Below are 91,215 nucleotides of genomic sequence, written 5' to 3'. Positions count from 1 at the left end.
CCGTGGTCAACAAGGCCGAACCGGCGCACACCCGCCCATGCGGCGCGCGCTTACGCGCCGCATGGGCCCATAATAGCACAATCTCCAGACACAAGGGCGAAGCCCGCCGCGCAGCGCCCGCACGCCCCGTCGCACCAAAGGTGTGCCGCTTATAATCGGCACGCCTTCGGCGTGACGGGCACCGCGCGGCTCATCTCTGAAACCGCCAACCGCCCCAGCCGGCCAACAAACGCTCCCCATCCAGCGACCGGCCACCTCGTCTCACATGCCGAACACCTACCCCCCGCCCTGCTCCTTGAGCACCCCCGCCAGGCGCGGGCCGCGCCAGCCCCGGCGCACCGGGCCGCGCACGCTCTCGTGGATACGCTCGGACATGTCGCGCCCCACGATGCGCGGGCCGCGCAGGAGCAGCACCTTGCTCCATCCCGTCCAGGTGCCCACCGAGGGCGCATCCACATCCTGCGGGAACCGCGCGCGCCAGCCCTCGGGCAGGCGCATGTGACAGCCCTCCATCCGCTCCAGCATCCACACCAGCGCGATATTGGCCAAGGGCCGCGCCGCGTGAAAGCCGCAAAGCTGCCCGCCCACATCCGAATGACAGCCGCGAAACCAGACCTGCTCGACATGGCCTTCGAAGTCCGGCGGACAGTCCCACAGCACCGGCGTATAGGCGCGCCGCGTCTCGTCGAGCGCCAGCGCGTGAAAGCCGTGCCGCGTGGTGCGGCCAAGGTGATGGTTGTGAAACCCGTGCTTGTCGGCGCGAAACCATCTCAGCAGCGGGATACGCAGGCCAAGCGCCTTGACGGTATCCCACACGCCGATCATCTCGACATGGGTTTCGGCGTGGCAATGGGCCTGCGCAAAGGCCCCGGCGGCGGGGCCGTGGGGGTCGCATTCGTAATACCGCCACGCCGCAAGCACATTGCGCTCGGTCGCCATTTCCGAGCGCAACAGGCCGATCCGGTCGATCACCCCCGCAAGCGAGCGCACCGCATAGGCCCCGCGCGAATAGCCCAGAAGGAATATCCGGTCGCCGGGGCGGTAGCGGCTGGCAAGATAGCCATAGGCGCGCCGGATCTGCCGGTTGATCCCGCGCCCGAGGATGATATCGCCGGTGGCGCGCCAGTCGCGCCACTGTATCCCCGCCTCATAGAACAGCGTGAGATCGGGGCCCGCCACCTCCTGCAACAGCTTGTAGGTGAGGCCCGCATTGGTCTCGCAGCCCTGCGCGAGGGTGGACATGGTGCCATCGAGGATCAGCACATGATCGACCGGCCCCCGGCGCGGGCCGCTGGCGGTATGCGCCTCGGTCGGGCCGGGGCGCAGCCAGTCATAGACCCTGCGTGTCCAGTTGCGCCAGCTCATCGGTTTCCTGCCACAGATCGCGCGGATCGGCCCCGCATCCCTCTATATAATCAAACTCTGCGGCAAAAATCCTGACATAGGGTAAAAATCACCGTGACCTCACCGTGACATGACCCGAAATTCCCCCTCACAACCGCGCGACCGTCACCACATCGCGCAGGCCATAGCCGTTGAACGCGGTACTGAGGCTCTGGGAATAGGCCCCCATCCCGGCGATCAGCACATGGTCACCCTCTTGCATGTCACCGGGCAGCGGCAGCGGATCGGGCAGCCGGTCGATGCTGTCGCAGGTGGGGCCAAAGATCACCCGCGCGACGGGCGCGCCCCTGCGCTCGGCACCACCGGGCGCGATCACGCGGATGCGGTCGGGCGCGCCGATATCGCGGATCTCGGTCAGCCCGCCATAAACCCCGTCGTTGAGAAACACCGCGCCGCCCGCGCGCAGCGCCTTGACCCGCAAGCCCAGCGTCATCGCCTCGGCCACCATCGCGCGCCCCGGCTCACACACGAGCGCGGGGGCATCCGCGCCGAAATGCCGCGCCACCTCGGCCCCGATATGGCCGAAGATCGCCGCCAGGTCGGGCGCGCCCCCGCAGCGATGCGAGGCAAACCCGCCGCCCACGTTGAGCCGACAAAGCCGCACCCCCGCCGCCCGCGCCACCCCGGCGGCAGCGGCAATATAGGCCCCCCACGCCCCCGGATCGGCGCATTGCGTGCCGGGGTGAAAGGTCAGCGAGGGCGCAAACCCGCGCGCCGCCACCGCGCGCAAGAGCATGGCCGCATCCTCCGGCCCCAGCCCGAATTTCTCTCCGAAATCATAGGCCGCGCCCGGCACGGGCAACGCCAGCCGCACGCTGATCTCGGCCCCCTCGGGCACATGGCCCGCGAGCTTGTCAAGCTCGCCCGCGCAATCCACCGACCAGACGCGCACGCCCAGCCGCGCCGCCTCTGCCACCTCGGCGCGAGAGCGCACCGGGTTGTGGTAATGCAGCACCGCACGGTTTGAGACCGCGCGCACCGCGTGCATTTCCTGCGGGCTTGCCACGTCAAAGGCACCGATCCCCGCCGTCACCAGATTGGCAAGCACCTCGCCCAGGGGATTGGCCTTGACCGCATAGCTCACCAGCCCCGGAAACCCCGCCTGAAAGCTGCGCGCCGTGGCCTGCAACCGGTCGGGCGAGAAATAGAGCACCGGCGCATCGGGCGCGCATCGTGTGAGGTGGTCAACCGGATCGGTCCAGGTTCTGGCGCGCTGCATCGGGGGCCTCTTTCGTTGCTTTTTCCCCACTTTGCGGCAAGGAAGTGTCGATTAGTCGCGTCACTTCGTATAATTATGCGTGCATTATTGGCAAAATGACGGCTTTGAAATGCAGATCGACGATACCGACCGCGCCCTGATCGCCCTCTTGCAGGACAACGCGCGCGCGCCCGTCGCCACGCTGGCGCGGCGCATGGGGCTGGCGCGCACCACCGTGCAGGCGCGGCTTGACCGGCTCGAAGCGGCGGGCGTGATCGCGGGCTACGCGCTGCGCCTCGGGGCCGAGGCACGCCCCGCGCTGCGCGCCACCGTGCTGCTGAGTATCGAGCCGCGCGCGGGCGCGGCGGTGCTGGCGCGGCTCAAATCGCTGCGCGAGGTGCGCCGCGTGCACACCACCTCGGGGCGGTTTGACCTGATCGTGACGCTCGAGGCCGAGACCACCACCGCGCTCGACGACACGCTCGACCGCATCGGCGAGGCGCGCGGCGTGCGCACCTCCGAAAGCCTGATCCATCTCGCCACGAAACTCGACCGGGGCGCGTGATCCGATCGCCGGACTATGGGTATTTTACCCAAGAAGAAACGCGCGCCGCGCGGATAGGGCGGCGCTTTGGCTTTTCCTTCGGGCGCAGATTGGCTAAGGCAGGCGAAACCCGTGATCTTGCAGGGATGAGACGTGATGGCGATGGACAAGACATTCGACGCGAAAACGGCCGAGGCGCGGCTTTACAAGGCGTGGGAAGAGGCCGGGGCATTCGCCGCCGGGGCCAATGCGAAGCCGGGCGCCGAGGCCTTCTCGGTCATGATCCCGCCGCCCAACGTGACCGGCAGCCTGCATATGGGCCACGCCTTCAACAACACGTTGCAGGATATCCTCGTGCGCTGGCACCGGATGCGCGGGCATGACACGCTGTGGCAGCCTGGCACCGATCACGCCGGGATCGCCACGCAGATGGTGACTGAGAAGGAAATGGCCGCGAATGGCGAGCCCTCCCGCGTGGAAATGGGCCGCGACGCGTTCGAGCGCCGGGTGTGGCAGCAAAAGATCAAGTCGCGCGGTACGATCATCGGACAGCTCAAGCGGCTGGGGGCGTCCTGCGACTGGTTGCGCGAGGCGTTCACCATGTCGGGGGCCCCAAACGCACCCGAGGGCGAAGAAGGCAATTTCCACGACGCGGTGATCAAGGTCTTTGTCGATCTCTACAACAAGGGGCTGATTTATCGCGGCAAACGCCTTGTGAACTGGGATCCGCATTTCGAGACCGCGATTTCCGATCTGGAGGTCGAGAATATCGAGGTGCCGGGCCATATGTGGCACTTCAAATACCCGCTCGCGGGCGGCGAGAGCTATGAATATGTCGAGCGCGACGCCGACGGTAACGTGACCCTGCGCGAGACCCGCGACTATATCTCCATCGCCACCACCCGGCCCGAGACGATGCTGGGCGATGGCGCGGTGGCGGTGCATCCCTCCGACGCGCGTTACGCGCCCATTGTCGGGAAACTCTGCGAAATCCCGGTTGGTCCCAAGGAGCATCGCCGCCTGATCCCGATCATCACCGATGACTACCCCGACCCCGATTTCGGCTCTGGCGCGGTCAAGATCACCGGCGCGCATGATTTCAACGATTACGCCGTGGCGCAGCGCGGGGGCATCCCGCTCTACCGCCTGATGGATACCCGCGCGCGGATGCGCAGCGATGGCGCACCCTACGCCGAGGCCGCCGCCCGCGCGCAGGAGATCGCCGAAGGCGCGGGTTGGACGCCCGAGGAAATCGACACGCTCAACCTCGTCCCCGACCACCTGCGCGGGCTGGACCGGTTTGAGGCGCGCGCGCGCGTCATCGAGGAAGTCACCAATGAGGGGCTGGCGGTCATGGTGCCGCAAGAGACGGGCGACCCGGTGCCGCTTGTGGAGTCGAAACCCATCATGCAGCCCTTCGGCGACCGCTCCAAGGTGGTGATCGAGCCGATGCTGACCGATCAATGGTTCGTGGATACCGCGCAGATCGTGCAACCCGCCATCGACGCGGTGCGCTCGGGCGAGGTCACGATCCTGCCCGAACAGGACGCCAAGGTCTATTTCCACTGGCTGGAGAATATCGAGCCGTGGTGCATCTCGCGCCAGCTTTGGTGGGGGCACCAGATCCCGGTCTGGTATGGCTTTGACCTGAGTTCGCCGGATTTCCGCGATGACGAGGGCGACGGCACGCTCGACCTGGCGGAAATGCTGCGCCTTCTCAACGAGGGCCATCTTGGCCCGCTGATGGAATGCGGCCCCGATTTCAGCGCGGTGTCGGAGGCCTATCACGACCGTCTCGCCGCCCTGCCCGTTCCGCTCGCGGCAATGCAGGTGGTCGAGGTCGAGAGCCGCGACGCAGCCCTGCACCGGCTGGCGCAATCGCTCGCCGATTACACCGCCACGCAAGACCCCACCCACCTCGTCTACCCGGTCTGGCGCGACCCCGACGTGCTCGACACCTGGTTTTCCTCCGGTCTCTGGCCCATCGGCACATTGGGCTGGCCCGAGGACACGCCCGAATTGCAGAAATACTTCCCCACCTCCGTCCTCGTCACCGGGTTCGATATCATCTTCTTCTGGGTCGCGCGGATGATGATGATGCAATATGCCGTGGTCGGTCAAAAGCCGTTCTCCCATGTCTATGTCCACGCCCTCGTGCGCGACGAGACCGGCAAGAAGATGTCCAAATCGCTTGGCAACGTGCTCGACCCGCTCGACCTGATCGACGAGTATGGCACCGATGCGGTACGCTTTACCCTCACCGCGATGGCCGCCATGGGGCGCGATCTGAAGCTCTCGAAAGAGCGCATCGCGGGCTATCGCAACTTCACCACCAAGCTGTGGAACGCCGCGCGCTTTGCCGAGATGAACGGCGCGACCGGGGCCAAAGGCCCCCGCCCCACGCCCACCGCCACCGTCAACACATGGATCATCGGCGAGACCGCCCGCACCCGCGCCGCCGTCGACGAGGCGCTGGAGAACTTCCGCTTCAACGACGCCGCCAACACGCTCTATGCCTTTGTCTGGGGCAAGGTCTGCGACTGGTACGTGGAATTTTCCAAACCGCTGCTGATGGATGGCGACGCCGAGACCCGCGCCGAGACCCAGGCTACGATGGCCTGGGTGATCGACCAATGCCTGATCCTGCTGCACCCGATCATGCCATTCGTCACCGAGGAATTGTGGTCCACCCTCGGGGACCGCGAGAAAATGCTGATCCATGCCGATTGGCCCGACTACGGCACCGACCTGATCGACCCCGCCGCCGACCGCGAGATGACCTGGGTGATCGCCCTCATTGAGCAGGTCCGTTCGGCGCGCGCGCAGATGCATGTGCCTTCGGGGCTGCATGTGCCGCTTCTGGTGACAGAGCTGAACGAGGCGGGCCGCGCGGCATGGGACAATAACGAGGCGATGATCCGGCGGCTGGCGCGCATCGACAGCCTGACCCATGTGGCAGGCTTTCCCAAGGGCTGCGTCACCGTCGCCGTCGAGGGCGGCAGCTTTGGCCTGCCCTTGGCCGATATCATTGATATCGCAGAGGAAAAATCGCGGCTGGAAAAGACGCTGGCAAAGATGGAAAAAGAGCTTGGGGGCCTGCGCGGGCGGCTGGGCAACCCGAAATTCGTCGAGAGCGCGCCCGAGGCGGTGGTGGCGGAGACCCGCGAGAACCTTGCCGCGCGCGAAGACGAGGCGGCCCGGCTGCGCGCCGCGCTCGACCGTCTCGCTGAGTTGGGCTGACGGGATGCCTCCGGCGGGGATATTTACGGCAAGATGACGGGCTTGCGCGGCTTCATCTTGCCAAAAATATCCATGCCCCGCCGGTCAGGCCCGTTCAGAACGGCACGTCATCCGCGCCAGTGATGAAACGCGCGACGACTTTTTTCACGCCCGCCTTGTCAAAGGCGATTTCAAGCTTGTCGCCCTCGATGCCGACAATCTCGCCATAGCCGAATTTCTGGTGAAAAACGCGCTCGCCGACGCTGTGCGAACTCACCGCCTGCGCGTCGATCACCGGCGATCGGGCCTCGCTTGGTTGGCTCATCGGGCGTTCGCCACCGCGCGCCTGCAACCGCCGCCAGCCCGGTGAATTATAGACATTGGCCTGCGCCACGCGGCTCTCGATCCCCGAGGCGGCCGCGCCGTAACTGCCGCCATAAAGCCCCGGCGGCGTGAGTACCTCGACATGATCTTCGGGCAATTCGTCGATGAAGCGCGAGGGCATCTGGCTCTGCCACTGCCCGTAGACCCGCCGGTTACCCGCGAAGGAAATCGTGCAGACCTCCTCGGCGCGGGTGATGCCGACATAGGCAAGGCGGCGCTCCTCCTCGAGGCCCCGCGTGCCCGACTCGTCCATCGAGCGTTGCGAGGGGAACAGCCCATCCTCCCATCCCGGCAGGAAAACGGCGGGAAATTCCAGCCCCTTGGCGGCGTGGAGCGTCATCAGCGTGACCTTCTCGCCCGCCTCCTCGCTCTCGTTATCCATGATGAGGCTGACATGTTCGAGAAAGCCTTGCAGGTTCTCGAACCCTTCCAGGGCCTTGACCAGTTCCTTGAGGTTTTCCAGCCGCCCCGGTGCCTCGGGCGTCTTGTCGTTCTGCCACATGCCCGTGTAGCCGGATTCGTCGAGGATGATCTCGGCCAGTTCAATATGGGTGATTGCAGGATCGCCCACCATCCGGCCCCAGCGCGCGAGACCGTCGAGAAGCCGCGCCAGCTCCACCGCCCCCTTGCCGGTGATCCCCTTCTGATCCAGAAGCATCCGCGCGCCCGTCACCAGCGGCACGCCGTTTTGCCGCGCGGTCACCTGGATTTTCTGCTGCGCCTTGTCGCCAAGGCCGCGCTTGGGGGTGTTCACGATCCGCTCGAACGCCAGATCGTCGGCGGGCGAGACCACCAGCCGAAAATAGGCCATCGCGTCGCGGATCTCCATCCGCTCGTAGAACCGCGGTCCGCCGATCACGCGGTAAGGCAGGCCGATGGTGAGGAACCGATCCTCAAAAGCGCGCATCTGGTGGCTGGCACGCACGAGAATGGCCATGTCATCGAGACCAAAGGCGCGCATCCCGCGCGTGCCGCGGCTCATCGCTTCGACCTCTTCACCGATCCAGCGCGCCTCTTCCTCGCCGTCCCAATGGCCGATCAGGCGCACCTTCTCGCCCTCCTCGGCCTCGGTCCACAACTCCTTGCCAAGCCGGTCACGGTTGCCCGCGATCACGCCCGAGGCGGCGGCGAGGATATGCGGGGTGGAGCGATAATTCTGTTCCAGCCGGATGACGGCGGCGCCGGGAAAATCCGTCTCGAACCGCAGGATATTGCCCACCTCGGCCCCGCGCCAGCCATAGATCGACTGGTCATCATCGCCCACGCAGCAGATATTCTTGTGTCCACCCGCAAGAAGGCGCAGCCACAGGTATTGGGCGACGTTGGTATCCTGATATTCGTCGACGAGGATATATTTGAACCAACGCTGATACTGCGCCAGCACGTCCCCGTGGGTCTGAAATATCGTCACCACGTGCAAGAGCAGATCGCCGAAATCGACGGCGTTCAACTCCTTCAGGCGCGCCTGGTAGAGCCGGTAAAGCGCCGGCCCCTTGCCGTCATAAGCGCTGGCCTCGCTGGCGGGCAGGTTGTTGGGCGTCCAGGCGCGGTTCTTCCACTGGTCGATGATCCCCGCGAGCATCCGTGCGGGCCAGCGTTTGTCATCTATATTGGCGGCCTGAACCAGTTGCTTGAGCAGGCGCAACTGGTCATCGGTATCGAGGATGGTGAAATTCGACTTGAGATCAACCAATTCGGCGTGACGCCGCAACAGCTTGACGCAGATCGCGTGAAAGGTGCCCATCCACCTTAACCCCTTATCGAGGTTGACCGGGTAACGAGCGACACGCTCTTTCATCTCTTTTGCAGCCTTGTTCGTAAAAGTAACTGCTAGGATCTCGTCCGAGCGCGCGCGCCGCGTATGAAGAATTTCAGCTATGCGGGAGATCAATGACCGGGTCTTGCCCGTTCCAGCACCAGCAAGAACAAGCAAAGGTCCGTCCAGTGTTGTAGCCGCCTCAAGTTGCGCTGCATTTAGCCAGTCGAGATGCGGAGAAGGCCGCGCGGCCATGGCGCGGGCGGCGAGGCTTGCGCCCTCGAAGGCGTCGGAATCGTCATATGTGCTCATGGCTGCCAAACTAGCCTGCCCGGCGCACGAGATAAAGCCAATGTTCGGGATACGTTCCGCGCGCGTCTCCCCTCTGGACAAGCCGCTGAAAACCCGTGCAAATGAGGCATGAACCTGCACGCAAGATACCCCGCCCTCTCGGATCTACGCGCCCGCGCGCGCGCGCGCATACCCCGCTTTGTCTGGGAATATCTCGACAGCGGCACCGGGGTGGAGGCGACCAAGGCGCGCAATCGCACCATGCTCGACCGGGTGCTGCTCAGCCCCTCGATCCTGCATGGCGAGATTGCGCCGGACCTCGCCACGACGCTGCTGGGCGAGACATACACCCTGCCCTTGGGCATCGCGCCGGTGGGTATGTCGGGCCTCATCTGGCCCGAGGCAGAGCATCATCTGGCGCGTGCCGCAACCGCATTGGGCATTCCCTACACGCTCTCGACCGTGGCGACGGTGAGGCCCGAGGATGTCGGGCCGCATCTCGACGGGCGCGGCTGGTTCCAGATGTATCCGCCGCGCGACGAGGGCATTCGCGCCGACATGCTGGGTCGCGCGCGCAAGGCGGGGTTCTCGGTCTTGGTGCTGACCGTCGATGTGCCGGTTGCGAGCCGCCGCGAGCGGCAGGTGCGCTCGGGGCTGACCACGCCACCGAAACTCACCCCGCGCCTGATGGCGCAGGTGGCGCGCTGCCCGGTCTGGGCGATGGGCATGGCGGGCAAGGGCCTGCCCCGGATGCGGCTCATCGACGATTACGCAGGCGCGGTGAAGGGCCTGCCCTCGACCAAGCACGCGGGTTACCTGCTGCGCACCTCGCCGGATTGGGACTATCTGCGCTGGCTGCGCGCGCATTGGCAGGGGCCGCTCATCGTCAAGGGCGTGAGCCGCGCCGAGGATGCGACCGCGCTTGAAAAAGAGGGCGTCGATGCGATCTGGATCTCCAATCACGCGGGTCGGCAGTTCGACGCCGCCCCCGCCACCATCGAGGCGCTGCCCGGTATCCGCGCGGCAACCACGCTGCCGGTGATCATCGACGGCGGGTTTGAGGGCGGGCTTGATATCCTGCGCGCCGTGGCCCTTGGCGCGGATTTCGTGATGATGGGGCGCGGCTGGCATTATGCGCTTGGTGCGCTCGGGGCGGCAGGCCCCGCGCATCTGGCCGATATCCTGGCGCAGGACCTCAAGGCCAATATGGGCCAGCTTGGCCTGCACCGGGTTGCCGACGCACCAAGCCGCCTGAGCGGCCTGCCCTGAGAGCGAAGATCAGCGGAAATTCAATCCCTTATCAGAAAATGTATTACAATGTATATACAAAGCATATGCATTATGCGATAGTGCCACGCGACACGGGAGAGCAAACGGATGCCTGCGGACGGACGCAAGAAACAAGATCGCAAGGACAGCCAGTTGATCATTCGCATCAACAGCGCCGACCGCGACGCGTTTCTGACCCTGTGCGAGACGCTTGATACAAGCGCCGCGCGCGAAATCCGCCGCTTCATCCGCGAGTTCACCCTGTCGCATCGAGATGACGCCACCGAGACGGCGGCATCACCACAATCCGAAGAGAAGGAGCCAGAGACATGGCCAAGAAAGCCAAAATCAAAGACCTCAAAAAAGAAGTGAAACTGCGCGCGGCCAAGGTGTCGCGGCAGAAAGCCAAGCTCAAATCCGCACGCAAGGCGCTCAAGAAAGCGGCCTGACGCGCAGTTGCGCGACGACCGGCCCAGCATCGGGCCGGTCGTGTCATATTCCATATCAACAGGAAAACGACCGTGTCCTCATTGACAGATATTCGCGGCATCGGCCCCGCCCTTGCCAAGGCGCTAGAAACCCTTGGGATCACCAGCCCAGACGTGCTGGCCCGCGCCGAGCCGTCGGCGCTGACCGCTTTGCGCGGCATCTCGCCGGGGCGCGCGCAGGCTTTCATCGCCGCCGCATCGGCGCTGAGCGCACCCGAACCCGCACCGGCCCCAGAGGCCCCGCAAGCGGCAGAGGCCGCCCCCGCAGAGACGGAGGAAAAGGCCAAAAAGAAGGACGGGGAAAAGAAAGCCAAGAAAGCGGCAAAGGCCCCCGCCAAAGACAAAGCCAAGGGCAAGACCAAGGGTAAAGACAAGGCCAAGGGTAAAGACAAGGCCAAGGGCAAAGGTAAGGAAAAAGCCAAGGACAAGACCAAGGCCTCGAAAAAGAAGAAAGCCGCCAAATCCTCCAAGTAAGCGCCCCGGCCCTGTAGGCCCGCCCTGCCTGCACAGCAGCAAAATCCCCGCCCCGGCGGAATGCTGCATTGCGCAAACCTTTCACAAATCCTACAAGATGCCAGCGCCGCAGTGCGGCAAAGGACCACAGACCATCGGGGGGAGAGCGCCAGTGGCCGAATTCCGGAAAATCCTCATCGCCAACCGTGGCGAGATCGCCATTCGCGTGATGCGCGCGGCCAATGAGCTTGGCAAGCGCACCGTCGCGGTCTTTGCCGAAGAGGACAAGCTGTCGCTGCACCGCTTCAAGGCCGACGAGGCGTATCGGATCGGCGAGGGGATGGGGCCGGTCGCGGCGTATCTGTCCATCGAGGAGATCATCCGTGTGGCGAGGCTCTCGGGCGCGGATGCGATCCATCCGGGCTATGGCTTGCTCAGCGAAAACCCCGATTTCGTCGATGCCTGCGCCGCGGCCGGGATCACCTTTATCGGCCCCAAGGCCGAGACCATGCGCGCGCTTGGCGACAAGGCCAGTGCCCGCCGCGTGGCGATTGAGGCCGGCGTGCCGGTCATCCCCGCGACCGAAGTTTTGGGCGAGGATATGGACAAGATCCGCGCCGAGGCTGAGGCGGTAGGATACCCCCTGATGCTTAAGGCAAGCTGGGGCGGCGGCGGGCGCGGGATGCGCCCCATTCTGGAGCCGTCAGAGCTTGAGGAGAAGGTGCGGGAAGGCCGGCGCGAGGCCGAAGCCGCATTCGGCAATGGCGAGGGCTATCTGGAAAAGATGATCGAGCGCGCGCGCCATGTCGAGGTGCAAATTCTGGGCGACAGCCACGGCAATATGTATCACCTCTTCGAGCGGGATTGTTCCGTGCAGCGCCGCAACCAGAAGGTCGTGGAGCGCGCGCCCGCCCCCTATCTTTCGGAGGCACAGCGCGAGGAAATCTGCCAGCTTGGCTATAAAATCTGCAAACATGTGAATTACGAATGCGCCGGCACGGTCGAATTCCTGATGGATATGGACAGCGGCAATTTCTATTTCATCGAGGTCAACCCCCGCGTGCAGGTCGAACACACCGTGACCGAGGAGGTCACCGGCATCGACATCGTGCAGGCGCAGATCAAGATCGCTGAGGGCAAGACCCTGACCGAGGCCACCGGCAAGGCCAGCCAATACGACATCACGCTCAACGGCCACGCCCTGCAAACCCGGATCACCACCGAGGACCCGCTCAATAATTTTATCCCCGATTACGGCCGCATCACCGCCTATCGCAGCGCCACCGGCATGGGCATCCGGCTTGATGGCGGCACCGCCTATTCCGGCGGCGTGATCACGCGCTATTATGACAGCCTGCTGACCAAGGTCACCGCCCACGCCCAGACGCCTGAGGCGGCGATTGCCCGGATGGATCGCGCGCTGCGCGAGTTCCGCATTCGCGGGGTGAGCACGAATATCGCCTTTGTCGAAAACCTGCTGAAACACCCGACCTTCCTCGAAAACCAATACACCACCAAGTTCATCGACACCACGCCCGAGCTTTTCAAGTTCACCAAGCGGCGCGACCGGGGCACCAAGGTGCTGACCTATATCGCCGACATCACCGTGAACGGCCACCCCGAGACCACGGGCCGCGCCAAACCGGCGGACGTGAAACCGCCGCGCCCGCCCCTGTCGCTGGCCGAACCTGCGCCGGGCACCAAGACGCTGCTGGATAAGCAAGGCGCCAAGGCCGTGGCCGACTGGATGCTGGCGCAGGATCGCCTTCTGCTCACCGACACCACCATGCGCGACGGGCATCAATCGCTTTTGGCAACGCGCATGCGCTCGATTGACATGATCCGCGTGGCCCCCACCTATGCCGCCAACCTGCCGGGTCTCTTCAGCGTCGAATGCTGGGGCGGGGCGACGTTTGATGTGGCCTATCGCTTCTTGCAGGAATGCCCGTGGCAGCGCCTGCGCGACCTGCGCGCCGCCATGCCGAACCTGCTGACGCAGATGCTTTTGCGCGCCTCCAACGGGGTGGGCTACACCAACTATCCCGACAACGTGGTGCAGGAATTCGTGCGCCAAGCCGCCGAGACCGGGGTGGATGTGTTCCGCGTGTTTGATTCGCTCAACTGGGTGGAAAACATGCGCGTCGCCATGGATGCGGTGATCGACAGCGGCAAGATATGCGAGGGCACGATCTGCTATACCGGCGATATCCTTGACCCGGACCGCGCCAAATATGACCTGAAATATTACGTTGGCATGGCGAAAGAGCTTCAGGCCGCAGGCGCGCATGTGCTGGGCCTCAAGGATATGGCGGGGCTCTTGAAACCGGCCTCTGCCAGCGTTCTGGTGAAGGCGCTGAAGGAAGAACTGGACATCCCCGTCCATTTCCACACCCATGACACATCCGGCATTGCCGGGGCCACCATCCTTGCCGCCGCCGAGGCGGGCGTTGACGCGGTCGATGCCGCGATGGATGCGTTTTCGGGCGGCACCTCGCAGCCCTGCCTTGGCTCCATCGTCTCTGCCCTCAGCCACACGCCGCGCGATACCGGCCTGCCCATCGAGCGTATTCGCGAGATTTCCAACTATTGGGAACATGTGCGCGCGCAATATGTGGCGTTTGAAAGCAGCCTTCAGGCCCCGGCGTCAGAGGTTTATCTGCACGAGATGCCCGGCGGGCAGTTCACCAATCTCAAGGCGCAGGCGCGCAGCCTTGGCCTTGAAGAAAAATGGCCCGAAGTGGCGCGCACCTATGCGGATGTGAACCAGATGTTCGGCGATATCGTCAAGGTCACGCCGTCCTCCAAGGTCGTGGGTGACATGGCGCTGATGATGGTGAGCCAGGGCCTGAGCCGCGCCGATGTCGAAGACCCCGCGCGCGACGTGGCCTTTCCCGACAGCGTCATTGATATGATGCGCGGCAACCTTGGCCAGCCGCCGGGCGGCTTTCCCGAGGCCATCGTGAAAAAGGTGCTGAAAGACGAGCGGCCCAATACCGAACGCCCCGGCAAGCACCTTGCCCCCGTCGATATCGAGGCCACACACCGCGATGTGGTGGCCGAGCTTGACGGCAAGGAGATCGACCGCGAGGATCTGAACGGATATTTGATGTATCCCAAGGTGTTCCTCGATTACATGGGGCGCCACCGCCAATATGGCCCGGTGCGCACTCTGCCCACGCGGACCTTCTTTTACGGGATGGAGCCGGGCGAGGAAATCAGCGTCGAGATCGACCCCGGCAAGATCCTCGAAATCCGCCTGCAAACCCTGGGCGAGACCAGTGAGGACGGCGACGTGAAGGTGTTCTTTGAGTTGAACGGCCAGCCCCGCGTGATCCGCGTGCCGAACCGTCTGGTGAAATCCACCACCGCCAGCCGCCCCAAGGCCGAGAGCGGCAACCCGGCGCATATCGGCGCGCCAATGCCCGGCGTGGTGGCCACCGTCGCGGTGCAGGCGGGCCAAAGCGTCAAGACCGGCGACATGCTGCTGACCATCGAGGCGATGAAGATGGAAACCGGCATCCATGCCGAGCGTGACGCGGTGGTAAAGGCCGTGCATGTGACACCGGGCGGGCAGATCGACGCCAAGGATCTGCTGGTCGAGTTCGAGTAATCACGCCGCACCATCCTCCGGCTTGACCGGAGGAACTCCCGCGTCGTGCAGCGTGACCCGCCCCCCGCTTTCGCGGGGGGGACGGGGCGCGCCTAAAGCCCCATCGCGCGGTAGCTGTCGGCGACGCGCGCGATCGACACGAGATAGGCGGCGGTGCGCAGGTCAGCCACATCCTCGCGGCCCTGCCAGATCTCGCGCATCGACTGATAAGCGGTGCGCATCGTGTCATCGAGCCCCGAGCGCACCAGCTCCAGCTCGCCCGCGCCGCGCAGGTATTTCTGCTTGAAATCGGGCGAGATTTCCCAGGCATCGCCCAGCCCGCGATTGAGCCGTTCAAGCTCTTTCACGATCAACTCATGGCGCGCCTCTTCCTGCCGCCGCCCGATCCGGCCAAAGCGGATATGGCTGAGGTTCTTGACCCATTCGAAATAGGACACCGTCACACCGCCCGCATTGGCATACATGTCGGGGATGATGACCGTGCCCTTCTGCCGAAGGATCTCATCCGCGCCCGCCGTGATCGGCCCGTTCGCCGCCTCGATGATGAGCGGCGCAGTGATCCGCGCGGCGTTCTCGAGGTTTATCACCCCCTCCAGCGCCGCCGGCACGAGAATGTCACACTGATGCTCGAGCACCTTGGAGCCGTCGCGGATAAATTTGCCGTCGGGATAACCATCAACGCCGCCATGCCGCGCAATCCAGCCGCGCACCGCCTCCACGTCAAGCCCGCTCTCTCCGATCAGCGCGCCATCGCGCTCGATGATCGCGGTGATCTTGCAGCCGTCTTCCTCTTGCAGGAACTTGGCCGCGTGATAGCCGACATTGCCAAGGCCCTGCACCACCACCCGCTTCCCGTCGAGCGTGCCCGAAAGCCCCGCCTTGGCCACGTCCTCGGGGTGGCGAAAGAACTCGCGCAGCGCGTATTGCACGCCGCGCCCGGTGGCCTCGGTCCGGCCCTGAATGCCGCCGCCGTTCACCGGCTTGCCGGTCACGCAGGCGCGATAGTTGATATCGGTGGTGGCCATGCGCTTGTATTGATCGGCGATCCAGGCCATCTCGCGCTCGCCGGTGCCCATATCAGGGGCGGGCACGTTCTGCGCCGGATGGATCAGGTCGCGCTTTATCAGCTCATAGGCGAAACGGCGGGTGATCTGTTCAAGCTCGTGCTCATCCCATTCGCGCGGGTCGATGCGAAGCCCGCCCTTGGAGCCGCCGAACGGCACCTCGACCAGCGCGCATTTATAGGTCATGAGCGCGGCCAGCGCCTCGACCTCGTCCTGGTGCACGGCCATGGCGTAGCGGATGCCACCCTTTACCGGTTCCATATGCTCGGAATGCACGCTGCGATAGCCGGTAAAGGTCTGGATGCGGCCGCGCAGGCGCACGCCGAAACGCACCGTGTAGGTGGCGTTGCACACGCGGATCTTTTCCTCCAGCCCCGGCGACAGATCCATCAACGAGACCGCGCGGTTGAACATCAGATCGACGCTTTCGCGGAATGTCGGCTCTTTTCTCTGTGCCATCGGCTTTGCTCCCCGTTTTACCCACGGCTTGACGCCGCCCTTGCCAGGATGGTTACGGGGTTGGCTTGCAATGTCCAGCGCGAATCAGTGTGCGGACCTGTTCAAGACGCCGGAAAACCGCGCGTCCAGACGGCTCATTGTCGCCCGCCTACGAACAATCTATCCGTTTCTTTTTTTAATGTTTTTACATATGGTTAACATCTTCCTGTTGCCCGCCCCCTGCCCTATTTCGACCACATTTACACGCGATGCAATCACGTCCTCGACCCGCCTTTTGTGCGGTGCTTGGCGTTCGGACATGAGAGGTGATTGACATGGGTAAACGTATTGCGCGACCGCTCCGGGCCCCTGACGAAGACACGGCACGGCTCTTCCTGCGCGATGAACGCGGCTCGGTCACGGCCTTCGCATTCTTCATCTTCCTCATGATGCTTCTCGTGGGTGGCCTCGCGGTCGATACGATGCGTCACGAGATGGTGCGCGCCCGCATGCAGGCCACGCTCGACCGTGCGGTGCTGGCCGGGGCCAAATCGAGCGACGCCAAGGAGGCACGCGCCACCATTGAGGATTATTTCGCCAAGGCCGATCTCACTCAATATCTCGAGGCCGAGCAGGATGGCGATATCGCGATCCACCTCAATTCCGCACGCGTCGCGGCCCGCGCCTCGGGCACGATAGACACCTACCTGATGAAGCTTGCGGGCGTCAAAACCCTTTCTGCGGGCGGCTCTTCCGCAGCCGAGGTGCGCGTGCCCAAGCTTGAAATCTCGCTGGTGGTGGATGTGTCCGGCTCCATGGCCGGCACAAGGATGAGCCGGATGAAAGTCGCGGCCAAGCAATTCGTATCGACGATCTTCAACACCTCGGAGCCAGGCAACTCGGTCATCTCCTTCGTGCCGTTCAGTTGGACAGTGACGCCACCGCAAACGGTTTTCGACACGCTGGCCGTCAACGTCACGCATAATTATTCCACCTGTCTGCGGATGAATGCCGCCGATTACCAGCACGCGACGCTGACCTCCGGGGCTTCGGCCCTCAGCAATGGCGTGCCGGTCGACCAGATGATCTATACCTCGCTCTATGGCGGTTTCGACAATCTCCAGGCCACATCCAGGTCGTGCTACACCGACGAATACATGTTCTTTTTGCCCTACTCGACCAGCGAAGCCGCTCTACACGCCAAGATCGACTCGCTTCAACCGGCCGGCAATACCAGCGGCCACGAAGGGATGAACTGGGGGGCGGCCCTGCTCGACCCGAGTTTCCGACAGATTTCGGCGGCGCTGATCGCAAATGGCGAGGTCGATGCATCGCTGGCCAATATCCCGGCCAATTACGACGAGGGCGAGACCCTCAAGGTCATCGTCATGATGTCGGACGGGGCCAACACAGAGTCGTATTTCTTCGACAAGAGCAGCCCGAAATACCGCGGCCCGAATTCCGACCTGTTCGAGGTAAAATTCCAGGATCGCGTGTTCAAATACGCCTATCACATCTACCAGCACAGAATCCGCTACGACGAGAGCCGCTGCGGCCGCAGAAACTGGGAATGCGTCTACGAGGCCAACGGTCCCGAGAAATCGGTCTATTACCTGCGCTACCCCTGGGGCGGCTGGTATTGGAGCATCGATGATGGTCGCTGGATCACCGATCACGACTTCGACAATCTCGATGATACGCTAGGCGGCTATATCTCGACTGAGCAACTGAGCTGGGAAATGGCCTGGGGCCGGATGTCGCCGAGCTACTACAACGATATTACCGGCGACTCGCGCCCGTGGAACGACTATGTCGGCTCGGAACAGGTGGGCAGCCTCGAAAAGGATGCGCGGATGCGCGATGTCTGCGGCGCGACCAAGGGCAAGGGCGTGGTGGTCTATGCCATCGGCTTCGAGGTGCCCCAGGGCGGGCGTGCCGAGGATGTGCTGTCGGATTGTGCCAGCTCGACCAGCCATTACTACCGCGCCAACACCACCGATATCAGCGCGGTGTTCAATTCCATCGCCGCCAACGTCCAGAACCTGAGGTTGACCCAATGATTGCGCGCCTCATCCAACGCCTGCGCCGCCTGCATCGCGAGCAGGGCGGCTCTGCCTCCGTCGAGTTCGTGATCCTCGCGCCCTTCTTCATCATGTTCATCGCCTTCGCGATCGAGTTGGGGATGCTGTCGGTGCGCGCGTCCATGCTGGAGCGCGGGCTGGATATCGCGGTGCGCCAGGTCCGGCTTGGCACCGGCACCGCGCCCTCGCACGACCAGATCAAGGATATTATCTGCGACAACGCCTCGGTGATCGCCGATTGCGATACCAAACTGCGGCTGGAAATGATCCCGACCGACCTGCGCAACTTTACCACGCTCGACGCCACACCGGATTGCACGGATGCCGCTGAGCCGTCCAAGCCGGTGCGCAATTTCATCCCCGGCGGTCAGAACCAGCTCATGCTGCTGCGCGTCTGCCTGAAATACAGCCCGCTTTTCCCCGAGCAAATGCTGGGCGAGGCATTGACCAGGGGAACGGATGGCGATGTGGCGCTCACAACCGTGTCGGCCTTTGTGCAGGAGCCAATCTGATGAAATGGATCAACACAATCACCCGCCGGTTCCGCCGCGACGAGCGCGGCACCGTCGCCGTCGAGACCGTGCTCATCGCGCCGCTTCTGATCCTCGGCCTGTTCTTTTCCTACGAGGCCTATGGCCTGTTTCGCCAGCAAAGCCTGCGCGAGAAGGCAACCTATACCGTGGCAGACATCCTGTCGCGCGAGACCGCCGTGGTGACCGATCCCTATATCGACAACGTCAAGCGCGTGTTCGACATGATGGCCGGAACGGATGAGGCGCAGTTGCGCATCTCGGTCGTGCGCTATCACAACGACCCGGGCCAGGGCATCGACGAGTTCGATCTGCGCTGGTCCGAGGTGCGCGGCGGCGGCCCGCTCAGCCCGCTGACCGACGCCATTGTGCGCAAGGCCCATGCGACCTTTCCGATCATGGAGGATGGCGAGGATATCATCTTTGTCGAAAGCCGCGGCGGCTTTACCTCGCCTGTGACCACCGGCTATTTCGCCGAAAACCTGCTCGAAACCCGCATGTTCGTGATCCCGCGCTTCGCACCGCAGATCTGCTTTACCGGGGTCTGCGTGCCGGGCACGAGCTAAAGAATGTTGCCTGTCTTATCCTGAACCCGGCCTTTGAGGTATAAAGCTGCCACTGCCCCCCGCGTCATTCATGACAGGTGGGCCTGCGGCGGCTCCGAGGTTTAAATCAGAGCCGACATCAGAAACAGGGAAGCGCCACGCACAGCCGTTGCGGGACCCACCCGACGGACGGGCACCGCAACGGTTCGGCACATCATACTGGCTGGCAGCAACGCGCCCCGACCCTGCTCAGCGCAGGATCGACCGCCCGGCATAGATCGCCGTCTCGCCCAGCATTTCCTCGATGCGGATCAACTGGTTGTATTTCGCCAGTCGGTCCGAGCGCGCGAGCGAGCCGGTCTTGATCTGCCCGCAATTGGTGGCCACCGCCAGATCGGCGATGGTGGCATCCTCGGTCTCGCCCGAGCGGTGGCTCATCACGTTGGTCATGCGCGCGCGATGCGCCATCTCGACGGCCTGAAGCGTCTCGGTCAGGGTGCCGATCTGGTTGACCTTGACCAGCATCGAATTGGCCGCGCCCCGCTCGATCCCCATGGCCAGTCGCTCCGGGTTGGTCACAAAGAGGTCATCGCCGACAAGCTGCACCTTGGCACCAAGCGCCTTGGTGAGGGCGATCCAGCCCTCCCAATCGTCCTCGGCCATGCCGTCCTCGATCGACAGGATCGGGTAATCGGCGCAGAGCGCTTGCAGATATGCAACATTTTCCTCGCTCGACAGGCTCAGACCCTCGCCGGAAATTTCATATTTGCCACCTTTGTAATATTCCGTCGCCGCGCAATCGAGCGCGAGGTAGATATCCTCGCCGGGCCGGTATCCCGCCTTCTCGATGGATTTCAGAATGAAATCGAGCGCGTCGCGCGTGCTCGACAGGTTGGGGGCAAACCCGCCTTCGTCGCCCACGCCGGTGGCGAGGCCGGCCGCCGACAGTTCTTTTTTCAGCGTGTGGAACACTTCCGAGCCCATGCGCACCGCGTCGCGGAGCGTGTCCGCGCTCACCGGCATGATCATGAATTCCTGGATGTCGATGGGGTTGTCGGCGTGTTCGCCGCCATTGATGATGTTCATCATCGGCACCGGCAGGACGCGCGCCGAGGTGCCGCCGACATAGCGGTAAAGCGGCTGCGCGCTGTAATCGGCGGCGGCCCGCGCACAGGCGAGCGAGACGCCGAGGATCGCGTTCGCGCCAAGCCGTGCCTTGTTGGGCGTGCCGTCAAGCTCGATCATGGTCTCGTCCACGGCCACCTGCTCGGTGGCGTCGATGCCCAGAAGCGCCTCGGCGATCTCCCCATTGACGCTGGCACAGGCCTCGAGCACGCCCTTGCCGCCGTAGCGGGACGCGTCGCCGTCGCGCTTTTCCACCGCCTCATGCGCGCCGGTCGAGGCCCCCGAGGGCACCGCCGCGCGGCCCAGCGTGCCGTCCTCCAGCGTGACCTCGACCTCGACGGTCGGGTTGCCCCGGCTGTCAAGGATTTCGCGGGCGTGAATGTCGATGATGCTACTCATGGCGTGGGTGTCCCAAGGTTGAGAAAATCTGCCCACCCCTTACCAAGAAACCCCGCCGATGCAAGCGCGGGCCGTCACCCCCGGCCTGTCATCCCCTGTCGATACGCAGCATGAGCAGCCCGGTTTCGGGGCATATCCCGGTGCGGGTCTGGTGCTGCACGCGCAGCGTCTCGACGAATGCGGCGGCCTCTGCCTCGGTCTCGGGATTGCGCGGCGCGGGCGGGTTGAACACCAGCCCCACCGCGTGCCGCGCGATGCGCAGCATCTCGGCCACCGCCTCGGGCCAGCTTGCCACCGGGCCATAGGCATCGAGCGCCTGATGACACAGCACCAGATCGAAACCGCCGCTGTCGAAACCATAGGGCCGCGCGCGCCCGTCGAAATGCGCGCAGTCAAGCCCCACTTCGCGATGAATCGCCTCGTAGGGGTTGCGCGCCACGCCGTCCGGGCCGGTCGCGAAATAATCGCGGATGGTCACGCGGTGCCCGTAATGACCATAGACATCGGCCACGCCGCAGCCCCCCGCCGACAGGTCGAGCACCGAAAGCGGGGCGGATGTGGTTATCTCGGGGAACATCACATGCGCGCGCGCCAGTTCGCGCAGCGCGTTCAGCCCGCGATACTGGTATTTGAGCGGGATGCGATGGCTCACGCGCGCCATCACCGGCAGCGCATAGGGCCGCATCAGCGCCGCCGGCAGATCAAACCCGCCCTCGCGGTGCCAGTCGATCAACCTTTCGATCCTGCGGTGCCAGATGCGCTGTTTTCCCTTGGGAAATTGCCGCCGCGCGACATGGGGCCGCTCGCGCGCCGCCGCGTCATAGGCTGCCTCTTCGGCGGCGACATAAACCGCGACCGGATCATGTATCTTCATTGGAAGACCTGCTCGATACTATTTTATTGCAATATTTATCGGCGACCCGATGCATCGAATCAAGTCTTTCCTTTTTCCCGCGCGGCACGCAGCATCATCGCCGCAAGATAAACGATCCCGACCCCCGCCAGCCCGATCACCCCGGTATTGACCGGATCGAGATTGGCCACGATCACGCCTATCAGCGCCCAGATCACCGCTGCCGGATAAGCGAGGCTGTCGGGCCGCGCGCGCACCATCGCCGCCGCGATCATCAAGGCCAGCGCAAGCCCGGCATAGGCCGCGACCGTCTCGGACGTGACCCCGTAGCCCGCCAGCACCAGCCCGACCGAGACCGAGGCCGCCGCCGTCAGCCATCCGGCATAGGCACCCACCGGCTCGACCTGTAGCCACCGGTCGCCGCTGCCCGCGCGCAAGACCGCCACCAGCGCGGCCACCAGCATGATCCAGATCAGAACCGTCGCCGCGATCACCGAGAGTTGCGCCACCGCGATCCAGCCGCTGCCCACAGTCAGGCTCAGCAACAGCGGCCCGCGCCCTGCCCGCCAGCCCGCCGCATCGGCGCGCGCAAAAAGGCCAAAGCCGGTGCCCGCGATAAGCCACAGGTAGATCAGCCCCCAGATCGCAAAGGCATAGCCCGCAGGCTGCACCGGTGGATTGTCCTGCGGCACGGGGAATTGATCGGGGGAAAAGCCCTTGAACCCCTCCGACAGGAAGGGCGAGGCGGCGAATGCGAGCGCGGCCACGAATGTGAGGATGGCAAGGGCGCGTGTCATGGCAATCTCCCGGATATGAGGGCTTCGCGCCGCACCCTCGCCCGGTTTCGGGTCGCGCTCAAGCCGTTTCGCGGCCCTGTCGCCGTCGCCGCCGCCCCAGCCGCGCCTCGCGCATGAGCGTATAAAGCCCCGAGGCCACAATCACACCCGCGCCCATGAGCGTCCAGAAATCGGGCCGCTCGCCAAAGACCAGCACGCCGATGCCCAGCGCAAAGACCAGCCGCGTGTAGCGAAACGGCGTCACCACCGCCACCTCGCCCACCCGCATCGCCGCGACGATGGCGTAATAGGCCGCCACGCCGCACAAAAGCGCCAGCCCCAGATCGCGCATCTCGCCCACCCCGAGCGCCACCGGCGCGCCGCCCAGTGCCATCAGGATCGCCCCTGTCGGCACCAGCGTGGCGAAAGCATAGGTCGAAAGCTGCATCGACGAGATCGCCGCAGGCACCGCCCGCGTCGCCAGATCGCGCACCGCCAGCCCGATCACCGCCCCCACCGCGAAAAGCGAGGCAGGCGCAAACCCCGCAAGCCCCGGCCGCACCACCATCAACACCCCGGCAAAGCCCACCAGGATCGCCAGCCAGCGCCGCCAGCCCACCGGCGCGCCCAGAAACACCGCCGCCCCCAGCGTGACCACAAGCGGCGTCGCCTGAAGGATCGCCGAGGCGGATGACAGCGGCGTCAGCGCGATTGCGGTCACGAAACACATGGTGCCCGCCATCTCGCCGATATTGCGCAGGATCACCGGCCGCGCCAACAGGTCGCGCGTGATGAGCCGCCGCCCCTGCGCCCGCGTGATTGCGGCAAAGATCACGGCACCGCCCAGCCCGACCACCGCGATGATCTGCCCCACCGGCATGGCCTCGGCCAGCCGCTTGATGAACATGTCCTCAAGCGCGAACCCGGCCATTGCCAGCACCATCAGCACGCTGCCGCGCAGGTTGTCCATATCCGGGGGGCCTTTCCTTGAGGACGTTTGTCCCTCCTAGCCCGCCTGTGCGCCGTGCGAAAGCCGCGCCGTCATGACAGCACGACAATACCGCTATGCTTGGCCTTGTGCTCGGGCTCGACATGGATCGTCACCCGCGCGTCGGGCAGTGCCTCCATGAGCGCCGCCTCGATCCGGTCGCAGACGCGATGCGCCTCCTCTACCGTGGCCTCGCCGGGCACCACGAGGTGAAAATCGATGAAGGTCACCGGACCTGCATGGCGCGTGCGCAGGTCATGCGCCTCGATGGCCACGCCGTCGCGCCCGACATTCGCGATCACCTCGCGGATCATGGCCTGTTCCGCGTCCGGGACGGCCTCATCCATCAACCCGCTCAATGATCCCCGGATGACAGTCCAGCCCGCCCAGAGGATGTTGAGCGCGACCAGCACCGCCATCACCGGATCGAGCACCCACCAACCCGTCGCCACAGCCAGCCCCACGCCAACGAGCACCCCCAGCGACGAGATGACATCGGTCATCAGGTGCTTGCCATCGGCCGCCAGCGCGGGCGAGCGATGCGCGCGCCCCGCGCGGATCAGGAGCCAGGCCCAGACCCCGTTGATCGCGCCCGCAACCGCGCTCACCGCCATGCCCAGCAGCGGCGCATCCATCGCGCGCGGGGCGAGAAACCCGTCCCACGCCTCGCGCAGGATGAAGAGCGCCGCCAGCACGATCAGCACCCCCTCCAGCACCGCCGAGAAGAATTCGGCCTTGTGGTGCCCGTAGGGGTGTTTGTCATCCGCCGGGCGCTTGGCCACGCGCAGCGCCACGATCACCGCCAGCGCGGTGGCCAGATTGACCAGGCTTTCCAGCGCATCCGACATCAGCGCGACCGAGCCGGTGACCTGCCACGCCACCAGCTTGAGCGCCATGACGAAAAGCCCCACCAGCACGGAGCCGATGGCCAGCCGCATCACCCGATCCATCGCGTCAATCCTTCTTCGGGCGCGGCACGCCGTAAAGCTCCAGCCGGTGCCCCACCAGCCGATAGCCCAGCTTCTCGGCGATGCGCTCTTGCAGCGCCTCGATTTCGGGATCGACGAATTCCACCACCGCGCCGCTCTCGACATCGATCAGGTGATCGTGATGGGCGCGCTCGGCATCCTCGTAGCGCGCGCGCCCGTCGCCGAATTCGAGCTTGTCGAGGATCCCCGCCTCTTCCAGCAGCTTGACCGTGCGATAGACCGTCGCGATCGAGATGCGCGGATCGCGCGCGGCGGCACGGGCGTGCAATTCCTCGACATCGGGGTGGTCGTCCGAGATTTCCAGCACGCGCGCGATCACCCGCCGCTGCCCGGTCATCCTGAGGCCCTGGGCCGCACAGCGCCTGGTGATGGTCTCGCGCATGGCACGCCTCCGAGTGGCTCTTGCGCGCTGCAATAGCGCCCCGGCGCGCGCATTTCCACCGTTTTCACAACTGGGCAGGGTCCGCAACCCGCCGCCTGCCCCCGTCACCCCGCCACCGGCGCGGGCGGGCGCAGCGCATCGGCCAGTTCACCGTGGAGCACCTTGCGCTCCTCCTCGGACAGGAAGGCACCGATCTCGACCTCGCGGCCATTGCCTGCAAGCGTCAGGTAATGCGGCACCGGCCCGCCCTCGGGGTGCATCCGCAACCGCGCCCAGTAGCGGTTGCAGAGCCACTCCTGCGCATCGCCGCGCGGGTTGGTGCGCACAAGGCGCAGGTTGTCGGGCGTGAGGGTGAGCACCTCGCGCAGGCGCGCGCTGCGATAGGTGGCCTCGAGCGCCCACCAGATGCCACCCACTGCCAGAAGAAGAAAAGGCAACAGCCCCCAGAGCACCACGGTGCCCAGAAGCGGGAAAAGCGGGATGCAGATAAGCGTGAATGTGGCCAGCACGAAGGCGGCAAAGCCCCGGCGCGGCAGCGACCGGTGCGGCCAGAGCGCCAGTTCGATATGCGGGTCTGCGCCTTGGGGCGGTCTGGTCCAATGATACGGCATGAGGGCGGTTGTAGCCTGCCCGTAGAAAATGAAAAGGCGCGCGGAGGGCCTGTAAGCCGGATTCTGTCCCAGGGGCGCGGGCGCCCCCTTCGGATGACCATTCGTCTTGGCACGCGGTTGCCCGCGCGCCTCTAGCTGCCTACCCGGACCGCCGGGCCAAGACGTGGCCTGCGGGCGGTATCGGTTGCCCGACCTGTGCCCCGCGCGCGGTCCCTATTCGGCATTGCTCCCGGTGGGGCTTGCCGTGCCGGGCCTGTTACCAGCCCCGCGGTGGGCTCTTACTCCACCGTTTCACCCTTGCCCCCGACATGCGGGGGCGGTCTCTTCTCTGTGGCGCTTTCCCTCGGGTTGCCCCGGCCGGGCGTTACCCGGCACCGTCGTCTTGTGGAGTCCGGACTTTCCTCGCCACCCCCAAGGGGGTGTCGCGGCCATCCGGCCCTCCGCGCGAGGCCCCGCTTAGGCGCTCGGGGGCGGTCGGTCAACGGGAAAGCGCGCCGCAAGATCCGCCATGCGCGCGCAATCGGTGCCGTCGAGCGGGCCTGCGTGATGCGGGCGAAAGCGCAGGCGAAAGGCGTCGAGCACCGTTTCAGCCGGGTTTTCCGCCACCGGATAGCCAAAGCGCGCGGCGTCGCGCAGGAACGCCCCCCAATCAGCCCCCTGCCCTGCCACGTCAGACCAGACCGACAGCCCGTCGCGCGCGAGCGCGCGCCAGTCAAAGCGCGGGCCGGGATCGGATTTGCGCCCCGGTGCCATGTCGGAATGCGCGATCACCCGGTGGGGCGCAATCGCCCAGCGCGCCATGATCCCCGCCATCAGCGCGCGCAGCGCCGCCATTTGCGGTGCGGGATAGGGATGGTCGCCGCGATTGGCCAGCTCGATGCCGATGGAGCGCGAATTGACATCCCCCGCGCCGCCCCAGCGCCCGGCCCCGGCGTGCCAGGCGCGGGCCTCCTCAGCGACCAATTGCCAGCAGCGGCCCCGCTCGCAGATGAGGTAATGCGCCGACACTTCCGGCCCCGGATCGCAGAGCCGCGCCAGCGCGGCCTCGGGCGTAGCCATCGCGGTGTGGTGCAGCACGATCAGATCGGGCAGCAGCCCGCCCCGGCGGGGGCCGTGATTGGGCGAGGGATGCGGCGCGGGTTCAGTTCGCGACGGCACGGCGGAACGGGGCCGGGTTCCAGCCGCAGGCATAGCCATCGCCATCGGGATCGAGCGCCATGCGGTCGCGCTCGGGCCCGCCCTTGCCCAGGAAATCGAGCTGCGCGAGATCGGGCGAGGCGTAGCCCGCGCAATTGCGCTCGTGCCGACCGGCCGCGCCGATGGCTCCGATGCCGCCACGGTCATATATCTGCGTGCCGACGGGGTGCTTGGTGGCCAGCGCGTAGTCCACGATGTTGGGGCCAACATCGCCGGGCCGCGCGCCGATCGCCTCGGGCTGGATCACCTCGTATTGCGCGCGGTTGCGGGCGATGCGGGCGGCGTCCTCTTCGATCGAGCGCTCGGAGCCGACCGCGTCAAAGCTGTTCTCGCGCGAGATGCCCACCCCGTTGACCACCGCAGGCGGCGGATTGCTCGGGCTGGCCTGCACCGGGTCTGCCTCCGATCCGGCAGCGTCGAGCGCCGCGCGCGCCTCAGCGGCGATGCCTGCGACCTCGGGGTCGCGGGCGGCGGCGGTTGCGCCGCCGGTGGCGTCGAGCGGCTCGGACGAGACCGCGCCCGAGGGCGGCAGGGCCTCGCCCGCAAGCGCCGCCTCGCGCGCGGCCTTCTCGCGCTGGTAAGTGGTGTCATCCTTGAACCCGACGCCGCTTCCCGAATCGACCGTCGCCCCGCTGTCGGGGATCGCAGGGGAACAGGCGGCAAGCGCCGCCATTGCCAGAAAACCAAGCGTGAGCCGCATATCCGTCATCCTGCCAAATGCATGTGTCGCGTGGCGGTTTACCACCATTTCGCGGGCTTGGCCACAAACCCCGCCGCGCGCTCCAGCGCATAGGCGGTATTGAGCAGATCACCCTCTTCCCAGGGCCGCCCGATCAGTTGCAGCGCCAATGGCAGGCCCTTGGCATCCAGCCCCGCAGGCAGCGCGATACCGGGCAGACCGGCGAGGTTCACCGTCACGGTGAACACGTCGTTGAGATACATCTGCACGGGGTCGGCCTGCGCCATCTCGCCCAGGCCAAAAGCCGCCGAGGGGGTGGCGGGCGTCAGGATCGCATCGACGCCGCTGGCGAAGACCTCCTCGAAATCGCGCTTGATGAGGGTGCGGACGCGGCGGGCGCGGTTGTAATAGGCGTCGTAGAAGCCCGCCGAGAGCACATAGGTGCCCACCATCACCCGGCGCTGCACCTCAGCGCCAAAGCCCTCGGCGCGGGTTTTCTCATACATCTCGGTGATGCCGTCGCCGTGGCTCAGCTTGGCGCGGTGGCCGTAGCGGACGCCATCGTAGCGCGCGAGATTGCTTGACGCCTCGGCGGGCGCGATGACGTAATAGGCGGGCAGCGCGTATTTGGTGTGCGGCAGCGAGATGTCGCGGATTTCCGCGCCCGCGTCGCGCAGCATCGCCGTGCCGTCGGCCCAGAGCGTCTCGATCTCGGCAGGCATGCCGTCCATGCGGTATTCGCGGGGAATGCCGATCACCTTGCCCTTGATGTCGCCCGTGAGCATCGCCTCGAAATCCGGCACGGGGATATCGGCGGAGGTGCTGTCCTTGGCATCGTGCCCGCACATTGCCTCCAGCATGATCGCCGCATCGCGCACCGATTTGGTCATCGGCCCGGCCTGATCGAGGCTTGAGGCGAAGGCCACGATCCCCCAGCGCGAGCAGCGGCCATAGGTGGGCTTGATGCCGGTGATGCCCGCGAAGGCCGCAGGCTGGCGGATCGAGCCGCCGGTATCGGTGCCGGTCGCGGCAAGGCAGAGATCGGCGGCCACCGCCGCCGCCGAGCCGCCCGAGGAACCGCCGGGGGTGAGCGGCGTCGCATCGTTGCCGCACCGCCACGGGTTGACCACGTTGCCATAACACGAGGTCTCGTTCGAGGACCCCATGGCAAACTCGTCCATGTTGAGCTTGCCCAGCATCACCGCGCCCGCGTCGAAAAGGTTCTGGGTCACGGTCGATTCGTATTCCGGCCTGAAGCCTTGCAGGATGCGGCTGGCGGCCTGGGAGGGCACGCCCTTGGTGCAAAAGAGATCCTTGATCCCGAGCGGGATGCCGCACATGGCAGGCGCGTCGCCCTCAGCTATCCGTGCATCCGCCGCCCGCGCCTGATCGCGCGCGAGATCGGGGGTGGGGTGGACAAAGGCATTGAGCGCCCCCGCGCCGTCGGCGGCGGCAAGGCAGGCCTCGGTCAGATCGAGGCTGGTCACCTCGCCCCGGCGCAGCGCGTCGCGGGCCTCGGCAATGGTTAGCGTGTTGAGATCGGTCATGCTCATTCCACCACTTTCGGCACGGCAAAGAAGCCCTCGCGCGCGTCGGGCGCGTTCGACAGGATCGCGGCCTGCCGGTCGCCATCGGTGACCACATCGGCGCGGCGCTTGAGGCGCTGCGGCGTGACGGAGGTCATCGGCTCGATGCCCGTCACATCGACCTCGTTCAATTGCTCGATGAAGCCAAGGATGGTGTTGAATTCCTGTGCCAGCGCGGGAAGTGCTGCCTCATCCACGCGGATGCGGGCGAGCTTGGCCACGCGGGCGGCGGTTTCACGGTCGATGGACATGCAGCCCCTCCATGTTGCGGCTGGCCTGCATTTACCCGCGCGCGCGGGCAGAGGCAAGCGGGTGGCCCCTCGCTGGCGGCGTGGGGGGAATGGGGCATTCGACAGGATGCGATGAGCCGCGCGAGCGCTGGGCCGGGGACTAGCGATGCACCGGTGGTAACTGCCATTTTATGCCAGCCAAGCCTGCGTGACTCTGATAGGGTGCGCGCCCTTTCACAATCGCTAGGCCGCGGGACGGCCCAGCGATCGCGCGGCGGCGTGCAAGCACGCCTTGATTCCGCGCGGGGGACAGGGGGCAAACGTCCCCGTCAGGCCACCCCCCCCCCCCCCGCACTTGCACTAGATGACAAGCCGGGGCACATCTGGCACCATCCTTATATCGCACAAACCCAACACGACAGGAGACCCCCATGCGCATCATCTGGCTTGGCCACAGCTCATTCCGCATCGAGATCGGCGGGCAGGTGATCCTGCTTGATCCGTGGCTCAACGGCAACCCGATGCTGGCCGAAGATCAGCACGAGGCCGCCACCCAAGGGGCCACCCATATCCTGCTGACCCATGCGCATTTCGACCATGTCGCCGATGTGCTGCCGCTGGCGAAACGCTTGGGCGTGCCGGTGGTGGGGCAATATGACCTCATGTCATTCTGGGCCGAGAAAGAGGGGATCGAGACCACGGGCTTCAACAAGGGCGGCACGGTCGATCTGGGCGGGGTCAAGGTCACGATGGTGCACGCGACGCATTCTACCTCCATCGCCACGCCCGAGGGCCCGCAGGTGACGGGCAGCGAATGCGGCTACATGATCGCGGGCGAGGGACGGGTGATCTATGTCTCGGGCGATACCGACGTGATGGCCGATATGGGCGTGTTCAACGCGCTGCACGCGCCCGATATCGGCATCCTTTGCGCGGGCGGGTATTTCACCATGGACATGGCACGCGCGGGTTACGCGGCCAAGACCTTCTTTGATTTCAAGGTGGTGATCCCGTGTCACTACCGCACCTTCCCGGTGCTGGAGCAGTCGGCGGCGGCGCTCGCTGAGGCGCTGCCGGGGGTCGATGTGATCGAGCCGGAGGTGATGGCGGCGATCGAGTTGTAAGGGCGGCGTGGGGGCCAGCCCCCACACGCAGGGTAAAGTGGGGGCCAGCCCCCACACCCCCGAAGTATTTTCGCCAAGAAGAAATCAGGAGCGGCGGCGCTGGGGCTTGGGCCTGGATTTGAGGCTTGCTTGCGGGGCGGGGCCGTCGCCCGGCATCCCCAACTGGTCGCGCAGCACGCGGGCGCGGATTTCCTCGACCGCGCCGGGGGCGAGATTGCCAAGCTGGAACGGCCCGTAGGACAGCCGGATCAGGCGGTTCACGACCAGCCCCACCGCCTCCATCGCGCGGCGGATCTCGCGGTTCTTGCCCTCGCGGATCGAGACGGTGGCCCAGGCATTGGCGCCTTTCTGGCGGTCGAGCGTCACCATCATCGGCTGGAAGCGCTCGCCGTCGAGCGTGAGGCCACGGCGCAGCGGCTCGAACGTCGCGTCCGACGGCGTGCCGTTGACGCGCACGCGGTAGCGGCGCAGCCAGCCGGTGGAGGGCAGTTCCAGCTTGCGCTTGAGCGCGCCATCATTGGTGAGCAGCAACAGCCCCTCGGAATTGAGGTCGAGCCGGCCCACGCTCATCACGCGGGGCAGATCCTCGGGCAGGTCGTCATAGATGGTGGCGCGGCCCTGCTCGTCGCGCGAGGTGGTCACGCGGCCGCGGGGCTTGTGATAGAGCCAGAGGCGGGCAGGCTCGGGCGCATCGAGCGGGCGGCCATCCACCACGATACGGTCGGCCGCGCTGACGTTGAGCGCGGGCGAGGTGATCTTTGCGCCGTTGACGGTGACGCGGCCCGCCTCGATCAGGCGTTCGGCCTCGCGGCGGCTGGCAAGGCCTGCGCGCGCGATGACCTTGGCGATGCGGTCGCCCTCGGGGGTTTGGGTGCTCATGGGGCCGCGCATAGCGCAAAGCCGGGGCTTGCGAAAGGGCGATCGGCGCGCCACAAGCCGGGTATGACATGCCAAGGCCCGATGCAGGCCGCGCTGGAAGAGGCGCAGGCCGCCGCCCGGCGCGGCGAGGTGCCGGTGGGCGCGGTGGTGGTCGCGTCCTCGGGCGCGATCGTGGCGCGCGCGGGCAACCGCACGCGCGAATTGCACGACCCCACCGCCCATGCCGAGATCCTCGCGATCCGCGCCGCCTGTGGCGTGGCCGGGTCTGAGCGGCTCGTGGGCCACGCGGTTTATGTCACGTTGGAGCCGTGCGCGATGTGCGCCGCCGCCATCTCCGCCGCGCGGATCGCGCGGCTTTATTATGGCGCGGATGATCCCAAATCCGGCGGGGTGGCACAGGGGGCGCGGGTGTTCGCGCATCCGCAATGCCACCATGTGCCCGAGGTCTACGAGGGCATCGCCGCGACCGAGGCGGAGGCGCTGCTCAGGGGGTTTTTCGCCGCGCGGCGCGGCCGATCATAGGATCGTCACCCCGTCCGCCAGGAACGGGTGCGCCGCGATGGCCGGGGCGACGATGCTCTGTTGCAGCACCGGCTTCAGCCGCGCGGCGAGGGTGGCGGGCATGTCTTGCAGGATGCCCTTGCGCGCGGTCACCGCGATGGTGCGGGTGAGCGGGGCAAGCGGCAGGTCCATCACGTCGATCTGGTCGGCGAATCGCCGCGCGCGCATCAGCGCCAGCGGCGTCAGGATCGACCAGCCCGTGCCCTGCCCGACCAGCGCCAGGATCGAGTGATAGCTGTCAAGCTCGAACCGGTAGGGCAGGTTCAGCCCCTCGCGCGCGAGATGCGCCGAGATCAGCCGCCCCATGTAATGGCGCTGGGTATACTGAATGAGCGGCAGGCGCTTGAGCTGGCGCAGGATATCGCCGTCCGCGCGGATCGCGCCGCGCGGGGCGACGGCGACAAAGCGTTCGCGCAGCACCGGGTGGACCTCGGTCCAGTCGGCCCCATCGCCAAGCTGCGCCGAGACGATGATATCGAGCGCGCGCGCGTCGAGCTGATCGTAGAGGTAATGGCTGGCCCCGGTCTCCAACAGGAACTGGCAGCCCTTCAATTCGCCCGCCATATGGGTGAGCAATTGCGGCGTCACGTCGGCCTCGAGATCCTCGATCATGCCGAGGCGAAAGCGGGTGAGTGTCGAGAGATGCGACATCGCCAGTTCGGCCCGCGCCTGCGCCGCCTCGTTGAGGATCGCCTGCGCGCGGCGGTGCATGATCTCGCCCGCAGGCGTGAGGCGGATGGGGCGCGCGTTGCGTTGCAAGAGCGTGGCCCCTACCGCGCCTTCGAGATTGGTCAATTGCTGACTGACCGCCGACGGGCTCGCGCCAAGACGGCGCGCGGCGGCAGAGATCGACCGCTCGTCGGCGGCGGCCATGAACACCTCGATCCCCCAGAGCGTGATACGGCCGCTTTTGTCGACCATCGCGCTACTTGTCGAGTTTCGAGAGCTTGTCCTGCAACTCGGCAAGCTGCTTGCGGATCGTGTCGAGATCGTCGCCCGCCGGGGTATCCGTGGCGCCGTCATCCTCGTCGCCGCCCCTGCCCGGCCCGGTGCTGCCAAGCCCGCCGAGGCCACCAAGCCCCCCGGTCATCGCCTTCATGAACGCCTCTTGCTGGGCGCGCATCGCCTCCATGCCCGGCATCGCGGTGAGCGGGTTGGCCTTGGTCATGTTTTCCAGCATCTTGGATTGCCCGTCGCGCAGCATCTCGAAACTGGCGGCGAGGAATTCCGGCACGACGCTGGTGGCCTGCGTGGTGTAGCTGCGTACCAGATCGGTGAGCACGTTGATCGGCAGCACGCTTTCGCCGCGGCTCTCGTGTTCGGCGACGATCTGAAGCAGGTATTGCCGGGTAAGATCATCGCCGGATTTCAGGTCGATGATCTGCACCTCGCGCCCGGCGCGGATGAAGCCCGCGATATCCTCGAGCGTCACGTAATCCGAGGTCTCGGTGTTATACAGACGACGGCTTGCATAGCGTTTTATCAGGAGCGGTTTTGTCGCGTCGGCCAAGGGGAAACCTCCAACAGGGTGCAGCACTGATGCAGCGCTGCGGCGAAGCTTAGACGCTGACGCAGCAAAATGAAAGGGCGAGCCTTTCGGCCCGCCCTTCGATCTCGCGTCCCGCTTGGGAGGGAATGGGACGCGATATCCTGTTCCCTGCGCGCCTTACTTGGCGGTGGTCGCTTTCTTGGTCGCGGCGGTCACGTCGTCGGTGGCCTTCTTGACGGCGGCAGCGGCATCTTCCTGCATGGTCTTGCCCGAGGCGAGCAGCAGTTCGACGGTTTCCATCTGCACTTTCTTGGCGACTTCGGCGAAGGCGGCGAGGTGCTCGGAGGCCACTTCGGCGTTGGCCGAGGCGAAATCGGTCACGGCCTTGGCGTAATCGGCGGGCTCGGTCTTGGCTTTGGCAATGTCGCTGAGCTTGGCAAGGGTCTCTTTGGTCCACTTGCTGGAGATTTCAGCCGACTGCTCGGCGGCCGACAGGGCAACGCCCGACAGCTTTTCGTTCAGCGCGGCCTGGCTTTTGAACGCGTCTTCCATTGCCTTGGAGTCAACGGGGAAGTTGCCCATGACATCTTTGAACATGGTGGTGAAATCGGTGGTCTTGGTCATGATCTCGTCCTTTCGGTTTGAGCGGGGAGGCCGCTGCTTTCTGATGACGGAGATATACATGCTGCACCGCAGCATTTCAAGCTTTTTCTGCGGTGCAGCAAAAAATTCATGAAAGCCGGTCGCCCGCAGCGCTCAGATGCTGGCCTTCTTGCGCACATAGGTGCCGGGCGCGGGTGCGAGGGGTGGATGCTCGGCATCGCCGGGGCTGCGCGCGGGCACCATGCGCCCCGAGCGTTTCGCCAGCCATGCCTCCCAGCGTGGCCACCACGAGCCATCCTGCCGCGTGGCCCCGGCCATCCAGTCATCCGCCGTGCCGCCGAGATCATCGTTGGTGTAATGGCCGTATTTCTTCTTGGTGGGCGGGTTGACGATACCGGCGATATGGCCCGATTCCGATACGATGAAGGTGCGATCCTTCGATCCGGTCTGCTGGAAGCCGCGATAGCAATCCTTCCACGCGGCGATGTGATCGGTCTCGCAGGTGATCGACATCAGCGGGATTTTCACGTCGCGGATATGCACACGCTCGCCGCCCAGATCAAAGCCGTCCTCGACGAATTCGTTGCGCTGGCACAGGCCGCGCAGGTATTGCACCGTCATGCGCCCCGGCAGGTTGGAGCCATCGCCGTTCCAGTAGAGCAGATCAAAGGCGGGCGAGGCCTCTCCCATCATGTATTTGCGCACGGCGGGCTGATAGATCAGGTCGCGCGAGCGCAGGAACGACATGGTGCGCCCCATGATGAACGACCGAAGCACGCCTTGCGCCGCCACTTCCTGTTCGATCCCGTCGATGAAATCATCCTGAAGGAAGGGGGTGAATTCGCCCTGCTCGGAAAAATCGGTGAGCGCGGTGAAGAAGGTGGCCGATTTCACCGATTTGTCGCCGCGCTTGGCCATCAGCGCCAGCGCCATGTGCAGCGTCGTGCCCGCGATGCAATAGCCCACGGCGTTGACCTGCTTTTCGCCGGTGATCGCCTTGGCCTCGCGGATCGCGGTCAGGAATCCCTCTTCGACGTAATCCTCCATGCCGATATCGGCATGGCTGGCATCGGGGTTGACCCAGCTTACCACGAAAAGCGTATAGCCCTGATCGGTGATCCAGCGAATCAGGCTGTTCTCGGGCTTGAGATCGAGGATGTAGAACTTGTTGATCCAGGGCGGAAAGATCACGATCGGCGTGGCGTGGACCTCGTCGGTGGTCGGGGCATACTGGATCAGCTCCATCAGCCGGTTGCGATAGACCACCTCGCCCGGCGCGGTGGCGATATTCTCGCCCAGCGCAAAGGCGCTGTCATCGGCCAGACGCACGACCATCTCGCCGCTATTGGCCTCGAGATCGGCGATCAGGTTTTCCAGCCCCTGCACCAGGCTTTCGCCCTCGGTCGCCACCGCGCGTTCGAGCGCGTCGGGATTGGTGCCGAGGAAATTGGTGGGCGACATCATGTCGATGATCTGGTGGGCAAAGTAATCAAGCCGCTTGCGGTCCTTCTCGGGCAAGTCCTCGTCGATCTCGGCGAGGGTCTGCTCGATCGATTGCGCGTTGAGCGCGTATTGCCGCTTGACGTATTTGAAGAACGGGTGGCTGTCCCAGAGCGGGTTGGCGAAGCGCTTGTCGCCCGAGAGCGGGTCGGGCGCGTCGTCCTGCTCTGCCGCGGTCACCCCGCCGCGCAGAATCGCGGCCTGCGCGTCAAGGAAATGATGGACCGACTTGCCCCAGTATTCCAGTTGCTGCTCGTAGATCTTGCCGGGATGATCGAGCATTTCCGACCAGTAGGAGGTCGCGGCCTTGGTGAACAACTCTTGCGAGGGGCTGCTCAGCGTCGGATTCGCGGGCTTGCGCGCGGCCAGCGCCTGGATGAGCCGTTGCGACAACTGCTCGACCTTGGCGAGATTTTCGTTGAGTTTCTCGACATTTGTCCCTGCGACATCATCCGGCGTTGTCATTTCAAAGATTTCCCCTTAACATTTTCTGCTACGCAGCATACCGTCGCGGCAAGCCCCGGTTGACCAAGCGGCACGCCCCCGGTTTTCCGCATACAGGAGAAGACAATGCGCCAGATGTCCACCTACGACCTCATGGAATCTTTCCGCAACGCCAATCAATGGTTTGGTGCCTCCGCCCTCTCCTTTGCATCCTATCCGCTTTTCAGCATGGTGCCAAACCCTGCGTTTCAATGGATTTCGGCCTGGGGCCAGGTGACCGAACGCACGTTCGAGCGCATGGTGGCCAAGCCCGATTGGGGCATTCGCACATTCACCTGCGAGGATGGGCGCGACCATCTGGTGAGTATCGAAACGGTAGTGTCGCGGCCCTTTGGCGATCTCATCCATTTCAACGTCTCGGGGCGCGCCGAACAGCCGCGCAAGGTGCTTCTGGTGGCACCGATGTCGGGCCATTATGCCACGCTCCTGCGCTCGACCGTCAAATCGCTGCTGGTCAATTGCGAGGTCTACGTCACCGATTGGCATAACGCGCGCGATATCCCCGTGTCGGAAGGCAAATTCGACGTTGAGGATTACACGCTCTACCTTGTCGATTTCATGAAGGCGCTTGGCCCCGAGATCAACGTGGTCGCGGTCTGCCAGCCCGCGCCGCTGGCGCTTGCGGCCACCGCCTATCTGGCCGAGATCGAGCCCGAGGCACAGCCCAGCACGCTCACGCTTATCGGCGGGCCGATCGACCCCGACGCCGCCGCCACCGAGGTAACGGATTTCGGACGCCGGGTGACGATGGGCCAGCTTGAGGAAATGATGATCCAGCGCGTGGGGTTCCGCTACAAGGGCGTCGGGCGGCAGGTCTATCCGGGCCTGTTGCAACTCGCCTCGTTCATCTCGATGAATGGCGAGCGCCACGCCAAGGCGTTCACCGACCAGATCCTGCGCGTGGCCCATGGCGAGGCCAGCGACAACGACCCCCACAACCGCTTTTACGATGAATATCTCGCGGTGATGGACATGACCGCCGAATTCTACCTCTCCACCGTCGAGCGTATCTTCAAGGGGCTGGAGATCGCGCAGAACCGCTTTGTCGTGAATGGCCATCGCGTCGACATCGGCAAGATCACCGATGTCGCGGTCAAGACCGTCGAGGGCGGCAAGGACGACATTTCCGCCCCCGGTCAATGTGTCGCCGCGCTCGATCTGTGCACCGGGCTGCCCGACAGCATGAAGGCCAGCCACCTGGAGCCCGAGGCCGGCCATTACGGCATTTTCGCGGGCCGCTCCTGGCGCAACAATATCCGGCCCCTCGTGCTCGATTTCATGGATGCCAATGCCGGACGGCACAGCACCCGCAAACCGGCCAACCGAAACGTCGCCGCGAACGGCTGACGCAAGGCACCTAATGGGGGACACCCATTAGGGCCGGGTAGGGCCGGGCGCGGGCCTGCTAGCGCATGTTGCTCAAAGGTCGGAACCGGTTTTGAGCTTCTCGAACATGCTAAATCAATAAGTTAGAGCGTGGCGCGTGAATACGAATGAACGCGACACGCTCTAGGCCCGCCGCCGCCGCGTGCGCCGGGCCGGGGCGGTATCGTCGCCGGTGCCGTCGCCTGCCGACGAAAACGGCCCGAGCGCGTCGGTGATTCGCTCCAGCGTCGGGCGCGGGCCGGGGGCGCGCTCTTCCAGCGCGGCGCGCATCTTGGAGAGGTGCTCGCCCATCGTGCCGCAGCAGCCGCCGATGATCCGCGCGCCCGCATCGCGCGCCAGCACCGCGTAATCGGCCATCAACTCGGGCGTGCCGTCGTAATGGATGTGGCCATCGTGGTATTTCGGAATGCCCGCATTGCCCTTGGCGATCACCGGCCGTTCCGATCCTTGGGCGGCAAAGCCCAGCACCGTGCGCAACAGATCCGACGCGCCGGTGCCGCAATTGGCACCGTAAGCCAGCGGCGGGTTGGGCAGTTTCTCGACCATTTTCGCCATGTCCTCGGAGGTGACGCCCATCATCGTGCGCCCTGCCGTGTCAAAGCTCATGGTGCCGCACCAGGGCATCCCGGCCAGACCGAACGCCTCGGCGGCGGCGCGGTATTCCTCGGGGGCCGAGATGGTTTCGAGCCAGAGCACATCGGCCCCGCCTTCCTTGAGGCCCTCGGCCTGTTCGTGGAAAATCTCGACGGCCAATTCATGGGTGAGCGCGCCCATCGGCGCCATGATCTCGCCCGTCGGCCCGACGGAGCCTGCCACCACCAGCGCGCGATCGCAGCGATCGGCCACCTCGCGCCCGATCTCGGCGGCGATGCGCGACAATTCGCGCGCGCGCCGCTGCGCGCCGTGCAGCTTGAGCCGCGCGGCGTTGCCGCCAAAGGAATTGGTCAGAAACAGGTCGCTGCCCGCATCCACCGCGCCCTGATACAGGGCCTTGATGCGGTCGGGGTGCTGCTCGTTCCAGAATTCGGGCGCGTCGCCCGATTGCAGGCCCATGTTGAACAGGTTGGTGCCGGTGGCCCCGTCCGCGAGAATCCAGTCGCGCGAGGCGAGCATCTTGGTGAGGGCGTCGGTCATCGGTGGTTTCCCCATAAGGTAGGGCGCAGGCATGTCACTGCCTGCGCCCGAATACAAATCAGAAATCTTCATCAAGAAGGTGAGGCGCGTTTGATGACGCGCGCGGCCTCAGTGTTCCTTGACAAGCTGATCCTTGGCGATCTTGAGCAATTCGTCCATCTTGGCGCGGATCGTCGCGGCATCGGCGATATCGCCGAGATCGCCCGCCACCTTGCGCACCACGTCCTCGTGGCCCGCCTCTTCGAAATCGGCCTTCACCACCTCGACGGCATAGGCGTTGGCGTCCTCGCCGGTCTTGCCCAGCAATTCGGCGGCCCAAAGCCCCAGAAGCTTGTTGCGCCGCGCCTCGGCGCGGAACTTCATTTCCTCGTCATGGGCGAACTTGTTCTCGAAAGCGCTTTCGCGGTCGTCGAAGGTGGTCATCGGGCCGGTCCCCTTGCACTGATTGCGTCACATCCCGATATGCCCTCTGCGCCCCGCAAGGGCAAGAGCCTGCGCCGGGATGCGACACCTTGCGACGGCGCGGGGCTTGCACTAAGAGAGCACAACGGCGCGGCCCCCCCGCGCCACAGCCCAGCGGTGGAGATTGCATGGCACGGCGCAAGAAAATCTACGAAGGCAAGGCCAAGATCCTCTATGAAGGCCCCGAGCCGGATACCATCATCCAGTATTTCAAGGATGACGCCACCGCGTTCAACGCCGAGAAGAAGGCGGTGATCGAGGGCAAGGGCGTGCTCAACAACATGCTCTCGGAATATTTCATGACCGGGCTGAATGCCGTGGGCGTGCCCACGCATTTCATCCGCCGCGTCAACATGCGCGAACAGCTCGTGCGCGCCTGCGAGATCATCCCGCTCGAGGTGATCGTGCGCAACTATGCCGCCGGCACCATGTCCAAGCGGCTGGGAATCGACGAGGGCACGCAATTGCCGCGCCCGATCGTGGAATATTGCCTCAAGGATGACGCGCTCGGCGACCCGCTGGTGACCGAGGAACATATCGCCGCTTTCGGCTGGGCCACGCAGCAGGACATGGACGACATCCTGAGCCTTGCGCTGCGCGTCAACGATTTCATGTCGGGCGTGATGTATGGCGTCGGCATCAAGCTGGTGGATTTCAAGATCGAGGTGGGCCGTGTCTATGACGGCGATTTCCAGCGCCTGATCGTGGCCGATGAAATCAGCCCCGACTCGTGCCGCCTGTGGGACATCAAGACCGGGCAGAAGCTCGACAAGGACGTGTTCCGCCGTGATCTGGGCTCGCTCACCGATGCCTATACCGAGGTGGCCAACCGCCTGGGCGTCATGCCCAAGGGCGCCACGCCGATGGCGCGCCCGACGCTTATCAACTGAGTTCGTTTTGGCGAGGCGGAAGACACGATTAGAAACTTGGCGGCCTGAACATCCTGTGTGTTGCTACTGCGGCGGCACACAGGTAATTGAAGAAATTGACCACGCTCCACCCAAAACCTTCTTCTATGGAAAACACCGCCCGAAAGGACTTGAGGTTCCTTCTTGCTCTCGTTGTAATAAAGTCTTTTCAAAGTTTGACGACTTCTTTGCACTCTTGGCATTTTTTCAAGCGTCCTTTCGGGACAGCAGATTCGAGCCGAGAATTCACCACATGATTTCGGGGAGCGTAAAGCGTTTTCCCGAGGCCCTTATGGAGATAGTAGAAAGCGGTCAAAGGGATCTCGTCCACAAAGGCAATATGAGCCGACAATCCGGTATACACATTAAGTTTGCACACCCTGACATTCATTTTGCGATAAATCTATCAATTGCGCGGTTAGTTGCTGCTAACTTTTATAACTTTAGGAAGATGCCAGCACCTGTTGGTTCAGCACTAGCAACTTGGTGGTTTTCCAACGTTCAACCGATGCCTCCTGAGAAACTTGAAGACCTGTTATCAAAGATGCCGAATTATCACACCTTAAAGCAAGGTGAGCAGTTTAATGTGAGCAATCAATATGAGGCTCGTTTGTTGTTTGCAGAAGATATGGCTGTTGGTGGCTGTGCATTTAATTTTCATCGATCATTTGTTGGTGTTGGGTTTTTGTTCCCATCACTCGATGACATAGACGAAAAAGATGGAAAACATCCATTGTTCTCGGTAACAGATAACGGTATCGAGCCAGTAAACGGCTGTTTCCCTCTAGGCGTTCGGCTTCCGAAAAGGAGATCAATATGAAGGCCCGCGTTCATGTGATGCTCAAGACCGGCGTTCTCGACCCGCAGGGCGAGGCGGTGCGCCACGCGCTGGGATCGCTCGGGTTTGACGGGGTCGAGGGCGTGCGGCAGGGCAAGGTGATCGAGCTGGACCTCGCCGAGACCGAGGCCGACAAGGCGCGCGCGACCGTGACCGAGATGTGCGAGAAGCTGCTCGCCAATACGGTGATCGAGAGCTACTCGGTGGAGCTGGTCTGAGCGGCGGCGCGCTGTCGATCACAGTTGCGTATGGATGCACAAATCCCTTGATCCAGCGTTGGGATCGGGGGATTTTGCGGTCGAGCGGCAGGCACGGTGAGAGCTGTCTGTGCATACCTTTTGGCCCGCGCGCATCCCGTGCGAACACATCAGAAAGCCCCCTCATGACCAGAGATGACATTCTTACCCTCGCCGGAATGCCGCCGGGCAATCCAAGCTATCCGCATGGTCCGTATCGCTTCATCAACCGGCAGTATTTCAACATCATCTACGAGAGCGACCCCGAGGCGATCCGCGCCATGGTGCCCGAGCCGCTGGAGCCTGACGGATCGGGCACGGTGGTCTATGAATGGATCGACATGCCCGATAGTTCGGGCTTTGGGGCCTATCAGGAATCGGGGGTCGTGATTCCCTGCCTGCTCGACGGCAAGCCGGTCAATTACACCACGATGATGTTTCTCAACGACGAACCGCCGATAACGGCGGGGCGCGAGATCTGGGGCTTTCCCAAACGCTGGGGCGAGCCGGATCTGCGGGTGGAGCGCGACACGCTCACCGGCACGCTCTCTTATGCCGGGCAGCGTGTGGCCATGGGCACGATGGTCTACAAGCACGAGACCATGTGCGACGACCCCGCCGACTGCGCCGCCAAGCTCGCGAAGACCGCCGTCAATCTCAAGCTCATTCCCTGCGTGAGCGGCGCGCCGCGCATCGCCGAACTGGTGGCCTTCGAGATGACCGATATCACCGTCAAGGGGTTCTGGCGTGGCCGCGCCCGCCTGCATCTGGTGCCGCATGTCAACGCGCCGGTCGCAGACCTGCCGGTGCGCCGCGTGATCGAAGGCCAGCATATCATCGCCGATCTGTCGCTGCCTTATGGCCGCGTGGTGCATGACTATCTCGCCTGACCGCGATGCCACGCCGCGCGATGGACAAGCGCGCCCCCGCGCGCTAAAGCCGCCCCAACGCGATCAGTGAGAGAGGCACCGCCATGCACGCCGCCGTCATCGTCTTTCCCGGCTCCAATTGCGACCGCGACCTTGCCGTGGCGTTCGAGCGCGCGGGGGCAAAGGTCTCGATGGTGTGGCACAAGGATACGGCGCTGCCCGAGGGCGTCGATATCGTCGCCGTGCCGGGGGGGTTTTCCTATGGCGATTACCTGCGCTGCGGGGCGATTGCCGCCAATTCGCCGATCTGCCGCGCGGTCGTGGCCCATGCCGAGCGTGGCGGCTATGTGCTTGGTATCTGCAACGGGTTTCAGGTTCTGACCGAGACCGGCCTTTTGCCCGGTGCGCTGTTGCGCAATGCCGGGCTGAAATATGTCTGCAAGCCGGTTGGCCTGACCGTCGCCACCGCCGACAGCGCCTTTACCCGCGCCTACAAGGCGGGCAACACGATCACCGTGCCAGTGGCCCATCACGACGGCAATTACTTCGCCGACGATGCCACGCTCGACCGGCTCGAAGCGGCGGATCGCGTGGCGTTCCGCTATGCCGACAACCCCAACGGATCGCTGCGCGACATCGCCGGCATCCTGTCGGAGAACCGCCGCGTCCTGGGCATGATGCCCCATCCCGAGCGCATGGCAGAACCCGCCCATGGCGGCAGCGACGGCGCGGCGATGTTCACCGGCCTGGTGGACGCGCTCGCGCCTGCGTGACGCTTGAGCGGGGGGCGCGCAGGGCGTAGACTTGCGCCCATGACAACGCCCACGCGCCCCGACCCCGGCCCGCACCTGCGCACGATCCCGTGGCGCGCGCGGCTGGTGCTCGTGGGGCTTTTCCTGGTGGCGGTGGTGGTGGTGCTGACGACCCACCGGATGCTCACCGACCGCTTTACCGAGAACACCCGCAACCGCGCCGAATTGCGCCTGCTGCTCTATAGCGGCAACCTGCTCAGCGAATTGCGCCAGAACGCCATCGTGCCGCAGCTTCTGGCGCGCGACCCGACGCTGATCGCGGCGCTGGCCAGCCAGGATTATGCGCAATCCACCCAGCGGCTGATTTCCTTTCTCGACGAAATCGGCGCCGCCTCGCTCATGCTGCTGGACAAGGACGGGCGCGTTGTGGCCGCGACCGAGCGGATGCGGCTGGGTGAGAATCTGCGCCAGGCCCCTTATTTCGTGGATGCCATCCGCGCGCGCGACACCGTGTTCAAGTTGCTGCGGCAGGAGGCGGGGCAGTTCAGCTTTTTCTATTCGCGGCGCATCGAGGGGCCGTCGGGGGCGCTGGGGGTGATCCTTGTCGAGGTGGATCTGCGCAAGTTCGAGCGCGCCTGGGCGGGCATTTCCGACGCGGTGATGGTCAGCGACAGCGAGGGTGTGATCGTGCTCGCGACCGAGCCGCGCTGGCGCGGGTTGACCGAGGCCGAGGCGCTCGCACGGGAGCCTGCCGACAGCGCCATCGAGCGCGCCATCAGCGCCACCGCCGACTGGACCGCGCTGCCCGCCGATGCCTATGTCGGCGGGCAGGCGGTGATGCGCGTCGAGGGCCGAGTGGCATTTCGCGGCTGGCGCATCGCGAGTTTCACCACCTATGCCGCCGTGCGCGACAAGGTGAACGGCTATATCGCGCTCGAAATCATGGGATTCGCGATTCTCATGGCGCTGGCCTTCTACTTTCTCAACCGTCGCGCCACCTCTCGGATGGTGCTTTTTCAGCGTGAATCGGCAGAGCTTCGCGCATTGAACGCGCGCCTTCAGCGGGAAATCGCCGAGCGCAGGCGCGTGCAGGAGACGCTGGCACAGGCCGAACAGACGCTTCAGCAAAGCTCCAAGCTGGCCGTGCTGGGCGAGATGTCGGCCGCCGTCAGCCACGAGTTGAACCAGCCGCTGGCAGCGATGAAAACCTATCTCGCGGGCGCGCGGCTGCTGCTGCGGCGCAACCGCCCCGACGAGGCGGTGATATCGTTCCAGCGCATCGACGACCTGATCGAGCGGATGGGCGCGATCACGCGCCAGCTCAAATCCTATGCGCGCCATTCGGGGGATGGCTTTACGCCTGTGAACCTTGGCGATGCGCTGGCCTCGGCGCTGGCGATGATGGAGCCGCAACTGCGCAAGCGCAAGGTGCAGATCACCCGCACCCTGCCCTCCGGGCCGGTGCTGGTGATGGGCGACCGGGTGCGCATCGAGCAGGTCATCGTCAACCTCTTGCGCAACGCGCTCGACGCCACCGAGAACACCCCCGATGCGGCCATCGACATCCTGCTTGCGGCGGGCGAGACGGCGGTGCTCACGGTGCGCGACAATGGCGGCGGGATCGACAATCTCGAAAAGCTGTTCGAGCCGTTCTACACCACCAAACTGCCCGGCGACGGGGTCGGGCTGGGGCTTGCCATTTCCTCGGGGATCGTCAACGACCTTGGCGGCCACCTGACGGCGCGCAACGCCGAGGGTGGGGGGGCTGTATTCGAGGTGCAGCTTCCCATATTGCCAGACGCGACCCCCGAGACCCAAGCTGCGGAGTGAGAGAGCCATGCCATCTGCCATGAAGATTGCCATCGTCGATGACGAGCGCGACATGCGCCAATCCATCAGCCAGTGGCTGGCGCTGTCGGGCTTCGACACCGAGACCTTCGCCAGCGCCGAGGACGCGCTTCAGCGTCTTGGCCCCGATTACCCCGGTATCGTGGTCACCGATATCCGGATGCCGGGCATGGACGGGATGCAATTTCTGCGCCGCCTGATGGGCGCGGATTCGACCCTGCCGGTCATCATGATTACCGGCCACGGCGATGTGCCGATGGCGGTCGAGGCGATGCGCCTCGGGGCGTTCGATTTCCTGGAAAAGCCGTTCAACCCAGACCGCATGACCGACCTGGCCAAGAAGGCCACGCAAAAGCGCCGGCTGGTGCTCGATGCGCGCTCGCTGCGGCGCGACCTGTCGGATGGCGGCACGCTGATGAAAAAGCTGATCGGCAACGCCCCCGCGATGGAGCGGCTGCGCGAGGATATCCTCGATCTCGGCCAGGCCGACGGCCATGTTCTGGTCGAGGGCGAGACCGGCACCGGCAAGACGCTGGTGGCCCACGCGCTGCACGCCGCCGGGAGCCGCGCGGGGCGCAGTTTCGTCACGCTGTCCTGCGCCGCTTTCGAGGAGGGCGCGCTTGCGCGGCGGCTGTTTGGCCCGGTCGAGGTCGGTGACGGGCATCTGCCCGCGTTCGAGGAGGCGCGCGGCGGCACCCTCGTGCTCGAGGATATCGAGGCGCTGCCCGAAACGGTGCAGGCGCGGCTCCTGACCGCGCTCAACGACGAGGGCACCCCGCCCGAGACGCGCATCGTCGCCATATCGAACATGCAAGACGAGGGCCGCACCTGCGAGGATGCGCTGCGCCCCGATCTTTTTTACCGGCTGGCCAGCCTGCGCCTGACGGTGCCGCCCCTGCGCGCGCGCGGCGAGGATATCCTCACGCTCTTCACCCGCTTCATCGCGCAATTCGCCGAGGATTACGGCTGCGAGGCCCCGCAGGTCAGCGCTCAGGAGGCGACGCAGCTTCTGCAAGCCCCCTGGCCCGGCAATGTGCGCCAGCTTTTCAACATCGCCGAGCGCGCCGTGCTCCAGACCCGGCGCGGCTCCGGCACACTCACTTCTCTTTTGATGTCGGACCACGCCGACATGCAGCCGGTGATGACCACCGAGGGCAAACCGCTCAAGGAATATGTCGAGACCTTCGAGCGGATGCTGATCGACAACACCATGCGCCGCCACAGGGGGTCGGTTCAGGCGGTGATGGATGAATTGTGCCTGCCGCGCCGGACGCTGAACGAAAAGATGGCAAAATACGGGCTTACGCGCGCCGATTACATCGGCTGAAAGGCCCTGCGCATTTTCGCCATTGTGTTTTCGCCGCCGGTGGCCTTACTGTAACAGATGGGCAGGCCCCGGTTCGATACCCCGGTGCCCGCCGAGAGATTCGCTGTTTCAGGTATCCGTTGGATCAAAATCCCTGCGGCTGAACAGACCGATTGGCCCCCGCCAAGGGGACCGCACGCTTGCCCGTTGCCGTGCCGATGGTGCGCGCCGGGTGCTGAATTGGCCCCTCAAACCGGGGTCGGAGTAGTAGAACCGCGATGACGCGCGCAACAGGCATGACACCGACGATATCGGCAGCGCCCGGCGCCTGTGGCGCCCTTGCGCCCGTCCTCGCCCATGACAGACACAGGCCGCAAGGTGCCGCGCCCCCGGGCAGGCCCCTGATCGGTCGTGCAGACGGAACACATGCCCAAGAAAATGCTCATAGACGCCACCCACGCAGAGGAAACCCGCGTTGTGGTGGTGGACGGAAACAAGGTCGAGGAATTCGACTTTGAATCGGAAAACAAGCGCCAGCTAGCCGGCAATATCTATCTCGCCAAGATCACCCGCGTGGAGCCGTCGCTCCAGGCGGCCTTTGTCGAGTATGGCGGCAATCGCCACGGCTTTCTCGCCTTCGCGGAAATCCACCCGGATTACTACCAGATCCCGGTGGCCGACCGCGAGGCGCTGATGGCCGAGGAAGAGGCCCTCGCCGAGGCGCAGAAGGAAGAAGAGGAAAAGCCCCGGCGCGTCACGCGCTCGCGCAGCCGCTCGCGGTCACGCTCGAAGGCGGAAAAGACCAGCTCGGACGACGCGGTGGCCACGGCCGATATCACCGGCATGGAAACCATCGACCTTGACCAGGACGAGGCCAGCTCGCCGATGGAACGCGTGGCCGAAACCCCAATAGAGGAGCCGGACGAGGATCAGGCGACCGGAGCCGCCGACAGCGCCGGGGCCGCCGAGCCTGCGCCCGAGGCAGAGGCCGAGGAGGACGCCCTCGACACCCGCGATCATGCCACCAACGATGACAGCATCGAATCGGTCGCTGACGAGGATGACAGCGAGGATATCCGCCCCGTGCGCAAGCCGCGCCCGCGCCGCTACAAGATCCAGGAAGTCGTCAAGGTCCGCCAGATCATGCTGGTGCAGGTCGTCAAGGAAGAGCGCGGCAACAAGGGCGCGGCGCTGACCACCTATCTGTCGCTTGCCGGGCGCTACTGCGTGCTCATGCCCAACACCGCGCGCGGCGGCGGCATCAGCCGCAAGATCACGCTTGCCGCCGACCGCAAGAAGCTCAAGGAAATCGCCACCGAGATCGACGTACCCAAGGGCGCGGGCCTCATCATCCGCACCGCGGGTGCCAAGCGCACCAAGGCCGAGATCAAGCGCGATTACGAATATCTCCAGCGCCTGTGGGAGCAAATCCGCGAATTGACGCTTCGCTCCATCGCGCCCGCCAAGATCTACGAGGAGGGCGACCTCATCAAGCGCTCGATCCGCGATCTTTACAACCGCGAGATCGACGAGGTTCTGGTCGAGGGCGAGCGCGGCTACCGCATCGCCAAGGACTTCATGAAGATGATCATGCCGTCCCACGCCAAGAACGTGAAGCATTACCACGATCCGATGCCGCTTTTCGCGCGCCACCAGGTCGAGAGCTATCTGGCCGGCATGTTCAACCCGGTGGTGCAGCTTCCCTCGGGCGGCTATATCGTGATCGGCGTGACCGAGGCGCTTGTCGCCATCGACGTGAACTCGGGCCGCGCCACCAAGAAGGGCTCGATCGAGGAAACCGCGCTTCAGACCAATCTCGAGGCCGCCGACGAGGTGGCGCGGCAGTTGCGCCTGCGCGATCTCGCGGGGCTGATCGTCATCGACTTCATCGACATGGACGAACGCCGCAACAATGCGGCGGTGGAAAAGCGCTTCAAGGACAAGCTCAAGACCGACCGCGCGCGCATCCAGGTGGGCCGCATCTCGGGCTTTGGCCTCTTGGAGATGAGCCGCCAGCGCCTGCGCCCCGGTATGCTCGAGGCCAGCACGCAGCCCTGTCCGGCCTGCCACGGCACCGGGCTTATCCGCTCGGATGACAGCATGGCGCTGTCGATCCTGCGCCAGATCGAAGAAGAGGGCGTGCGCCGCCGCTCGCGCGAGGTGGTCGTGCGCGCGCCGGTGGGGATTGCCAACTTCCTCATCAACCACAAGCGCGAGCATATCGCCGGAATCGAGCTGCGCTATGGCCTGTCGGTGCGCATCGAGGGCGATCCGTCGCTGGTCAGCCCCGATTTCGTGCTGGACAAGCTCAAGGTGGCCACCCGCACGGTGCCCGAACCGGCGGCGTTCGTCTCGGGGGGCGCGGCCCTGATGGATGCGATCGACGGCGAGGCCGAGGCCGACGCTGACGCCATCGAGACCGAGGCCGAGGACATCGCCGAGACCGCAGCCGAGGCCACCCCGCCTGCGGGCGACGATACCGACAAGCCCAAGAAGAAGCGCCGCCGCTCGCGCAGCCGCAAGCGCAAGCCGCGCTCGGGTGATGGGCAGGACGCGACCGAGGGCCAGGCCGAGGATCAGGACGCGATAGCGCCCGAAGCCGGTGATGCGCAGCCCGCGCAAGAGGAGGCCGGGGAGGCCGCAGCAGAGCCGGTGGCCGACAAGCCCAAGCGCCGCAGCCGGTCGCGCAGCAAGACCCCCGCGCCGGACACCGCCGATGCCACGCCCGAGGCGGCACCGGATGCCGACACGCCCGCGCCGGTGACCAAGCCCAAGCGCCGCACCGTATCGCGCCGCAAGAAGCCCGATCCGGCGGTGGATCAGGCGGAACCGGTGGCGGAGGAAGCCGTGGCAGAGCAGGTGGCGGAGCAGCCTGCGCCAGTGGTTGAACAGCCCGTGGCCGACCCGGCACCACAGCCGGACCCCGCGCCGGTGGCTGAACAGCCTGTGGCCGAACCGGACCCGGCACCGCAGCCGGAACCGGACCCGGTGGCCGAGCAGCCCGAACCCGCCCCCGTGGCCGATGAACCGGCCCCCGAGGCGCAAGACAAGCCCAAGCGGCGCGGCTGGTGGTCCTTCGGCTAAGACCGGTTTCGCGCGCGGCCCCGGTTTTGGCGTTCGACACCTGATACTTGGTGCCCGATGCTGCACGCGAGAGGCTAGGTCTGAAGGGGACGGTCTCCCCGAGGCATGAGCCGCGCAGCGCCCGTCACGCCAAAGGCGTGCCGCCCATAATCGGCGCACCTTCGGTGCGACGGGGCGGGCGGGCGCTGCGCGGCGGCGTGCGGGGCACGCCTTGATTCCGCGCAAGAGCACCCCGTATCTAATGACGGCATTTCCCTCCACGACGCTTGCCGCGCCGCATTGCTCCACATCCGTCGTATTACGCGCTCTTGCGGATGAGATAGACCTGCCCGCCCGCCTCGTCGCTGGTAGAGACCAGCGCGTGACCGCTTTCGGCGCAGAAATACGGCACGTCGATCACCGCTGCCGGGTCATCGGCCCAGAGCGCGATCACCTCGCCCACGGCCAGCGATTTCAGCCGCTTGCGCAGCTTGAGCACGGGAAGCGGGCACAAAAGGCCACGCGCATCGAGTGTGTGATCCGGGGTCATGGCTCGCAGATAGCGGCCCTGTTACAGCCTGTCCACAAGGATGTGACAGACTGCCTGATGACGCGGGCGGCGCGACCGGCTATGAGGGGGCCATGTTTGGCATAGAAATCATCGACGCGGCGCTTTTGCCCGCCCTCTTCGTGGCGCTTCTGGCGGGGGTCGTGTCGTTCCTCAGCCCCTGCGTCCTGCCCATCGTGCCGCCTTATCTCGCCTATATCAGCGGGGTGAGCCTCAACGACTTGTCGCAGGACGGCACGGCGCGGGCGCGGGCGGTGGTCCCGGCGCTCTTCTTCGTGCTGGGGCTGTCGACGGTCTTTCTGTTCCTCGGCTTTACCGCCTCGGCGCTGGGGCGGGCCTTTCTGCAATATCAGGATTGGTTCAACACCATCGCGGGCATCCTCGTGATGGGGTTCGGCGCGCATTTCATCGGCATTTACCGGCTGAAATTCCTCGACCGCGAGGCGCGGTTTGACGCGGGCGACCGGGGCGGCTCGTCGTTTGGGGCCTATGTGCTGGGGCTGGCATTCGCCTTTGGCTGGACGCCCTGCATCGGCCCGCAACTGGGCGCGATCCTGTCGCTGGCGGCCTCCGAGGCCAATGTTGCGCGCGGCACCACGCTCCTGGCGGTCTATGCCATCGGGCTGGGCGTGCCGTTCCTGCTGGTCGCGGCCTTCCTGCCGCGTCTGACCGGCCTGATGGGCTGGATGAAGCGCCACATGGAGCAGATCGAGCGTGTCATGGGCCTGCTTTTGTGGACCATCGGCCTCTTGATGCTCACCGGCGGCTTCTCGGATTTCTCCTATTGGCTGCTGGAGATGTTCCCGGCGCTGGCGCTTCTGGGCTGAGCGCTCATCGCGTCAGGATCAGCCGTTCGCCGGTAATCTCGACGCTGGAAAAGCGGCGCAGATAGTCCATCCCCAAAAGCGAGCCTTGCATCTCGCCCTCGTTGACCACGGCGCGCACATCCTGGTCGGTGATCGGGCCGATGGCGAGGCGATCAAGACGCACGGGGGCGGTGCGCACCGTGCCATTGGCGGTTTGCGCGCGACCGGTGAAGATGAGGCGCGCGGTGTCGATCCCCGCGCGGGCCGCATCGTCGCGGCTCAGCACGATCTGGCTTGCCCCGGTATCGACGACAAAGCGGATCGCGGCGCCGTTGACCTCGGCGGTCAGGTAATAATGCCCGTCCGGCGCGCGCGGCAGCGCGATGCGGTTCTCGCCCAGCACGCTGGCGCCGGGCTGCACGGTCTGGCGGATATCCTGCCACAGCCCGACCATGGCGATGGCCCCGAGGAATATCAGCCCCCAGGCGGCGGCATATTGCGCCAGCTTGCCGAGCGATTGGCGGCCCTGCACCACGAACCACAGCACCAGCACCGATCCGAGGATCGCGAGATAGACGAGACGGGGGAAATCAAAGCTGTCCATGCGCCCGATATGGCCCCTCAGCCCGCCAAACCAAACCCGCGCAGCCCGTCGAGCACGAATTGCACCGCCAGCGCCGCCAAAAGCATCCCCAGAAGCCGCGTCACCACGTTGATCCCGACATTGCCAAGCGCGCGCTCCAAGAGCCCGCCCAGCAGGAACAGCACAAAGACCAGCGCCACCACCGACAGCATCACCCCGATCACCATCGCCAGCCCCTCGATACCCGGCCTGTCGCCGACCAGAAGGATCACCGTGGTGATCGAGCCGGGCCCGGCAATGAGCGGGATGGCCAGCGGAAAGATCGACGGATCGTCGCCCTCGTCCTCTTCGGCGGCGTCGGCCTGGCCCTTGCGGCGGCGCGAGCGCCGCTCGAACAGCATGTCGAGCGCGGTCAGGAACAGCAATATCCCCCCCGCGATGCGAAAGGCGGGCATGGAAATGCCGATGAAGCCCAGCACCGCCTCGCCGAAGGCCGCGAACACGATGATGATCAGCGCCCCGGCCACGCAGGCGCGGATCGCGATGGCGCGGCGGCGGGTGCTGTCCATGCCCTGCGTCAGCGCCACGAAAAGCGGCGTCATGCCGATAGGGTCGATGATGACGAAGAGCGCGACGAAGGCGGTGATCAGAAAGGCGGTATCCATTGCGGGCATGTCCTTGGCGGCTTTGAGGCGCGTTGCACCATGCCGGGGCGCGTTTGCCAAGGAAAATCTGGTCCGGGGCGCGGGGCGCGCGCGCTCGGTCAGGTCGTGCCGCCCCCCCCAAGCGCGCGCAGCACCTGCGGCAGGGTCTCGGGCAGGTCCTCGGCGATGAGGCCGGGGCCAAAGACGCGGGCGGCCTCGACATGGAGCCAGGCGGCACCCTCGGCGGCCTGCACCGGGGCCAGCCCCCGCGCCATCAGCCCGGTGATGATCCCCGCCAGCACATCGCCCGATCCGGCGGTGGCGAGCCACGGGGCGGCGCGGTCATACTGCGCCGCGTGGAGACTGCACCGCCCATCCGGCGCGGCGATCACGGTATCGGGGCCTTTCAGGAGCACCACGCAGCCCGCCCGCCGCGCAGCCGCGCGCGCCGCGTCCACCCTCGAATAGGCGGGCCCTTTGGTGGGCGGGGCCGCCAGCCGCGCGGCGAGATCGGGAAAGAGGCGCGCGAACTCGCCCTGATGGGGCGTGAGCACGCACGCCCCGTGCAGCATCGCGAACAGCGCGCCGGGATCATCCTCGAACGCCGTCAGCGCATCGGCATCCAGAACGGTGGCGCGGGGGTCCGCCCCGCCGCAGGCCACGGGCACCAGGTCGCGCGCCCGCGCAAGGCCCAGTCCGGGGCCAAGGCAGAGCGCGGTGATGCGGGGATCGGCCAGCATCGCGGCAAGCCCCGCGCCGTCCTCGACCCGCCGCAGCATCAGTGCGGCGATCTGGCAGGCCACCTCTTGCTGCGCGGACCCCGGCACGCCCAGCGTGACCACCCCTGCCCCGATCCTGAGCGCGGCACGCGCCGCCAGCCGCGCCGCGCCGGTGCGCCCTGCCCCGCCCGATACGATCAGCGCGTGGCCGTGGCGGTATTTATGCCCGCCCGCCCGCTTGGCGAGCGTTGCCGCGTCCGGCGCGGGGCAGAGCGTGATGGCCTCGGGCGCGCCCGGCGGCAGGCCGATATCGGCCACGCGCAGCACCCCGCAATGATCGGGGCCGTCAGCGAGGTAATGCCCCGGCTTGGCGCTGTGAAAACTCACCGTCAGATCGGCGCGCATCGCCGCGCCCAGCACCCGCCCGCTATCGGCGCAGAGCCCCGACGGGATGTCGATGGCCACGCAGCGCGCCGCGCGCCGCGCCACGGTCTCGCGCAACAGCCCCTCAAGCGGGCGCGTCAGCCCGGTGCCAAAGAGCGCATCGACCACCAGCGCGCCCTCCCCGATGTCCTGCGCCTCGGCGAGGGGGCGGGTTGCGCCGAGCGCCGACCACCGCTGGTAATTCGCCTTCGCGTCGGGCGGCAATTTCCCGGCCTCGCCGTAAAGGAACGCAGCCACCTCCCAGCCCCATTCCTTCAGCAATCGCGCGACAACGAAGCCGTCGCCGCCATTGTTGCCCGGCCCGCACAGCACCACCGCGCGCTGCGGCGCGCGGGCGAGGGCCGGCCACTCGTCGAACATTGCCGCGACCACGCCGCGCCCGGCGCGCTCCATCAACTCCATCCCGGTGACGCGACCCGCGCCGATCTCGGCCCCCTCAAGGGTGCGCATCTGCGCGGCGGTGAGCAGGTCTGTCATCGGCGGCTTCCTTCCATCCGTTCGGCGATTCAATTCTGCCCTGTTTCGCGGCATATTGCCTATTTTTTGAGCAATCATGGCAAAACCGGGCCGCCATCGGCCCGGTTGCCACCCTATCCGATTGCCGCCTCCTGCGGGAAGTGATTTGCACGGCTGCGAAACCGGTCAGGGAGGCTCCTTGCGATGAAAAAGATCGAGGCGATCATCAAGCCATTCAAGCTCGACGAGGTGAAGGAAGCCTTGCAGGAGGCGGGCATTCAGGGGCTTTCGGTGATCGAGGTCAAAGGGTTCGGCCGCCAGAAGGGCCATACCGAACTCTATCGCGGGGCCGAATATGTCGTGGACTTCCTGCCCAAGGTCAAGATCGACGTGGTCGTCGATGACGATCAGGTCGAGGGCGCGATCGAGGCCATCGTGGACGCGGCGCGCACCGACAAGATCGGCGACGGCAAGATCTTCGTCAGCCCTGTCGAGCAAGCCATCCGCATCCGCACCGGCGAGACCGGGCCGGACGCGCTCTGACACATCCAACAACCCATCAACATTCCACATAACGAAAGGGACAGGCGCATGAGCACCGACGCGCTTCTCAAGCTGATCAAGGACGAGGATATCGAATATGTCGATATCCGTTTCACCGACCCGCGCGGCAAGCTTCAGCACGTGACCGTGATCGCCGATCTGGTCGACGAGGATTTCATCGAAGAGGGGTTCATGTTCGACGGCTCCTCCATCGCCGGGTGGAAGAGCATCGAGGCCAGCGACATGAAGCTGATGCCCGATACCGACAGCGCCTATGTCGATCCGTTCTACGCCGAGAAAACGCTTTGCGTGCATTGCTCGGTGGTCGAGCCCGATACCGGCGAACCCTATGACCGCGATCCGCGCGGCACCGCGCAGAAGGCCGAGGCCTACCTGATCGCGAGCGGGATCGGCGATACGTCCTTCTTCGGGCCTGAGGCGGAATTCTTCATCTTCGACGATGTCCGCATCTCCAACAAGATCAACAAGGTCTCCTACGAGGTCGATGCCATCGACGGCTCGTGGAACACCGACACCGAATACGAGATGGGCAATACCGGCCACCGCCCCGGTCTCAAGGGCGGCTATTTCCCGGTCAACCCGATTGACGACGGTCAGGATATCCGCTCGGAAATGCTCTCGACGATGAAGCGTCTCGGCATGAAGGTGGACAAGCACCACCACGAGGTGGCGTCGTGCCAGCACGAGCTGGGCCTTATCTTCGGCACGCTGACCAAGCAGGCCGACGAGATGCAGAAATACAAATACGTCATCCACAACGTGGCGCAGGCCTATGGCAAGACCGCGACCTTCATGCCCAAGCCGATCTATGGCGACAACGGCACGGGGATGCATGTCAACATGTCGATCTGGAAGGACGGCAAGCCGCTGTTCGCGGGCGATAAATATGCCGATCTGAGCCAGGAGGCGCTGTGGTTCATCGGTGGTATCCTCAAGCACGCGAAAACGCTCAACGCCTTCACCAACCCCTCGACCAACAGCTACAAGCGGCTGATCCCCGGTTTCGAGGCACCGGTGCTGCGGGCCTATTCGGCGCGCAACCGTTCGGGCTGCATCCGTATCCCGTGGACCGAAAGCCCCAAGGCCAAGCGCGTCGAGGCCCGTTTCCCCGATCCTTCGGCCAACCCCTACCTGTGCTTTGCCGCGCTTCTGATGGCCGGGCTTGACGGGATCAAGTCGCGGATCGATCCGGGCGAGGCGATGGACAAGAACCTCTACGACCTGCCCGCCGAGGAGCTGGAAGGCATCCCCACCGTCTGCGGCAGCCTGCGCGAGGCGCTCGACGCGCTGCGCGCCGATCACGAGTTCCTGCTGGCGGGCGACGTGTTCACCCGCGACCAGATCGACGGCTATATCGCGCTCAAGATGGAAGAGATCGAACTTTACGAGCACACGCCGCACCCGGTCGAATTCCTGATGTATTACAGCTGCTAAGGCATGATCAGGGCAGATTTGGCCCGACTTACAACCCTGAGGCACCCCGACACCGGGGTGCCTTTTCTTATGCGGGCAAGCTGTTTCGCAGGTCGCGCCAATGTGATGTTTCCGAACATATTGCCTCAATGTATCCGCATTTGAAACAAACTGGGTGCCAATTTCCCTGTCAATTTCCATGGTGACCGAAAAACCGATAGGTGCCACCATGACCGATACGATCCAGAAGGTTCAGGCCGGGCTAGTATTCTTGGGTACAAAATCATTCGATATCGCCGCGATCACCTGCGGTATCGCCGATACGCTCGACCGGCTGGGCGAGCGGGTGGACGAGCGGCGTTGCGTAAGCGACACGCAGGCCATCTTGTGCGCACGCCACCTTGTCTGCCGGGTGCGCATAGCAGAGGGCCACCCGCTGCCCCGGCTCGATGACACCCCCGCCCATATCGTTGAGTTGCGCGTGGAAAAACAGGCCGGTGCCGGGGCGACGGCCGAGACGCTGATCGCCTATCTTCTGACCACGCTGCAAGCATCGCTCGCCCCCGATTACGTGCAATGGACCGATCCGCGCGCGGTGCTGACGCGGGCCGAGTTCCGCGCCGCGGTGGCCAATACCGCCGCGATGCCCGCGCCGATGCGCCCCAAGCCCGCCGCCCCCCGGCCCCGTCGCAACCGTCTGCCCGATGTCGAGGCGGCCTATGCGCAACTGCGCGCGAAAATGCCCGGCTTTGGCAAGGGCGGCGCCGAGGAGGCGCGGATCGACGCGCTGCGCGCGGCGTTCCGCGATCCCGACCCGGCCGAAGCCACGGCGATGGCGCAGCCAGACGACATCCGCGAGCCGACTGCGCCGCTGCGGCTCAGCGTCTGGATGATGACCGTGACGCTTGGTCTTTTTGCGCTGCCGGTCGCGGTGGCGCTTGCGATCATCAACTTGCTGCGCGGCGAGAACATGCGGCTGGCCGCGCATACCACGGCGCTGACCGGCATGTTCATGGTGCTGGCGACACATGGCCAGATCGCGCAAGCCGCGCAACTGGTCGGGGTGCTTGGCGGATGATCCGCGCAACCCCCCGATATCGCCGCGCGCAACGCCTTGTCCCAAGGCATCGGCGCGGTATGGTGGCGGTGTTCATGCACCGATCAGGAGAGTAACGATGTCAGTCACGTCCCCATGCGCCACGCCGCGCCGTTCTGCCCTTGGCCTCGCCGTCGCCCTGATGTTGGCCGGGCTCGGCACCGGGGCGGCAGGGGCCGCGCAATGCGGCGACACCGGCCACGGCTTTGACGCGTGGAAGCACGATTTCGCGCGCGAAGCCGCCGCCGAAGGTGTCGGACAGCGCGGGATCGACGCGCTGATGCGGGCCGGATACGCCCATGCCACCATCGCCGCCGACCGCAACCAGAAAAGCTTTCGCTACAGCCTTGAGAAGTTCATGGAGGTGCGCGGTGCCTCGGTCATCGTGTCACAAGGACGCCAGCGCCGGGCGCGCGACGCGGCCTTCTACGATGCGCTGGAGCGGCAATACGGCGTGCCCGCGGGCGTGCTGATCGCGATCCATGGGATGGAAACCGGCTTTGGCCGCTTCATGGGTGATACGTCGGTGGTCTCGGCCATTGTCACGCTGACATGGGATTGCCGCCGGTCGGAGTTCTTTCGCCCCCACGCGCTTGGCGCGCTCAAGCTGGTGGATCGCGGCGATATCACCCCCGCCACGCAGGGCGCGCGCCATGGCGAGCTGGGCCATACCCAGTTCCTGCCGGGCAACGCGCTGCGCTATGGCGTGGACGGCAATGGCGACGGGCAGGTGGATTTCTACAACCTGACCGACGCGATGGCCTCGACCGCCAATTTCCTGCGCGCCAAGGGCTGGCAGCCGGGGGGCGGCTATCAACCCGGCGAGCCGAATTTCGCGGTGATCGAGCAATGGAACGCCGCCGACGTCTATCAAAAGGCGATCGCCATCATGGCGGCACAGATCGACGGGCGCTGAGGCTGCGCAACAAGACGGTGAGACGGGCGTAAAGAGTGCATTTTGGGTTCCCTCCGTTTCAGGACAGGAGCAAGCCGAAAGGCAGATCATGAGCAGGCAATCTTACGGCGACATCGCCGCACTGGAATATCACGGCCCGCCGGGGATGGATTTCCCCGATATCGTCGAGGAATTCGACATCTCCTCGCACGGGCTTGCGACGCAGGTGCGCCGCCTGACATGGGACGGCGAGGATATCGCGCTCATCGACCGCGAGTCCGTGCGCATCGCGCTTGGCTGGTTGCCGCCCGAGCGCGAGGACCGGCCGCATTACCTTGTAATCGCCATCGGCCCGCCGCCCCGGCGCAAGGGACATTCACCCTTTGATCCAAACGCCTATAGCGTGCTGCTCGAGCGCGCGTTGGAGCGGTTGGGCGGCTACCTGCCCTTTGATGCGGTCTTGCGGGGCCCAAGCTCGCAGGCCGTGGGCACCTCGCTCATGGACCGGACCTTTGATCTTCTGGGCGCGACCGCGCCAAGGCTTACCTCGCAAGATTTCGAGACCGCGCGCCGCAAACGCGGCGAGGCGCGCAACGGCGCATGGCGCAAGGAGGCGATAGAGCCCACCGCCCTGCCCAATATCCCGTCGCAGCCGCTGCGCCTGACCGTGGTCACGCTGGGGCTGACGCTGTTCCTGCACGCCCCGCCCATCGGCGCGGCGCTGCTCGCCTATACCGCCCTGCGCGAGGCGCAGCCCCTCCTCAGCGCCTGAGGACGGGGCCGCGCAGAGACCCACGGATTACGCTTGCACCCGCGCCCGAATCCCCCTCACCTGTGAAAAAACGAGGGAGAAATTCATGCAAAGGATCAAGGCCGCCGTCTGCCACGCGTTCGGTGCCCCGCTCAGCATCGAGGACGTGGCCTTGCGCGCGCCGCAGGCTGGCGAGGTCGAGGTCGCGCTCGACGCCGTCGCCATATGCCATTCCGACATCACCTTCGCCGAGGGCGGCTGGGGCGGCTCGCTTCCGGCTGTCTATGGTCACGAGGCCGCAGGCCGCGTGCGCGGCATCGGCCCCGGCGTGACCGGCCTTGCCGAGGGGGATCCGGTCGTGGTGACGCTCATTCGCGCCTGCGGCCAATGCGCGCCTTGCGCCGGTGGCCGCCCCACGGGATGCGAGACGCCCTATGACGGCGATCACGGGCCGCTCTCCATGCCCGACGGCAGCAAGCTGCATCAGGCGATGGCCTGCGGTGCCTTTGCCGAGGCCGTCGTGGTCCATCACAGCCAGGTTGTGCGCCTGTCCGAGGGCATCGACATGGCCGCCGCCTCGCTTCTGGCCTGCGGCGTCATCACCGGGGTGGGCGCGGTGGTGAACGCCGCCGGGTTGCGCGCCGGGCAGGACGTGGTCGTAATCGGCGCGGGCGGGGTTGGCCTCAACGCCATTCAGGGCGCACGCATCGCGGGCGCGCGCCGCATCGTGGCCGTCGACATGACCGAGGACAAGCTCGCCGTGGCGCGCGACTTCGGCGCCACCGACGGCGTGCTTGCGACCCAGGACAAGCCGTGGCGCGCGGCCAAGGCCGCCATGGGGCGCGGCGCGGATGCGGTTTTCGTCACCGTGGGCGCGGCGCGCGCCTATGACGAGGCCCCGCGCTACCTTGCCGGGGGTGGCAAGATGGTCATGGTCGGCATGCCCCATTCGGGCGCGACAAGCCGCTACGAGGCCGCCAGTTTCGCCGCCGCCGGTCAGGCGATGATCGGCTCCAAGATGGGCGAGACGGTGATCCGCCGCGATATCCCCTGGATGGTCGATCTCTACAGGCAGGGGCGGCTCAAGCTCGACGAATTGATCTCGGGCCGGTGGCGGCTCGACCAGATCAACGAAGCGATTGCCGATACCAAATCCGGCGCGGCCAAGCGCAACGTAATCGTGTTTGACTGACCGGCCCACCCGGCGCGTCGCGCGGCCATAGCAGGAGGCAATGATGAAACTCGCCGATCTCGATATCATCGTGACCGCCCCCCCGGCACCGGGCTGGGGCGGGCGCTACTGGATATTGGTCAAGCTTACCACCGATGACGGGATCACCGGCTGGGGCGAATGCTATGCCACCTCCGTAGGCCCCGAGGCGATGCGCGGCGTGATCGAGGATGTGTTTTCGCGCCACATGGCGGGGGAAAATCCTGAAAACGTTGAAAAAATGTTCCGCCGCGCCTATTCCTCGGGCTTCACCGGGCGGCCCGATCTGACGGTGATGGGGGCCTTCTCGGGGCTGGAAATCGCCTGCTGGGATATCCTTGGCAAGGCGCGGGGGCGGCCGGTCTGGGCGCTTCTGGGCGGGCGGATGAACGAGCGCATCCGCGCCTATACCTATCTCTACCCCCTGCCCCATCACGATCTTACCGCGTTCTGGACCTCGCCCGACATGGCCGCCGAAAGCGCGCTTGACGCGCTGGACCGGGGATATACCGCGATCAAGTTCGACCCCGCCGGCCCCTACACGATGCGCGGGGGGCATATGCCGGCGCTCTCGGACATATCGCTTTCGGTGGCGTTCTGCCGCGCCATCCGCGAGGCGGTGGGCGACCGCGCCGATCTGCTCTTTGGCACTCACGGGCAATTCACCCCCGCCGGTGCGATCCGGCTGGGGCAGGCGCTGGAGCCGTATTCGCCGCTCTGGTTCGAAGAGCCGGTTCCGCCGGATAACGTTGACTACATGGCCCGCGTCGCCCGCGCCGTGCGCATCCCCGTGGCCACCGGCGAGCGGCTCACGACCAAGGCCGAATTTGCCGCCGTGCTGCGCGCCGGGGCCGCCGAGATCCTGCAACCCGCGCTTGGCCGCTCAGGAGGCATCTGGGAGGCCAAGAAGATCGCCGCCATCGCCGAGGCGCATGGCGCGCAAATGGCCCCGCATCTTTATGCCGGGCCGGTGGAATGGGCCGCCAACGTGGCCCTGGCGGCGTCGATCCCCAATATCCTGATGGTCGAGAGCATCGAGACGCCGTATCACGACGCGCTCATCCGGGGCGGCATCCGCGTCGAGGGCGGGTTCATCACCCCGCCCGAGGCCCCCGGCCTTGGCATCGAGGTGGACGAGGCATTGGCACGCGCGCATCCCTATACCGGCACCGGCCTGCATCTCGAAATGCAGGACGCACCCTGCGACTATGTGCATGGCAACAGTTTTGCCGGGGGCGCGCCGCTCAAACAGGGGTGAGGGGCGGTGGCGGAAAGCTTTCCCCCTGCCCCCGCTCGGACACGAGGCACGCCGTTGGCGTGACGGGCGGGCCCTGTTGCAACGGTGCAGTTCCCTGATAACTCGGATTTATTCGGCGACCATATAGCAACATGCTCCGAGCGGCGCGAAATCGCCGTCTCGCGGCCTTTTTCATGCGCCTTTTGTCGGGCTAGACTGCCCCCATGATCGTGACGCACGCACTTTCCCCGCTCTCTCACCGGGCGCTGCGCCTTGGCCTTCTGCTCGGGGCCGAGGCGGTGGTGCTGGTGGCGGCATTCCAGGTCATGACCGATCTGGAATGCCGCGCGACGGGGATCGAGGCTGCGTGTCGCGGTCTGCGCTGGGCGGGGCTGTGGGTGATCTGCGCGGCCTCGCTCGTGGGGGTGTGGCTCTGGGCGCGGCCCGAGGCGCGCGTGGCCTTCGGACGCATGGCCGATGAGGGCGCGGGCGGGTGGCGCTGGGCGCTGGTGCACGCGCTCGGGCTGGCGTTGGTGGCCGCACCGCTTCTGGCGGTGCCCGAAGGGGCGATGAACGCCCGATTCGCGACGGTGTTCCCGGTGCTGTGCGCGGGCGCGGCGCTGGCCGTGCTGGGCGGGGTCATGTGGCTGGCGCGCCCGGCGGCGTGGCGCGCATGGCTCGTGGGGCGGGGCTGGTCGCTGGCGGCGATCACGGGCTTTGCCGCCGCTTTGCCGGGCGTCGTGGTTCTGGCCGGGCCGCTCTGGACGGTGCAGGCGCTGACCGATCTGACCTTCATCGCGGTCTATCTGCTGTTGCGGCTCTTCTCGGACGCGGTCGAGGTCTATCCCGATGCGCTTGTGATCGGGGCAGAGGGGTTTCTGGTCGAGGTTGCCGATACCTGTTCGGGGATCGAGGGGCTGGTGCTCATCACCGCGTTTCTGGGCCTGTATACCGTGCTCTTTCGCGACGAGTTGCGCCTGCGGCGGATGTGGCTGGTGATCTGGCCGCTTGCCTTGCTGGCAAGCTGGTGCTTCAACACGATCCGCATCACCGCGCTCATTCTCATCGGGGCGCATGTCTCGCCTGAACTGGCGGTGAACGGGTTTCACAGTTTTGCGGGCTGGATCATGTTCACCGTGCTGGCGGTGAGCGTGCTCGTCGTCGTGAACCGCAGCCGGTACGCGCTTCAGGCGGCGGCGGTGCCGCTGGCGCGGAGCGCCGCGCCGACCGCCCCGGCAGAGGATGACGTAATCGCGCGGATCGCGCCGTTCATCGTATTCGCGCTGTCAGGGATGATCGCGCAGGCGTTTTGGGCCGATCCGGCGCTGGGTTATCCGGTGCAGGTGGCGATGATGGCGGGGGTGCTGTGGTGGGCGCGCCATGCCGTTGCGCGGCTCATGGCGCAACCCTCGGCGCTGTCGCTGCTGGCGGGGGGCGCGGTGGGGGTGACCTGGGTGCTGAGCGCAGGCCCGCCCTCGCCCCTGTCGGAGGGGCTGGCGGCGCTCTCGGGCGCGGGCTTGGCGGCCTGGGCGGTGCTGCGGGTGCTGGGCACCGTGGCGCTGGTGCCGGTGATCGAGGAGATGTTCTTTCGCGGCTATGTGCAGGCGCGGCTTGACCGGGGCACATGGCCGAGCCGGGTGCTGGCGGTCGCAGTGTCGGCCGCGCTCTTTGCCGCGCTGCACGGTCGCTGGCTTGAGGCCGGACTGGCGGGGGTGATGTTCTCGCTACTTTACATGCGCAATGGGCGGCTGGCAGATGCCATCGCCGCCCATGCCAGTGCCAATGCACTGATCGCTGCCGTCGCCCTTTGGAGGGGTGATTTCGCGCTGATCTGAGCGTTTGAGCATGTCGCATTCACGCGCCTTGCTCAAACCTATCTATTTCGCATGTTCGAGAAGCTCAAACCGGTTCCCACTTTTGAGCAACATGCTTTCTAGGCTCAGGAGCGCGCGCGACGGCGGCGTTTGACTTCCCAGACGAGCGCAAGCGCCGCGAGCACGACCGCGATGGCCAGAATGCCGCTCGATGCGTCCATCTCGGGCACGGACGAGGATGTTCCGTCATGGCTGCCGCCGCCATACCCGCCGAAAAAGTAACTCCACATGATGCAATCTCCTGCTTTACCTGCCGCCCGATGCCGACACCGTCAATGCGCCAAGTTTTCGACGATTTTTCGCCATATTTCAAGCTTTGTAAGGTTTTGCGTCATCTGCGTCAACGACGCGGCAGGTGGGCGGGGGATTGTTTCCCATCTGCGGGTGTTTTGGCGGATATTGCGCACAATCTCCGCCTTTAAGGGCGCAGGCGCGCGCGACTCACTCTGCCGCGCGCAGCACCGTGGCGGAGTCTTCGGGCCGTGGCGCGGGAGGGGAGGTCTCGGCGTCATCGCCCGCCTCGTCGCGTTCGTCCGGCCAGATCAGTTCGGTTTGCCGCGCCCGTCGCGCGGCGCGCGCCAGCGCCCAGTCGCGGGCCACGGCGCTCGAGCGGCCCAGCGACAGCGCCGCCAGCCCCTGCGCCATCCACAGAACATAGGTCGTGGCCCAGACGCGTAGCGCCAGCATCGCGGGCGTGAAGACAAGCGTCAGCACCGTCGCGATGCCAAGGCCGAAGACCACCGCCGTGGCCAGTTGTTTCCACCACAGCGCGGTGGGGCTATCGAAGGCATAGCCGCCATTCACGAAATCGAGGCTGAGGCCGAACATCATCGGCGCAAGCCCCGCCATCGTCGTGATCGTCGTGAGCAGCACCGGGCGGATGCGATCCTGCGCGGTGCGGGTGATCGCGGAAATGCGCGGCATGTATTGGGCATATTCCTGGTAGGTGTCGATCAGCACAATATTGTTGTTCACCACGATCCCCGCCAGCGCCACGATCCCGGTGCCGGTCATGATGATCGAAAACGGCTGGTTCATCACCAGCATTCCGACCAGAACCCCCGCAGTCGAGAGCACCACCGCCAGCAGCACGAGAACCGCGTTATAGACGCTGTTGAACTGCGCCAGAAGGATGATGAACATGAGGCCCAGCGCGCCGGCAAAGGCCTTTTGCAGGAACTCGCCCGATTCCTTCTGATCCTCGGCATCGCCGGTCCATTCATAGCTGATCCCCGGCGGCAGCACGCCGGATGAGAGCCACTCGGTCAGCCGCTCGATGCGCTCGTTGGCGGTAAGCGGCACCTCGCGGGTCTGCCCGTCCGCGCCGGTCACCGTGGCGGTCAGCCCGCTTTGCACCGCCGCCTTGACGTCGAAGAACCGGGTCTGGTCGATGCGGTCGATCTGGGCAAGCTGCGCCACCGGGGTGCGGGTGATGAATGACGAGAGCGGCACAAGGCCATGCTCGGTGCGCACCTTCAGCGTGTCGAGCGTCGAAAGCACGCGGTCCCCCTCGGGCAGGCGCACGCGGATCTCGAGCTCCTCATCGCTGTTTTCCACGCGCATGGTGTCGAGCAGGATGCCGCGCGTGACAAGCTGCACCATCGCGCCCACCGTCGCCACATCGGCCCCGAACCGGCCCGCGCGCACCACATCCACCTCGATCTGCCAGTCGATACCCGGCAGCGGCAGCGTGTCCTCGATCTGGTAGAGGCCCTCGGTCGCCTCGAACCGCGCGCGCGCCTGCTCGGTAAAACTCTTGAGTTGTTGCCAGTCATCGCCACGGATGCGCAGATGCACCGGCTTGGCCGAGGCCGGTCCGCGCGACTGCGCGAGGATCTCGAACTTGATGCCGGGGATCTGCTCCAGCGCGGCGGTCAGGTCGTCGATCACGCGGTTGCCGTCATAGGCGGGATCGACCACGCTGCGCCGCACCGCGACATCAATCAGCGGTATGGTGAACCATGTCTCGGTGGTCTGCGGGCGGTCCTCCCAGGGGATGGTCTCGAACTGCACCTGCCCGATCGTGTCGCGCGGCGGTTGGGCACCGCCGGTATTGCTGTCAAGCCCGCCCTCGCCGGCAAAGGCAAAGGCGGTCGTGACGCCGGGATGGGCGCGCACGATATCCTCGACCTGGCGCACCAGCGCGTCCTTCTGGCCGATCGACAGGTTGCCGCGGCCGCGCACATAGACGATGGCCTGCTCCGGCTCGGTATCGACAAAGAATTGCGTGCCCTTGTTGTTTCCGGTGTAGAACATGAGCACCGAGCCCACCAGCACGAACACCGCGCCAAAGGCCACCAGCGGCATCACCGGGTTGCCCACGATGGCATGGATCACCCAGCCAAAGGCAGAGCGGCGATAGCCCGCCTGCACGCGCGCGCGGCGTCCGGGCATCACCCGCCGCCCCAGCGCCCGCACCCCGTTGCCAAACCGGCGCGGCACGGCCAGAAGCCCCAGAAACACCGCCACAACCCCCGCGACGCCCACAGCCAGAACCGCCACCGCGCCAAGGCCAAGGGCGAACACCGTCGCCAGCACCGGGATCACCGAGCCGAGGATGTCGCCGCCATCCATGCCCGCAAATTGCACGCTGACCTCGCCCAGCACCACCGGCAGCGTGCGCCCCGCCAGCATCATTGCCCCCCCCGCTAGCGGCAAGAGCGCCACATGCCACAGCCAGAAGCCGCCCGCGATGGTGCCGATGCGCTGCTCGAACCACTGCTCCAGCCGCCCGGTGACGCCGCCCAGAACCGGCAGGTAAACCAGTGCCACCAGAAGCGAGGCCGACAGCACGAAGATGAGTGTGACCGGCAGCATCCCCATGAACTGCCCCGGCACGCCGGGCCAGAACAGCATCGGCAGAAAGGCGCAAAGCGTGGTCGCGGTCGAGCTGACCACCGGCCAGAACATGCGCTTGGCAGCGGCGACATAGGCGTGCATCGGCCCCTCGCCATCGGCGATGCGCTTGTCGGCATATTCCACCACCACGATGGCCCCGTCCACCAGCATCCCCACCGCGAGGATGAGGCCGAACATCACGATATTGGAAACCGTCACCCCCATCACCGCCAAGAGCGCAAAGCACAGCAGGAACGAGGTCGGGATCGCGAAGCCCACCAGCAGGGCGGGGCGGATGCCAAGCGCCGCCAGCGTCACGATCATCACCAGCGCGATGGCCGTCAGAACCGAGCCTTCAAGCTGGCTCACCATCGAGCCGACGGTGCGCGACTGGTCGTTGGAGGTGCCTACGTTGACCGCGACGCGCAATTCCTCGGGCCATGACTTTTCCGCCTCGGCCACCGCCGCGCGCACCATGTCGGCGGTCTCGATGATGTTGAAGCCCTTGCGCTTGACCACCTGCAACGCCACCGTCGTCTCGCCGTTGAAGCGCGCGGTGCCGGTGCGGTCCTCGAAGGTGAGGTTGATGGTCGCCAGATCGCCCAGCCGCACGATGCGGTCGCCATTGGTCTTGATCGGCAAGTCGTAGATATCGCGGGTTTCCTCGAACGAGGACGGGATCTTGACCGCGAAAGTGCCTTGCGCGGTATCCACCTCGCCTGCGGGGATAAGCTGGTTGTTGTTGCGCACCACGTTGACGAATTCGGCCACCGTGATGTTGTAGGCCTCGAGCCGGAGCGGATCGATCACGACATCCACCATCTCGTCGCGGTCGCCCGCGATGCCCGCCTCCAGGATCGGCTCCATCCCTTCGAGACGGTCCTGAAGATCGCGTGCGAGGCGAAACATCGTGCGCTCGGGCACCGGGCCGGACAGGTTGACGATGATGATCGGGAATTCGCTGAAATTCACCTCGTTGAGGGTGTATTTCTCGAACCCGTCGGGGAATTCGGCCTCGGCGGTATCCATCGCGTCGCGCACATCGGCGAGGATCTTGGTCTTGTCCCAGCCGAATTCGAATTCCAGCGCGACGCCGCCGTAATTCTCGGCTGCGGTGCCGGTCATCTCCTTGAGCCCGTCGAGATCGCTCAGCTCGGCCTCCATCGGCTTCACGAGCAGCTTTTCGCTATCCTCGGCGGAAATGCCGGGGAACGGCACCGAGATGAAGAGCGCCGGGATCTCGATATCCGGCTCGCCCTCCTTGGGCAGGCCGATATAGGCCATCGTGCCGGCAAGGACCGACAGCACCACGAAGGCCAGCACCATCCGCGCCCGCGACGCGGCCCAATCGACGATCCCGGTCATTGGCCAAGCTCGCGGTAGACCGGCGCGACGGTGACGCCCGCGCGCACATATTCCTGCCCGATCACGATGATATCGGCGCGCTCCGGCAGCCCGGTCAGCCACACCCCCACGGGCGTGTCGCGCAAGAGCGTGACCGGGGTAAAGGCCACGCGATTGCCCTCTTCCACCACGCGCAGGCCCAGCGTGCCCTCGTCATCGAGCGTCAGCGCCGATTGCGGCACCAGATGTGCCGATTTGCCCGCTGCGGCGATGGCGATCTCGACGGTTTCGCCGTCGCGTATGGCAAGATCTGGGTTGGGCACGGTCACATCTACGCGGAAGGTGCGCGTGCTCTCGTCGGCAGAGCGTGACACGAACGTCACCTCGCCCGCAGCCTCCTTGCCCGATGTGGTGCGCCCGCTGGCCTTGGCCCCAAGCTTCACCCGCGCCACGTCGGTCTCGGACACAAAGCCCACCAGCGTCATCGGATCGAGCCGCAGCACCGTGGCACAAAGCGCGCCGGTCTGAAGCAGGCTGCCTAACTCGGCGGTATCGGTTTCAAGCACGCCGCCAAAGGGCGCATGGATGGTCAGGCGCTTGATCTCTTCTTCTGCGGCGGTGACGGCGGCGCGCGCCGATTCGATGTTGGCGCGGGCAGATTCAAGCCCCGACGTGGCCGCCTCGACACCCGCCTCGGCAGAGCGCAGCGCGGCGCGGGTCGCGGCCACGCGGGTCTTGGAGGCATAGCCGCTGCCGACAAGGCCGGTTGCCGCGCGGTAATTGATCTGCGCTTCCTCGACTTCGGCGCGGGCCTCTTCAAGCCGGGCGCGCGCCTCGGGCACGCCTGCCTGCGCCTCTGCCAGCCGCGCCTCGGCCTCGGCCAGCGCCGCCTGCCGCGCAGCGGGGTCGAGCCGACAGAGCAGGTCGCCGGTCTCGACAAACGCGCCACGTTTCAACGGCTCCGAGATCACCAGCCCCGATGTCTCGGCGCGCAGCGCAACGGTGCGGTCGGCCTCGGTGCGCCCGCGCGCCACCACCGCGCTGTCCACCTCGCGCGCCTCAGAGCGCTGCACCACCACGCGCATCACCGCCGCGTCACCGGTCGTATCGGGCGTGGCGCTCGCCTCCTCGGGCGCGGCCGGGGCGGGGGCGGGCAGCAAGGCCACAAGGCGCTCGCGCTCGAACACGAAGGCATAGATGGCCGCGCTGACCAACAGGGATATGAGGATCGGGAACAAGCGCATGAACACTCTTTCAAACGGATTTAGGCGGCACGCAAGCGCGCAGCCTACCAGCGTATGAAGTTCATACGCTGAACCAACCAGTTCAGATTAAACTTTTCCCGGACTTTCGACAAGCGTGTTCTCGCGCGCGATCCCGGCCCCTTGGCAGCGCAGGGCCGACAGGGTAAGAGGGGCGAAAATCCGGCAGGGGGTGCGGCGTGAGCGATAGCGACAGTTTCATCGACGAGGTGACCGAAGAGGTGCGCCGCGACCGGCTGTTCCGGCTCATGCGCCGCTATGGCTGGATCGGGATCATGGCGGTGGTGCTTCTGGTGGGCGGCGCGGCGTGGAACGAGTGGCGCAAGGCGCAGGCACGCGCCGAGGCGGAGGCGTTCGGCGATGCGGTGCTTGCGGCGCTGGCGGCGCCCGAGGGCGCGGGCCGCGCCACCGCGCTCGATGCGGTGGCGGCACCAGGGCCGGGGGCCGACGCGGTGGCCGGGTTGCTGGCCGCGGCAGAGCGCGCGGCGCAGGATGCGCCGGGCGCGGCCACGCGGCTGCTCGCGCTCGCAGATCGCGGCGACGTGCCCGCCATTTACCGCGATATCGCCACTCTCAAGGCGGTGGCCCTGCCCGGTGCCGGGCTGGATGCCGAGACGCGCCGCGCGCGGCTTGCGCCGCTGGCCGCGCGACAAGGGCTGATCCGGCTTCTGGCCGAGGAGCAACTGGCGATGATCGACATCGAGACCGGTGCCCGCGCCGAGGCGATTGAGCGGCTTGGCGCGCTCGCGGTGGATGCCGAGGCAACGCCGCCCTTGCGCCGCCGCGTGGCGCAGGCGATTGTGGCGCTGGGCGAGGATGTGCCGGAAATTCCGGGCCAGACGGTGGATGCGGCGGTGGATGCCGGGATCACGCAGTGATCGCGCATCACGTGCAAGGCGATAGATGGGGGCGGCAGTGGTGACGGCGAAAACGGTTCTTCTGGCAATGGCGGCGGCGCTCGCCCTTGCAGGCTGCGCAAAAAAGGATCCGATCCTTCCCGGCCCGCGCGAGAATATCCGCGACGTGCTCCAGAGCGAGGCGCGGCGCGCGCAGGGCAGCGAGGCGCTGGTCAATCGCGCCCTGCCGCTGTCGCTGACCGCGCCCGTGGCCAACCCCGACTGGCCGCAACGCCCCGGCACGCCCGCAACCCGCACCGCGCATCCCGCGCTGTCGCAGGCCCCCGCACTGGCGTGGTCGGTGGGCATCGGCAAGGGAGATGGCCGCCGCGTGCGCCTCTCTGCCGATCCGGTGGTGGCGGGGGGGCGCATTTTCACCCTCGATGCCGAGACTACGGTTTCGGCGGTGTCAAACTCGGGGGCGCTTTTGTGGTCCACCGATCTCACCCCGCCCAATGACAGTTCCGACAATGCCAGCGGCGGCGGGCTGGCCTATGGCGGCGGGCGGCTTTTCGTCACCTCTGCCTTTGGGGCGGTGACCGCGCTTGACGCGAAAACCGGCGCGGTGCTCTGGCAGCAGGATATCGACGCGCCCACCACCACGGCCCCGTCATTCTATGAGGGGCTGGTTTACGCGGTGGCGGGTGACGAGGTGGCCTGGGTGCTCGACGCCGAAACCGGGCGCGTGCGCTGGCAACTTTCGGGCACGCCCGATATCCATAACGTTCTCGGCGGGCCTGCGCCCGCGATCACCGACCGCTATGCCGTGTTTGCCTTTGGCGCGGGCGAGGTGCAGGGCGCGTTCCGCCGGGGCGGGCTGCATCTGTGGGATGCGCAGATCGCGGGCGAGCGCGGCGGGCTGGCAAGCGCGCGGGTGCGCGACATCACCGGCGATCCGCTGGTGGTGGGCGACCGCGTCTTTGTGGGCACCCATTCGGGCCGCATGGTGGCGCTCAGCCTTGGCAGCGGCAAACGCCTCTGGACCGCCGACGAGGGCCCGCTCAACCCGGTCTGGCCCGCGGGTGGATCGCTCTTCCTGGTGAGCGACCGAAACGAGCTTATCCGCCTCTCGGCAGAGGACGGTGCCCGCATCTGGGGCCATGCCCTGCCGCTTTTCACCGCGCGCAAGCCCAAGCGGCAGGCCGGGATCGTCGGCCATTACGGCCCCGTTCTGGCGGGCGGGCAGCTTGTGGTGGCCTCGGCGGATGGCAAACTTCGGCTTTACGATCCGGTCTCGGGGCGCCCCACGCGCACGGTCGATCTTCCGGGCGGGGCGGCAAGCAACCCGGTGGTGGCGGGCGGCACGCTCTACGTACTGTCGAAGAAGGGGCAGCTTCTGGCTTTCCGTTGACGCCGCGATCGGCTATCACGCATCTCTGACCGTGAGCGGAGCCGCGACATGTCCTTTACCCTCGCCATCGTGGGCCGCCCCAATGTGGGCAAATCCACGCTGTTCAACCGACTTGTCGGCAAGCGCCTGGCGCTGGTCGATGATACCCCCGGCGTCACCCGCGACCTGCGCGAGGGCGCGGCCCGGCTGGGCGATCTGCGCTTTACCGTGATCGACACGGCAGGGCTTGAGGATGCCACCGATGACAGCCTCGAGGGACGGATGCGGCGGTTGACCGAGCGGGCGGTGGACATGGCCGATGTGTGCCTTTTCGTGATCGACGCGCGCGCAGGCGTGACCCCGATCGACGAGATTTTCGCCGATATCCTGCGCAAGCGCTCGGGCCATGTCATCCTCGCCGCCAACAAGGCCGAGGGCGCTGCGGCCGATCCCGGCATATTCGAATCCTACGGTCTGGGCCTTGGCGATCCCATCGCGCTCTCGGCAGAGCATGGCGAGGGGATGAACGACCTTTACGCACGGCTCATGCCGCTGGCCGATCTCTACGCCGCCCGCGCCGAGGCCGAGATGCCAGAGATCGACGTCGCGCTTGACGAGGACGAGGCCGAGGATGACGAGACCGTGCCCGCCTATCGCCGCCCCACGCCCGAGCGCCCGCTTCAGGTGGCGGTGGTGGGCCGGCCCAATGCCGGGAAATCCACCCTCATCAACACCATCCTTGGCGAAGAGCGGCTTTTGACCGGCCCCGAGGCCGGGATCACCCGCGATGCGATCTCGCTGCGGCTCGATTGGGACGGGCTGCCGGTGCGGCTGTTTGATACCGCCGGGATGCGCAAGAAGGCCCGCGTGCAGGGCAAGCTTGAAAAGCTGTCGGTCGCCGACGGGCTGCGCGCGGTCAAGTTCGCCGAGGTGGTGGTGGTGCTGCTCGACGCCGAGATCCCGTTCGAGACGCAGGATCTGCGCATCGCCGACCTGGCCGAGCGCGAGGGCCGCGCGGTGGTGGTGGCCGTGAACAAATGGGATATCGAGGAGGACCGGCAGGGCAAGCTGCACGCGCTCAAGGAGGCGTTCGAGCGGCTCTTGCCGCAACTGCGCGGCGCGCCGCTGGTGACGGTCTCGGCCAAGACCGGCAAGGGGCTGGACCGGCTCCGCGCGGCGGTGGAAAAGGCTCACGAGGTCTGGAATCGCCGGGTGCCGACGGCACAGCTCAACCGCTGGCTGGCGGGGATGATCGAACAGCACCCGCCCCCCGCGCCCGGCGGGCGGCGCATCAAGCTGCGCTACATGACCCAGGCCAAGACCCGTCCGCCCGGTTTCGTGGTGATGTGCTCGCATCCCGACAAGATGCCCGAAAGCTATCGTCGCTACCTCGTCGGCGGGTTGCGCACCGATTTCGATATGCCGGGCACGCCCATTCGCCTGCACCTGCGCAGCCAGTCCGACAAGAACCCCTACAAGGGCAAGAAGACACCGGGCCCGTCGCGCCTGCGCAAGCATTTGAATTAGGGATCATCGCCTGATGCAAACGGGCTTGGTGCTGCGCGGGGGAACACTCGGGGCCTGCTGCTGCCATTCGCCTCCTGCCCCGCGCGGGGCAAGGCGCGCTTGCGCGCCGCCGCGCGAGCGCCCGACCGCCCAGCATGGCAGGCCGGGTCATCCTTGGGCAACATCAATCAGATGTCGAACACCGAAAGCGCATCGCGACGGCTGTCCCGCGGCGGCACAAACCGCTCAGGCCTCGGCCTTTTTCTGCCATTTGCCGGTCTCTTCCGACCAGTATTGCGCCGCGCAGCCCGCCCCGGTGAGCGCCTTCCACTGGGCGCGCGCGCGCGCCAGCGCGACCTCGTCACTGCCATCAAAAAGGATGCAGGCGCGTTCCAGCGCCTGCACTTCCTCGGGCGTCACCTCGGCCCCGTCCACCGCCATCACGCAAGCGGCCCCGTTGGGGCTGGCGGTGTCGGTGGTCAGCAGCACCGGCTGATCGGCGTCATGCGGCCCGCCCGCGCGGCCATGCGGCAAAAAGCCATCCTCCGGCCCCAGCCAGAGTTGCGCATCGAGCCGGTCCATCCGCGCCGCGTCCACCCCGCGCACCGCCACCCGCCAGCCCGCCGCCAGGGCCTTGTCGAGCAGTTGCGGCAACGTCACCTCGAGCGGGCGGCGCGTCAGGTGATAGAAATAGGCCGCCCCCATCACCCCCCCTCGAACATGTCGCGCACAAGCCGGTCGAGCGTCATCACGCCCCAGCCGCTCGCGCCCTCGGGGGCATAGGCGCTCTCGGCCTTGACGCTGGCGACACCGGCAATGTCGAGATGCACCCAGGCCGTGCCCTCCGCGATGAAGCGGTGCAGGAATTCCGCCGCCGTGATCGTGCCTGCGGGCCGCCCGCCCACGTTCTTGACATCGGCAATGCGGCTCTTGAGCGCTTTGGCATAGCCCGCGCCCAAAGGCAGCCGCCACAGCCCCTCGCCCTCGGCGCGGGCGGCGCGCAGCACCGCGTCGCAAAGCGCGTCATCATTGGACAGTGCCGCCGCGTTCTCGTGGCCAAGCGCGATGATCGCCGCGCCGGTGAGGGTGGCAAGGTCGATCACCGCGCGGGGGTGATAGGTCTCTTGCGCATACCAGAGCACATCCGCCAGCACGAGCCGCCCCTCGGCATCGGTATTGATGACCTCGATCGTGTCGCCCTTCATCGCGGTGACCACGTCGCCGGGGCGCGTGGCGCGGTCCGAGACCATGTTTTCCACCAGCCCGACAAGCCCCACAACGTTGGCGCGTGCCTTGCGCGTCGCCAGCGCGCGCATCACGCCGGTGACAACGCCCGCGCCGCCCATGTCCATGGTCATGTCTTCCATGCCCGCCGCGGGCTTCATGGAAATGCCGCCAGTGTCGAACACCACGCCCTTGCCAACCAGCGCGAGCGGGGCCTCATCGCCGCCGCCCTGCCATTCCATCACCGCCAGATGCGAGGGGCTGGCGCTGCCCTGGCCCACGCAGAGCAGCGCGCCCATGCCAAGCCGCACCATCTCTGCCTCATCCAGCACGGTGATCTTGAGGCCGAGCGCGGCCATCGCCTCGATCTCGGCGACAAAGGCGGTGGTGGTCAGGTGGTTGGCGGGCGCATTCACCAGGTCGCGGGTGACGAATACGCCCTCGGCCACCGCGCGCAGCGGGGCAAAGGCGGCCTCGGCGGCGTCGGGGTCTTTCACCATGACCGTGGTCGCGCCGGGATCGGTCTTGTCGCCGGTGCGGTGCGCGGCAAAATCATAGGCGCGCAGCACCGCGCCCAGCGCCACCTCGGCAGGTCGCCGCAGCGCGCCCCCGAGGATCGTGAGCGCCTTGCCCCCCTTGGCGCGGCCAAGCGCCACACCCGCGCGGCGGCACGCATCCACGCCCGCGTTGCGCGGCAGGATCACCACGTCGAGCGCCTCTGCCGCCATGCCCGAGGGCCAGCCGAGCGAGATCACATCCCCCGGCTCCTTGCCGTCGAGCGCGCCGCCCTCGATCAGCCGCGCCAGCGCGCCACGGGTGAGCCGGTTGACCCGCCGGCCGCCGGGATCGAGCGTGCCCTCCGGGGTGACGATCACGGCCACGCGGCCCGGTGCCTCGGCGATGGTATCGAGATCGGGGGCGGCAAAACGGACGGCGGCGGTCTGGGTCATATCGTCAGGCTCCTTGGCAATGTGCCCCAGACCTAGCGCGGCCCGTCACCGATGGCCAGTTAGCAGTTTTCCCCCGTAATCAATTCGGCTAGGTTGCCCGGTAATACTGCTGCCGCGGGGGGGAAATGTGACCAGATTCGACAGATACATGCTGTCGCAATTGTTGGTGCTGTTCGGTTTCTTTGCGCTTGTGCTGGTGTCGGTCTTCTGGATCAACAAGGCCGTGCGCATGTTCGACAAGCTGATCGGCGATGGCCAGCCGGCATGGGTTTTCTTCGAGTTTACCGCGCTCACGCTGCCTGCGGTGATTGGCCTGTTGCTGCCGATCGCGGCCTTTGCCGCCGCCGTCTACGTGGTGCACCGGCTGTCATCGGATAGCGAGTTGACGGTGGTGCAGGCCACCGGCCTTTCGCCGTGGCGTCTGATCTGGCCAGTAGCAGTGTTCGGGCTGATGGTGGCGGTGATGATGTCGATTCTCGCGCATCTGCTGATTCCCAACAGCCTCAGCCAGTTGCGCCAGCGCGAGGACGAGGTGTCGCGCAATGTCACCGCGCAGCTTCTGACGGCGGGGGCATTCCTGCACCCGGCACCGGGCATCACCTTTTACATCCGCGAGATCACGCCGGAGGGCGAGTTGCGCGACGTGTTCCTGTCGGACCGGCGCGAAAAGGATCGCGCGGTCACCTATACCTCCTCGCGCGCCTACCTGGTGACGGATACGGGCGGCACGCGGCTGGTGATGGTGGCAGGGCTGGCGCAAAGGTTCAGCCCAACCGGCCAGCGGCTCTTTACCACGCATTTCAAGGATTTTTCCCACGATATCAGCAGCCTCATCAGCCGTGAGGCGATCAATCTGGACAAGGTGGCCTTTGCCGGGACGCCTGAGATGCTGCGCGATCCGCAGGCGGTCGCGCGGCGCACCGGCGTGGCACCGGGGGCGGTGATGGCAGAGCTTCACGGGCGCTTCACGGCGGCGCTGATGGGGGCCGTGGCCGCGCTCGTGGGCTTTGCCACCCTGCTTGCCGGTGCGTTCAGCCGCTTTGGCACATGGCGGCAGGTTCTGGTGGCCTTCGCGCTTCTGATCGTGCTCAAGGTGATCGAAAGCGCCGTGCTCGGGCCGGTGCTGGTCAATGCGTCGCTCTGGCCGCTGCTTTATGCCCCGCCGCTTGTCGGGGTGGGGCTGTCGGTGGGGCTGTTGTGGCTTGCGCAGAATCCGGGGCTGCGGCGGCGGCTGGCGGGCGGGTTCTTTGCGTGGCGACGACCGGCGGCGGAGACCGGCGCATGATCCTGCACGCCTATCTCGCGCGGCGCTTCGCGCTCACCTTCGCCGGGGTGGCCGGGGCGCTGGGCGTGGTGCTGGCGCTGATCGAGTTGATGAAAAAGCTCGAGGACTTCCCCGACCGGCCCTTCGGCGATGTGCTGGGCCTTGTGGCGCTCAAGCTGCCCTGGGCCAATTACGAGATCCTGCCGCTGGTGGTGGTGCTTGCCTCGGTGGCGCTGTTCTTGCGGCTGTCACGGTCCTCCGAACTGGTGGTGCTGCGCGCCTCGGGGCGCTCGGCGCTGCGCGGCTTGATGGCGCCGGTCATGGTGACGCTGGTGCTGGGGGTGCTGGTGGTGGCGGTGGGCAACCCGATCGTGGCCGCCACTTCCAAGCGCGATCACAACCTGTCCAACGCCTATCGCGGGATCGCGAGCGCGGCGCTTGCCGTCGCCGCCGAGGGGCTGTGGCTGCGGCAGGGGGATGCGACCGGGCAGACGGTGATCTTTGCCGAGAGCGCGAGCGCCGACCTGGGCGTGCTCTTTGCCCCGAGCTTTCTTGAATTCGACCCCGATGGCACGCCGGTGCGCCGCATCCACGCCGCTACGGCGCGGCTGGGGGCGGCGGCGTGGCATCTGTCGGACGTGAAGATATGGACCCTCGATCAGGGCGGCAATCCCGAGGCCGGGGCGCAGCGCATGCCCGCGCTTGACCTGCCCTCGGACCTGACGCAGGACCGTATCCTCGACAGCTTCGGGCGGCCGCGATACATCCCCGTCTGGGACCTTCCCGATTTTATCGCGCAGCTTGAGGCGTCGGGGTTCTCGGCGCGGCGCTACGCGGTCTGGTTCCAGAGCGAGCTGGCACGCCCGGTTTTCCTTGTGGCGCTGGTGCTGATGTCGGCGGCGTTCACCATCGGCCATGTGCGCGGGGCCAATGTCGGGCTTCGGGTGCTTGGCGCGGTGATCGTGGGCTTTGGCCTGCATTACCTGCGCAATTTCGCGCAGATCCTGGGTGAGAACGGGCAGATCCCCGTGTCCCTCGCCGCCTGGGTGCCGCCGGTTGCGGCGCTCTTGCTGGCGGTCGGGCTCATCCTGCACCTGGAGGACGGCTGATGCGGGCGTTTCGGCTTATCCTAGCGCTTCTGGGCGCGCTGAGTGCGGTTGCGGGGCCTGCGGGCGCGCAAGAGCTGCCGCCCGATCCGGCGATGCTGGTGGCCGATGATCTTGTGCTTGGCACCGATGACAGGCTCATCGCGCGCGGCAATGTCGAGGCGTTCTTTGAGGGGCGCAGGCTCACCGCGCGCGAGATCGTCTATGACCGCGCCAGCGACCAGCTGGAGATCACCGGGCCGCTCACGCTCACCGAGGAGGGCGGCACGGTGGTGCTGGTTGCCGATAGCGCAACGCTTGATCGTGACCTCGTCAACGGCATCCTGCGCGGCGCGCGGATCGTGATGCAGGATCATATTCAGCTTGCCGCCGCCCAGATGCGGCGCAGCGATGCGCGCGTCAACGAGCTTTACAAGGCCTCTGTCACCTCCTGCCGGGTCTGCGAGACCGGGCGCCCGCCGCTGTGGCAGATCCGCGCCAAACGGATGATCCACGACCAGCAAAAGCAGCGCCTCTACTTCTACGGCGCGCAGTTGCGGGTGCTCGATACGCCGGTGCTGTATCTGCCCCGGCTCCAGATGCCCGATGGCACGGTGGATCGCGCCACCGGTTTTCTCACGCCGTCGCTGATCAATTCGAGCCTTCTCGGCACCGGTATGCGCGTGCCCTACTTCATTACCTTCGGTGACAGCCGCGACCTGACCATCGCGCCGCTCTGGGCGACCGATGCGCGCCGGATCGAGCTACGCTACCGGCAGGTGTTCCGTCGGGGCGAGATCGAGATCGAGACCGCGCTGGCAGAGGATGATTTCAGCTCGCGCGGGACGCGCGGCTATCTCTTTGCCACCGGGCGATTCGACCTGCCGCGCGATTTCACCCTGAAATTCGGCGTCGAGTTGACGAGTGATGACACGTTCCTGCTCGATCACGGGTTTTCGGACAAGGACCGCCTGCAAAGCGGCGTCGAACTGGAGCGCGCGCGGCGTGACGAGTATATCCGCCTCGCGCTCGATCATTTCCAGTCGCTGCGCGTGAACGAGAAGAATTCGACGATGCCAAGCGTCATCGCCAATGGCGATTATGAGCGGCGGCTGTTTCCGGCGCGGCTCGGGGGCGAACTGCGCCTGTCCGCGCAGGCGCACAGCCACCTGCGCACATCCGACCTGCGCTTGGACGGTGCCGATTTCGACCGCTTCGCCGATGGCCATGACGTGACCCGCCTCACGACCGAGGCCAATTGGGTGCGGCAATGGTTGCTGGGCGCGGGGGTGCTGGGCACGATCCAGGCGGGGCTTGCGATGGATCATTTCGAGATCGACGAGATCGGCGCGACAGGGAATTCGCAGGCGACCGAGATCACGCCAAGCGCCGCCATCCGCCTGCGCTGGCCGCTGATGAAGGTGACGCGGGGCGGCGCGGCCCATGTCATCGAGCCGGTGGCGCAGCTTGCCTGGTCGGGCGGCTCCGATCCAGACGTGCCGTTCGAGCAAAGCAGCGCCGTAGAATTCGACGAGGGCAACCTGTTCAACATCTCACGGTTTCCCGCCGCCGATCGCCGCGAGCGCGGGCTGAGCAGCGCGGTTGGGCTGAGCTATGCGCGGATCACACCGGCGGGGTGGCAGGGGCGGCTGGCGCTGGGGCATGTGATCCGCGAGGATCGCCTGCGCGAACCACCGGACGGCGCGCCGACCTTCAGCGAGTCTTCGGGCCTGAGCGAGCGCCATTCCGATCTGCTCATGGCTATGCAACTCCGCGACGATACCGGGCTTGTGGTCACCGCGCGCGGCCTGTTCGATGACGAATTCGACGCGACCAAGGCCGAGGCGCGCGTCAGTTGGCAAAACGCGCGCACCGATCTGGGGGCCACCTATACCTGGCTGCCCGAGGACCTGGCCGAAAGCCGCCCGTTCACGGTGTCGGAATGGTCCTTTGATGGCCGCTACCGGTTCGCCGATCACTGGAGCGCCAGCGGCGAATGGCGCTATGATGCCTCCACCGATCGCAGTATCCGCGCGCGGGCGGGGCTGACCTATACCAACGAATGCGTGGACATCACGCTTTCGGTGTCGCGCCGGTTCACCTCCACGACGGTCCTTGAACCCGAGACCAACATCGGTTTTACGGTGGGGCTGCGGGGCTTTTCCTCTGCCTCGCTGGACAAGAGTTTCACCCGCACATGCAGGAAGTGATGACAATGACCCCGAGCCTTCGCCCCACACCGTCCGTTCTGGCCGCGCTGTGTCTTGCCGTGCTGATCGCTGCGGGGCTGTCATCGGGGCCGCTCAGGGCGCAAAACCTGTTCGAGCCGGTGATTTTCGTCAATGACAGTGCCGTGACGCGCTACGAGATCCAGCAGCGCGCACGGATGCTGACGCTGTTTCGCGCGCCGGGCGACCCGGCAAAGCTTGCCCGCGAGCAACTGATCGAGGAGCGCCTCAAGCTCGAGGCGGCCAAGGGCATGGGGGTCACCATCGCCGAGGATGCGGTGCTTGAGGGCATGGATGAATTTGCAACCCGCGCCGGGATGGATCGTGCGCAGATGATCACGGCGCTCGAGCAATCGGGCGTGTCCGAGCAGTCGTTCAAGGAATTCGTGCGCGCCGGGATCACCTGGCGCGAGGTGACGCGGGCGCGCTTTGCCGGGCGCGTCTCGGTCAGCGAAGAAGAGCTTGAGCGGGCCACGCTGGCGCTGTCGGGCGGTTCGGCGGTGCGCGTGCTGCTGTCAGAGATCATCCTGCCGGTGACCACCGTGGAGGATGCCGAGGCCAAGCAAGAGCTTGCCGCGCGAATCCGCACCGCCAGTAGCGAAAGCGCCTTTGCCGCCCTCGCGCGCGAGCATTCCGCGGCCCCGACGGCGGGGCGCGGCGGGCGACTGGACTGGCAATCGCTATCGGACCTGCCGCCGGCGCTGCGGCAGGTGGCGCTTGGCCTCGCGCCCGGCGAGGTGTCGGAGCCGCTGCCCATCGAGGGTGGGCTGGCGCTCATCTACCTGCGCGATATCCAGGAAGGGGAAGTGCAGGCGCCGCAATATTCCGCCATCGAATACGCCGCCTATTACATCGCCGGCGGGCGCAGCGAACAGGCGCTGGCGCGCGCAGCCGAGGTGCGCGCCGAGGTCGATACCTGCGACGATCTCTTCGGCGTGGCCCAGGACCAGCCCCCCGAGGTGCTTGAGCGCGGCAGCAAGGCCCCCGAGGATATTCCCGCCGACATCGCCGCCGAGCTTGCGCGTCTCGATCCCGGCGAGGTCTCGACGCGCCTCACCCGCGCCAATGGCCAGACGCTGGTGTTCCTCATGCTGTGCGGGCGCACGCCCAGGCTTGACGACGCGCAGCCCTCGATCGAGGATCTCACGGGCTTCATCCGCAACCAGCGCATCCAGTCGCTCGCCGATGGCTATCTCCAGCAGCTCAAGGCCGAGGCACGGATCGTGGAACGGTGATCGCGCTCACCTGCGGAGAGCCGGCCGGCATCGGCCCCGAAATCGCCCTCGCCGCCTGGGAGCGCCTGCGCGGGCGGGTGCCGTTCTTTCTCATCGGCGATCCCGCGCATGTGCCCGAGGGCGCGCCGGTGGCGGTGATCGACACGCCCCAAGAGGCCGCGCGCGTCGCGGCCACCGCGCTGCCGGTGCTCGCCCATCCCTTTGCCGGGCCACGCATCCCCGGCCAGCCGCAACCGGCGCAGGCGCGCGGCGTGATCGAGGTGATCGCGCGCGCGGTGGATCTGGTGCAGGCGGGCGCGGCCAGCGCGCTCTGCACCGCGCCGATTCACAAACAGGCGTTGCAGGAGGGGGCGGGCTTCGGCTTTCCCGGCCATACCGAGTATCTGGCGCATCTGGCGGGGGGGGCACGCGTGGCGATGATGCTGGCGGGGCCAAACCTGCGGGTGGTGCCCGCGACCATCCACATTCCCCTGTCCGAGGTGCCGCGCGCGCTGACGCCTGCGCGGATCGAGGAGGCGATCCGCCTCACCCATGCCGCGCTGATCCGCGATTTTGCCATCCCCGCGCCGCGCCTCGCGGTGGCCGGGCTCAACCCGCACGCAGGCGAGGGCGGGCGCATGGGCCGCGAAGAGATCGAGGTGATCGCCCCCGTGCTTGAGCGGCTGCGCGCCGAGGGAATGGCCCTTTCCGGCCCGCTTTCGGCGGATACGATGTTTCACGCCGCGGCGCGCGCCCGCTATGACGCGGCGATCGCCATGTATCACGATCAGGCCCTCATTCCGATCAAGACGCTGGATTTCGACCGGGGCGTGAATGTCACGCTGGGCCTGCCCTTCGTGCGCACCTCGCCCGATCACGGCACCGCGTTCGATATCGCGGGGCAAGGCGTGGCCGATCCCACCTCGCTCATCTGCGCGCTGGAAATGGCGGAGCGGCTGGCGCGGGCGCGAGGGGCCGCATGACCGCGCTCGACGCGCTGCCGCCGCTCTCGCGCGTGATCGCGGCGCATGGGCTTTCGGCGCGCAAGTCGCTGGGTCAGAATTTCCTGCTCGATCTCAACCTCACCTCCAAGATCGCGCGGGCGGCGGGCGATCTGTCGCAATGCGACGTGCTGGAGGTGGGGCCGGGGCCGGGGGGCCTCACGCGCGGCCTTCTGATGGCGGGGGCGCGCCATGTGCTCGCGGTCGAGAAAGACCCGCGCTGCCTGCCCGCACTCGCGCAGATCGTCGAGGCCGCGCCGGGCCGCCTCACGGTGATCGAGGGCGACGCGCTCGCCATCGACCCGCTGGCGCATCTTGTGCCGCCGATCCGCGTGGTGGCGAACCTGCCCTATAATATCGGCACCGAATTGCTGGTGCGCTGGCTGACGCCAGAGGCATGGCCGCCGGTCTGGGAGACGCTCACGCTGATGTTTCAGCGCGAGGTCGCCGAGCGGATCATCGCCGCTCCCGGCTCCAAGGCCTATGGCAGGCTGGCGCTCCTGGCGCAGTGGCGCTGCGACGCGCGCATCGTGATGCACCTGCCGCCCGAGGCGTTCACGCCGCCGCCCAAGGTATCGAGCGCGGTGGTGCATCTCACCGCCTTGCCCGCGCCGCGCTTTGCAGCCGATGCGCGGGTTCTGGAGCGCCTCGTGGCGCGCGCCTTCAACCAGCGGCGCAAGATGCTGCGCGCCGCGCTCAAGGGGGCGGCCCCCGATATCGAGGACCGTCTCATCGCCGCCGGGATCGCCCCCACGGATCGCGCCGAGACGGTCGATCTGGAACGGTTCTGCGCGCTGGCGCGGCTGATGCCGGGGGCGGGCGGATAGGTTCGGGGAGGTGTCGGCCTCTGGAGCGTGGCGCGTGAATACGAATGAACGCGCCCTGCTAAAGCCCCAGCTTGTCGCGCATGAACGCCAGCGCCACCGATAGCCCGTCGGGGGCGATGCCGTGGCCGGTGCCCTTCATGACATGGGCATAGACATCGCGCCAGCCCGCGCCCTGCAAGGCCTCCGCCGCCTGCGGCAGCGATTGCACCGGCACCACGTCATCGGCATCGCCATGCACCAACAGGACCGGCGGGCGGCTCAGGGTCTCGTCTTCGAGCAGGTCGGGGCGCAGCAGGCGGCCCGAAAAGGCCACCACCCCCGCCACCGCGTCCTCGCGGCGCGGGGCCACGTGCAGCGCCATCATCGAGCCTTGGGAAAAGCCGAACAGCACCACCTGTTCGGGCAGCAAATCCTCGTCCACCATCAGCGCGTCGAGGAACGCATCGAGATCGGCGGTAGCGGCCATCAGGCCGCGCTCGGCCTCTTCCTCGCTCGACCCATCGATCCACGGGATAGGGAACCATTGCAGACCAAAGGGCATGCCCGGAATGCTTTCCGGCGCGTCGGGGGCCACAAAAAGCGTGTCGGGCAGATGCTCGGCCAGCGGATCGGCGAGGCCCAGAAGATCGGCCCCATTCGCGCCATAGCCGTGCAGAAACACCACCGCAGAGCGCGCCTGCCCCGATTGCGGTGCCTTGCGCCCCGCCTGCAACACCCGTGTCATGCGATCCCTTCCCTGTCCTTGGCCACGTGGTAGTAGGCCCACAATATCCGCGCCGCAACCGCGCGCCACGGGGCCCAATCCTCGGCCATTGCCCGCAACGCCGCCGGTTTGGGCCGCTCCGGCAGGCCATAAAGCAGCCGCGCCGATTCCTGCAATGCCAGATCGCCGGGGGCGAAGACATCGGCGCGCCCAAGGCTGAACATGGCGTAAATTTCGGCAGTCCAGACGCCGATTCCGGGCACCTCGGTGAGGGTGGCCACCACCTCCTCGGTCGGGGCCATGCGCAGGGCGGCGTAATCGAGATCGGCCCCGGCCAGCGCACGCACGTAACGCGCCTTCTGGCGGCTGAGACCGGCGGCGCGCAAATCCTCCTCGCTGGTGGCGGCGATGATGCGCGGCCCGCTGAAGCCCGCCGCGTCGAGCCGGGCCGAGATCGCGCGCGCGGCGGCGACGCTCACCTGCTGGCTGACGATCGCGCCCATCAGCGCCGCGAACCCGTCCTCGCGCCGCCTGAGCGGCACCGTGCCCACCAGATCGCAAGCGTGGGCCATGCGCGGGCAGGCCCGCGCCAGATGCGCCGCGCCCTCGTCGATATCGGCCTCTGTCGCGATGATACGTTCGGTCATGGGGCAAGCATAGATCGCGCGATGGCGCTTGGCCATGCCGCGCTGGCCAAAGCGCGCGCGCCCTGCCATATCTGCCGGCAAACCCAGCACGGAGACGCCCATGACCCGCCTCATCACCGCCCTTTCCGAGATCGCCCCCCGCTATGACGCGCTGTTCGTCGATCTGTGGGGCTGCGTCCATGACGGGGTGCGCGCCCTGCCCGCGGCCTGCGCCGCGCTGGTGGCCTATCGCGAGACGGGCGGCGCGGTGGTGCTGGTCACCAACTCGCCCCGCCCGCGCCACGATGTGGAGCGGCAATTGCGCGCCTTCGGCGTGCCGGATGCGGCCTGGGACACCATCGCCACCTCCGGCGACAGCGCCCGCGCAGCGATGTTTCGGGGCGCTGTGGGCGAGCGGGTGTATTTCATCGGGCAGCCGCAGGAAGAGCTGTTTTTCGAGCCGCTGAAGGTGATCGAGAACCCCATCGCGGTCACCCCCGTGCCCCTTGACGAGGCCGAGGGCATCGTCTGCACCGGCCCGTTCGACCCGCTGGCCGCCCCCGAGGTGATGCGCCCGCAATTCCTTTATGCCAAGCAGAAGGGGCTGAAACTCCTATGCGCCAACCCCGATATCGTGGTGGATCGCGGCGAGGTGCGCGAATGGTGCGCGGGCGCGCTGGCGCGGCTTTACACGGACATGGGGGGAGAGAGCCTTTATTTCGGCAAGCCCCACCCGCCGATCTATGACCTTGCCCATCGCCGCCTCGCCGAGATCGGGCATGACGTGGACAATGCCCGCATCCTTGCCATCGGCGACGGCGCGCAGACCGATATTCTCGGCGCGATGGGCGAGGATATCGACTCGCTGTTCATCACCGGCGGGTTGGCGGCGGGTGACACCAAAACGACGCACCAACCCGACGAGGCGGCGCTCGACGCCTATCTGCAAAGGGAAAACGTCTCTCCGGCCTTTGCCATCGGATTCTTGCGGTGATCGGTTAGGGGTTGATTTTTCTGCGCGCGCAAAGTAATAAAATTCCAAACCGAGGCCATTATTCGCCTCATAATTACGCAGAGAGCGAATCGGAGGGGCGAATGTTGGATAATATGCCGCGCGGCACGATCTGCATCGAAGATATCGAAATGGGCATGGTGCGCCATCTGAGAAAGGTCGTCACCGACCGCGATATCGAGATGTTCGCCGAGGTCTCGACCGATCGCAACCCTGTGCATCTCGACGATGATTACGCGCAGGATACCATTTTCGAGGGGCGCATCGCCCACGGGATGCTCACCGCCGGGCTGATTTCGGCGGTGATCGGCGAGCAACTGCCGGGCCACGGCACCGTCTATATGGGGCAGACGCTGAAATTCCTCGCCCCCGTGCGCCCCGGCGACATGGTTCACGCCGAGGTCGAGGTGGTGGGGATCGAGCACGGCAAGCGCCGGGTGCAGCTCGATTGCCGGTGTCTGGTAAATGGCAAGAAGGTGCTGATCGGTGAGGCCACGGTGCTGGCCCCCTCGCGCAAGTTCGACTGAGCCAGCCGCCTCAGGCCGGAAACCGCATCCGCGCCACGCCCGCCAGCAACGCCTCTGCCCCGCGCGCGCAATCGTAGCCCGCCACGACATGCGCGCGCCCGACCGCCGACAGGCGCAGGCAGAGCGCCGGATCGCCCGCCAGCCGCCGCAGCGCGGCGGCAAGGCGCGCGGGGTCTTTCGGCGGCACTAGAAGCCCGGTCTCGCCATCGGTGATGAGTTCCTCTACGCCACCCGCCGCCGTGCCGACCACCGGCACCCCTGCGGCCATCGCCTCCATATAGGCCACGCCCAGCGGCTCGTGCCAGCTTGCCAGCACGAAGACATCCGCCGCCATCAGCCGGTGTCGCACCTCGTCGCCATCGACCGCGCCCAAGAGCCGCGCGTGTTCCCCAAGCCCCAGCGCCGCGATCCGCGCCTCAAGCTCGGCGCGGTAGCCCGAGCCGCCCGCGTCATCCTCGCCGGCGATATCTAGCTCCGCGTCGATGCCCGCATCGCGCAACAGCCGTAGCGCCGCAAGCAGGTCCTGATGCCCCTTCACCACGTTGAGCCGCGCGCAGGAGAAAAGCCGCACCGGCCTGCCTCTCTCGGGCGCGCGATAGGGCATGTCGCGGGCGAAGGCGGCGGTATCCACACCCATCGGCTGCACCACCACGTCCTGGGGCATATCCGCCCCCAGCGCCGCGCGCGCCTCGCCCAGAAGGCGGCGGGTGATGATCGTGGCAAAACCGGCGTGCCGCCATTTGAACCGCTGGCCGGGGCCGTAATCGCCAAGCGGGCCGTGCAGCGTCAGGCTGTAGGACGGCCCCCCCATGCGCCGCGCCAGCGCACAGATGAGCGCCGCGCGCCCGCAGCTATGGGCATGGACATGGCCGATCCCGCGCGCCCGGCACCGCCTTATCAATGCCCGCGCAGCGGGCAGGCAAATCGCCACATCCCTGAGAAAGTCACGCCCCGCTTTCTCGGCCAAGATCTCGCGCCACGGCGCACGCGCCATGCCCGACAGCCCCGCCACCGGTGCCGCCCGTCCCAGATAGGTGGTGCGCGCCATCGCGGCGTCGGACCAATCATGCGCCACCAGCCCCGGCGGCGGCACCCGCGTGCTCAGCAGGTGCAACACCGCGCCGCGCCGCTCCAACGCCGCGATCTCGCGCCAGAAAAAAATATGCGTCTGTCCCGGAAACTGCGGCACCAGATAGCCGAGGGCCGCAGGGTTGCGGGCGGATACAGGCGTGGTCTCGGTCATTTTCGGTTCCGCTCGGGGCCTTTTACGGGCTATGGCATAGCATGTGCGCACGCGCCGGGACAGACCCCGCGCATCCCAGAAACGAAAGCCCCGCCCGTGACCAAGACCCCCCGGCTCAGCGTCATCATTCCCGCCCATGACGAGGCAGGCCGCATCGGGCCGTGCCTGGGCGCGCTCTTTGCCGGTGATCCGGTGCCGGGCGGGGCCGAGGTGATCGTGGTGGCCAATGGCTGCCGCGATGCCACCGTGGCCGAGGCCCGCGCCGCGCAGGGCGACGCATGCGATTGGCACCTGAGCGTGCTCGATCTGCCCAGGCCCGGCAAGACCGGCGCGCTCGCCGCCGGAGAGGCGCAGGCGCGCGGCGCGATCCTCGCTTATCTCGACGCCGATGTGGTGGTCTCGCCGCCGCTTTGCGCCGCGCTCGCCACCGCGCTCGACCGTCCCGACCCGGCCTATGCCAGCGGTCGCGTCACCATTCCCGACCCGGCCAGCCGCATCAGCCGCCTTTACGCGCGGTTCTACCGCGAGGTACCGTTCTTTCACCACGGGGTGCCCGGTTGTGGCCTCTTTGCCATGACGCGCGCGGGTCGCGCGCGCTGGGGCGACTGGCCCGAGATCATCTCTGACGATACGTTCGCGCGGCTGATGTTCACGCCCCCCGAGCGCCACGCCCTGCCCGCCCGCTATCGCTGGCCGGTGGTCGAGGGCTGGGCGGCGCTGGTGCGGGTGCGCAGGCGGCAGGATGCGGGCGTGGCCGAGATCGCCCGCCTCTACCCCGCCCTGATGGCCAATGACGATCCCCGCCCCGGTGCGCGCGCGCGCCTGCTACGCACGGCGCTGCGCGCGCCGGTGGCGGCGGCGGTCTATGCTTCGGTGCGCCTCATCGCCCGCCTGCGCCCCGCCCGTGGCTGGGCGCGGGGGCGGTAGGGCATGGCACGCACACCGCCGCCCTGCCCTGCGCGGGCCGCGATGGCGATTGCGCCCTTGCCCCCGCCGCGCGCGCCGCGCATCCTTGCGCCATGACCAGCCTTCCCACATGGGGCGTGGTGGCCACGATCAAGGCCCCGGCCCGCGACATCCTCGATTTCGCCGCCCATCACCTCGATCTGGGCGCGCATCGGGTGCATGTCTATCTCGACGCGCCCAACGCGGAGGCGGAGCAGGCGCTGCGCGATCATCCCAAGTGCCGGGTGATCCTGTGCGACGAGGGTTACTGGCGCAGGCGGCGCAGGCGCGCGGGGCGCCCCGAGATGCATCAGCCGCGCCAGAGCCTCAACGCCAGCCATTGCCTGCAACGCCGCCCGCAGGTGGATTGGCTCGCCCATATCGACGTGGATGAATTTCTCTGGCCCGAGGCCCCCCTGCCCGCGCAGCTTGCCGCCCTGCCCGACGACGCACTCAGCGCGCGGGTGCGCCCCATAGAGGCGCTCGCCCCCGATCCCGACGATCCGCCCCCCGAGGGGGTGGCGTGGTTCAAGTCCTGCGCCCGGCTGCGGGGGCAACGACGCGTGGAAACCGAGGCGATCTATCCCAGGTATGGTGCGCATCTCAACGGCGGCTTTCTCAGCCATGTCGCGGGCAAGGTCTTCGTGCGCACCGGCGTGCCGGGGGTGCATATGCGCATCCACAACGCTTTTCGCGGGCGCGAAATGGATGCAAACCCGTCCGAGATGCCCGCCACCCGGCTGTGCCATCTGCACGCCACCGACTGGGCGCATTGGCGCGCCACCTATGCCTATCGGCTTGCGCAAGGATCGTATCGCGAGGGGCTCAAACCCGCCGCCCCCGGTGGCGCGGGGCTTAACATGCACGCGCTCTTTCAGATGCTGGAGGCAGAGGGCGGCGAGGCCGCGCTGCGCGCGTTTTATGACGAGGTCTGTGTGGCCACGCCAGACCTGCGCGCGCGCCTCAAGGGCTACGGCCACCTCCACGCCATCGCCCTCGATCTTGACGCGAAGCGCGCGCGCCACTTCCCCAAAGCCGCTGAGCGGTCGAGTTGACCGGCCATTGGACATGATGTAAGGCAGGCGCAGCGGGCGGCCCGGCAAGGGCCGGTGGTGCAATGGTTGCACGCGCCCCGATGACAGATGTGCGGGCCAAGACCAGTGTCCGCAAAAAGCGGATACACATGATCACATTCAGCGAACTCAACCTCAATCCCAAGGTTCTCAAGGCCGTTCAAGAGGCCGGATACGAAACCCCCACCCCGATTCAGGCCGATGCCATCCCCTCTGCCCTCGAAGGGCGCGACGTTCTGGGAATCGCCCAGACCGGCACCGGCAAGACCGCCGGTTTTACCCTGCCGATGCTGTCGCTGCTGGCACGCGGGCGCGCGCGCGCGCGGATGCCGCGCAGCCTTGTGCTCTGCCCGACGCGCGAATTGGCGGCGCAGGTCGCCGAAAGCTTCGATACCTATTCCAAATATCTCAAGCTGACCAAGGCGCTGCTGATCGGCGGCGTGAGCTTCAAGGAACAGGACAAGCTCATCGACAAGGGCGTTGACGTGCTGATCGCCACGCCGGGCCGCCTGCTCGATCATTTCGAGCGCGGCAAGCTCTTGCTTACCGGCGTGCAGATCATGGTGGTGGACGAGGCCGACCGGATGCTCGACATGGGCTTTATCCCCGATATCGAGCGGATTTTCAGCCTGACACCCTTTACCCGGCAGACGCTCTTTTTCTCGGCTACGATGGCCCCCGAGATCGAGCGCATCACCAACACCTTCCTGCAATCGCCGGTGCGCGTCGAGGTGGCCCGGCAGGCCACCGCAAGCGAGACCATCGACCAGCATGTGGTGATGATAAAGCCGTCGCGCCGCGAGCGCGCCGATACCGAGAAACGCGACACGCTGCGCGCGATCCTCGACGCCGAGGGCGAGGCCTGCACCAACGCGATCATCTTCTGCAACCGCAAGATCGACGTGGACGTGGTCGCCAAATCGCTCGGGAAATACGGCTATGACGCCGCGCCTATCCACGGTGATCTCGAGCAGAGCCAGCGCACGCGCACGCTTGACGGGTTCCGCGCCGGGGAATTGCGCTTTCTCGTGGCCTCCGACGTGGCCGCGCGCGGGCTCGATGTGCCTGCGGTCAGCCATGTGATCAACTACGACGTTCCGGGCCACCCCGAGGATTACGTGCACCGCATCGGGCGCACCGGCCGCGCGGGCCGCGCAGGCAAGGCGATCACGATCTGCAACCCGCGCGACGAAAAGGCGCTGGCCGCCGTCGAGGCGCTGATCCAGAGACCGATCCCCCGGCTCGCCGATCCCACCGCCCCGCGCCCCGCGCAGGACGAGCTTGACGCGGCGCAGGCCGATGACCGTGACACCGCGAAACCCGAACGCAGCGGCAGCACCGGGCGCAGCCGTGGCATCAGCCGGAGCCGTGGCGGCAGCCGCCGCAAGACCGAGGCCGCGCCCGACACCGCCCCCGCGCCAGAGGCGAGCGTAACCGAGGCCACACCAGCCCCGACCGCAGGGACCAGCCCTGCCGAAGAGCACACCCCCGCGCCCCGGCAGGACACGCCCCCCGCCGAGCACAAGGAGCGCCGCACGCGCAGCGGTGACAGGGGCGGGGATTCCGGCGCGCGGGTTGTCGGGATGGGCGATCACCTGCCCGGCTTCATCGCGCTCAGCCTTGACGAGCGGCGCACCGGCTGAACAGGACCGGCTGAGCGATCCGTGGCGGGCGCTACCGCGCGATCACGATATCGGCGCAAAGCCCACCCAGCCGGGCGCTCTCGCCCAGGCGCAGGGTGCCGCCGTGGGCGCGCGCCACATCCACCACGATCGACAGACCCAGGCCCACGCCGGTGCCCCGGTTCTGGTTGCGCGCGGGCTCCAGCCGGGCGAAGGGGCGCAACGCCTCCTCGCGGCTCTCGGGCGGGATGCCCGGCCCGTCATCCTCGATGCGGATGCGCAAGCCGCGCTCTGACAGCGTGACCGACACCTCGGCCCGGCTGCCATAGCGCACCGCGTTCAGCACGAGGTTCTCGACCGCGCGCCGAATCCCGTCGGGGCGCAACAGCACCTCGCCCGCCCCCTCTGCCGCGATCAGCGTCACAGGCACCTGTGCGCGCTGCATGTCGTCCACCACACGGGCCACCAGCGCCAGCGGATCGACCGGCTCGGCCTCGCCCTCCTGCGCGCCGCGCGCGAAATCCAGAAACCCGTCGAGCAGGCGCTGCATGTCATCGACATCGCGCAGCATCGGCGCGGCCTCGTCCTCGTCGAGCATGGCCAGCCCCAGCCGCAGCCGCGTCAGCGGCGTGCGCAGGTCGTGGCTCACCCCCGACAGCATCAGCGTGCGCTGCTCGATCTGCCGCTCGATCCGCTCGCGCATGTCGATAAAGGCCCGCCCCGCCGCGCGCACCTCGGCCGCGCCCTTGGCGCGGTAGGGCACATGCCGCCCGCGCCCGAACGCCTCGGCCGCCTCCGCCAGCCGGGTGATCGGGCGCAACTGCGCGCGCAGGTAGAAAAACGAGATCAGCGTCATGAGCCCGCCCGTCACCATCAGGTTGACAAACAGCAGATGCGGGCGGTTCGCCGAGACATGCCGACGATTGACAGCCATCTCGACAAAGCCGGACTGCGCGGGAAAGTAGAACCGCGCGGTGCGGTCATCCCCCAGAACCACGCGCACGAGGTCGGGGAAATAGGCGCGCATTTCCCGAATGATGACGATGCCCGAGAAATCATACCAGCGCCGCTCGTCATACGCGGGCAGCGCCTCTGCCGGCACCGGCGTCATCGTGATGCCAAGCGCCTCGGCCAGAGCGGCATCATCGGTGTCGCGCAACACGCGGATCTCGCGCGCCACGGTATCGACCATCTGCTCGGTCACGCCTTCGAAATGGCGCTGCACGAAGACCACCGACACCACCAGCAACAGCGTCACCACCGGCAAAAGCAGGCCCAGCACGGTGCGGCCGAACAGGCCGCGCGGCAGATGGGGTTTGAGCCAGCGATACAACATGGTTAAACCTAAGCCTGACCGCGACCGGAAGAAAGAGCGAGACCGCAATGATCGAGCCCAGCCCAGCAGATACCCGCCCATCTGTGGGTGCCGCGCGTGATCTTGGCGGTGATATCCGCGCGATCCTCGCCCCAAACCCCTCGCCGATGACCCATTGGGGCACCAATACCTATCTTCTGGGCCAGCGCCGCCTTGCGGTGATTGATCCGGGGCCGGATGACCCCGCGCATCTCGCGGCGATTCTCGGCGCACTCGGGCCGGGGCAGAGCATCAGCCATATCCTCGTCACCCATGCCCATCTCGACCATTCGCCGCTGGTCGCGCGGCTTGGGGCCGAGACCGGCGCGCCGGTGCTGGCCTATGGCGATGCGCGCGCGGGCCGCAGCGCGGTGATGACCCGGCTGGCCGAGGCGGGCGGGATCGGCGGCGGCGAGGGGGTCGATGCGGGCTTTGCCCCCGATGTGCCGCTCGCGGATGGCGAGACCGTAACGGGCGACGGCTGGCAGATCACCGCGCACTGGACGCCGGGGCATTTCGGCAACCACATGTGCTTTCAGTCGGGTGAGACCATGTTCAGCGGCGACCTGGTGATGGGCTGGGCCAGCACGTTGATTTCGCCGCCCGACGGCGATCTGACACAGTTCCGCGCCTCCTGCGCGCGCCTTGCCGGGGCCGCGCCCGCGCGCCTTCTGCCCGGTCACGGGGCCCCGGTCACGGACCCGGCGGCGCGCATCGGCTGGCTGCTCGCGCATCGCGACGCGCGCGAGGCCGCGATCCTTGCAGCCCTCGCCGATGGGCCCGCCTGCGCGCGCAGGCTCGCCGCGCGCATCTACACCGACACCCCCGCCGCCCTGCTGCCCGCCGCCACCCGCAACACCCTCGCCCATCTGCTTGACCTGATGCAGAAGTCGAGGGTTACGGCCTTCGCCCCCCTCACCGCTGAGACCCGCTTCGCCCTGCCCTCCGCTGCGCGCGAAAGACAGTGAGATTTTGTCACGAACCCTCTGGACCTCCCCGAAGCGCATTGCTATACGGCCCACGTGTTCCGGCGTAGCTCAGCGGTAGAGCAGTTGACTGTTAATCAATTGGTCGTAGGTTCGATCCCTACCGCCGGAGCCAAGATAAGCTCTCTAGGTCAGTGGCTTAGAGTGTTTTTCTTTTCTCGAAACTTTTCGAGTAAGGCTGAAACGTAAGGTTTGCGTAAGGCTCCGAGCGCCATTTGAGCCCGACACTCGCTGCCCGCGCAACGAGATGAGCTATGCCCGAAAGTTGGTGACTGCGTGATCAGGCGGCAGTTTGAAGTTGCTTGATCCCGTCCTTGAAGGCAATCCCTTGGATGATCTCGGGT

78 protein-coding genes, 1 tRNA gene and 1 other RNA gene are annotated in these 91,215 nt (G+C 66.4%); 44 read left to right on the top strand and 36 right to left on the bottom strand.

Going from position 1 to position 91,215, the window contains the following annotated elements; all coding sequences use genetic code 11:
• Positions 1-276: 276 nt before the first annotated feature.
• Both ABIE58_RS13215 and ABIE58_RS13210 read right to left on the bottom strand, forming a co-directional pair.
• Positions 277-1,365 carry a T6SS phospholipase effector Tle1-like catalytic domain-containing protein gene (locus tag ABIE58_RS13215; RefSeq protein ID WP_354545190.1) on the bottom strand — a complete coding sequence of 363 codons (1,089 nt, stop codon included), beginning with the start codon at positions 1,363-1,365 and terminating at the stop codon, positions 277-279.
• 127 nt (positions 1,366-1,492) lie between these two features.
• On the bottom strand, positions 1,493-2,623 hold the full coding sequence (locus ABIE58_RS13210) for a type III PLP-dependent enzyme (protein WP_354545189.1): 1,131 nt from the start codon (positions 2,621-2,623) through the stop codon (positions 1,493-1,495).
• A gap of 109 nt (positions 2,624-2,732) precedes the next feature.
• Here ABIE58_RS13210 and ABIE58_RS13205 point away from each other — a divergent pair, with 109 nt between their 5' ends.
• Both ABIE58_RS13205 and ABIE58_RS13200 read left to right on the top strand, forming a co-directional pair.
• Complete coding sequence (locus ABIE58_RS13205) at positions 2,733-3,167, top strand: Lrp/AsnC family transcriptional regulator (RefSeq protein ID WP_354545188.1); 435 nt, start codon at positions 2,733-2,735, stop codon at positions 3,165-3,167.
• Positions 3,168-3,302: 135 nt separating this feature from the next.
• Positions 3,303-6,386 (top strand): valine--tRNA ligase, encoded by a 3,084-nt coding sequence (locus ABIE58_RS13200; protein ID WP_354545187.1) that lies wholly within the window; start codon positions 3,303-3,305, stop codon positions 6,384-6,386.
• Positions 6,387-6,480: 94 nt separating this feature from the next.
• On the opposite strand, the gene ABIE58_RS13195 is transcribed toward ABIE58_RS13200, so the two are convergent.
• The gene (locus tag ABIE58_RS13195) at positions 6,481-8,817 is read right to left on the bottom strand and encodes an ATP-dependent helicase (RefSeq protein WP_354545186.1); all 2,337 of its coding nucleotides are present in this window, start codon (positions 8,815-8,817) and stop codon (positions 6,481-6,483) included.
• Between the two features lie 108 nt (positions 8,818-8,925).
• Here ABIE58_RS13195 and ABIE58_RS13190 point away from each other — a divergent pair, with 108 nt between their 5' ends.
• The 3 genes from ABIE58_RS13190 to ABIE58_RS13180 all read left to right on the top strand — a co-directional run bounded on the left by ABIE58_RS13190 (position 8,926) and on the right by ABIE58_RS13180 (position 14,616).
• Complete coding sequence (locus ABIE58_RS13190) at positions 8,926-10,065, top strand: alpha-hydroxy acid oxidase (protein ID WP_354545185.1); 1,140 nt, start codon at positions 8,926-8,928, stop codon at positions 10,063-10,065.
• A 521-nt stretch (positions 10,066-10,586) separates the two neighbouring features.
• Positions 10,587-11,027 carry a helix-hairpin-helix domain-containing protein gene (locus tag ABIE58_RS13185; protein WP_354545184.1) on the top strand — a complete coding sequence of 147 codons (441 nt, stop codon included), beginning with the start codon at positions 10,587-10,589 and terminating at the stop codon, positions 11,025-11,027.
• A gap of 151 nt (positions 11,028-11,178) precedes the next feature.
• The gene (locus tag ABIE58_RS13180; protein ID WP_354545183.1) at positions 11,179-14,616 is read left to right on the top strand and encodes a pyruvate carboxylase; all 3,438 of its coding nucleotides are present in this window, start codon (positions 11,179-11,181) and stop codon (positions 14,614-14,616) included.
• A gap of 92 nt (positions 14,617-14,708) precedes the next feature.
• Here the strand turns inward: ABIE58_RS13180 and ABIE58_RS13175 are convergent, their stop codons facing one another.
• The gene (locus tag ABIE58_RS13175; RefSeq protein ID WP_354545182.1) at positions 14,709-16,139 is read right to left on the bottom strand and encodes a Glu/Leu/Phe/Val family dehydrogenase; all 1,431 of its coding nucleotides are present in this window, start codon (positions 16,137-16,139) and stop codon (positions 14,709-14,711) included.
• A gap of 314 nt (positions 16,140-16,453) precedes the next feature.
• Here ABIE58_RS13175 and ABIE58_RS13170 point away from each other — a divergent pair, with 314 nt between their 5' ends.
• From ABIE58_RS13170 to ABIE58_RS13160, 3 genes are read left to right on the top strand one after another with little or no spacing between them, the layout of a single operon-like run.
• On the top strand, positions 16,454-18,178 hold the full coding sequence (locus ABIE58_RS13170) for a TadE/TadG family type IV pilus assembly protein (protein WP_354545181.1): 1,725 nt from the start codon (positions 16,454-16,456) through the stop codon (positions 18,176-18,178).
• Positions 18,175-18,711 (top strand): TadE/TadG family type IV pilus assembly protein, encoded by a 537-nt coding sequence (locus ABIE58_RS13165; RefSeq protein ID WP_354545180.1) that lies wholly within the window; start codon positions 18,175-18,177, stop codon positions 18,709-18,711. The genes ABIE58_RS13170 and ABIE58_RS13165 overlap by 4 nt, the downstream gene beginning before the upstream one ends.
• On the top strand, positions 18,711-19,295 hold the full coding sequence (locus ABIE58_RS13160; RefSeq protein WP_354545179.1) for a TadE/TadG family type IV pilus assembly protein: 585 nt from the start codon (positions 18,711-18,713) through the stop codon (positions 19,293-19,295). The genes ABIE58_RS13165 and ABIE58_RS13160 overlap by 1 nt, the downstream gene beginning before the upstream one ends.
• Before the next feature lie 228 nt (positions 19,296-19,523).
• On the opposite strand, the gene eno is transcribed toward ABIE58_RS13160, so the two are convergent.
• The 12 genes from eno to gatC all read right to left on the bottom strand — a co-directional run bounded on the left by eno (position 19,524) and on the right by gatC (position 29,110).
• Positions 19,524-20,798 carry a phosphopyruvate hydratase gene (gene eno / locus ABIE58_RS13155; RefSeq protein WP_354545178.1) on the bottom strand — a complete coding sequence of 425 codons (1,275 nt, stop codon included), beginning with the start codon at positions 20,796-20,798 and terminating at the stop codon, positions 19,524-19,526.
• A gap of 88 nt (positions 20,799-20,886) precedes the next feature.
• A complete protein-coding gene (locus tag ABIE58_RS13150; protein ID WP_354545177.1) occupies positions 20,887-21,672 on the bottom strand; it encodes a class I SAM-dependent methyltransferase in 786 nt (261 codons plus the stop codon).
• Between the two features lie 59 nt (positions 21,673-21,731).
• Positions 21,732-22,448, bottom strand: coding sequence for a TspO-related membrane protein (locus tag ABIE58_RS13145; protein ID WP_354545176.1), 717 nt, complete (start codon positions 22,446-22,448; stop codon positions 21,732-21,734).
• A gap of 58 nt (positions 22,449-22,506) precedes the next feature.
• Positions 22,507-23,397, bottom strand: coding sequence for a DMT family transporter (locus ABIE58_RS13140; RefSeq protein WP_354545175.1), 891 nt, complete (start codon positions 23,395-23,397; stop codon positions 22,507-22,509).
• A gap of 71 nt (positions 23,398-23,468) precedes the next feature.
• Positions 23,469-24,365 carry a cation diffusion facilitator family transporter gene (locus ABIE58_RS13135; RefSeq protein WP_354545174.1) on the bottom strand — a complete coding sequence of 299 codons (897 nt, stop codon included), beginning with the start codon at positions 24,363-24,365 and terminating at the stop codon, positions 23,469-23,471.
• A gap of 4 nt (positions 24,366-24,369) precedes the next feature.
• A complete protein-coding gene (locus ABIE58_RS13130) occupies positions 24,370-24,786 on the bottom strand; it encodes a Fur family transcriptional regulator (protein ID WP_354545173.1) in 417 nt (138 codons plus the stop codon).
• A gap of 104 nt (positions 24,787-24,890) precedes the next feature.
• Positions 24,891-25,397, bottom strand: coding sequence for a DUF2244 domain-containing protein (locus tag ABIE58_RS13125; protein WP_354545172.1), 507 nt, complete (start codon positions 25,395-25,397; stop codon positions 24,891-24,893).
• A 36-nt stretch (positions 25,398-25,433) separates the two neighbouring features.
• Positions 25,434-25,841, bottom strand: an RNA gene (gene rnpB, locus ABIE58_RS13120) — RNase P RNA component class A.
• Positions 25,842-25,853: 12 nt separating this feature from the next.
• Positions 25,854-26,555 (bottom strand): N-acetylmuramoyl-L-alanine amidase, encoded by a 702-nt coding sequence (locus ABIE58_RS13115; protein WP_502950096.1) that lies wholly within the window; start codon positions 26,553-26,555, stop codon positions 25,854-25,856.
• Positions 26,539-27,294 carry a hypothetical protein gene (locus ABIE58_RS13110; RefSeq protein WP_354545171.1) on the bottom strand — a complete coding sequence of 252 codons (756 nt, stop codon included), beginning with the start codon at positions 27,292-27,294 and terminating at the stop codon, positions 26,539-26,541. The genes ABIE58_RS13115 and ABIE58_RS13110 overlap by 17 nt, the downstream gene beginning before the upstream one ends.
• Positions 27,295-27,332: 38 nt before the next feature.
• A complete protein-coding gene (gene gatA, locus ABIE58_RS13105) occupies positions 27,333-28,820 on the bottom strand; it encodes an Asp-tRNA(Asn)/Glu-tRNA(Gln) amidotransferase subunit GatA (protein ID WP_354545194.1) in 1,488 nt (495 codons plus the stop codon).
• 2 nt (positions 28,821-28,822) lie between these two features.
• A complete protein-coding gene (gene gatC / locus ABIE58_RS13100) occupies positions 28,823-29,110 on the bottom strand; it encodes an Asp-tRNA(Asn)/Glu-tRNA(Gln) amidotransferase subunit GatC (protein ID WP_354545170.1) in 288 nt (95 codons plus the stop codon).
• A gap of 410 nt (positions 29,111-29,520) precedes the next feature.
• On the opposite strand from gatC, the gene ABIE58_RS13095 reads away from it, so the two are divergent.
• Positions 29,521-30,213, top strand: coding sequence for a metal-dependent hydrolase (locus ABIE58_RS13095; RefSeq protein ID WP_354545169.1), 693 nt, complete (start codon positions 29,521-29,523; stop codon positions 30,211-30,213).
• Between the two features lie 84 nt (positions 30,214-30,297).
• On the opposite strand, the gene ABIE58_RS13090 is transcribed toward ABIE58_RS13095, so the two are convergent.
• Positions 30,298-31,092: a pseudouridine synthase gene (locus ABIE58_RS13090; RefSeq protein ID WP_354545168.1), complete on the bottom strand. Its 795-nt coding sequence runs from the start codon at positions 31,090-31,092 to the stop codon at positions 30,298-30,300.
• Positions 31,093-31,155: 63 nt separating this feature from the next.
• On the opposite strand from ABIE58_RS13090, the gene ABIE58_RS13085 reads away from it, so the two are divergent.
• Entirely contained in the window at positions 31,156-31,614 is a 459-nt protein-coding gene (locus ABIE58_RS13085) for a nucleoside deaminase (RefSeq protein WP_354545167.1), read from the top strand.
• On the opposite strand, the gene ABIE58_RS13080 is transcribed toward ABIE58_RS13085, so the two are convergent.
• The 4 genes from ABIE58_RS13080 to ABIE58_RS13065 all read right to left on the bottom strand — a co-directional run bounded on the left by ABIE58_RS13080 (position 31,609) and on the right by ABIE58_RS13065 (position 35,710).
• Positions 31,609-32,574, bottom strand: a complete 966-nt coding sequence (locus ABIE58_RS13080; protein ID WP_354545166.1) for a LysR family transcriptional regulator — start codon at positions 32,572-32,574, stop codon at positions 31,609-31,611. The genes ABIE58_RS13085 and ABIE58_RS13080 overlap by 6 nt on opposite strands.
• A 4-nt stretch (positions 32,575-32,578) precedes the next feature.
• A complete protein-coding gene (gene phaR, locus ABIE58_RS13075) occupies positions 32,579-33,163 on the bottom strand; it encodes a polyhydroxyalkanoate synthesis repressor PhaR (protein WP_354545165.1) in 585 nt (194 codons plus the stop codon).
• A 156-nt stretch (positions 33,164-33,319) separates the two neighbouring features.
• Positions 33,320-33,766 carry a phasin, PhaP gene (locus ABIE58_RS13070; protein WP_354545164.1) on the bottom strand — a complete coding sequence of 149 codons (447 nt, stop codon included), beginning with the start codon at positions 33,764-33,766 and terminating at the stop codon, positions 33,320-33,322.
• Between the two features lie 132 nt (positions 33,767-33,898).
• Positions 33,899-35,710: a PHA/PHB synthase family protein gene (locus tag ABIE58_RS13065; RefSeq protein ID WP_354545163.1), complete on the bottom strand. Its 1,812-nt coding sequence runs from the start codon at positions 35,708-35,710 to the stop codon at positions 33,899-33,901.
• Between the two features lie 105 nt (positions 35,711-35,815).
• On the opposite strand from ABIE58_RS13065, the gene phaZ reads away from it, so the two are divergent.
• Positions 35,816-37,096 (top strand): polyhydroxyalkanoate depolymerase, encoded by a 1,281-nt coding sequence (gene phaZ, locus ABIE58_RS13060; protein WP_354545162.1) that lies wholly within the window; start codon positions 35,816-35,818, stop codon positions 37,094-37,096.
• Between the two features lie 162 nt (positions 37,097-37,258).
• Here the strand turns inward: phaZ and bmt are convergent, their stop codons facing one another.
• Complete coding sequence (bmt, locus tag ABIE58_RS13055) at positions 37,259-38,269, bottom strand: betaine--homocysteine S-methyltransferase (RefSeq protein WP_354545161.1); 1,011 nt, start codon at positions 38,267-38,269, stop codon at positions 37,259-37,261.
• A 108-nt stretch (positions 38,270-38,377) separates the two neighbouring features.
• Entirely contained in the window at positions 38,378-38,692 is a 315-nt protein-coding gene (locus ABIE58_RS13050; protein ID WP_354545160.1) for a DUF1476 domain-containing protein, read from the bottom strand.
• Between the two features lie 167 nt (positions 38,693-38,859).
• Here ABIE58_RS13050 and purC point away from each other — a divergent pair, with 167 nt between their 5' ends.
• The 8 genes from purC (at position 38,860) to ABIE58_RS13010 (ending at position 48,572) form a co-directional block, all read left to right on the top strand.
• Complete coding sequence (purC, locus tag ABIE58_RS13045; RefSeq protein WP_354545159.1) at positions 38,860-39,621, top strand: phosphoribosylaminoimidazolesuccinocarboxamide synthase; 762 nt, start codon at positions 38,860-38,862, stop codon at positions 39,619-39,621.
• A gap of 271 nt (positions 39,622-39,892) precedes the next feature.
• Positions 39,893-40,459 (top strand): hypothetical protein, encoded by a 567-nt coding sequence (locus ABIE58_RS13040; RefSeq protein ID WP_354545158.1) that lies wholly within the window; start codon positions 39,893-39,895, stop codon positions 40,457-40,459.
• A complete protein-coding gene (purS, locus tag ABIE58_RS13035) occupies positions 40,456-40,695 on the top strand; it encodes a phosphoribosylformylglycinamidine synthase subunit PurS (RefSeq protein ID WP_354545157.1) in 240 nt (79 codons plus the stop codon). The genes ABIE58_RS13040 and purS overlap by 4 nt, the downstream gene beginning before the upstream one ends.
• A gap of 164 nt (positions 40,696-40,859) precedes the next feature.
• On the top strand, positions 40,860-41,603 hold the full coding sequence (locus ABIE58_RS13030) for an acetoacetate decarboxylase (RefSeq protein WP_354545156.1): 744 nt from the start codon (positions 40,860-40,862) through the stop codon (positions 41,601-41,603).
• An 83-nt stretch (positions 41,604-41,686) separates the two neighbouring features.
• Complete coding sequence (gene purQ / locus ABIE58_RS13025) at positions 41,687-42,355, top strand: phosphoribosylformylglycinamidine synthase subunit PurQ (RefSeq protein ID WP_354545155.1); 669 nt, start codon at positions 41,687-41,689, stop codon at positions 42,353-42,355.
• 39 nt (positions 42,356-42,394) lie between these two features.
• Positions 42,395-44,164, top strand: coding sequence for a sensor histidine kinase (locus tag ABIE58_RS13020; RefSeq protein ID WP_354545154.1), 1,770 nt, complete (start codon positions 42,395-42,397; stop codon positions 44,162-44,164).
• Positions 44,165-44,171: 7 nt separating this feature from the next.
• Positions 44,172-45,509 (top strand): sigma-54-dependent transcriptional regulator, encoded by a 1,338-nt coding sequence (locus ABIE58_RS13015; protein WP_354545153.1) that lies wholly within the window; start codon positions 44,172-44,174, stop codon positions 45,507-45,509.
• Between the two features lie 405 nt (positions 45,510-45,914).
• The gene (locus ABIE58_RS13010; RefSeq protein ID WP_354545152.1) at positions 45,915-48,572 is read left to right on the top strand and encodes an Rne/Rng family ribonuclease; all 2,658 of its coding nucleotides are present in this window, start codon (positions 45,915-45,917) and stop codon (positions 48,570-48,572) included.
• Between the two features lie 298 nt (positions 48,573-48,870).
• On the opposite strand, the gene ABIE58_RS13005 is transcribed toward ABIE58_RS13010, so the two are convergent.
• The gene (locus ABIE58_RS13005; protein ID WP_354545151.1) at positions 48,871-49,101 is read right to left on the bottom strand and encodes a sulfurtransferase TusA family protein; all 231 of its coding nucleotides are present in this window, start codon (positions 49,099-49,101) and stop codon (positions 48,871-48,873) included.
• Positions 49,102-49,193: 92 nt separating this feature from the next.
• On the opposite strand from ABIE58_RS13005, the gene ABIE58_RS13000 reads away from it, so the two are divergent.
• The gene (locus ABIE58_RS13000) at positions 49,194-49,946 is read left to right on the top strand and encodes a cytochrome c biogenesis CcdA family protein (protein WP_354545150.1); all 753 of its coding nucleotides are present in this window, start codon (positions 49,194-49,196) and stop codon (positions 49,944-49,946) included.
• A 4-nt stretch (positions 49,947-49,950) separates the two neighbouring features.
• Here the strand turns inward: ABIE58_RS13000 and ABIE58_RS12995 are convergent, their stop codons facing one another.
• From ABIE58_RS12995 to ABIE58_RS12985, 3 genes are all read right to left on the bottom strand, one after another.
• Complete coding sequence (locus ABIE58_RS12995; protein WP_354545149.1) at positions 49,951-50,529, bottom strand: retropepsin-like aspartic protease family protein; 579 nt, start codon at positions 50,527-50,529, stop codon at positions 49,951-49,953.
• Between the two features lie 17 nt (positions 50,530-50,546).
• A complete protein-coding gene (locus tag ABIE58_RS12990) occupies positions 50,547-51,173 on the bottom strand; it encodes a MarC family protein (RefSeq protein WP_354545148.1) in 627 nt (208 codons plus the stop codon).
• A 98-nt stretch (positions 51,174-51,271) separates the two neighbouring features.
• Positions 51,272-52,792, bottom strand: coding sequence for an NAD(P)H-hydrate dehydratase (locus ABIE58_RS12985; protein WP_354545147.1), 1,521 nt, complete (start codon positions 52,790-52,792; stop codon positions 51,272-51,274).
• 183 nt (positions 52,793-52,975) lie between these two features.
• Here ABIE58_RS12985 and ABIE58_RS12980 point away from each other — a divergent pair, with 183 nt between their 5' ends.
• The 8 genes from ABIE58_RS12980 to xrtE all read left to right on the top strand — a co-directional run bounded on the left by ABIE58_RS12980 (position 52,976) and on the right by xrtE (position 61,772).
• Entirely contained in the window at positions 52,976-53,314 is a 339-nt protein-coding gene (locus ABIE58_RS12980) for a P-II family nitrogen regulator (RefSeq protein WP_354545146.1), read from the top strand.
• A 48-nt stretch (positions 53,315-53,362) separates the two neighbouring features.
• Complete coding sequence (gene glnA / locus ABIE58_RS12975; protein ID WP_354545145.1) at positions 53,363-54,769, top strand: type I glutamate--ammonia ligase; 1,407 nt, start codon at positions 53,363-53,365, stop codon at positions 54,767-54,769.
• A 178-nt stretch (positions 54,770-54,947) separates the two neighbouring features.
• Positions 54,948-55,826, top strand: coding sequence for a hypothetical protein (locus tag ABIE58_RS12970; protein WP_354545144.1), 879 nt, complete (start codon positions 54,948-54,950; stop codon positions 55,824-55,826).
• A gap of 160 nt (positions 55,827-55,986) precedes the next feature.
• The gene (locus ABIE58_RS12965; protein ID WP_354545193.1) at positions 55,987-56,760 is read left to right on the top strand and encodes a lytic murein transglycosylase; all 774 of its coding nucleotides are present in this window, start codon (positions 55,987-55,989) and stop codon (positions 56,758-56,760) included.
• An 88-nt stretch (positions 56,761-56,848) separates the two neighbouring features.
• Positions 56,849-57,511, top strand: a complete 663-nt coding sequence (locus tag ABIE58_RS12960; protein WP_354545143.1) for a hypothetical protein — start codon at positions 56,849-56,851, stop codon at positions 57,509-57,511.
• A gap of 85 nt (positions 57,512-57,596) precedes the next feature.
• Positions 57,597-58,682 carry a zinc-binding dehydrogenase gene (locus ABIE58_RS12955; protein WP_354545142.1) on the top strand — a complete coding sequence of 362 codons (1,086 nt, stop codon included), beginning with the start codon at positions 57,597-57,599 and terminating at the stop codon, positions 58,680-58,682.
• 43 nt (positions 58,683-58,725) lie between these two features.
• On the top strand, positions 58,726-59,958 hold the full coding sequence (locus tag ABIE58_RS12950; protein ID WP_354545141.1) for a mandelate racemase/muconate lactonizing enzyme family protein: 1,233 nt from the start codon (positions 58,726-58,728) through the stop codon (positions 59,956-59,958).
• A gap of 203 nt (positions 59,959-60,161) precedes the next feature.
• Positions 60,162-61,772 carry an exosortase E/protease, VPEID-CTERM system gene (gene xrtE, locus ABIE58_RS12945; protein ID WP_354545140.1) on the top strand — a complete coding sequence of 537 codons (1,611 nt, stop codon included), beginning with the start codon at positions 60,162-60,164 and terminating at the stop codon, positions 61,770-61,772.
• A 104-nt stretch (positions 61,773-61,876) separates the two neighbouring features.
• On the opposite strand, the gene ABIE58_RS12940 is transcribed toward xrtE, so the two are convergent.
• The 3 genes from ABIE58_RS12940 to ABIE58_RS12930 form a co-directional block, all read right to left on the bottom strand.
• A complete protein-coding gene (locus tag ABIE58_RS12940; RefSeq protein WP_354545139.1) occupies positions 61,877-62,041 on the bottom strand; it encodes a VPEID-CTERM sorting domain-containing protein in 165 nt (54 codons plus the stop codon).
• A 211-nt stretch (positions 62,042-62,252) separates the two neighbouring features.
• Positions 62,253-66,014: an efflux RND transporter permease subunit gene (locus ABIE58_RS12935; RefSeq protein WP_354545138.1), complete on the bottom strand. Its 3,762-nt coding sequence runs from the start codon at positions 66,012-66,014 to the stop codon at positions 62,253-62,255.
• A complete protein-coding gene (locus ABIE58_RS12930) occupies positions 66,011-67,237 on the bottom strand; it encodes an efflux RND transporter periplasmic adaptor subunit (protein ID WP_354545137.1) in 1,227 nt (408 codons plus the stop codon). The genes ABIE58_RS12935 and ABIE58_RS12930 overlap by 4 nt, the downstream gene beginning before the upstream one ends.
• 197 nt (positions 67,238-67,434) lie before the next feature.
• Here ABIE58_RS12930 and ABIE58_RS12925 point away from each other — a divergent pair, with 197 nt between their 5' ends.
• Genes ABIE58_RS12925 through der form a run of 3 tightly spaced genes read left to right on the top strand, consistent with a single transcriptional unit; the run spans position 67,435 to position 71,008 of the window.
• On the top strand, positions 67,435-68,133 hold the full coding sequence (locus tag ABIE58_RS12925; RefSeq protein WP_354545136.1) for a tetratricopeptide repeat protein: 699 nt from the start codon (positions 67,435-67,437) through the stop codon (positions 68,131-68,133).
• Between the two features lie 25 nt (positions 68,134-68,158).
• Positions 68,159-69,502, top strand: a complete 1,344-nt coding sequence (locus ABIE58_RS12920) for a PQQ-like beta-propeller repeat protein (protein WP_354545135.1) — start codon at positions 68,159-68,161, stop codon at positions 69,500-69,502.
• Between the two features lie 48 nt (positions 69,503-69,550).
• Positions 69,551-71,008 carry a ribosome biogenesis GTPase Der gene (der, locus tag ABIE58_RS12915; RefSeq protein WP_354545134.1) on the top strand — a complete coding sequence of 486 codons (1,458 nt, stop codon included), beginning with the start codon at positions 69,551-69,553 and terminating at the stop codon, positions 71,006-71,008.
• Between the two features lie 225 nt (positions 71,009-71,233).
• On the opposite strand, the gene ABIE58_RS12910 is transcribed toward der, so the two are convergent.
• The gene (locus ABIE58_RS12910) at positions 71,234-71,692 is read right to left on the bottom strand and encodes a DNA polymerase III subunit chi (protein ID WP_354545133.1); all 459 of its coding nucleotides are present in this window, start codon (positions 71,690-71,692) and stop codon (positions 71,234-71,236) included.
• Positions 71,692-73,161, bottom strand: coding sequence for a leucyl aminopeptidase (locus tag ABIE58_RS12905; RefSeq protein ID WP_354545132.1), 1,470 nt, complete (start codon positions 73,159-73,161; stop codon positions 71,692-71,694). Before ABIE58_RS12905 ends, ABIE58_RS12910 begins: the two co-directional genes overlap by 1 nt.
• A gap of 148 nt (positions 73,162-73,309) precedes the next feature.
• Between ABIE58_RS12905 and lptF the strand changes: the two genes are divergently transcribed.
• Genes lptF through rsmA form a run of 6 tightly spaced genes read left to right on the top strand, consistent with a single transcriptional unit; the run spans position 73,310 to position 80,780 of the window.
• Positions 73,310-74,446 carry an LPS export ABC transporter permease LptF gene (gene lptF, locus ABIE58_RS12900; protein WP_354545192.1) on the top strand — a complete coding sequence of 379 codons (1,137 nt, stop codon included), beginning with the start codon at positions 73,310-73,312 and terminating at the stop codon, positions 74,444-74,446.
• Positions 74,443-75,534, top strand: a complete 1,092-nt coding sequence (lptG, locus tag ABIE58_RS12895) for an LPS export ABC transporter permease LptG (protein WP_354545131.1) — start codon at positions 74,443-74,445, stop codon at positions 75,532-75,534. The genes lptF and lptG overlap by 4 nt, the downstream gene beginning before the upstream one ends.
• Complete coding sequence (locus tag ABIE58_RS12890) at positions 75,534-77,720, top strand: LPS-assembly protein LptD (RefSeq protein WP_354545130.1); 2,187 nt, start codon at positions 75,534-75,536, stop codon at positions 77,718-77,720. The genes lptG and ABIE58_RS12890 overlap by 1 nt, the downstream gene beginning before the upstream one ends.
• A 5-nt stretch (positions 77,721-77,725) precedes the next feature.
• Complete coding sequence (locus ABIE58_RS12885; RefSeq protein ID WP_354545129.1) at positions 77,726-78,973, top strand: peptidylprolyl isomerase; 1,248 nt, start codon at positions 77,726-77,728, stop codon at positions 78,971-78,973.
• The gene (gene pdxA, locus ABIE58_RS12880; RefSeq protein WP_354545128.1) at positions 78,970-79,935 is read left to right on the top strand and encodes a 4-hydroxythreonine-4-phosphate dehydrogenase PdxA; all 966 of its coding nucleotides are present in this window, start codon (positions 78,970-78,972) and stop codon (positions 79,933-79,935) included. Before ABIE58_RS12885 ends, pdxA begins: the two co-directional genes overlap by 4 nt.
• The gene (rsmA, locus tag ABIE58_RS12875; protein ID WP_354545127.1) at positions 79,932-80,780 is read left to right on the top strand and encodes a 16S rRNA (adenine(1518)-N(6)/adenine(1519)-N(6))-dimethyltransferase RsmA; all 849 of its coding nucleotides are present in this window, start codon (positions 79,932-79,934) and stop codon (positions 80,778-80,780) included. Before pdxA ends, rsmA begins: the two co-directional genes overlap by 4 nt.
• Before the next feature lie 58 nt (positions 80,781-80,838).
• Here the strand turns inward: rsmA and ABIE58_RS12870 are convergent, their stop codons facing one another.
• Both ABIE58_RS12870 and ABIE58_RS12865 read right to left on the bottom strand, forming a co-directional pair.
• Positions 80,839-81,504, bottom strand: coding sequence for an alpha/beta hydrolase (locus tag ABIE58_RS12870; protein WP_354545126.1), 666 nt, complete (start codon positions 81,502-81,504; stop codon positions 80,839-80,841).
• Positions 81,501-82,130: a DNA-3-methyladenine glycosylase family protein gene (locus tag ABIE58_RS12865; protein ID WP_354545191.1), complete on the bottom strand. Its 630-nt coding sequence runs from the start codon at positions 82,128-82,130 to the stop codon at positions 81,501-81,503. The genes ABIE58_RS12870 and ABIE58_RS12865 overlap by 4 nt, the downstream gene beginning before the upstream one ends.
• A 100-nt stretch (positions 82,131-82,230) precedes the next feature.
• Between ABIE58_RS12865 and ABIE58_RS12860 the strand changes: the two genes are divergently transcribed.
• Complete coding sequence (locus tag ABIE58_RS12860; RefSeq protein ID WP_354545125.1) at positions 82,231-83,103, top strand: HAD family hydrolase; 873 nt, start codon at positions 82,231-82,233, stop codon at positions 83,101-83,103.
• A gap of 101 nt (positions 83,104-83,204) precedes the next feature.
• On the top strand, positions 83,205-83,648 hold the full coding sequence (locus tag ABIE58_RS12855; RefSeq protein WP_354545124.1) for a MaoC family dehydratase: 444 nt from the start codon (positions 83,205-83,207) through the stop codon (positions 83,646-83,648).
• A 10-nt stretch (positions 83,649-83,658) separates the two neighbouring features.
• Here ABIE58_RS12855 and epsE read toward each other — a convergent pair whose 3' ends face one another.
• Complete coding sequence (epsE, locus tag ABIE58_RS12850; protein WP_354545123.1) at positions 83,659-84,891, bottom strand: exopolysaccharide biosynthesis GT4 family glycosyltransferase EpsE; 1,233 nt, start codon at positions 84,889-84,891, stop codon at positions 83,659-83,661.
• Positions 84,892-84,987: 96 nt separating this feature from the next.
• On the opposite strand from epsE, the gene ABIE58_RS12845 reads away from it, so the two are divergent.
• The 3 genes from ABIE58_RS12845 (at position 84,988) to ABIE58_RS12835 (ending at position 88,552) form a co-directional block, all read left to right on the top strand.
• Complete coding sequence (locus ABIE58_RS12845) at positions 84,988-85,818, top strand: glycosyltransferase family 2 protein (protein ID WP_354545122.1); 831 nt, start codon at positions 84,988-84,990, stop codon at positions 85,816-85,818.
• A gap of 92 nt (positions 85,819-85,910) precedes the next feature.
• Positions 85,911-86,891 carry a glycosyltransferase family 2 protein gene (locus tag ABIE58_RS12840; protein WP_354545121.1) on the top strand — a complete coding sequence of 327 codons (981 nt, stop codon included), beginning with the start codon at positions 85,911-85,913 and terminating at the stop codon, positions 86,889-86,891.
• A gap of 128 nt (positions 86,892-87,019) precedes the next feature.
• The gene (locus tag ABIE58_RS12835; RefSeq protein ID WP_354545120.1) at positions 87,020-88,552 is read left to right on the top strand and encodes a DEAD/DEAH box helicase; all 1,533 of its coding nucleotides are present in this window, start codon (positions 87,020-87,022) and stop codon (positions 88,550-88,552) included.
• A 31-nt stretch (positions 88,553-88,583) separates the two neighbouring features.
• On the opposite strand, the gene ABIE58_RS12830 is transcribed toward ABIE58_RS12835, so the two are convergent.
• Positions 88,584-89,867 carry an ATP-binding protein gene (locus ABIE58_RS12830; RefSeq protein ID WP_354545119.1) on the bottom strand — a complete coding sequence of 428 codons (1,284 nt, stop codon included), beginning with the start codon at positions 89,865-89,867 and terminating at the stop codon, positions 88,584-88,586.
• Positions 89,868-89,914: 47 nt separating this feature from the next.
• Here ABIE58_RS12830 and ABIE58_RS12825 point away from each other — a divergent pair, with 47 nt between their 5' ends.
• Together ABIE58_RS12825 and ABIE58_RS12820 are read left to right on the top strand one after the other, a co-directional pair.
• Positions 89,915-90,853, top strand: coding sequence for an MBL fold metallo-hydrolase (locus ABIE58_RS12825; RefSeq protein WP_354545118.1), 939 nt, complete (start codon positions 89,915-89,917; stop codon positions 90,851-90,853).
• Positions 90,854-90,911: 58 nt separating this feature from the next.
• Positions 90,912-90,986 (top strand) — tRNA-Asn (locus ABIE58_RS12820).
• The last annotated feature ends 229 nt before the right edge of the window (positions 90,987-91,215 follow it).

It is taken from the genome of Roseovarius sp. MBR-78 (assembly GCF_040547535.1).
Lineage (GTDB): Bacteria > Pseudomonadota > Alphaproteobacteria > Rhodobacterales > Rhodobacteraceae > Roseovarius.
Note: the sequence above shows the minus strand (reverse complement) of the source record. Positions and strands in the feature narration are given on the sequence as shown.

Coding starts and splice junctions, on each gene's coding strand:
- ABIE58_RS13215 (WP_354545190.1), bottom strand. CDS start 1,365: ATGAGCTGGCGCAACTGGACACGCAGGGTCTATGACTGGCTGCGCCCC.
- ABIE58_RS13210 (WP_354545189.1), bottom strand. CDS start 2,623: ATGCAGCGCGCCAGAACCTGGACCGATCCGGTTGACCACCTCACACGA.
- ABIE58_RS13205 (WP_354545188.1), top strand. CDS start 2,733: ATGCAGATCGACGATACCGACCGCGCCCTGATCGCCCTCTTGCAGGAC.
- ABIE58_RS13200 (WP_354545187.1), top strand. CDS start 3,303: ATGGCGATGGACAAGACATTCGACGCGAAAACGGCCGAGGCGCGGCTT.
- ABIE58_RS13195 (WP_354545186.1), bottom strand. CDS start 8,817: ATGAGCACATATGACGATTCCGACGCCTTCGAGGGCGCAAGCCTCGCC.
- ABIE58_RS13190 (WP_354545185.1), top strand. CDS start 8,926: ATGAACCTGCACGCAAGATACCCCGCCCTCTCGGATCTACGCGCCCGC.
- ABIE58_RS13175 (WP_354545182.1), bottom strand. CDS start 16,139: ATGGCACAGAGAAAAGAGCCGACATTCCGCGAAAGCGTCGATCTGATG.
- ABIE58_RS13170 (WP_354545181.1), top strand. CDS start 16,454: ATGGGTAAACGTATTGCGCGACCGCTCCGGGCCCCTGACGAAGACACG.
- ABIE58_RS13165 (WP_354545180.1), top strand. CDS start 18,175: ATGATTGCGCGCCTCATCCAACGCCTGCGCCGCCTGCATCGCGAGCAG.
- ABIE58_RS13160 (WP_354545179.1), top strand. CDS start 18,711: ATGAAATGGATCAACACAATCACCCGCCGGTTCCGCCGCGACGAGCGC.
- eno (WP_354545178.1), bottom strand. CDS start 20,798: ATGAGTAGCATCATCGACATTCACGCCCGCGAAATCCTTGACAGCCGG.
- ABIE58_RS13150 (WP_354545177.1), bottom strand. CDS start 21,672: ATGAAGATACATGATCCGGTCGCGGTTTATGTCGCCGCCGAAGAGGCA.
- ABIE58_RS13145 (WP_354545176.1), bottom strand. CDS start 22,448: ATGACACGCGCCCTTGCCATCCTCACATTCGTGGCCGCGCTCGCATTC.
- ABIE58_RS13140 (WP_354545175.1), bottom strand. CDS start 23,397: ATGGACAACCTGCGCGGCAGCGTGCTGATGGTGCTGGCAATGGCCGGG.
- ABIE58_RS13135 (WP_354545174.1), bottom strand. CDS start 24,365: ATGGATCGGGTGATGCGGCTGGCCATCGGCTCCGTGCTGGTGGGGCTT.
- ABIE58_RS13130 (WP_354545173.1), bottom strand. CDS start 24,786: ATGCGCGAGACCATCACCAGGCGCTGTGCGGCCCAGGGCCTCAGGATG.
- ABIE58_RS13125 (WP_354545172.1), bottom strand. CDS start 25,397: ATGCCGTATCATTGGACCAGACCGCCCCAAGGCGCAGACCCGCATATC.
- ABIE58_RS13110 (WP_354545171.1), bottom strand. CDS start 27,294: ATGCGGCTCACGCTTGGTTTTCTGGCAATGGCGGCGCTTGCCGCCTGT.
- gatA (WP_354545194.1), bottom strand. CDS start 28,820: ATGACCGATCTCAACACGCTAACCATTGCCGAGGCCCGCGACGCGCTG.
- gatC (WP_354545170.1), bottom strand. CDS start 29,110: ATGTCCATCGACCGTGAAACCGCCGCCCGCGTGGCCAAGCTCGCCCGC.
- ABIE58_RS13095 (WP_354545169.1), top strand. CDS start 29,521: ATGCGCATCATCTGGCTTGGCCACAGCTCATTCCGCATCGAGATCGGC.
- ABIE58_RS13090 (WP_354545168.1), bottom strand. CDS start 31,092: ATGAGCACCCAAACCCCCGAGGGCGACCGCATCGCCAAGGTCATCGCG.
- ABIE58_RS13085 (WP_354545167.1), top strand. CDS start 31,156: ATGACATGCCAAGGCCCGATGCAGGCCGCGCTGGAAGAGGCGCAGGCC.
- ABIE58_RS13080 (WP_354545166.1), bottom strand. CDS start 32,574: ATGGTCGACAAAAGCGGCCGTATCACGCTCTGGGGGATCGAGGTGTTC.
- ABIE58_RS13070 (WP_354545164.1), bottom strand. CDS start 33,766: ATGACCAAGACCACCGATTTCACCACCATGTTCAAAGATGTCATGGGC.
- ABIE58_RS13065 (WP_354545163.1), bottom strand. CDS start 35,710: ATGACAACGCCGGATGATGTCGCAGGGACAAATGTCGAGAAACTCAAC.
- phaZ (WP_354545162.1), top strand. CDS start 35,816: ATGCGCCAGATGTCCACCTACGACCTCATGGAATCTTTCCGCAACGCC.
- bmt (WP_354545161.1), bottom strand. CDS start 38,269: ATGACCGACGCCCTCACCAAGATGCTCGCCTCGCGCGACTGGATTCTC.
- ABIE58_RS13050 (WP_354545160.1), bottom strand. CDS start 38,692: ATGACCACCTTCGACGACCGCGAAAGCGCTTTCGAGAACAAGTTCGCC.
- purC (WP_354545159.1), top strand. CDS start 38,860: ATGGCACGGCGCAAGAAAATCTACGAAGGCAAGGCCAAGATCCTCTAT.
- ABIE58_RS13040 (WP_354545158.1), top strand. CDS start 39,893: ATGATTTCGGGGAGCGTAAAGCGTTTTCCCGAGGCCCTTATGGAGATA.
- purS (WP_354545157.1), top strand. CDS start 40,456: ATGAAGGCCCGCGTTCATGTGATGCTCAAGACCGGCGTTCTCGACCCG.
- ABIE58_RS13030 (WP_354545156.1), top strand. CDS start 40,860: ATGACCAGAGATGACATTCTTACCCTCGCCGGAATGCCGCCGGGCAAT.
- purQ (WP_354545155.1), top strand. CDS start 41,687: ATGCACGCCGCCGTCATCGTCTTTCCCGGCTCCAATTGCGACCGCGAC.
- ABIE58_RS13020 (WP_354545154.1), top strand. CDS start 42,395: ATGACAACGCCCACGCGCCCCGACCCCGGCCCGCACCTGCGCACGATC.
- ABIE58_RS13015 (WP_354545153.1), top strand. CDS start 44,172: ATGCCATCTGCCATGAAGATTGCCATCGTCGATGACGAGCGCGACATG.
- ABIE58_RS13010 (WP_354545152.1), top strand. CDS start 45,915: ATGCCCAAGAAAATGCTCATAGACGCCACCCACGCAGAGGAAACCCGC.
- ABIE58_RS13005 (WP_354545151.1), bottom strand. CDS start 49,101: ATGACCCCGGATCACACACTCGATGCGCGTGGCCTTTTGTGCCCGCTT.
- ABIE58_RS13000 (WP_354545150.1), top strand. CDS start 49,194: ATGTTTGGCATAGAAATCATCGACGCGGCGCTTTTGCCCGCCCTCTTC.
- ABIE58_RS12995 (WP_354545149.1), bottom strand. CDS start 50,529: ATGGACAGCTTTGATTTCCCCCGTCTCGTCTATCTCGCGATCCTCGGA.
- ABIE58_RS12990 (WP_354545148.1), bottom strand. CDS start 51,173: ATGGATACCGCCTTTCTGATCACCGCCTTCGTCGCGCTCTTCGTCATC.
- ABIE58_RS12985 (WP_354545147.1), bottom strand. CDS start 52,792: ATGACAGACCTGCTCACCGCCGCGCAGATGCGCACCCTTGAGGGGGCC.
- ABIE58_RS12980 (WP_354545146.1), top strand. CDS start 52,976: ATGAAAAAGATCGAGGCGATCATCAAGCCATTCAAGCTCGACGAGGTG.
- glnA (WP_354545145.1), top strand. CDS start 53,363: ATGAGCACCGACGCGCTTCTCAAGCTGATCAAGGACGAGGATATCGAA.
- ABIE58_RS12970 (WP_354545144.1), top strand. CDS start 54,948: ATGGTGACCGAAAAACCGATAGGTGCCACCATGACCGATACGATCCAG.
- ABIE58_RS12965 (WP_354545193.1), top strand. CDS start 55,987: ATGTTGGCCGGGCTCGGCACCGGGGCGGCAGGGGCCGCGCAATGCGGC.
- ABIE58_RS12960 (WP_354545143.1), top strand. CDS start 56,849: ATGAGCAGGCAATCTTACGGCGACATCGCCGCACTGGAATATCACGGC.
- ABIE58_RS12955 (WP_354545142.1), top strand. CDS start 57,597: ATGCAAAGGATCAAGGCCGCCGTCTGCCACGCGTTCGGTGCCCCGCTC.
- ABIE58_RS12950 (WP_354545141.1), top strand. CDS start 58,726: ATGAAACTCGCCGATCTCGATATCATCGTGACCGCCCCCCCGGCACCG.
- xrtE (WP_354545140.1), top strand. CDS start 60,162: ATGATCGTGACGCACGCACTTTCCCCGCTCTCTCACCGGGCGCTGCGC.
- ABIE58_RS12940 (WP_354545139.1), bottom strand. CDS start 62,041: ATGTGGAGTTACTTTTTCGGCGGGTATGGCGGCGGCAGCCATGACGGA.
- ABIE58_RS12935 (WP_354545138.1), bottom strand. CDS start 66,014: ATGACCGGGATCGTCGATTGGGCCGCGTCGCGGGCGCGGATGGTGCTG.
- ABIE58_RS12930 (WP_354545137.1), bottom strand. CDS start 67,237: ATGCGCTTGTTCCCGATCCTCATATCCCTGTTGGTCAGCGCGGCCATC.
- ABIE58_RS12920 (WP_354545135.1), top strand. CDS start 68,159: ATGGGGGCGGCAGTGGTGACGGCGAAAACGGTTCTTCTGGCAATGGCG.
- der (WP_354545134.1), top strand. CDS start 69,551: ATGTCCTTTACCCTCGCCATCGTGGGCCGCCCCAATGTGGGCAAATCC.
- ABIE58_RS12910 (WP_354545133.1), bottom strand. CDS start 71,692: ATGGGGGCGGCCTATTTCTATCACCTGACGCGCCGCCCGCTCGAGGTG.
- ABIE58_RS12905 (WP_354545132.1), bottom strand. CDS start 73,161: ATGACCCAGACCGCCGCCGTCCGTTTTGCCGCCCCCGATCTCGATACC.
- lptF (WP_354545192.1), top strand. CDS start 73,310: ATGCTGTCGCAATTGTTGGTGCTGTTCGGTTTCTTTGCGCTTGTGCTG.
- lptG (WP_354545131.1), top strand. CDS start 74,443: ATGATCCTGCACGCCTATCTCGCGCGGCGCTTCGCGCTCACCTTCGCC.
- ABIE58_RS12890 (WP_354545130.1), top strand. CDS start 75,534: ATGCGGGCGTTTCGGCTTATCCTAGCGCTTCTGGGCGCGCTGAGTGCG.
- ABIE58_RS12885 (WP_354545129.1), top strand. CDS start 77,726: ATGACCCCGAGCCTTCGCCCCACACCGTCCGTTCTGGCCGCGCTGTGT.
- rsmA (WP_354545127.1), top strand. CDS start 79,932: ATGACCGCGCTCGACGCGCTGCCGCCGCTCTCGCGCGTGATCGCGGCG.
- ABIE58_RS12870 (WP_354545126.1), bottom strand. CDS start 81,504: ATGACACGGGTGTTGCAGGCGGGGCGCAAGGCACCGCAATCGGGGCAG.
- ABIE58_RS12865 (WP_354545191.1), bottom strand. CDS start 82,130: ATGACCGAACGTATCATCGCGACAGAGGCCGATATCGACGAGGGCGCG.
- ABIE58_RS12860 (WP_354545125.1), top strand. CDS start 82,231: ATGACCCGCCTCATCACCGCCCTTTCCGAGATCGCCCCCCGCTATGAC.
- ABIE58_RS12855 (WP_354545124.1), top strand. CDS start 83,205: ATGTTGGATAATATGCCGCGCGGCACGATCTGCATCGAAGATATCGAA.
- epsE (WP_354545123.1), bottom strand. CDS start 84,891: ATGACCGAGACCACGCCTGTATCCGCCCGCAACCCTGCGGCCCTCGGC.
- ABIE58_RS12840 (WP_354545121.1), top strand. CDS start 85,911: ATGACCAGCCTTCCCACATGGGGCGTGGTGGCCACGATCAAGGCCCCG.
- ABIE58_RS12835 (WP_354545120.1), top strand. CDS start 87,020: ATGATCACATTCAGCGAACTCAACCTCAATCCCAAGGTTCTCAAGGCC.
- ABIE58_RS12830 (WP_354545119.1), bottom strand. CDS start 89,867: ATGTTGTATCGCTGGCTCAAACCCCATCTGCCGCGCGGCCTGTTCGGC.
- ABIE58_RS12825 (WP_354545118.1), top strand. CDS start 89,915: ATGATCGAGCCCAGCCCAGCAGATACCCGCCCATCTGTGGGTGCCGCG.